Origin of the sequence: Facklamia sp. P12937, from assembly GCF_050409505.1 — a bacterium.
GTDB lineage: Bacteria > Bacillota > Bacilli > Lactobacillales > Aerococcaceae > Facklamia.
In genome coordinates this window covers 57,672-161,217 of the sequence record NZ_JBNUPI010000001.1, presented here as the reverse complement: position 1 = coordinate 161,217, position 103,546 = coordinate 57,672, and the positions used below count along the sequence as shown (strand labels likewise).

General features: G+C 35.2%; 110 protein-coding genes and 4 pseudogenes (1 of these 114 running past the window's edge). 80 read left to right on the top strand and 34 right to left on the bottom strand.

Features of this window, described 5'->3' with window-relative positions; translation table 11 throughout:
• Positions 1 to 145 precede the first annotated feature (145 nt).
• The 3 genes from ACQV2R_RS00835 (at position 146) to ACQV2R_RS00825 (ending at position 3,174) form a co-directional block, all read left to right on the top strand.
• Positions 146 to 442 (top strand): DUF6110 family protein, encoded by a 297-nt coding sequence (locus tag ACQV2R_RS00835; RefSeq protein ID WP_428874047.1) that lies wholly within the window; start codon positions 146 to 148, stop codon positions 440 to 442.
• Entirely contained in the window at positions 432 to 2,495 is a 2,064-nt protein-coding gene (locus ACQV2R_RS00830; RefSeq protein WP_428891681.1) for a heavy metal translocating P-type ATPase, read from the top strand. The genes ACQV2R_RS00835 and ACQV2R_RS00830 overlap by 11 nt, the downstream gene beginning before the upstream one ends.
• Before the next feature lie 133 nt (positions 2,496 to 2,628).
• Positions 2,629 to 3,174: a GNAT family N-acetyltransferase gene (locus tag ACQV2R_RS00825; RefSeq protein WP_428874936.1), complete on the top strand. Its 546-nt coding sequence runs from the start codon at positions 2,629 to 2,631 to the stop codon at positions 3,172 to 3,174.
• 69 nt (positions 3,175 to 3,243) lie between these two features.
• Here the strand turns inward: ACQV2R_RS00825 and rbsB are convergent, their stop codons facing one another.
• From rbsB to ACQV2R_RS00795, 6 genes are read right to left on the bottom strand one after another with little or no spacing between them, the layout of a single operon-like run.
• Positions 3,244 to 4,170 carry a ribose ABC transporter substrate-binding protein RbsB gene (gene rbsB, locus ACQV2R_RS00820; RefSeq protein ID WP_428874935.1) on the bottom strand — a complete coding sequence of 309 codons (927 nt, stop codon included), beginning with the start codon at positions 4,168 to 4,170 and terminating at the stop codon, positions 3,244 to 3,246.
• Positions 4,171 to 4,191: 21 nt separating this feature from the next.
• Positions 4,192 to 5,145, bottom strand: a complete 954-nt coding sequence (locus tag ACQV2R_RS00815) for an ABC transporter permease (protein ID WP_428874051.1) — start codon at positions 5,143 to 5,145, stop codon at positions 4,192 to 4,194.
• Positions 5,145 to 6,626: a sugar ABC transporter ATP-binding protein gene (locus ACQV2R_RS00810; RefSeq protein ID WP_428874933.1), complete on the bottom strand. Its 1,482-nt coding sequence runs from the start codon at positions 6,624 to 6,626 to the stop codon at positions 5,145 to 5,147. Before ACQV2R_RS00810 ends, ACQV2R_RS00815 begins: the two co-directional genes overlap by 1 nt.
• An 11-nt stretch (positions 6,627 to 6,637) precedes the next feature.
• Positions 6,638 to 7,036, bottom strand: coding sequence for a D-ribose pyranase (gene rbsD, locus ACQV2R_RS00805; RefSeq protein ID WP_428874053.1), 399 nt, complete (start codon positions 7,034 to 7,036; stop codon positions 6,638 to 6,640).
• Entirely contained in the window at positions 7,011 to 7,919 is a 909-nt protein-coding gene (gene rbsK / locus ACQV2R_RS00800) for a ribokinase (RefSeq protein ID WP_428874932.1), read from the bottom strand. The genes rbsD and rbsK overlap by 26 nt, the downstream gene beginning before the upstream one ends.
• Positions 7,919 to 8,899 (bottom strand): LacI family DNA-binding transcriptional regulator, encoded by a 981-nt coding sequence (locus ACQV2R_RS00795; protein WP_428891680.1) that lies wholly within the window; start codon positions 8,897 to 8,899, stop codon positions 7,919 to 7,921. Before ACQV2R_RS00795 ends, rbsK begins: the two co-directional genes overlap by 1 nt.
• Before the next feature lie 465 nt (positions 8,900 to 9,364).
• On the opposite strand from ACQV2R_RS00795, the gene ACQV2R_RS00790 reads away from it, so the two are divergent.
• From ACQV2R_RS00790 to ACQV2R_RS00765, 6 genes and pseudogenes are all read left to right on the top strand, one after another.
• Positions 9,365 to 9,994 (top strand): TetR/AcrR family transcriptional regulator, encoded by a 630-nt coding sequence (locus ACQV2R_RS00790; protein WP_428874056.1) that lies wholly within the window; start codon positions 9,365 to 9,367, stop codon positions 9,992 to 9,994.
• A complete protein-coding gene (locus ACQV2R_RS00785; protein WP_428881641.1) occupies positions 9,957 to 11,306 on the top strand; it encodes an MATE family efflux transporter in 1,350 nt (449 codons plus the stop codon). Before ACQV2R_RS00790 ends, ACQV2R_RS00785 begins: the two co-directional genes overlap by 38 nt.
• A 481-nt stretch (positions 11,307 to 11,787) precedes the next feature.
• A pseudogene (locus ACQV2R_RS00780) lies at positions 11,788 to 11,970 on the top strand (YdbC family protein).
• A 515-nt stretch (positions 11,971 to 12,485) separates the two neighbouring features.
• Positions 12,486 to 12,629 carry a hypothetical protein gene (locus ACQV2R_RS00775; protein ID WP_428891679.1) on the top strand — a complete coding sequence of 48 codons (144 nt, stop codon included), beginning with the start codon at positions 12,486 to 12,488 and terminating at the stop codon, positions 12,627 to 12,629.
• A gap of 586 nt (positions 12,630 to 13,215) precedes the next feature.
• Entirely contained in the window at positions 13,216 to 13,761 is a 546-nt protein-coding gene (locus ACQV2R_RS00770; protein WP_428874059.1) for a hypothetical protein, read from the top strand.
• A gap of 66 nt (positions 13,762 to 13,827) precedes the next feature.
• Positions 13,828 to 14,607 (top strand): dimethylarginine dimethylaminohydrolase family protein, encoded by a 780-nt coding sequence (locus tag ACQV2R_RS00765; protein WP_428876349.1) that lies wholly within the window; start codon positions 13,828 to 13,830, stop codon positions 14,605 to 14,607.
• Positions 14,608 to 14,694: 87 nt separating this feature from the next.
• Here ACQV2R_RS00765 and ACQV2R_RS00760 read toward each other — a convergent pair whose 3' ends face one another.
• Entirely contained in the window at positions 14,695 to 15,324 is a 630-nt protein-coding gene (locus tag ACQV2R_RS00760; protein WP_428881644.1) for a phosphatase PAP2 family protein, read from the bottom strand.
• Positions 15,325 to 15,480: 156 nt separating this feature from the next.
• Between ACQV2R_RS00760 and ACQV2R_RS00755 the strand changes: the two genes are divergently transcribed.
• The 6 genes from ACQV2R_RS00755 (at position 15,481) to ACQV2R_RS00730 (ending at position 20,505) form a co-directional block, all read left to right on the top strand.
• The gene (locus ACQV2R_RS00755; RefSeq protein ID WP_428874927.1) at positions 15,481 to 17,028 is read left to right on the top strand and encodes a BCCT family transporter; all 1,548 of its coding nucleotides are present in this window, start codon (positions 15,481 to 15,483) and stop codon (positions 17,026 to 17,028) included.
• Positions 17,029 to 17,138: 110 nt separating this feature from the next.
• Positions 17,139 to 17,369 carry a hypothetical protein gene (locus ACQV2R_RS00750; protein WP_428874063.1) on the top strand — a complete coding sequence of 77 codons (231 nt, stop codon included), beginning with the start codon at positions 17,139 to 17,141 and terminating at the stop codon, positions 17,367 to 17,369.
• A 145-nt stretch (positions 17,370 to 17,514) separates the two neighbouring features.
• Positions 17,515 to 18,270: an SDR family NAD(P)-dependent oxidoreductase gene (locus tag ACQV2R_RS00745; RefSeq protein WP_428874064.1), complete on the top strand. Its 756-nt coding sequence runs from the start codon at positions 17,515 to 17,517 to the stop codon at positions 18,268 to 18,270.
• Positions 18,271 to 18,281: 11 nt separating this feature from the next.
• Complete coding sequence (locus ACQV2R_RS00740) at positions 18,282 to 19,019, top strand: SDR family NAD(P)-dependent oxidoreductase (protein WP_428874065.1); 738 nt, start codon at positions 18,282 to 18,284, stop codon at positions 19,017 to 19,019.
• Positions 19,020 to 19,140: 121 nt separating this feature from the next.
• Positions 19,141 to 19,755, top strand: coding sequence for a glutathione S-transferase family protein (locus ACQV2R_RS00735; protein ID WP_428874066.1), 615 nt, complete (start codon positions 19,141 to 19,143; stop codon positions 19,753 to 19,755).
• Between the two features lie 288 nt (positions 19,756 to 20,043).
• Positions 20,044 to 20,505 (top strand): peroxiredoxin family protein, encoded by a 462-nt coding sequence (locus ACQV2R_RS00730; protein ID WP_428874926.1) that lies wholly within the window; start codon positions 20,044 to 20,046, stop codon positions 20,503 to 20,505.
• Between the two features lie 87 nt (positions 20,506 to 20,592).
• On the opposite strand, the gene ACQV2R_RS00725 is transcribed toward ACQV2R_RS00730, so the two are convergent.
• The 4 genes from ACQV2R_RS00725 to ACQV2R_RS00710 form a co-directional block, all read right to left on the bottom strand.
• A complete protein-coding gene (locus ACQV2R_RS00725; protein WP_428874925.1) occupies positions 20,593 to 20,892 on the bottom strand; it encodes an antibiotic biosynthesis monooxygenase family protein in 300 nt (99 codons plus the stop codon).
• A 155-nt stretch (positions 20,893 to 21,047) separates the two neighbouring features.
• On the bottom strand, positions 21,048 to 22,103 hold the full coding sequence (locus ACQV2R_RS00720) for a hypothetical protein (RefSeq protein ID WP_428891678.1): 1,056 nt from the start codon (positions 22,101 to 22,103) through the stop codon (positions 21,048 to 21,050).
• A 20-nt stretch (positions 22,104 to 22,123) separates the two neighbouring features.
• The gene (locus tag ACQV2R_RS00715; RefSeq protein ID WP_428891677.1) at positions 22,124 to 22,828 is read right to left on the bottom strand and encodes a hypothetical protein; all 705 of its coding nucleotides are present in this window, start codon (positions 22,826 to 22,828) and stop codon (positions 22,124 to 22,126) included.
• A gap of 67 nt (positions 22,829 to 22,895) precedes the next feature.
• On the bottom strand, positions 22,896 to 24,758 hold the full coding sequence (locus ACQV2R_RS00710) for an alkaline phosphatase (RefSeq protein WP_428881648.1): 1,863 nt from the start codon (positions 24,756 to 24,758) through the stop codon (positions 22,896 to 22,898).
• A 457-nt stretch (positions 24,759 to 25,215) separates the two neighbouring features.
• Between ACQV2R_RS00710 and ACQV2R_RS00705 the strand changes: the two genes are divergently transcribed.
• The 9 genes from ACQV2R_RS00705 (at position 25,216) to ACQV2R_RS00665 (ending at position 34,123) form a co-directional block, all read left to right on the top strand.
• Positions 25,216 to 25,866, top strand: coding sequence for an alpha/beta hydrolase (locus ACQV2R_RS00705; RefSeq protein WP_428874071.1), 651 nt, complete (start codon positions 25,216 to 25,218; stop codon positions 25,864 to 25,866).
• A 485-nt stretch (positions 25,867 to 26,351) separates the two neighbouring features.
• A complete protein-coding gene (locus ACQV2R_RS00700; RefSeq protein WP_428891676.1) occupies positions 26,352 to 26,630 on the top strand; it encodes a hypothetical protein in 279 nt (92 codons plus the stop codon).
• A gap of 567 nt (positions 26,631 to 27,197) precedes the next feature.
• Entirely contained in the window at positions 27,198 to 28,535 is a 1,338-nt protein-coding gene (locus ACQV2R_RS00695) for an aminopeptidase C (protein ID WP_428876355.1), read from the top strand.
• A 323-nt stretch (positions 28,536 to 28,858) separates the two neighbouring features.
• On the top strand, positions 28,859 to 30,514 hold the full coding sequence (locus ACQV2R_RS00690) for an ABC transporter substrate-binding protein/permease (protein ID WP_428874918.1): 1,656 nt from the start codon (positions 28,859 to 28,861) through the stop codon (positions 30,512 to 30,514).
• On the top strand, positions 30,507 to 31,259 hold the full coding sequence (locus ACQV2R_RS00685; protein WP_428874917.1) for an amino acid ABC transporter ATP-binding protein: 753 nt from the start codon (positions 30,507 to 30,509) through the stop codon (positions 31,257 to 31,259). Before ACQV2R_RS00690 ends, ACQV2R_RS00685 begins: the two co-directional genes overlap by 8 nt.
• 119 nt (positions 31,260 to 31,378) lie before the next feature.
• Positions 31,379 to 32,119, top strand: a complete 741-nt coding sequence (locus ACQV2R_RS00680) for a tRNA threonylcarbamoyladenosine dehydratase (RefSeq protein WP_428872701.1) — start codon at positions 31,379 to 31,381, stop codon at positions 32,117 to 32,119.
• A 27-nt stretch (positions 32,120 to 32,146) separates the two neighbouring features.
• Positions 32,147 to 32,947: a TatD family hydrolase gene (locus tag ACQV2R_RS00675; protein ID WP_428881654.1), complete on the top strand. Its 801-nt coding sequence runs from the start codon at positions 32,147 to 32,149 to the stop codon at positions 32,945 to 32,947.
• 27 nt (positions 32,948 to 32,974) lie between these two features.
• Entirely contained in the window at positions 32,975 to 33,511 is a 537-nt protein-coding gene (locus ACQV2R_RS00670) for a GNAT family N-acetyltransferase (protein ID WP_428891675.1), read from the top strand.
• 168 nt (positions 33,512 to 33,679) lie between these two features.
• On the top strand, positions 33,680 to 34,123 hold the full coding sequence (locus ACQV2R_RS00665; RefSeq protein WP_428875791.1) for a hypothetical protein: 444 nt from the start codon (positions 33,680 to 33,682) through the stop codon (positions 34,121 to 34,123).
• A 61-nt stretch (positions 34,124 to 34,184) separates the two neighbouring features.
• On the opposite strand, the gene ACQV2R_RS00660 is transcribed toward ACQV2R_RS00665, so the two are convergent.
• The 3 genes from ACQV2R_RS00660 to ACQV2R_RS00650 all read right to left on the bottom strand — a co-directional run bounded on the left by ACQV2R_RS00660 (position 34,185) and on the right by ACQV2R_RS00650 (position 36,127).
• Positions 34,185 to 35,261, bottom strand: a complete 1,077-nt coding sequence (locus tag ACQV2R_RS00660; protein ID WP_428891674.1) for a YeiH family protein — start codon at positions 35,259 to 35,261, stop codon at positions 34,185 to 34,187.
• Positions 35,262 to 35,366: 105 nt separating this feature from the next.
• Positions 35,367 to 35,708 (bottom strand): hypothetical protein, encoded by a 342-nt coding sequence (locus ACQV2R_RS00655; protein WP_428891673.1) that lies wholly within the window; start codon positions 35,706 to 35,708, stop codon positions 35,367 to 35,369.
• Positions 35,709 to 35,719: 11 nt separating this feature from the next.
• Positions 35,720 to 36,127, bottom strand: a complete 408-nt coding sequence (locus tag ACQV2R_RS00650; protein WP_428872707.1) for a helix-turn-helix domain-containing protein — start codon at positions 36,125 to 36,127, stop codon at positions 35,720 to 35,722.
• 242 nt (positions 36,128 to 36,369) lie between these two features.
• Between ACQV2R_RS00650 and ACQV2R_RS00645 the strand changes: the two genes are divergently transcribed.
• Together ACQV2R_RS00645 and ACQV2R_RS00640 are read left to right on the top strand one after the other, a co-directional pair.
• Positions 36,370 to 37,263, top strand: coding sequence for a class I SAM-dependent methyltransferase (locus ACQV2R_RS00645; RefSeq protein WP_428891672.1), 894 nt, complete (start codon positions 36,370 to 36,372; stop codon positions 37,261 to 37,263).
• 105 nt (positions 37,264 to 37,368) lie between these two features.
• Positions 37,369 to 38,721: an MATE family efflux transporter gene (locus ACQV2R_RS00640; protein ID WP_428872711.1), complete on the top strand. Its 1,353-nt coding sequence runs from the start codon at positions 37,369 to 37,371 to the stop codon at positions 38,719 to 38,721.
• 26 nt (positions 38,722 to 38,747) lie between these two features.
• On the opposite strand, the gene ACQV2R_RS00635 is transcribed toward ACQV2R_RS00640, so the two are convergent.
• The 4 genes from ACQV2R_RS00635 to ACQV2R_RS00620 are packed head-to-tail and all read right to left on the bottom strand — an operon-like array spanning position 38,748 to position 41,853.
• The gene (locus tag ACQV2R_RS00635; protein ID WP_428872712.1) at positions 38,748 to 39,356 is read right to left on the bottom strand and encodes an alpha/beta hydrolase; all 609 of its coding nucleotides are present in this window, start codon (positions 39,354 to 39,356) and stop codon (positions 38,748 to 38,750) included.
• A gap of 9 nt (positions 39,357 to 39,365) precedes the next feature.
• Positions 39,366 to 39,977, bottom strand: coding sequence for a flavin reductase family protein (locus ACQV2R_RS00630; RefSeq protein WP_428872713.1), 612 nt, complete (start codon positions 39,975 to 39,977; stop codon positions 39,366 to 39,368).
• Between the two features lie 13 nt (positions 39,978 to 39,990).
• Positions 39,991 to 40,890, bottom strand: a complete 900-nt coding sequence (locus ACQV2R_RS00625; protein ID WP_428872714.1) for a VOC family protein — start codon at positions 40,888 to 40,890, stop codon at positions 39,991 to 39,993.
• Positions 40,891 to 40,893: 3 nt separating this feature from the next.
• Complete coding sequence (locus tag ACQV2R_RS00620) at positions 40,894 to 41,853, bottom strand: VOC family protein (protein ID WP_428872715.1); 960 nt, start codon at positions 41,851 to 41,853, stop codon at positions 40,894 to 40,896.
• A 336-nt stretch (positions 41,854 to 42,189) separates the two neighbouring features.
• On the opposite strand from ACQV2R_RS00620, the pseudogene ACQV2R_RS00615 reads away from it, so the two are divergent.
• From ACQV2R_RS00615 to ACQV2R_RS00595, 5 genes and pseudogenes are all read left to right on the top strand, one after another.
• A pseudogene (locus tag ACQV2R_RS00615) lies at positions 42,190 to 42,330 on the top strand (FeoA family protein); the annotation flags it as partial.
• A gap of 28 nt (positions 42,331 to 42,358) precedes the next feature.
• Positions 42,359 to 42,700, top strand: a pseudogene (locus tag ACQV2R_RS00610) (FeoB small GTPase domain-containing protein).
• A 468-nt stretch (positions 42,701 to 43,168) separates the two neighbouring features.
• Positions 43,169 to 44,035, top strand: a complete 867-nt coding sequence (locus ACQV2R_RS00605) for a D-alanyl-D-alanine carboxypeptidase family protein (RefSeq protein WP_428874910.1) — start codon at positions 43,169 to 43,171, stop codon at positions 44,033 to 44,035.
• 95 nt (positions 44,036 to 44,130) lie between these two features.
• Positions 44,131 to 44,277 carry a hypothetical protein gene (locus ACQV2R_RS00600; RefSeq protein WP_428891671.1) on the top strand — a complete coding sequence of 49 codons (147 nt, stop codon included), beginning with the start codon at positions 44,131 to 44,133 and terminating at the stop codon, positions 44,275 to 44,277.
• A gap of 2,153 nt (positions 44,278 to 46,430) precedes the next feature.
• Complete coding sequence (locus ACQV2R_RS00595; RefSeq protein ID WP_428872722.1) at positions 46,431 to 47,369, top strand: linear amide C-N hydrolase; 939 nt, start codon at positions 46,431 to 46,433, stop codon at positions 47,367 to 47,369.
• Positions 47,370 to 47,471: 102 nt separating this feature from the next.
• Here the strand turns inward: ACQV2R_RS00595 and ACQV2R_RS00590 are convergent, their stop codons facing one another.
• Complete coding sequence (locus ACQV2R_RS00590; RefSeq protein ID WP_428885247.1) at positions 47,472 to 48,125, bottom strand: metal-dependent transcriptional regulator; 654 nt, start codon at positions 48,123 to 48,125, stop codon at positions 47,472 to 47,474.
• 229 nt (positions 48,126 to 48,354) lie between these two features.
• Here ACQV2R_RS00590 and ACQV2R_RS00585 point away from each other — a divergent pair, with 229 nt between their 5' ends.
• The 12 genes from ACQV2R_RS00585 (at position 48,355) to ACQV2R_RS00530 (ending at position 56,688) form a co-directional block, all read left to right on the top strand.
• Entirely contained in the window at positions 48,355 to 49,086 is a 732-nt protein-coding gene (locus ACQV2R_RS00585) for a metal ABC transporter ATP-binding protein (RefSeq protein WP_428872724.1), read from the top strand.
• 10 nt (positions 49,087 to 49,096) lie between these two features.
• Entirely contained in the window at positions 49,097 to 49,927 is an 831-nt protein-coding gene (locus tag ACQV2R_RS00580; RefSeq protein WP_428873005.1) for an iron chelate uptake ABC transporter family permease subunit, read from the top strand.
• Positions 49,924 to 50,856: a metal ABC transporter solute-binding protein, Zn/Mn family gene (locus tag ACQV2R_RS00575; protein WP_428874906.1), complete on the top strand. Its 933-nt coding sequence runs from the start codon at positions 49,924 to 49,926 to the stop codon at positions 50,854 to 50,856. Before ACQV2R_RS00580 ends, ACQV2R_RS00575 begins: the two co-directional genes overlap by 4 nt.
• Before the next feature lie 362 nt (positions 50,857 to 51,218).
• On the top strand, positions 51,219 to 51,761 hold the full coding sequence (locus ACQV2R_RS00570; protein WP_428891670.1) for a ribonuclease domain-containing protein: 543 nt from the start codon (positions 51,219 to 51,221) through the stop codon (positions 51,759 to 51,761).
• Positions 51,762 to 51,774: 13 nt separating this feature from the next.
• Positions 51,775 to 52,038, top strand: a complete 264-nt coding sequence (locus tag ACQV2R_RS00565) for a barstar family protein (protein WP_428872727.1) — start codon at positions 51,775 to 51,777, stop codon at positions 52,036 to 52,038.
• Between the two features lie 104 nt (positions 52,039 to 52,142).
• The gene (hemW, locus tag ACQV2R_RS00560) at positions 52,143 to 53,270 is read left to right on the top strand and encodes a radical SAM family heme chaperone HemW (RefSeq protein ID WP_428891669.1); all 1,128 of its coding nucleotides are present in this window, start codon (positions 52,143 to 52,145) and stop codon (positions 53,268 to 53,270) included.
• A gap of 131 nt (positions 53,271 to 53,401) precedes the next feature.
• Positions 53,402 to 53,581, top strand: coding sequence for a hypothetical protein (locus ACQV2R_RS00555; RefSeq protein WP_428872730.1), 180 nt, complete (start codon positions 53,402 to 53,404; stop codon positions 53,579 to 53,581).
• Positions 53,582 to 53,647: 66 nt separating this feature from the next.
• Positions 53,648 to 54,256: a hypothetical protein gene (locus ACQV2R_RS00550; RefSeq protein ID WP_428874904.1), complete on the top strand. Its 609-nt coding sequence runs from the start codon at positions 53,648 to 53,650 to the stop codon at positions 54,254 to 54,256.
• 38 nt (positions 54,257 to 54,294) lie between these two features.
• Positions 54,295 to 54,702, top strand: coding sequence for a GNAT family N-acetyltransferase (locus tag ACQV2R_RS00545; RefSeq protein ID WP_428891668.1), 408 nt, complete (start codon positions 54,295 to 54,297; stop codon positions 54,700 to 54,702).
• A 120-nt stretch (positions 54,703 to 54,822) separates the two neighbouring features.
• On the top strand, positions 54,823 to 55,197 hold the full coding sequence (locus tag ACQV2R_RS00540) for a GntR family transcriptional regulator (protein WP_428891667.1): 375 nt from the start codon (positions 54,823 to 54,825) through the stop codon (positions 55,195 to 55,197).
• Between the two features lie 2 nt (positions 55,198 to 55,199).
• Positions 55,200 to 56,063: an ABC transporter ATP-binding protein gene (locus tag ACQV2R_RS00535; RefSeq protein WP_428891666.1), complete on the top strand. Its 864-nt coding sequence runs from the start codon at positions 55,200 to 55,202 to the stop codon at positions 56,061 to 56,063.
• Position 56,064: 1 nt separating this feature from the next.
• Complete coding sequence (locus ACQV2R_RS00530; RefSeq protein ID WP_428891665.1) at positions 56,065 to 56,688, top strand: ABC-2 transporter permease; 624 nt, start codon at positions 56,065 to 56,067, stop codon at positions 56,686 to 56,688.
• A 54-nt stretch (positions 56,689 to 56,742) separates the two neighbouring features.
• Here the strand turns inward: ACQV2R_RS00530 and ACQV2R_RS00525 are convergent, their stop codons facing one another.
• On the bottom strand, positions 56,743 to 57,150 hold the full coding sequence (locus ACQV2R_RS00525; protein WP_428891664.1) for a helix-turn-helix domain-containing protein: 408 nt from the start codon (positions 57,148 to 57,150) through the stop codon (positions 56,743 to 56,745).
• Between the two features lie 193 nt (positions 57,151 to 57,343).
• On the opposite strand from ACQV2R_RS00525, the gene ACQV2R_RS00520 reads away from it, so the two are divergent.
• Complete coding sequence (locus ACQV2R_RS00520; RefSeq protein ID WP_428891663.1) at positions 57,344 to 57,670, top strand: hypothetical protein; 327 nt, start codon at positions 57,344 to 57,346, stop codon at positions 57,668 to 57,670.
• Positions 57,671 to 57,759: 89 nt separating this feature from the next.
• On the opposite strand, the gene ACQV2R_RS00515 is transcribed toward ACQV2R_RS00520, so the two are convergent.
• Positions 57,760 to 59,067, bottom strand: coding sequence for a ClC family H(+)/Cl(-) exchange transporter (locus tag ACQV2R_RS00515; RefSeq protein WP_428874901.1), 1,308 nt, complete (start codon positions 59,065 to 59,067; stop codon positions 57,760 to 57,762).
• 223 nt (positions 59,068 to 59,290) lie between these two features.
• Between ACQV2R_RS00515 and ACQV2R_RS00510 the strand changes: the two genes are divergently transcribed.
• Complete coding sequence (locus tag ACQV2R_RS00510; protein WP_428872743.1) at positions 59,291 to 60,190, top strand: magnesium transporter CorA family protein; 900 nt, start codon at positions 59,291 to 59,293, stop codon at positions 60,188 to 60,190.
• Positions 60,191 to 60,232: 42 nt separating this feature from the next.
• Here the strand turns inward: ACQV2R_RS00510 and ACQV2R_RS00505 are convergent, their stop codons facing one another.
• Positions 60,233 to 60,715, bottom strand: coding sequence for a hypothetical protein (locus tag ACQV2R_RS00505; protein ID WP_428872744.1), 483 nt, complete (start codon positions 60,713 to 60,715; stop codon positions 60,233 to 60,235).
• Positions 60,716 to 60,807: 92 nt separating this feature from the next.
• On the opposite strand from ACQV2R_RS00505, the gene ACQV2R_RS00500 reads away from it, so the two are divergent.
• From ACQV2R_RS00500 to ACQV2R_RS00470, 7 genes are all read left to right on the top strand, one after another.
• The gene (locus tag ACQV2R_RS00500; RefSeq protein WP_428872745.1) at positions 60,808 to 61,326 is read left to right on the top strand and encodes a GNAT family N-acetyltransferase; all 519 of its coding nucleotides are present in this window, start codon (positions 60,808 to 60,810) and stop codon (positions 61,324 to 61,326) included.
• Between the two features lie 108 nt (positions 61,327 to 61,434).
• Positions 61,435 to 61,932, top strand: coding sequence for a methylated-DNA--[protein]-cysteine S-methyltransferase (locus ACQV2R_RS00495; protein WP_428891662.1), 498 nt, complete (start codon positions 61,435 to 61,437; stop codon positions 61,930 to 61,932).
• A 14-nt stretch (positions 61,933 to 61,946) separates the two neighbouring features.
• Positions 61,947 to 62,651 carry a hydroxyacylglutathione hydrolase gene (gene gloB, locus ACQV2R_RS00490; RefSeq protein WP_428872747.1) on the top strand — a complete coding sequence of 235 codons (705 nt, stop codon included), beginning with the start codon at positions 61,947 to 61,949 and terminating at the stop codon, positions 62,649 to 62,651.
• Between the two features lie 14 nt (positions 62,652 to 62,665).
• Positions 62,666 to 63,367 carry a response regulator transcription factor gene (locus ACQV2R_RS00485; protein ID WP_428872748.1) on the top strand — a complete coding sequence of 234 codons (702 nt, stop codon included), beginning with the start codon at positions 62,666 to 62,668 and terminating at the stop codon, positions 63,365 to 63,367.
• Positions 63,351 to 64,247 (top strand): sensor histidine kinase, encoded by an 897-nt coding sequence (locus ACQV2R_RS00480; protein WP_428872749.1) that lies wholly within the window; start codon positions 63,351 to 63,353, stop codon positions 64,245 to 64,247. The genes ACQV2R_RS00485 and ACQV2R_RS00480 overlap by 17 nt, the downstream gene beginning before the upstream one ends.
• A 105-nt stretch (positions 64,248 to 64,352) precedes the next feature.
• Positions 64,353 to 65,111, top strand: a complete 759-nt coding sequence (locus ACQV2R_RS00475) for an ABC transporter ATP-binding protein (protein WP_428872750.1) — start codon at positions 64,353 to 64,355, stop codon at positions 65,109 to 65,111.
• On the top strand, positions 65,105 to 67,090 hold the full coding sequence (locus tag ACQV2R_RS00470; protein ID WP_428891661.1) for an FtsX-like permease family protein: 1,986 nt from the start codon (positions 65,105 to 65,107) through the stop codon (positions 67,088 to 67,090). The genes ACQV2R_RS00475 and ACQV2R_RS00470 overlap by 7 nt, the downstream gene beginning before the upstream one ends.
• A 52-nt stretch (positions 67,091 to 67,142) precedes the next feature.
• Here ACQV2R_RS00470 and ACQV2R_RS00465 read toward each other — a convergent pair whose 3' ends face one another.
• Complete coding sequence (locus tag ACQV2R_RS00465; RefSeq protein WP_428872752.1) at positions 67,143 to 68,609, bottom strand: NCS2 family permease; 1,467 nt, start codon at positions 68,607 to 68,609, stop codon at positions 67,143 to 67,145.
• Between the two features lie 191 nt (positions 68,610 to 68,800).
• Here ACQV2R_RS00465 and ACQV2R_RS00460 point away from each other — a divergent pair, with 191 nt between their 5' ends.
• The 8 genes from ACQV2R_RS00460 to ACQV2R_RS00425 all read left to right on the top strand — a co-directional run bounded on the left by ACQV2R_RS00460 (position 68,801) and on the right by ACQV2R_RS00425 (position 74,188).
• Positions 68,801 to 69,130, top strand: coding sequence for a hypothetical protein (locus tag ACQV2R_RS00460; protein WP_428872753.1), 330 nt, complete (start codon positions 68,801 to 68,803; stop codon positions 69,128 to 69,130).
• 65 nt (positions 69,131 to 69,195) lie between these two features.
• On the top strand, positions 69,196 to 70,023 hold the full coding sequence (locus tag ACQV2R_RS00455; protein ID WP_428872754.1) for an exodeoxyribonuclease III: 828 nt from the start codon (positions 69,196 to 69,198) through the stop codon (positions 70,021 to 70,023).
• A gap of 21 nt (positions 70,024 to 70,044) precedes the next feature.
• On the top strand, positions 70,045 to 70,776 hold the full coding sequence (locus ACQV2R_RS00450) for a YebC/PmpR family DNA-binding transcriptional regulator (protein WP_428891660.1): 732 nt from the start codon (positions 70,045 to 70,047) through the stop codon (positions 70,774 to 70,776).
• A gap of 106 nt (positions 70,777 to 70,882) precedes the next feature.
• Entirely contained in the window at positions 70,883 to 71,416 is a 534-nt protein-coding gene (locus ACQV2R_RS00445) for a DUF1836 domain-containing protein (protein ID WP_428872756.1), read from the top strand.
• Entirely contained in the window at positions 71,409 to 72,260 is an 852-nt protein-coding gene (locus ACQV2R_RS00440) for a DegV family protein (protein ID WP_428872757.1), read from the top strand. The genes ACQV2R_RS00445 and ACQV2R_RS00440 overlap by 8 nt, the downstream gene beginning before the upstream one ends.
• A 125-nt stretch (positions 72,261 to 72,385) precedes the next feature.
• Positions 72,386 to 73,231, top strand: coding sequence for an NAD(P)H-hydrate dehydratase (locus ACQV2R_RS00435; protein ID WP_428891659.1), 846 nt, complete (start codon positions 72,386 to 72,388; stop codon positions 73,229 to 73,231).
• Positions 73,215 to 73,736 (top strand): hypothetical protein, encoded by a 522-nt coding sequence (locus ACQV2R_RS00430; protein WP_428891658.1) that lies wholly within the window; start codon positions 73,215 to 73,217, stop codon positions 73,734 to 73,736. Before ACQV2R_RS00435 ends, ACQV2R_RS00430 begins: the two co-directional genes overlap by 17 nt.
• Before the next feature lie 35 nt (positions 73,737 to 73,771).
• Positions 73,772 to 74,188: a hypothetical protein gene (locus ACQV2R_RS00425; protein WP_428872761.1), complete on the top strand. Its 417-nt coding sequence runs from the start codon at positions 73,772 to 73,774 to the stop codon at positions 74,186 to 74,188.
• A 48-nt stretch (positions 74,189 to 74,236) separates the two neighbouring features.
• Here the strand turns inward: ACQV2R_RS00425 and sdaAB are convergent, their stop codons facing one another.
• From sdaAB to ACQV2R_RS00400, 5 genes and pseudogenes are all read right to left on the bottom strand, one after another.
• The gene (sdaAB, locus tag ACQV2R_RS00420) at positions 74,237 to 74,926 is read right to left on the bottom strand and encodes an L-serine ammonia-lyase, iron-sulfur-dependent subunit beta (RefSeq protein WP_428874941.1); all 690 of its coding nucleotides are present in this window, start codon (positions 74,924 to 74,926) and stop codon (positions 74,237 to 74,239) included.
• A 57-nt stretch (positions 74,927 to 74,983) separates the two neighbouring features.
• Positions 74,984 to 75,853: pseudogene (sdaAA, locus tag ACQV2R_RS00415) on the bottom strand (L-serine ammonia-lyase, iron-sulfur-dependent, subunit alpha); the annotation flags it as partial.
• A gap of 113 nt (positions 75,854 to 75,966) precedes the next feature.
• On the bottom strand, positions 75,967 to 76,731 hold the full coding sequence (locus ACQV2R_RS00410; RefSeq protein ID WP_428891657.1) for a DUF697 domain-containing protein: 765 nt from the start codon (positions 76,729 to 76,731) through the stop codon (positions 75,967 to 75,969).
• Between the two features lie 275 nt (positions 76,732 to 77,006).
• Positions 77,007 to 77,462, bottom strand: coding sequence for a threonine/serine exporter family protein (locus ACQV2R_RS00405; RefSeq protein ID WP_428872763.1), 456 nt, complete (start codon positions 77,460 to 77,462; stop codon positions 77,007 to 77,009).
• Positions 77,453 to 78,244, bottom strand: a complete 792-nt coding sequence (locus ACQV2R_RS00400) for a threonine/serine ThrE exporter family protein (protein WP_428891656.1) — start codon at positions 78,242 to 78,244, stop codon at positions 77,453 to 77,455. The genes ACQV2R_RS00405 and ACQV2R_RS00400 overlap by 10 nt, the downstream gene beginning before the upstream one ends.
• Positions 78,245 to 78,357: 113 nt before the next feature.
• Between ACQV2R_RS00400 and ACQV2R_RS00395 the strand changes: the two genes are divergently transcribed.
• Both ACQV2R_RS00395 and mutY read left to right on the top strand, forming a co-directional pair.
• Positions 78,358 to 79,308: a RecX family transcriptional regulator gene (locus tag ACQV2R_RS00395; protein ID WP_428874895.1), complete on the top strand. Its 951-nt coding sequence runs from the start codon at positions 78,358 to 78,360 to the stop codon at positions 79,306 to 79,308.
• 4 nt (positions 79,309 to 79,312) lie between these two features.
• On the top strand, positions 79,313 to 80,512 hold the full coding sequence (mutY, locus tag ACQV2R_RS00390; protein WP_428872766.1) for an A/G-specific adenine glycosylase: 1,200 nt from the start codon (positions 79,313 to 79,315) through the stop codon (positions 80,510 to 80,512).
• A gap of 91 nt (positions 80,513 to 80,603) precedes the next feature.
• Here mutY and ACQV2R_RS00385 read toward each other — a convergent pair whose 3' ends face one another.
• Both ACQV2R_RS00385 and ACQV2R_RS00380 read right to left on the bottom strand, forming a co-directional pair.
• The gene (locus tag ACQV2R_RS00385; RefSeq protein ID WP_428872767.1) at positions 80,604 to 81,170 is read right to left on the bottom strand and encodes an NADPH-dependent FMN reductase; all 567 of its coding nucleotides are present in this window, start codon (positions 81,168 to 81,170) and stop codon (positions 80,604 to 80,606) included.
• Positions 81,170 to 82,309, bottom strand: coding sequence for an LLM class flavin-dependent oxidoreductase (locus ACQV2R_RS00380; protein ID WP_428874894.1), 1,140 nt, complete (start codon positions 82,307 to 82,309; stop codon positions 81,170 to 81,172). Before ACQV2R_RS00380 ends, ACQV2R_RS00385 begins: the two co-directional genes overlap by 1 nt.
• 204 nt (positions 82,310 to 82,513) lie before the next feature.
• On the opposite strand from ACQV2R_RS00380, the gene ntdP reads away from it, so the two are divergent.
• The 5 genes from ntdP (at position 82,514) to ACQV2R_RS00355 (ending at position 88,676) form a co-directional block, all read left to right on the top strand.
• Positions 82,514 to 83,059, top strand: coding sequence for a nucleoside tri-diphosphate phosphatase (gene ntdP / locus ACQV2R_RS00375; RefSeq protein WP_428891655.1), 546 nt, complete (start codon positions 82,514 to 82,516; stop codon positions 83,057 to 83,059).
• 108 nt (positions 83,060 to 83,167) lie between these two features.
• Complete coding sequence (pulA, locus tag ACQV2R_RS00370) at positions 83,168 to 85,054, top strand: type I pullulanase (protein ID WP_428872769.1); 1,887 nt, start codon at positions 83,168 to 83,170, stop codon at positions 85,052 to 85,054.
• A gap of 301 nt (positions 85,055 to 85,355) precedes the next feature.
• A complete protein-coding gene (glmS, locus tag ACQV2R_RS00365; protein WP_428874893.1) occupies positions 85,356 to 87,146 on the top strand; it encodes a glutamine--fructose-6-phosphate transaminase (isomerizing) in 1,791 nt (596 codons plus the stop codon).
• Positions 87,147 to 87,278: 132 nt separating this feature from the next.
• A complete protein-coding gene (locus ACQV2R_RS00360; RefSeq protein WP_428872773.1) occupies positions 87,279 to 88,184 on the top strand; it encodes a YitT family protein in 906 nt (301 codons plus the stop codon).
• Between the two features lie 123 nt (positions 88,185 to 88,307).
• The gene (locus ACQV2R_RS00355; protein WP_428874892.1) at positions 88,308 to 88,676 is read left to right on the top strand and encodes a Spx/MgsR family RNA polymerase-binding regulatory protein; all 369 of its coding nucleotides are present in this window, start codon (positions 88,308 to 88,310) and stop codon (positions 88,674 to 88,676) included.
• A 43-nt stretch (positions 88,677 to 88,719) separates the two neighbouring features.
• Here ACQV2R_RS00355 and ACQV2R_RS00350 read toward each other — a convergent pair whose 3' ends face one another.
• The 3 genes from ACQV2R_RS00350 to ACQV2R_RS00340 all read right to left on the bottom strand — a co-directional run bounded on the left by ACQV2R_RS00350 (position 88,720) and on the right by ACQV2R_RS00340 (position 91,591).
• Positions 88,720 to 89,322 (bottom strand): TVP38/TMEM64 family protein, encoded by a 603-nt coding sequence (locus tag ACQV2R_RS00350; protein WP_428874891.1) that lies wholly within the window; start codon positions 89,320 to 89,322, stop codon positions 88,720 to 88,722.
• 89 nt (positions 89,323 to 89,411) lie between these two features.
• The gene (locus ACQV2R_RS00345) at positions 89,412 to 90,338 is read right to left on the bottom strand and encodes a selenium metabolism-associated LysR family transcriptional regulator (RefSeq protein ID WP_428881678.1); all 927 of its coding nucleotides are present in this window, start codon (positions 90,336 to 90,338) and stop codon (positions 89,412 to 89,414) included.
• A 104-nt stretch (positions 90,339 to 90,442) separates the two neighbouring features.
• Complete coding sequence (locus ACQV2R_RS00340) at positions 90,443 to 91,591, bottom strand: aminotransferase class V-fold PLP-dependent enzyme (RefSeq protein ID WP_428875766.1); 1,149 nt, start codon at positions 91,589 to 91,591, stop codon at positions 90,443 to 90,445.
• A gap of 199 nt (positions 91,592 to 91,790) precedes the next feature.
• Here ACQV2R_RS00340 and ACQV2R_RS00335 point away from each other — a divergent pair, with 199 nt between their 5' ends.
• The 5 genes from ACQV2R_RS00335 (at position 91,791) to ACQV2R_RS00315 (ending at position 96,916) form a co-directional block, all read left to right on the top strand.
• Positions 91,791 to 92,870: a sulfurtransferase gene (locus tag ACQV2R_RS00335; RefSeq protein ID WP_428874889.1), complete on the top strand. Its 1,080-nt coding sequence runs from the start codon at positions 91,791 to 91,793 to the stop codon at positions 92,868 to 92,870.
• 74 nt (positions 92,871 to 92,944) lie between these two features.
• Complete coding sequence (locus ACQV2R_RS00330) at positions 92,945 to 94,171, top strand: ABC transporter substrate-binding protein (RefSeq protein ID WP_428874888.1); 1,227 nt, start codon at positions 92,945 to 92,947, stop codon at positions 94,169 to 94,171.
• A 1-nt stretch (position 94,172) separates the two neighbouring features.
• Positions 94,173 to 95,081, top strand: coding sequence for an ABC transporter permease (locus ACQV2R_RS00325; RefSeq protein WP_428874887.1), 909 nt, complete (start codon positions 94,173 to 94,175; stop codon positions 95,079 to 95,081).
• Positions 95,071 to 95,865, top strand: a complete 795-nt coding sequence (locus tag ACQV2R_RS00320) for an ABC transporter permease (RefSeq protein ID WP_428874886.1) — start codon at positions 95,071 to 95,073, stop codon at positions 95,863 to 95,865. The genes ACQV2R_RS00325 and ACQV2R_RS00320 overlap by 11 nt, the downstream gene beginning before the upstream one ends.
• Positions 95,866 to 95,875: 10 nt before the next feature.
• Positions 95,876 to 96,916: an ABC transporter ATP-binding protein gene (locus ACQV2R_RS00315; protein WP_428874885.1), complete on the top strand. Its 1,041-nt coding sequence runs from the start codon at positions 95,876 to 95,878 to the stop codon at positions 96,914 to 96,916.
• Between the two features lie 54 nt (positions 96,917 to 96,970).
• Here the strand turns inward: ACQV2R_RS00315 and ACQV2R_RS00310 are convergent, their stop codons facing one another.
• Positions 96,971 to 97,687, bottom strand: a complete 717-nt coding sequence (locus tag ACQV2R_RS00310; protein WP_428872786.1) for a rhodanese-like domain-containing protein — start codon at positions 97,685 to 97,687, stop codon at positions 96,971 to 96,973.
• Positions 97,688 to 97,855: 168 nt separating this feature from the next.
• Between ACQV2R_RS00310 and ACQV2R_RS00305 the strand changes: the two genes are divergently transcribed.
• From ACQV2R_RS00305 to ACQV2R_RS00270, 8 genes are all read left to right on the top strand, one after another.
• Positions 97,856 to 98,314, top strand: coding sequence for a hypothetical protein (locus ACQV2R_RS00305; RefSeq protein WP_428874884.1), 459 nt, complete (start codon positions 97,856 to 97,858; stop codon positions 98,312 to 98,314).
• The gene (locus ACQV2R_RS00300) at positions 98,314 to 99,831 is read left to right on the top strand and encodes a TIGR04282 family arsenosugar biosynthesis glycosyltransferase (RefSeq protein ID WP_428891654.1); all 1,518 of its coding nucleotides are present in this window, start codon (positions 98,314 to 98,316) and stop codon (positions 99,829 to 99,831) included. The genes ACQV2R_RS00305 and ACQV2R_RS00300 overlap by 1 nt, the downstream gene beginning before the upstream one ends.
• On the top strand, positions 99,828 to 100,508 hold the full coding sequence (locus tag ACQV2R_RS00295; protein ID WP_428872789.1) for a TIGR04283 family arsenosugar biosynthesis glycosyltransferase: 681 nt from the start codon (positions 99,828 to 99,830) through the stop codon (positions 100,506 to 100,508). The genes ACQV2R_RS00300 and ACQV2R_RS00295 overlap by 4 nt, the downstream gene beginning before the upstream one ends.
• A gap of 12 nt (positions 100,509 to 100,520) precedes the next feature.
• The gene (locus ACQV2R_RS00290) at positions 100,521 to 101,243 is read left to right on the top strand and encodes a glycine/sarcosine/betaine reductase selenoprotein B family protein (RefSeq protein ID WP_428872790.1); all 723 of its coding nucleotides are present in this window, start codon (positions 100,521 to 100,523) and stop codon (positions 101,241 to 101,243) included.
• Positions 101,244 to 101,370: 127 nt separating this feature from the next.
• Entirely contained in the window at positions 101,371 to 102,024 is a 654-nt protein-coding gene (locus ACQV2R_RS00285) for a cytochrome c biogenesis CcdA family protein (RefSeq protein WP_428874882.1), read from the top strand.
• Positions 102,025 to 102,034: 10 nt separating this feature from the next.
• A complete protein-coding gene (locus ACQV2R_RS00280; protein WP_428891653.1) occupies positions 102,035 to 102,712 on the top strand; it encodes a TlpA family protein disulfide reductase in 678 nt (225 codons plus the stop codon).
• A 48-nt stretch (positions 102,713 to 102,760) separates the two neighbouring features.
• Positions 102,761 to 103,450, top strand: a complete 690-nt coding sequence (locus ACQV2R_RS00275) for a TVP38/TMEM64 family protein (protein WP_428891652.1) — start codon at positions 102,761 to 102,763, stop codon at positions 103,448 to 103,450.
• On the top strand, positions 103,428 to 103,546 hold the 5' portion of the coding sequence (locus tag ACQV2R_RS00270) for a TVP38/TMEM64 family protein (protein WP_428874880.1). The gene runs 568 nt beyond the window's last position; only the first 119 of its 687 coding nucleotides appear in the window; it begins with the start codon at positions 103,428 to 103,430; its stop codon lies off the right edge, out of view. Before ACQV2R_RS00275 ends, ACQV2R_RS00270 begins: the two co-directional genes overlap by 23 nt.

Here is a 103,546-nt window from a genome sequence, read left to right as displayed (position 1 = left end):
ATAAGCATGCCCATTTAGAAGCACCTTGTGTAACATATGTTTGACAACTCTAGAACAATAAGAATTGAGCCTTGGACCCATTAATTGAAACTTACTTTTATCAGTGCTATAATTATTTAAATATAAATAGAAAGAAGGATTTAAAATGTTAAAGAATTTAAAAAAGGCCACAAAAATCAGCAAATCATCTGGTTTATTCCTCGGAGGAGCTCTATTTGGAACACTAGGGTTAAAAGTTTTAACGAGTAAAAAAGCTAAAGAAACTTATGCTCATGTAATCGCAAAATCTTACCAATTAAAAGATGAGCTTGATGCGAATGTATCAACAATTAAACAACATACTGATGACGTTTTGTCAGATGCTCAAGAAATTTATCTTGCCCAAAAACAGCAAGAGCAAGCCGATAGCATTGAGGATATAGCAGGCGCTAATGAAGTTTAAAATTTGTCATCAAAACAAAAGTCGAGTAAGAGTTAAGTGTTCTTTTTTACTAACGTTATCCGTTAGAGAAATGATTAAGGAGGAGGCTCAACTCCAACCAGCTATTCAAAAAATAGTTTTCTATCATGATGAAAGGACAATGGCTGTCTTTGTTCATAAAGATTACTCGATGGCACACGCCCTCAAATTTTTAAATAGTTTGACTGAAGATCAAATCATTAGATGTTTACAAGAACCCTATCGCAAAGAAAAGACGCCTTATGCGATTGTTTCGAAGGAACTGAGCCTGTTTGTGCTGAGACGTCTATTTCTACCTCAACCTATTCAGTATCTCTATACCCTTTATTTATCCACTAAATATATAGAAAAAGCGCTTCAATCGTTAGTATCGCAGGATATAAATATGGAAGTTTTAGATGGCGCTGCTATTTTAACTGCCATATTGATTGGACAGCCTAAAACAGCTAGTTCCATTATGTTTATCATGGGATTGGGTGATCAATTAAATGACTGGACCAATAAAAAGTCAATTGCAGATTTGGAAAGCAGTATGAAAGATCCTACTAAAACGGTATGGTTGTTAGACAGTCAAGGGAATAAGCTTGAGCGTAATGCTAAAGAAGTTCAGTTGAATGACATTATAATCGTGTCTGAAGGAAAGGAAATTTTATTTGACGGGGTAGTGGATGCTGGCTCAGCCATGGTCAATGAAAGTTCGCTTACCGGAGAATTTTTCCCTATCCTTAAGCAAGAAGAAGATCAAGTCTTTTCAAATACAGTGATCGAATCGGGAGAATTATCTATTCGCGTTACAAATACCACGTTAAATTACCGTATCCACGAATTGATGTCTCTAATGCGTCAATCAGAAAATCAAAAAGGCACTCAACAAACTAAATATATTGCTCTAGCTGACAATCTGGTTAAGTACAATTTTTTAGGTGTCATTCTTACCTATTTATTCACTGGATCTTTGCGAAGAGCCCTATCGTTTCTATTAGTTGATTTCTCTTGTGCTTTGAAGCTTTCGGTTCCTATTTCTTACTTAACGGCAATTAAAGAAGCAGTTGAGAAGGAAATATTAATTAAAAGTATGGATGTCGTGGAAAAGTATAATGACATCGATCTGTTTGTCTTTGATAAAACCGGGACTTTAACTGTATCCGATCCTAAGGTTTATAAAACCGTCTCTTTTGATGATTATGAAACCGAAGATGTTTTACGAATGGGCGCTTGCTTAGAAGAACACATTCATCATCCATTGGCTAAAGCCGTAGTGAACGAAGCCCAAGAAAAAGCTATTGTCCATGATGAAATGCATGGAAAGCTCCATCATATTGCGTCGCGCGGGATCTTATCAACCATTGATGGAAAAGAAGTAGTCATTGGTAGTTATCTTTTAATGACGGATAAAAAAATTGCTATTTCTGAAGAACAAAAAGCCGTTATTAATAACTATGAACAGCAATACAACCTACTCTATCTTGGTTACAACGGAAGATTAATTGGTCTTTTTCTAATTGATACCCCGCTTCGTCCGCAAGCGGCCAAAGTCATTCAATGGTTACAAAGTAAGGGCAAAGAAGTTGCGCTTCTTACTGGTGATACCAAAGAGCGAACTCAAAATCTTATGAATAATATATCCGTTCAATATTTACAAACAGAAGTGTCACCAAATGATAAATATCAGTTCATTGAAGAACAAAAACGTTCAGGTAAAAAAGTCATGATGCTTGGAGATGGGCTCAATGATTCTGCTGCACTATCGCTTGCAGACATAGGGGCAGTTATGAATGATGCTGCTGATATTTGCAAACAAACAAGTGATCTTGTTTTATCAAATAATCAATTAGAAAGTCTAATGGAATTGGCTGAAATTAGCCATTTATTAGATAAAAGAATAAAGAAAAATGTTAAACAAACCATTGCGATTAATAGTGGGCTCATTTTATTAGGTGTTTTTGATTTATTATCACCAAGTTCCCTATCAATCCTACATAATTTGACAACGACTGGCATAATTTTAAGAAGTATGTCAGGTTTTAAAAGATAAAAGGAATAATCCAGTATTCGCTTTCTCTTAAAAAAGCTGGTAGATTTACTTTGCCTTATCCTAGTTAAACCTGAATATCAATTGTAATGCCTGTTTAATATAAAGCAGCCCTGTATTAAAATGGGGGATTTCTATGAAAGTAAGGTATAAAAATTTATGGATACGTGATGCAGAAATAGCAGATGCTGCCAAACTCTGTCAATGGTGGAATGATGGGGAACTAATGAAATATTTGGGTTTTCCCAATGGATTAGGCAAATCAGTCGAAGAAATCGAAGATAAGATTGAAAATTATACCGATGAAAAAGGTCGGCTCCTACTCATTGAGTATCAAGGTCAATTAATTGGTGAAATGTTTTATGATAACTTGGGGAATCAAGTCACAGAAATACATATAAAGATTTGTGAAGCAATTTATCGCAATAAAGGCCTGGGTCGAATTATTCTGAGTTTATTGATTAAAGAATTATTTAATCAAGGCTATCAAAAAATTATTTTAGATGTTAATCTTCAAAATACTAGGGCCCAACATGTATATGAGCTACTAGGGTTTAAAAAGTTGCGGATTAACGATGACTCATGGGTCGACCAACTTGGTTGTAGCCAATCCAGTGTTGACTATGAGTTAGTGGAAAATGATTTTAGGGATTATGCTACAGATACTAATATAAGTGGGTAAAAAATAATGAAGACCTCAGGGCACTAAATAAGTGTCGTGAGGTCTTAAAACTATTAAATGAAAAGTGAATTATTTTTCTTCTAGTGTGTCTTTAATTACTAATTCTAACGGAGAAGCAATGGATTCTTCAACTTTTTCTCCTTTTAAATGATTGATGGCAGCTTCAACCGCTAAATGTCCCATTTCTTTAGGTTGTTGAGCGATCGTTGCAGCCAACTCACCTTCTTTGACCGCTTCCAAGCCATCGTCATTGCCATCAAATCCTATCACGAGAATTTCTTCTTCTAAACCAGCAGCTTTAATAGCTTCAATAGCCCCTAAAGCCATTTCATCATTTTGAGCAAAGACAGCTTGAACATCAGGGTGTGCTTGAAGAAGATTTTCCATAACAGTTAATCCTTCTGAACGGTTAAAGTTAGCAGATTGACTAGCGATAAGCTCTAATTGATCTTTGGCTCCTTCTTCAAAACCTTCCCCTCTTTCGTTTGTTGCAGAAGCGCCTGGAACACCTTCTAATTGAATAACTTTCGCACCTTTTCCAATCTTTTCAATAATGAATTCAGCAGCCATCTTACCGCCATCTAAGTTATTAGAGGCTACTAATGAAACAACTTCACCTTCTGCAGCGTTTCTGTCAATAGTAATAACAGGAATTTTTGCTTCATTAGCATTTTTAATAGCTGGGACTATAGCATCGGAATCAACGGGATTAATGAGTAAAATATCTACTCCTTGAGTGATTAAGTCATCCAGTCCATTAAGCTGTGTTGTTGCATCATCTTGTGCGTCAACAATTTTAACAGTGGCTCCCATTTCTTTTGCAGCCTCTTCAACACCTTCTTGTAAATCGACGAAGAAGGGATTATTGGTAGTGGAAATTGCTAGACCTATTGTATATTCTTCTTCTGCCTTAACCTGTAGGTTAGCAGTTAAACTTGATAGAACAAGTGGTAAAATAGCGAACAAGGCGATAGTAATTTTTTTTATAGATTTCATTTGAATGCTCCTTTTATATAGTTATTTTTCTTTTCGATCTAATAGAACAGCGATTAATATAACGATACCTTGAACAATTTGTTGATAAAAACTAGATACTCCAAGTAAGTTTAAACCATTATTCAACGTACCAATGATTAAAGCGCCGACTAAGGTTCCAATGATGCGGCCATGACCTCCAGCCATACTTGTACCACCAATGACAACAGCAGCGATGGCATCCATTTCATAAGCGACTCCAGCAGTTGGTTGCGCTGAGTTTAATCGTGAAGTTAAGATTAAACCTGCAGTGGCAGCCAAAGCCCCGGAGATAGTGTAGACAATAAGTTTAACTCGATGACTATTAATTCCAGCAATATAAGCCGCTTTTTCATTTCCTCCAACGGAAAAAGTTTTCCGTCCAAATGTTGTGCGATGCAAAAGCATGTAGAGAATGCCAAAAACAACCAACATTAGAAGAACCGGCACTGGAATTTTCCATAAATACCCCCTTCCAATGGATTCAAAAAATTGCCCCCCTTCAAATTTAGTGAGAGGATTTCCTCCCGTTAGTACCAAAGTTAATCCGCGATAGATAGTCATAGTTGAAAGGGTAGCAATAAATGGAACAACCTTCCCCTTAGTTATAATTAATCCATTAATTGCTCCTAAAAGTCCCCCAAGTAAGACCCCAATTAAAACAGCAAGTATAGGGCTCATACCATACATCATTAAGTATGCGACTATCGCGCTTGACAAAGCTAAGACAGAGCCGACCGACAAGTCAATCCCCCCAGTGATAATGACAAAGGTCATACCGAATGCTATAAAGGCATTAATTGAGACTTGTCTAAGCAAATTAAGTAAATTATTTATTTTAATAAAATTTGGATTTAAGAGGGTAACGAGAACAAACAAAACAATTAAGGCCAATACTGGACCTAATCTTCTTAAATCAAATTGCTTTTTCGATGATTTCTTTTCAACTTTATCCATTATTTTCCTCCTGTAGCTAAAGTCATGATGCGTTCTTCCGATAATTCTTCATGGGACAGACAGCCATTCAGTTTTCCTTCATGAATAACAAGTACACGGTCACTGACTCCAATTATTTCAGGTAAATCACTTGATACCATTATGATACCAACACCTCGATCGGTTAATTCACGCATCAACAAGTATATTTCTCGTTTAGCACCGATATCCACTCCACGAGTAGGTTCATCCAAAATTAAAATTTGAGTTCCAGCAGCAATCCATTTGGCTAAGACCACTTTTTGCTGATTCCCACCAGATAGGGAAGTCACTGGTAGATGCATATCCATTGTCTTTATAGCCAAACGTTCGATGAGTAACTGCACAAAATCTTCTTCTTCCTTGGTGTGAATTAAACCGTTTTTAGAAAATTCTTTAAAAGCAGTGATTCCAATATTTTCTTTAATCGAAAAGTCTAAAATAAGGCCTTCCTCTTTACGGTTTTCAGTTAAGTAACCAATTCCTTGTTTAATAGCATGAAGTGGTGAAGAGAGAAGCACAGGCTGATTATTAATTTTAATAGTTCCGCGCTCAATCGGAAGCAAGCCGAAGATAGCCGACATAATTTCTGTACGTCCTGCTCCCATCAGTCCAGACACACCGAGTATTTCCCCTTGTTTCAAAGTGAAAGAGATATCCTCAAATTTTTCACTCACCGTTAGCTTGTTAACTTCTAAAAGTGTACGGCCAACTTCTGAACGTTTACTCGGATAGTAATCCCCAATGTCTCGACCCACCATTGCACGAACAATTTCTTTCTCATCCGTGTTGGTAACATCTTTAGTCATAATCGAAATGCCATCGCGCATGACAGTGATACGGTCGCTTATTTGAAATATTTCCTTCAAGCGGTGCGAGATGTATACAATTGCGACTCCTTGTTGCTTAAGTTTTTGGATTATAGAAAAGAGTGTATCAATTTCATGGTCTGACAAAGCAGCTGTCGGTTCATCCATGATAATAACAGAAGCATCGTTCATCAGTGTTTTGGCAATTTCAATTAGTTGTTGTTGACCGATACTGAGTGTTCCCATCAAGGCATCAAGATCAATCTGAATACCTAATTCTTGCAAAATAGTTTTAGCTTTTAATTTCATGGTAGCTTGGTCACAGAAAAGGCCATATTTGGTAAGCTCTTTCCCCATAAACATGTTTTCTAAGACGGTCATCTTTGGCCAAGTTATCAATTCTTGATGAATAAAGCTAACGCCATTATTTTCAGCATCTTTGGGATTATCAAACAATGATTCTTTTCCATTAATGGTAATCTTTCCTTGGTCAGCTGATAATAGACCGGTTAAAATGTTCATTAAAGTTGATTTTCCAGCTCCATTTTCACCCATTAGTGAATGGACTTCTCCACTTCTTAAGTCGAAGTTTACTCCTCTTAAGACTTGGTTGGCTGCAAACTGTTTATGGATATTAGTCATTTGAATTTCCATAATACTCCCCCCTAGAAAATGACGCCTGATTGCAAAATAATATTTGCATAAGGAGTCGCCTCACCTGTTCTTATGATCGCTTTGCTTTTATGGGTCTGCTTCTTGAATGAGTCATGATCTATAAATTGAATCTCAATAAGTGGATTTACTAATTGCTGGATTTCAGCTAGCAAATTCGGATTATATTGTTTGATTTCTTCGGCGAGAATAATCCGTTCAATTTTCATATCACTCATTACTGTTTTTAAAACACTGATAAAATCAGGCTCACCTAAGCGAATAGCTAAATCAATTTTTTCTACATGCGTTGTGATAGGAAGACCACAATCTGCAATTGTTAGTTGATCAGTATGGCCCATATCGGATAAAACTTTGGAGATATGACTATTTAATATCCCATGTTTTTTCAAAATATACACTCTCCTTCATTTGTTTGATAGTAGGCATTCCTTTTTGAGCCCCTTCTTTTCCGATTGATAGCGCGGCGGCTAAGTTGGCAAAACGAATTGCTTCTTCGAGTTCGAACTGGTTGCCAATAGCAAAGGCGAGCGCACCATTGAATGTATCACCAGCCCCAGTAGTATCTACAATTTGATCAACTTTATAGGAAGGGACTTCAATAAGTTCATGTCCATTATGAAAGACGGCCCCTTGAGCTCCTAAGGTTACAATCATTTTGTTCGGATATTGAGCCAGAACTTCTGCCATTTCTTGATCTGGGAACATTAAGCGAAATTCATGTTCATTAGGTGTGATGTAATCGATAGCTGCCATCAATTGTGGATTAAATGAGCGAGCGGGCGCAGGGTTATATATTATTTGACAAGAGGCATCAGCCATTTGTTGTATAAGGGTTTCAACCGTTTCGATGGGACTTTCATTTTGGATTAGAATTAAATCACAGGTAGTGAGAAATGCTTGCTCTTTTAGAACTTGTTCGCTTGAATAAGCATCATTAGCTCCCGCTACATAAATGATCGTATTTTCGCCTTCAACAACATTAATAATGGCAGAACCTGAAGGAAGCTGCTTCTTTGTTTTAATGTGTGAAACTTCAATCCGATTATTTTGCAAATTGGCTATTAAACTTTCACCGAATCTATCAGCTCCCACTGCTCCTAACATATAAGTTTCTGCACCCAGTCGGCTGGTTGCAACGGCTTGATTAGCTCCTTTGCCACCAAAATAAGTTTCAAAGTATTCCCCAAAAATAGTCTCTCCAGCTTGGGGTCTTCGTTTAGAAGTCACCACAAAATCAGTAGATATACTTCCAATGACTGCAATTTTTACCATTATTTTACCTCCCTTAAAGAATTTCTTTTTAATAATCGCGGTTTGACTTGGATGATTTTAGACATTTCAGGATCTATTTGTTGGTTAATAATGGCTAGTAACAATTCTGTTCCCTGAAAACCTATTTTATAAGCCGGTTGTTCAATGGTAGTTAAACTCGGATGGGCATAGGCTCCAAAGACAATTCCATCATACCCAATGATTTGGACATCTTCTGGGATAATAGAACCTAATTGATTCCAAGCTTGGATAAGGGCTAAAGCATAGATATCATTAGGAGCAATCACCGTATCAATATTGGGATAGTCACGAATAATCTCCTTGGCAACTTGATCTGCAAATTCTGTCTGGAAGGACGGAGTAGAATATATCTGATAGTCGATTTTATATTGATCAAATACAGACTGTATTCCTTGCAAACGCATTTTAGACACTTGAATATCCATTGGACCCGTCATAATCAAAATAGAGCCATGATTAGTTTCAAGAATAGTTTGTCCAATGAGTTCTCCGCCATAAAAATCATCAGAGATTACTGCAAACTGGTCTTGATCATTCATCCGGTCTAATGAGACGGTTGGAACGTCCTCAGGTGTGTCTAGATGAGTCCCATCAATTTTGATTAATCCAGCGACTTTATATTGTTTAAAAAAATTAAGATAGTTCTCACCAATCGTTTCTTGGCCTTCGGTATTGCCTAATAAAAGCATATAGCCGTGTTGCAAGGCACATTGTTCGACTCCCTTGATTAAAGAAGGAAAATAAGGGTTAGTAATATCCGGAACCAATAAACCAAGAATTTTCATCGACTGTTTATTTAAAGATCTAGCAATTTCATTAGGGATATAATCTAATTTTTTAATCGCCGAAAGAATCTTGTGTTTGGATTGTTCGCTCACATAACCACTGTTATTCATCAGGCGCGAAACAGTTGCGACTGAAACGCCTGCTTCATTTGCCACATCACGAATTGTTACCAAAAACTTCACACCTCCACGTGTAACCGTTTACACACATTATTATATTAATTTTTTTTAGTTTGTCAAGAAGAAAGGTTTAATGAGTTTTTGTATTATCTAAAGCCCCTAATTCGCAATTCAATTAGGAGCTTAAAAAAGTGAAACGTCTCAAACTTACTCAAGCGTTATAATCCTACCGATTAAAAACGAAGGAAGCTGTATTTCAACCTATTTTAACAACCCATATTGTTTCAATGAATGAATTAAAGGACGCACTCTAAGGGACACGACTAATAAGTGTCTCAGAAGCCGTTAAAAAATTTAGACGTAAACTATTTAATATTTTCTTACTTCGTTGTATGGAACGAGATTTGCACGGGGGTAAAATTTAGAGCATTCTTTTTTATAAAAACTCTTGACTCTCTAAAGTAAGAATAATAAACTATTATCGACGATACCGTCGGTATATAAAAAAGGGGGGGTTGCATGTGCTCGGCTAGGCGATTAAAGCCAGAAGAAAGAAAAAATGAAATTAAAGAAGCAGCCAGAAAAGTATTTGTTAGTAAAGGGTTCGCTAATACTACGATGGAAGATATTATTAACGAAACGACCATGTCTAAAGGAGGCTTCTATCATTATTATAAAAGCACCATTGATATTCTTCATGACCTAATGGTTGATGGGATACATTATAGAAATGAAGTAATCAAATCCAACTTAAGTGAGTTCAAGCAAGGGTATGAAATAGAGTTTATAGCAAAACAACTTGTCGAAAAAATACTGGATGATAATTTATATATGGAAATTTATGTCCAATTTTTAATTGAAAAAAAGAGAAGCAAAAAGCTCAATAGTATCTTTAACCAGTTAAAAGCACAAAGTAGGGAAGAATTTAGTCAGCTTCAAAGGAATGTTCCAGAATTTTTATTGAATGATGCACTCTATGATTTTGTGACAGATTTTATTAATTCAATGATTTTAGGGGCAGATATTTTAGAAGCTAGAGATAATTTTAAAAAAAATAAAGAAATTATAGAAAAAATGTTTGTAGCACTTTTCAAAGAAGGGAGAAAACAAAATGGAAAAAACAATGAAAGAAAGACTTTTAACGGATAATCTTGTTCGACTTATGTTTCATCAGGCTGTTCCAGCTGTACTCGGTATGCTCGTTATCGGACTGTTTCCTTTGATGGATGGAATTTTTGCTGGAAATATTTTAGGAGAAGCTGCCATGACGGCTTGCTCTGTTTCTGCGCCGATTACTTTTGTAAATAATGGCGTATCGACATTGATTGGAATAGGGAGTGCTTCTATTTTATCAAGAGCCTTAGGAGAAGGTGATCAGGAGAAAATCGATAAGATAATGGGGAACTTAGTTTATTGGGTAATTGTATTATCACTTTTGATTACAGTATTTGGAATCTTTTTATCTCCTTATTTTTTAGATTTATTAGGAGCAAGTGGAGCAATCAAAGAGCTAGGTCTTCGATACGTGAGAATTATTTTCGCAGGGTCATTTTTTATCAATTATGTTCAATCATCTAATATGGTCATGCGAGGCGAAGGCCAAGTAAAAAAGGCTATGCTGATAATGGGGCTAGGAGCGATTCTCAATATAATTCTTGACCCTATTTTCATGATTGCGATGGGAGAATATGGAATAGAAGGAGCAGCCTTAGCTACAATCTTGGCTCAATCCGTTCAAGCAGGGTTTACCTTGTATTATTTCCGTTATAAGAGTGATGTTGTAAAGATAGGAAAAATCAAAAAGGCTAATGAACTTTCTAAAGAAATGGTGGGGGTAGGTATTTCAGCTATGCTCATGCAGATTTTATTTATGGTTCAACAAAGCTTGTTATATCGACAAGCCTTTCAATATGGAAGTGATGAGTGGGCAACACTAATGGCTGCGACCTTGAGGTTTTATGGCTTCTCATTTATTCCACTTTGGGGTATGAGTCAAGCCCTTCAACCTATTATAGGGGCTAATTTTGGAGCGAAGCAGTATGCAAGAGTTAAAGAAACGATGAAGATTTTTATCCTATCAGGTACTATATTATCTTTAGTGTTCTACCTACCGGCACAATTTTTCCCTGCAAGAATATTTGGTTTATTTAATGTGAGCGAAGAAATTATCCAACGTGGAGTGGGGCATTTTAGACTGTTTTTCTCAGTATATATACTTTATGCAGCTATGAATATGGCAATCACATTTTTCCAATCGATTGGCAATGGTAAAAAAGCTGGGATTATTGTTCTGTTAAGACAACTTATTTTATTCGTACCAGCTTTGCTTATCTTACCTGGAATGTTTGGAAGTGGGGCTGTTTGGTGGGCAGAAGCACTAGTTGATTTGATTGTAATTCTTATTGCTTTAGCCATGATGGTCCAAGAAATAAAAGCTTTTAAGCAAACGGAATTGATTTAATTTTTAGTGCCAATTAACCAATGGTGGAGGGAGGAGAAGGCAACCCAATTCTTTAAGAGTTTATCTATATTACAAGAATGGTTACGTCTCTACTAAAAAGCTAAATGTTACTGCTAAAATGGAAATAATCATTAAAAGCCAATCTTTGCATAATTTTTTTGTTATATATGACGGATTATGGCAAGCAGTACTTAGAAAGAAATTTTAGCTCAGGTTTCACTACTCACTATAGATGAATAATTCTTGTGAAAGAAACCCATTTAGAAAGAAATTTAAAAGCAAAAGAATATCCGTAATACGATCAAGCACTTGTCTCTTAGAGATAAGTGCTTTTGATTATAATAGTTTTTAGTCATCGAGGCTTATGGTAAATTAAACTGGAAGGATTAGTGATAATAATGACGGTAATGAAGACTATAAGATGGATAGAAACAGAGGGTGGCTATTCGTTTAAAAATAAGACTACTTTAAAAGGGCAGCTATTACTTACAAAAATATTGAAACCATTGGGAGTCTTTCCGCTAATAAAGGATGGTCTAAAGAATTCAATCTTCTTTCATGGAATAAGTGTCCTGCTAAATAGGGCCTTGGAGATTGTTTACCTGATCATGATAAGATGGGCAAAGGAGTTACTTTAACGGATGAGGAAGTCAAGCAATTATGAGTTATTAAAAACAATGGAATCTTAACCGGTTAAAGGGTAATTTTAATCAGTGAAGGGCACTCTTTTTTAGGCGTAATGTTTAATGGAGCCAACAGTTAGGAGGCTTCGTTTCTAATCCTAATCAATTTACCTTTGAAGGGGAAATTTCAGGACTGAAATTAGCTACTTTTAAATTCTCAATGCCAGCAATAGGTCGTGGTTTGTTCACTAGCTCTCTTTCCCTGACATGAAATAAGTTCTAAGATCTTGAGACGATTAGGATCGGCGATTGCTTTTAGTAATAAACTAAGTTCTTTTCAATTCATTTACATTCTCCTATATAGACGGTTGTCTATCTATGGCTTCGTTTTACTCCTCATAGCTTGTAAGTCAAAAAAATAGAGTTTAAGCAGCAGGAGCGTCTTTTATATCGGTCATTCCGAAGTTAGATTCTCTAAATATTAACTATGAATAGCTAAGACTTTAAAGCGTTTTTTTGATAAAATTAATGAGACAAATCAATTGGAGTGAAAATATTGGAAAAAATGAATCGAGCGATTGCAAAGCTGATTTTATCGTTCAAAGAGCTAAATGGTATCGGCAATAAATCAATACTTAAACGATTAAAAGAAAATACAAACATCTTGCAGGTGGATAGTTTTAAGACACTAACTTTTTAACCAATTAAATATACCGATGCTTAATAAAGCTTTAAATTGAACAAATAAAAATTGGGAGACTATCTATCAAGCATGCGATTAGACACACACCTATTAGCATTTTCGACTATAGTGAACGTTTAGGAGAAGCCTTTCGATTAAAGCAAAGTTTCAGTGGAAATGTAAAATATATCGATAATCATTCTGCCCTTCCTATATTCCGAGAGGAAAGTGTAAGACAGTTCAACTTATTAATGGAAGAGTCTAGAGAAAAAAGTTGAAAGATTATCTATTGAAAGAAAGGAGCATGAAAAGACAAAAGCAGGAGTGGAACAAGCTGATTTATTTGAAGAGATAAGCTATGAATTATAATGCATTGTTAGAAAACCATCACTTTGTTTTTGGAGGAATAGTGTATCCTACTAGAACCAAAGCCTATGCTGGAACTTTTTCATTTTATAGGAGGACAATAGGTTACAAAGTTTTACTAAAAAGCCTAAATAATAGAAAGATTACAAACGGACATTCACTAACCCCACCTATAAACACTAAAAAAAGGGAGTGAATTTCATGAGAATTTAGCAATCTAATTAAGGAGCTGATTTATATGAATGAATTAGAATTAACTTTAAAAACAAATCAATTAGTAGAAATTTATTCTGAATTTAGTAACAAAAATGAAGAATATTTTTCACTTGGATACTTAATTGCAATTGAAGACGACTTCTCAACTCTAATTTCAATTAATGAATATGGAATGATTGAGAGTTTTCAATATAGAAAAAATGCATTTATATCCAATATCGTTTCTTCAACTTGCTATCTTAAAAATTTTAAAAAAATAATTGATTATAATAAATCAATTAATCTTTACGACCCATATTCACTGACCAAAGATTATGAACAACAATTTCAAGGAAAAGACCCAATCAATGAGCCTATCTTAGTGAATAAACAAGTATCTATTATAACTACCGAGAATGATTTTATACTTCAAGGTAGGATTATAGAAAAAACCAAGGAATCATTTGTTCTTTCTTCTTCAACAATCGATGATTTGACTGAAAATCAGTTATACGAAATCAAACATGAAGACATTGTCCTAATTGATTTGTTAAGTATTGATAATAAATTAATTGAACAAATAAAATAAATACAAGTCCTTGAATAAATACAATAGTGCCAACACATCAATAACTAAAAAAACAGGAGGAATTACATGTTAAAATTTTCGCACGCCATCGTTAGAACACCTAGTCAATCAATGTTAGAAGGTATTACGACTGGAATGTTCTCTAAAGAGCAACCAGTTTATGAAGATGCCTTGGTGCAACACGCTAACTATGTCAAAGCATTGGAAGAATTAGGAGTAAAAGTCACTGCTTTAGAGCCTTTAGAAGAATACCCTGATTCTTGTTTTGTTGAAGATCCAGCTGTGGTTATGGCAGAGTTTGCGATTGTGACTAATTCACCCAAAGAATCGCGTAATGGAGAAAAATATGAAATGAAAAAAGTACTTAAGGATTTCTATAAAGAAGATCAAATCTTTTACATTGAGGCACCCGGAACTATGGAGGGTGGAGATGTGATGCTAGTAGATAAGCATTTTTATGTGGGCTTATCCGATCGAACTAATCAAGAAGGGGCTAAACAATTTGACCAAATTGTGCGCCAGTTTGGCTATACTTCTTCAACGGTGTCGGTCACAGAAGGACTGCACTTAAAAGACTTTGTTATTTATTTAGAAAATAACAATATGTTAGTTAGTCCGGTGATGAATAAGGTCGAGGATTTCCAAAAATATAAGCGATATGTGGTTGAAGCGGAAGAACTCTATGCCATCAACAGTCTTTATATCAATGGGACGGTGCTGGTTCCTGAAGGTCACCCTAAAACACAAGCACATATTGAAAGTTTAGGTTATCCTGTAAAAGTAGTAAATACTGATGAATTTAAGAAAATTGACGGTAGCTTAACGTGTTTATCTTTAAGATTTTAAGCTAATTAAAAAAAAAGTCCTGCTCAATGTACCGACCCCCTAAAACCTTGTTCGGGTTTAAGGGTCAGTACAATTGAGCTGGCTTTTTTATTCAATCACATTCTTGTTTAAAATTAATTTTTGAGCTAAGACCACCCAAGCGAAACTAATCATCCAGCCGCCTATAATATCCGAAGGGAAATGTACTCCTAGATAAACGCGGGAATAACCAACTAGAAAAGTATAAATTAAACCTAAAGTTAAAATTTTATAAAAGTGCTTGCTACGCCAACATAAGACCATTATGGCAAAGATAGCGGTAGAACTAATCATAGCATGACCAGATGGGAAAGAATAAAAGTTTTCTTCGATTAAAAGATTGAGCAAATCTGGTCGGTCTCTTTGGAAAATCAACTTTAGAATTGTATTAATAACCAAAGTTCCCGGAATAGCTATCAATAGGAAGTGCATTTTATTAAAGGCTCTTTTTTTAAAAAGCATTAAAAGGATGATGGCGAAAAAAATTAAGACTGGTATGGCACTTGAAGAGTGGGTAATAAAGAGCATGATTTTGTCCATCAAGGGATTTTGAAGGTCGCGTACCCAGCTTTGAATGGGAGTATCGAAAGTTACCAATTCATTTTTTTTAATTTCTAAACCTAAATGGACAAAAAGTGTGGTCAGTATGGTGAAGATAAAATAAGCACTAGTAATTTTACCAATAATTTTTTTGGTCATAAGGGCATCCTTTCTATTGAATACTTATAAATATTAACTATATAAAATCTTGTCAAAAACAACAAGTCTTAAGATGAAAAATGGGTAAATTTTACAAACAAAGTCAATTTTGATAGTATAAAAGCCCTGTTTTAAAATAAATTTAGGAGGAATGATTTGAAAAAGTTAAAAGAAATTTCAGTATATCATGCATCGCTTATAACGTCATTTTTATTAGTTATTTTAGGTATTTTTATTCCTAATGAATTAAGTGTTGGAACACAAATTTTAAAAGATCAGGTGGCAAACAATTTTGGTTGGCTTTATCTTCTACTCATTCCACTAATATTATTAGTTTGTATTTATTTCATACTTAGTCCCTTAGGCCAGATTCGCTTAGGAGAACCCGACTCAAAACCTGAATATTCGACCACTTCTTGGGTAGCTATGATGTTTTCCGCTGGAATGGGAATTGGGCTTGTTTTTTACGGAGCGGCAGAACCTTTGTCACACTTTGCTATTTCGACTCCGATTGCTCCAGCAGGAAGTCAAGAAGCGTTAGCGGATGCCTTTCGCTTTACTTTTTTCCATTGGGGGATACATGGTTGGGCGATCTATGGTGTGGTAGCACTTGCCCTAGCTTACTTTGGTTTTCGTAAGCAAGAAAACTACCTATTATCTCATACTTTAAAACCTTTACTAGGAAATAAAGCAACGGGCTGGATCGGAACAGTAGTGGATACAATAACGATTGTTGCCACTGTTATTGGGGTCGCAACTACTATTGGTTTTGGCGCAGCCCAAATTAATGGTGGGTTAAATTATTTGTTTAATATCTCTATTTCTAATAGTGTCCAAATTATTATTATAATTATCACAACGATCTTATTTATACTTTCTGCTATTTCAGGTTTAGGAAAAGGGGTTAAAATTCTTTCCAATTTAAACCTGCTTTTAGCGGGCTGTCTATTAGCCATTGTCGCTATTGTAGGCCCGACTGTCGGTGTTTTAAACACATTTACAGAATCATTGGGTAATTATTTACAAAATTTTATTGAAATGAGTTTTCGATCAGCCGCTTTTGATAGGGATAAGAGGGAGTGGATTAATACTTGGACTTTGTTTTATTGGGCATGGTGGACTTCATGGTCGCCCTTCGTGGGGATTTTTATAGCCCGTATTTCGCGCGGACGCACCATACGTGAGTTTTTAACGGTGGTACTTCTACTTCCTACGCTATTAAGTTTTATTTGGTTCTCTACTTTTGGAACTTTAGCAGCCAATGTTCAAATGAATATAGCCGACTTAACAGCTTTTGAACCCGAACAGTTGCTATTTGCAACCTTTAACTATTATCCTTTAAGCGGCCTTCTTTCTTTAGTGGCGATTATTCTTGTTGTCTCATTTTTTATTACGTCAGCGGACTCAGCGACTTTTGTTTTGGCCATGTTGTCGGAAGAAGGTAATATCAAGCCTAATAATAGAACTAAGATTACTTGGGGATTTACACTTTCAATTATTGCGGTTGTCTTACTATTGTCTGGCGGTTTACTAGCTATTCAAAATGTCTTAATAATCGTTTCCTTACCCTTTGTTTTCATTCTTATTTTAGTTATTTTATCCCTCATCAAAGAATTGAATCATGAACAAAGAGAAATGGGCTTAACCATTACACCAGACCGATTACCTAATTCAAACGATCCCTTTAAATCTTATGAAGATTAAGTGGGCGACTTATTTAAACTTCCTGTATCAGCAGGAGGTTTTTTTAAGCCGTCTGGTTTGCCACCGAATATGGATAAGAGGATGCTTTTAATAGAGAAGGAGGGGGTTAAATGGAATATAGTCGTGAAGAAAAAGATTTTGTAATTAGTTATTTAAAAGATCCGAATAGCTATCAAGATGCTTTTAAAAAAGAATTGCAAGCTTTTATAGAACTTACAGAGATCGGTGACTTATATATCAACACTTTATTACAGGAAATGCTTCAAGAAGATATGCTTCAACTGAATGACCCGCCCTATACGGAATTTAAATATAAAGGATTAAAATTATTTTTATCCTAACTGTTTAAAATTTTAACAAATGTATTTATAGCAACCCTAAGGACGTTTTTACGAGTCGCTTTATTAGCCAATTTTCTTAAAGTGGCGTATGATTAAAATATGCAGATGTTACAGATTCAAAAATAAATTATAAGGGGGAAATAGAATGGAGCGCTTAAAAGATAAAGTGGCAATAGTAACAGGCGGGGCTGGTGGAATTGGTTCAGCCATTGTCCGCGCCTATGCTAGAGAAGGGGCAAAAGTAGCAATCGTCGATCTTAATCAAGAAAAAGGCGAGGCTTTAAGCCGTTCTCTAAATGAGGAGGGATATAATACCTTCTTTATCAAGACTGATTTGACTAAAAAATCAGCCTTAGAAACGTGCATTCAAGGGGTTGTTGACCGCTATCATCAAATCGATGTGTTGGTCAATAATGCTCATGCTTCAAGGATGAAGAGCTTCTTAGATATTACAGAAGAAGATTTAGCTCTATCAATGGAGTCTGGTTTTTATGCTACCTTTTTCTTGAGCCAACTAGCTATTCCATATCTTAAAAAGACTAAAGGAAATATCATTAATTTTGGTTCAGGAGCAGCCATTAAGGGTGATAACCATCAAGGGGCTTATGTAGCAGCCAAAGAAGCGATTCGTGGGATTTCGCGTGTGATGGCGAATGAGTTTGGTAAAGATGGTATCAATGTGAATGTCATTTCACCTATAGCCTATTCTGAAGGTGTCGATGCTTGGCGTGCTGAAAACCCTGAATATTATGAAAAAGTCGTTCAAGGTATTCCACTCCAAAAATTTGGTGATATTGACAAAGATATCGCACCAGTCGCAGTTTTTCTAGCAAGTGATGAATCACGTTACATCACAGGTCAAACATTTATGGTCGATGGAGGAAGTATTAAATTATATTAGGAGGAAACAAAATGGAAAGATTAGAAGGTAAAGTTTTAATTATTACTGGCGGCGCTCAAGGGATGGGGAAAGTGCATGCAGAGGTCGCTTTAGCTGAAGGAGCTAAGGTTGTCATTACTGATATTAATGAAGAAAAAGGGAATGAAGTTGCTAAAGAACTTGGTCAAAATGTTCTATTTGTTAAACAAGATGTGACCAAGGAAAGTGACTGGAAAAAGGTAATTGATGCGACAATGGATAAATGGGGCAGGATAGACTCGCTCGTTAATAATGCAGGTATCACTTATAATATGAAAATTGAAGATGTTTCATTAGATGATTACATGAAAATTGTGAATATCAACCAAGTTTCCGTCTTTTTAGGTATTAAAGCCGTAACACCTATTATGAAGCAACAAAAGTATGGTTCTATAATTAACATTTCTTCTATGAATGGTTTAGTAGGTGGGGCGATCGGATATACAGACACTAAGTTTGCGGTTAGAGGAATGACGAAATCAGCAGCGAGAGAGTTATCTCCATATAATATAACCGTTAATTCTGTCCATCCTGGTGTAGTACACACACCAATGTTAGAACAACCGGGTGTTAAGGAAGCGGTTGATAAATTTAAAGAAACTATTCCTATGCGCCGAGTGGCTCAGCCTAAAGAAGTTTCTAATTTAGTTGTATTCTTAGCTTCCGATGAAGCAAGATATTCAACTGGATCTGAGTTTGTCATTGATGGAGGAGTTACAGCTGCTGTTTAAAATTAGTTAGTTACTAGCTTACTCTTATTTTAAAAGCATGCTATCGAATTCACTCAATTATTTCCTATGACACTTTTTAATGCTATAATATAATCAATAAAAAAAAGAAAGGTTTGATAAAATGTTGAAATTATACTATGCACCTGGTACTTGTTCCTTGGCTTGCTGGATCGCTTTAGAATGGTCTGGTCTTGAGTATGAAACCATTCGTGTGGATTACAATGATCCTGAGTATCGTAAAATTAATCCTTTAGGAATGGTTCCTGCTCTTGAAATTGGAGCCGATCGTCCGATGACTCAAGCAGGAGCAATTTTACAATACATTGCTAATTCCGTTCCAGAAAAAGATTTAGGACCTAATGAAGGGTTAGAAAATGTTTTTGAGTTTGATGAAACATCTCTATTCCTTTCTGCAGATATTCATCCATCATTCTGGCCGTTCTTTAACCCACAGCGTTATACAACATCTGAAGACATAGATGTAATTGAAATGGCTCGTGCGGCAGCACCTGCTCGTATTGATGCGAACTTCAAACATCTTGATGATATTATTGGTGATTCTAATCACCTCTACCAAAATAAACGTACTGTGCTTGATCCATTAGCATTCATTTTTGCAACTTGGACTAAGAATTTAGAAAAAACGTATAAAGACTATCCAAACGTTAAGCGTATGGTAGAACATCTTAAGGAAGATCCAGCTGTTCAAAAAGTTCTTACTGAAGCTAATGAGTAGGTCAAAAGTGTTGATATAAATTAAAAATAAGAGACATGAAATTAAATTCATGTCTCTTATTTTTAAACAAAAACATTATAACAATAAGCTTTGTAAATATTTAAAATGACTAAGCAATGAGTGGTAAGTTGTATGTATCAACTATTTAAAGTGTTTTATTAAAGTGGATATAAAAAGTTAATCCTTTAAGATTAATCATTAAACCACTTTATTGATTTAATAAAGCTGAAAGATAGTGATTTTTAAATAGTATATTGTTTAATCAGTGAAAGGAAAGAGATGAATTTTATGGCAAGTATTGAAGTCAATAAAAAGGCACCAGACTTTGAATTAGAAGATTTCGAAGGAAAGACAGTTAAGCTTTCAGCTTTCAGAGGAAGTAAAAATGTAATGCTTGTATTAAACAGAGGCTTTATATGACCTTTCTGCCGCAAGCACATGATGCAGTTGCATAAAGATTATAATCAGTTTGAAAAAAGAGACACCGCTATTGTCGTCATTGGTCCTGAAAACGATAAAAAATTCGCAGACTACTGGCATGAAAATGACTTAGAATTTTATGGTCTACCTGATCCAAACCATTCGGTATTAAAATTGTATGGTCAAGAAGTAAATCTTTTTAAGATGGGACGGATGCCAGCTCAAATGTTGGTAGATAAAAAGGGTGAGTTGAGATATATTCACTACGGTCATTCCATGAAAGATATCCCTGAAAATAGTGAGATGTTAGATTTGATAGATAGTTTATAATCAATTAACTAAATAAAGAGCAAACAGCACACATGCTGCTTGCTCTTTTGTTTCCTAATCCTATCGAATTATTTAAGATAACTTGGATTATTTTTTAGGCATTTTTTCGTCCTTTAGAATTTCTAATTTATGTGACTCCATCGATTCAATTTCACTGTCATCTGGATCGTCTAATTTTTTTCGATCTTCTGAATTTTCCCAATTTTTCCAATCTTCTTGTGATTTCCATGAGCCTAAAACCACAATTAAATCCTCTTCAATGCCTCTACTGATTGATAAATTAATGAAACCTGGTTGATCATTTATGATTTCACGATTCGATAATTTATTGATGATGCTTTCTGTTTTGCCTACTTTAGGTTTTATATGTTGCATAACTAAAAACATTCATACCATCTCCTTTATTTAAACATTAGCAAAGATGGTATTTATCTTCAATCGATTTGCTCAATCTAACAAGGGATTATTTGTAGTTGTTGATTATTTAATAGGGTTTGGCTGGATGGAAAATTTTAGAATTTAATTTTCGGTGACTTCAACTATTAATTCGTTTGCCATTCATTCGCAGAATAGCATCTATTATTATTTTCAATTTCATTTGCAACAAATAATTTGTGTCCATCATAAAAATATAAGATTTGGTCATTAATGAGCAAAGCAAATGTATGGGCAATTTCAGAATCTTTATTGACTTGACTAGGATCGATCAGTTCAAATTTAGTATCGGCAGGAAAACTGGCGTTGGTCTTCAAATGCATTGCTTGAATGACTTGAACAAAGTCATTACTATTTTTAAATTGAAGCTTAAAATCATTATAATCATCAAGATAGTGATCAAAAGCTTTTTGAAGAATTTCATATGTTTTCTTTTCAACTAGGAAAGCATCTTCATTTTTAAAACTTGTAGCTTTTAATGCGATTCTATTTTCTTGTTCATCATCTAGACCAATCAAATGGTTTACATCGATCACAATTTCATCATTTACTATATAAAGACCAAGGTCTTGATAAACCCTAGCATTTTGATAATTTTCTCGCAGATCATATGCCATTGATTGATAAGGATATAAGCTTTCGGGTTTGCCTTGATTATTTAATAGTACTACCGGTGACACCGTTTTACGAATTAAGCCTGAGCCTAAGCCACCTTCAAACTCTTTGAGACCTCCTGTCAAGATAACGAGGTCTTGATATGGAGCGGGTATAGATTCAATTGTTTCATTCTCATCTACGTAGAAACGTATACTTTCTCCTTTTTCTCGTTGTGTAAAATAGTAGGCCATATTAAATAAGCCACTTTCTTCGATTGAGACAATGATATCTAAGTTAAGATTCAATTTAGGAACTGTTGCTTGTGCTTGATATATACCAACGTACTTTTCAATTTTTTCTGGTGCTTCATATAGACTATCGTCAGGATTAAGAATTTTATCAGGGATAAAATTAGCCTTAATGTGATGTCCTTGGTGATGACCGTCTACTTTCATATGGTTTGTTTCTTTAACATCAGCTTCTGCTTGTGCGAAAGTGGCGTGTGGAAAAAGTAGATTAAGGGTTAAGGCAGTTAAAATTAATAAAGTAATAAATATTCTTTTCATTAGTTCACACCTTTCAGCAATTAGTTGGGTTTAATTCCGTCAATGTATTCATAAGTATTTCCATGATTATCTATTAATTGTCCAGACTGTTGCACAAAAGAAAAAATTTCTTCACCGAATAATTGGACGGTCCAATGATCGTTATTTACAGTGATAGTTGGGCAGGAAATAGTGAAATAATTATAATCATTTTTTTGTGTATATGAAATGTCAGGAATCGTTTGATTAATCAAGTCTAAGATATTTCTTTGTGTCATTTCAGGTGTTATCTGATCTACAATGGCTAGATAAACTTCTTTTAAGTTAATTGGAAGATTATTTTCTTTCTTATATCTCTCTTGAACAGATATAGAATAATTCTTAAGGTCTGGATAAGGGTAAGCATTAAATTCGAATAACCATTCTATAAATTCTTGATCAATGGTGTCATCGTGATGGTCTTTGTTTGATTTAATATCTTTTTCCACATCTTGCTGTTCATTATCATAGTTATCTTCATGGCCGTGTCCATAAACAGGGTGAGCATACCTTGATTCATTTTTAATATAGATGATTAATTGGTTTTCTTGAAAAAGCAATCCTTCAATACTACTTGCTTCAGGGGCTAGATAGTATCCGCTGAAAGGTAATTCTTTCATGCTTGAGCTTTCAGCTTTAACAAGAGAACAAGGTGAGAGTAGGGAAATAAACAAAAGGAAACTTGCTAAAATAGATTTAAGTTGCATAAGATTCTCCTTAAAGAATAAAAGCACAGCCTTATCTTAGCTGTGCTTTTTGTGACTAATGTATTAATTATTCAGCAGAGCTTTCAATTACTTCTTCAGGTTCTTCTTCAGAGTTACTGCTTTCTTCAGCCGATGAATCTTCAGAACTTTCCTCACTTGTTTCAGAATCTGAACTTTCTTCAACACTTTCTTCAGAAACTTCTTCTACTTCAACTGTTTCTTCAGAAGCTTCTTCTTTATCGTTTTCCTCAATAGATCCAGAAAACTTCTTTGTTACTTCTAAAGGAGCCATTTTAGTATCGCCACCTTCATATAATCCCATGGCTGCTAAAATCTTATAGGCAATATCTGTATTTTCAAAATTACCTTCAAACATTGCAGCGCCAGCACCGATTGCAAAAACTGGAACTTTCTCAGGTGAGTGGTCAACAGTTGTGAATGCTAAACCAGCTTTACGTGCTAATAGACGTGTAGCAGCGATTGATAATGGTTCATATGCATGGTAGCCTTTGATAATATCTGCTTGACCCAGATTACGTTCTTCATATGGTTTCATTGTTTGTTCGAAAGCATAACGTAATTCTGCCAATTCATAAGGTGTTACTAACATTAAGTCTTTGGCTTCTTCTTCACCTTCTTCAGCCGCTTTCTCGACTTCGCCAGCAGTCTTCACAACTTCTTCTGCTTCCAGGTCAAAGATAAATCCGAAGTTTTCTTCTAGTAATGGAACAGCATCTTCAAAAGTCATTTCTGGATTTTCTTCTTTGGCCTTAGCAAAGATTACATCAAATTGTTCTTGAGAAACTTTTTGATTGTCTAGTAAATGGAAGTAAGAGTTATAACCTGTTTCCGAGTTTCCGATGGTGAAACCGCCGGTAGGATGATCAGCAGTTACAACGATTAAAGTTTCTTCAGGATGTTCATAGTAGAAATCAATTGCTTCTTGGATAGAGTCTTGAAAGTCAATCACTTCTTTAATAGTTGTTGCGGCATCATTAGCGTGCTCTGCCCAGTCAATCTTACCAGATTCTGTCATCATGAAGAAACCTTCTTCGTTAGCGCTTAGGACTTCAATTCCTTTAGCGACCATATCTGCTAATGTAGGTTCACCTTCTTGTCGATCAATCGCATATTTCATAGAAGAACCATCTGATTCAGAAAGAACAGATGCAGGTGCATAAACTTTCTCAGTGTCAGCAGTAATAGTATCGAATTCTTCTTGAGTATCTGCTACCATATATCCTTTTTCTTCTAATACCTCGTATAAGTCTTTTTGATCATCTTCAGCACCTGTTCGCTTACCAAGAGAACCCCCTGCAAAATATTCAAAGTTTGAAGCAGCCATTTGTTCACCAATTTCGTAATAATTTCTACGGTGTTCAACGTTTGAATAGAAGGCAGCAGGAGTCGCATGATTTAAAGTTACTGTCGATAGGATACCAACGGCTTTTCCCTGAGCTTGAGCTTTTTCAGCAATTGATTCTGTTTGTTCGGTATAGCCAGGTGTTAGACCAATGACGTTTGAATCAATCTTTACGCCATTTCCAAATGCGGTAGCAGTACCAGCAGAGTCCGGAACATAATGGTCAGCATCGGTTGGGTTTTGCAGACCAACAACAGGAAATTTAGCAAAATTTAACGGTTGAGCGACTGCTTGACCGTTACCTTCGTCACCATTATCTGGACCTAAGTAATATTCAGCCGCAGAAACAGGGATATTTCCCATGCCATCTCCGATAAATAAGAAGACATATTTTGCTCGGTTTTTAGAAATAAGAGATAAATCTTCAGTTAACGCACGGCCTTCTTCCAAGGTTGCTACTGGAAGTTCCGACCATTGACCTTCTTCTTGTTTAGCAGAAGTCATTGTAGGGGCACATACTGACATTAATACAGAAGCACATAATGATAGAATTACTGTTTTTTTCATTGGCTCAATCCTTCTTTATAATTTATTGATGATTTATTCATCTAGATATAAGTTAGCAGAGCATTGTAAATTTTTAGTAAATTCTAAGTAAAAGTAAGGTAAATTTTCAACAATTTATTAAGAAATGACTCCAAATTGTACAAAAGAGAATAAGATTGTTGCGACAAGAGTACAAAGATGAATAACTGGTATATCAATAGGCTACTAGACCAACATAAATGATAATAGCTACGGTATAAACAAGCTAAACACAGCAACTATTACTATGTTAAAATGTAATTATTATTATTTGTTTATAAGTTGAGTTAAAGTCCCCATAAATTTATGATTTTTATCCATTGAGCAAGTTTGTGGAACATTCAAAACACTTTGAAAGTTGTCTTAGTATCGCTGTATAATTAATTTATGTATTTAACCACTTTAACAATCTGTTTTTGATAAGATTAAGGAGAGCAATATGTTAGAAGAATGTATCTATTTTATTAATGGTTTTGGTGGCATGAAGGAAGAGAGTGAAATTTTTTTGAAATTATTGTCTAAAAAAGGCTTAGGAGTAAATTATCTCTATTTACCCGGACATGAAGAGGCCTTTAATGACAATGTAGTAGCTAAAGAAGAACTGATTAACTTTTATAAGGATACTATCGGGGAGAAACCATCTGTTATAATAGGGCATTCTATCGGGGGTGAAATAGCTGCTTTTCTAGCTGCACATTTAAGTAATATTACTAAAGTCATTTTACTTGATGGAGGGATTATCTCAAGTGAAGATTTTGGAGTATCACTGGAAGATGAACTGATCAATGCAAAACAGATCCTATCTAGCGGTAATTATAAATATATGAACGAGGAGAGCGCTTTGAATCTTTTGAGTCTTAATCATTCGATTCAGTTATCGATTACTAGTAAAGCATATAAAACACCTACATTGCTTCTGATTAGTGATCTTCAAGAGGTTTTACCGACCAAGCTAAAAAGATCTAAAAATTTAAATGATAATATAAGCATGAAAATTATCGAAAACGCGAGTCATGCTATCTATCAAGACCAACCTGAAAAAATAGCTGAAGAAATTGCTAGTTGGCTGAATATGACTAATTGTAAATAGCTTAAATTATCCTGGTCTTTGTTTGGCAATGATCCGATCTATAGGATATGCTGACATAGGTAATAAGAGGAGACTTGGTATGGAAATCATTAATGCGACTGCTGAAGTTGATCCATTATTTGTAAATGGGCAGTTTCAAATCAGTTTATGAAAGAATATATGGATAGATGGTTAGCCAACTATCAGGATTTACTGTCTGATGACGCCAAAAGAGTGTTTGTTGGTGGGAAGTTTAGCTTTTAAACAATTATTTCCCCATTAAAAAAAGGACTTTTTCAGAAAGCAAAAAGCGGTTCAAAGTAGTAGACTCATTTAGGCAAGTAACTGGGGGGTTAAATAAAAAAGTTATTCAAGCATTTGGCAAAGAGCTAGATTTTACAATTATGCTTTATTTAGGTTTATGTAATGGGGCAGGTTGGGTGGTAGAACTGGACAGAAGAACTTATATTCTAGTGGGAATTGAAAAAATGATCGAATGAGATTGGATGAGTAAAGACCGTATGTATGGACTTATTTTTCAAGAATTAGGGCATGTCTATCATCAACAATATGGTAATTTTGACCAATTTGAGCAAGGTGAAAACTATTTTTTATGGTTACTCTTTACCGAAGGAATTGCAATGTATTTTGAGCAAGTCTTAGCAGGAAATTTGAATTATTTTCATCAAAAGACTAATGGATGGTTAGAATGGTGCAATCTTCACTTAACGACTATCAATAAAGATTTTGATAATGATATCAGCAAAATGACCACTGAGAATTAAATTTTCTTTGGTGATAGGGTAAGATGTCAAGTAATACCCGATTGTGGATATCCAGGAGCACTTTTTGTACAATATATCTGATCTAAGGTTCATTTTAATCAAGTGGGGGGTTTTTGGCTGGATTTTTTAAATTGTAGCTATATTCGATGACTGATCATAAAGTATGTTGTGACTTAGCAAGGTATAGACTGAAGGGTATTTTAGGTTAACCTAAAAATTTATTGCAAGTACTCTAATTTTGTTATAAAATATTATTAGGGAATGGCTGTAGCTTTATATAATTAATTAAGTTTAATGGTGACATTGAGTTTTTATATAGTAAGTTTAGAAGTCTAGTTAATCGCTAATTCTATATAAATTCTTAAGGGATTTAAGCTTTGAAGGCCAGTCCTATATCTTATTAATTAGTTAAAATGATTAGTTATTAAAGGAAGTGGTGTGAATAGTAGTGATTATTTTTTAAGCTATTCTTTAGAAAAATATTTAAAGACTAGCCAGAATAAATGAAGAAGTTCTCTATTATTAGAATGGACTCTAAAAAATCTTATTTAAAGAAAGGAAATGACTATGACAATCAATCAAGAATTAATACAATCATTCAAAACAAAATATCAAGCAGAAACGATCAATCATGCAGTAGAAAATGCGGTAGCTAAAGTTGGGTTCAATCAAGCTTCATTTAATAATGAGGCCGTGAGAGACCATACCTTCGTTTTCTCCGATGAAACAAAAAGAGGTAAGATTACCGATCAGAAGAAAAGCGGTCGTTGCTGGATGTTTGCTGCCTTAAACGGTGCGCGTGTAAATACAATGGAAGAGTTAAATTTAGAAACTTTTGAATTTTCGCAAAATTATACCCTCTTCTGGGATAAGTTAGAAAAATCAAACTTCTTCTTGGATTCTATCATTGAAACGGTAGAGGAACCTTTAAATTCACGTGTGGTACAACATTTATTGCAAGCGCCGGTCGAAGATGGTGGACAATGGGATATGTTCACAGCCTTACTACAAAAGTATGGTTCAGTTCCTAAATCGGTAATGCCAGAAACTTACCATTCTTCTAATACTTATGAAATGGTAGCAATCATTACTAAACGTTTAAGAGCCTTTGCTAAAGAATTAAGAACGGCTTATCAAAATAAGGCTTCAAAAGAAGATTTGAAAGCAATGAAAGAAGATATGCTGTATGTTATATATAACATCTTAGTTAAAGCCTTGGGACAGGTTCCAGAGAAGTTCTCTTACAGTTACCGCGACAAGGATGGAAAATATCACCGTATTGAAGACATCACACCACAAGATTTCTTTAATAAGTATGTGGGTTGGGATTTAGAAGGTAAAGTCAGTGTAATCAACGCACCGACTGAAGATAAGCCTTTCGGACGGGCGTTCACTGTTAAATATTTAGCCTCTGTAGCCGAAGGCCACCCGATTACTTATATTAATGCACCAATTGAAGTGCTTAAAGAAGCTGCAATTGCTTCAATCAAAGATGGCAAGCCAGTTTGGTTTGGTTGTGATGTTGGTAAGATGAGTGATCGTGAATTGGGTATTATGGATAAAGACTTATACGAATATGAGGCTATCTTAGCTGAAGCGCCTCAATTAAATAAGGCTGAGCGCTTAGATTATGGGGAGAGTTTATTAACTCACGCCATGCTTTTAGTAGGTGTGGACCTAGATGCTGATGGTAAACCAGTCAATTGGAAGGTTGAGAACAGTTGGGGTGAAAAATCTGGCGATAAAGGTATCTTCTCAATGAGTGATCAATGGTTTGACGAGTATAACTATCAAGTGACTGTTGATAAGAAATACCTTGATCAAAAATGGCTAGATGCTCTTAATCAACCAGTCATTGAATTAGAACCATGGGATCCAATGGGATCTTTAGCTGATTGGAACTAAGATGATCCAGTTTAAAATAACCCCTAAATTTAATAATTAAATATAAACAAATAACTCCTTAGATCATGAAGACAGTATAATTTGCAGAGAGCATTATACATGTGTAATTATGAATCAAAGGAGTTTTTTGATCTGTTTTTTTAGAAAAAATAGAAATACTATTACAAAAAATATTAACATTTCGATCTGTCTTATTAAGAAGCTTTAATAATAGTCTATACATTCAACATTTTTAAATAATAGTCTATACATTCAAAACTTGACCAAATTTACTATAAAAGGTATATTTATTTTTTATAGTAAAAATTACGAGGAGGATCAGAATGGAACAGAATCAAGGACTGTTTAAAAAGCTCAGTGTCTTAATCTTAATGTTTATATTGCTTTTGCCTGTTAAAATGATTGTAGGTGCTGAAGACAAGAAGTTATCAACTATTAATAGTGAACAGATCCAAGAAGGACTTGAAGATCCTGGTGTTTTAAAAGTAGGAATGGAAGCTAATTATTCACCTTTTAACTGGTCGCAACCTTCTCTAGTAAATGGAGCGCTCCCTATTTCTAACTCTAAAGGAGAGTTTGGCAATGGCTATGATGTCCATATCGCACAAGAGTTAGCGCAACAGTTAGGTTTGGAATTAGAAATTGTAAAATTAGAGTGGGATGGTTTACCTCCAGCTTTAAATTCTGGTAAGGTAGATGCTATCATTGCTGGCATGTCGGTCACACCAGAGCGTAAGAAGGAAATTGACTTTTCTGATAATTATTATGAAAGTCAGATGGTCCTGGTAGTTCGCAAAGATTCTGATTTTGTCGATGCTCAATCCATCGAAGATTTTTCAAATGCTAAAGTAACCGCTCAGCTAAATACCTTCCATTATGGCTTAATCGATCAAATACCTAATGTCCAGAAAGGGACAGCTTTGGATTCTTTTCCAACCATGATTTCTTCCGTCCTATCAGGTAAAATTGATGCTTATTTATCGGAAGAACCAGGAGCCATGGCTGCTGTAGCTGCTAACACCGACTTAACTTATGTAAAATTTACTAAAGAGAATGGCTTTGATCTGAGTCAGGTAGATACAGGAATCGCGATTGGTTTACGTAAAGGAAGTCCTTTGGTGGAACCAATTAATCAAGCTTTAAGTCAGATTGATGAAGAGGAACGGATAGCATTGATGAAAGAAATGGTAGAACTCAATCAAGGTCAAGAAAACCTTAGCTTTTGGCAAGATGTTCAGGCTTTGTGGGCTAGTTACGGTAATCAATTTATTCGTGGTGCCTTGAACACTCTATTCATTGCGCTGTTTGCAACCATTGTGGGGTCCGTGATTGGACTCTTGATTGCAGTGATCCGTTCAATGAAGGACTTGTTCCAAAAAGGTCGCCCTTCTTATTATTTGTTTAAAGTAGTTGATTTTCTTTTAGTTACCTACATCGAAATTTTTAGAGGAACACCGATGATGGTTCAAGCCATGTTAATTTTTTATGGTCTAAAACTATTCTTTGATATTGATCTTTCTTCAATGACAGCAGCTTTATTTATTGTTTCAATTAATACAGGTGCCTATCTATCTGAAGTCATGCGTGGAGGTATTCAAGGGGTGGATAAGGGACAATATGAAGGGGCAAAAGCAATTGGTATGACCCACGGTCAAACCATGCGACATGTGGTATTACCGCAAGCTGTCTTATCGATTCTACCAACTTTAGGAAATGAGTTTGTGATTAATATCAAAGATACTTCCGTTTTAAATGTTATAGCAGTGACAGAATTGTTCTTTGTTTCCAAGTCTGTCGCAGGATCGACCTATCAGACTTTCCAGACCTTCTTGATTACCTCAGTGATTTATTTTGTTTTAACGTTTACGACCACTCGTATTTTAAATTTAATTGAGAGAAAGGTGTCAGGTTCTCATTCTTATACAGTTGTTCAGTCTTCATCCACAGAAGCGGTCAAGGGGGTGAAAACACATGACTAATGAAAATAAAATCTTAGAGATTGCTCACTTATCTAAAAAATTTGGGGACAACTTAGTCTTAAAAGACATTGATTTTAGCGTGAAACAAGGAGAGGTCATCTCTATTATTGGCTCTTCAGGTTCAGGAAAATCAACCCTTCTGAGATGTCTCAATCTTCTAGAGCAACCGAGCGGAGGGGATATTCTTTATAAAGGCAAGTCAGTGATGACCAATCATTACCCTTTGAATCACTATCGAGCAGAAGTGGGAATGGTTTTCCAACAGTTTAACCTTTTTAATAATATGAATGTTTTGAAAAATTGTGCCATTGGACAAGTTAAAATCTTGGGACGGACAAAAGAAGAAGCAGAGCAAATTGCTATGGCCAACTTGACTAAGGTGGGCATGGCTCCTTATGTCAATGCGCGTCCTAAACAATTGTCAGGTGGACAACAGCAAAGAGTTGCTATTGCTCGGGCTTTATCAATGGATCCAGAATTATTACTGTTTGATGAGCCGACTTCAGCGCTTGACCCAGAAATGGTAGGAGAGGTATTAGATACCATGACCCAATTAGCAAGAGAGGGTCTGACAATGATAGTAGTGACTCATGAAATGGCTTTTGCCCGTGATGTTTCTAGTCGGGTTGTTTTTATGGACAAAGGTGTAATTGTGGAAGATGGCTTAGCCCAGCAAGTGATTAATGAGCCTCAGCATGAGCGAACTAAATTGTTCCTAAGTCGTTTTCATAAAGAGCAAATGTAAAAATTAATAGACCTAAAAGAGGTGATCTTTATGACCACCTCTTTTAATAAGATCTAATTAGAGCGATGGTGTTATAATAAAAAAGCAGCTAATAAACTTAAAAGATTAAGGATGATGTTATGGAAGCAAAAATACCAACAAGACTCTCAAGGGTGAGCCTGCTCTTAAAAGAAGAGGGCCTAAGTCGGTTAGCTCAATCAAGAGTGGTAGTATTGGGGCTAGGCGGAGTAGGTTCTGCTTGTGCTGAGGCGTTAGCTCGAGGAGGAGTAGGCTATTTAACGATAATTGATGGAGATATTATTGAAGAAAGCAATATTAATCGTCAAGCTTTAGCCTTTTCATCAACCGTGGGTAAGGTTAAAGCAGATGTTATGAAAGCGATGATCGCTGAAATCAATCCGGACTGCCAAGTGGATGCCCGTCAAATATTTCTAACCAAAGAAAATATTGAGGAAATTTTAACTGATCTAGTAGGAGTGGATTATATAATTGATTGTATTGATACTATCTCTCAAAAATTAGAAATTGCAGCCTTTTGTCAAAAAGAAAAATTGCCCTTAATTTCATCTATGGGGGCAGCGAATAAATTAGATCCGACTTACTTAAACTTTAGTAAAATAGAAAAGACCTCTTATTGTCCCCTTTCAAAGATTATACGTCTAGAGTGCCGTAGAAGAGGCATTAAAAATTTAGAGGTTCTTTATTCTAATGAACAACCCTTCAAAGTTGAAAATCCTACTGGCAATACAAAATCACAAACCTTAGGTTCGATGAGCTATATGCCACCAATTATGGGAATGATGCTAGCAGGAAAAGTGATCCGACGTTTGGCAGGGAAGGAAGAATATAAAGTTTGGTAAATCGAAGTAAGAAGGAGAGGAGAGACTATGAATTTATTAGATAGTCACTATCACTTTGATTTTATAAAAGATCAACAGGCTCGTCAGTTATTTTTAGAAACAATTGCTAAAGAAAAGCTTAAAATTGTGGCTCAAACTGTCACACCCTCAGGTTTTATTGAGTTAAAGGATAGCCTCAAAAAAATGGATTGTGATCAAAAGTTTCTGCCTTATTTATCTTTAGGTTTTCATCCTTGGTGGATTAAGTCTAAGGAACAAGCGAATAAGGAGTTAGCTATCTTTCAAGGAGAATTAGACCAATCTCTTTTAATAGGAGAAGTCGGTTTAGATTTTTCGACCAATGGATTGGAAAAAGCGGATGAGGACTTACAGATTTATGTTTTCTCAAACATTCTATCACTATTAGCTGAGCGTTTAAATAATCATTATGTATTATCAATCCACGCAGTACAATCAGCTTCAAAAGTATTGGACTTAATAGAAAGTCATTCTGCTAAGAATATTACGGCAATTTTACACCGCTTTAATGGAACCAGTGATCAATTAACCAGACATCGAGATCAAGGAGGTTATCTATCTGTTCATCCGACGATGTTAAATACAAAAAAAGGACGCGCCTATGTTCAACAAATAGCTGGAGATCACATTTTACTTGAGAGTGATTGGCCAACGGAGGATAAGATTATTTGTGATAGAAAAGAAGTTCAGCATATGGCTAAATCTTTAAAAGAACTTCTTAGGCAAACCGTCATAGATTTATCAGCCATCCGACAAGAAGAGATGGGACCAGTTATCGCTAGGACGCAAGCCAAAATTTATAAAGTATAAAATCACTCTGAAAGGGATAAGCCTAATATGAATATCGAACTTGTTAAGTTAGAGAAAAAACATCAGCTACTATTAATTGAGATGATCGAAGAATGGAAAGAAGATATAGAAAAAAATCAAACAGATGGTTCGCCATCGGCCATCTTTCGTCATGATCCACATGATTTTGGAGGATATATTAAGAGTATAGAAGATAAAGAAGCTGTACACTCAGACCGTGTACCGGATTCGACCTTTTTTTGTCTCGACCGCAATCGGAATGTTTTGGTAGGGGCAGTGAATATTCGCCATTATTTAAATGATGATCTTTTACTAAAGGGTGGACATATAGGAGACGGTATTCGACCGAGTGAGCGACGCAAAGGTTATGCCACAGCAATGATAGGATTAGCACTAAAAGAGTGTAAACGAATCGGTATAAAAAGGGTTTTAATGATTTGTAATAAAGAAAATATTGGGTCCGCGAAATCCATTCAAAAAAATGGTGGCGTTTTAGAAAATGAAGTAGTTTATCCTGATGGCACTGTCGATCAAAGGTATTGGATAGAGCTAAGGGATGAATAATGAAGTATTATCTTTTCAAAAATTGTTCTATTTTTTGAGCATACTTAACTAGAAAATGATGTGTTAAAGACAAAGTATGTGGTGAGTCGTTAAAAACAACTTGCAAAGGGCTTAAGGTATTTGTTAGAGTAAAAAAGTTAAAAACACAATTAGAAAGGTGACATTATTTTGCATTCGATAAACTTTGAAACATTTAAACGCTTTGCTTTTCCCGTTCATCTTGGAATTATCATGCCCTTAATTATGACTGCCATGCAGGGGCAAGTCGTATTCCCTGAAATGTTAGTTAAACTATCTGTTCTTTTACCCGTTTCAGTAATTCTTGGGGCTTATCTTCTTGATATACCAAAAATGTCTGAGCAATTCAATGAATTACTAGGTATCCAGCATCCAGAATGGTTAAAATTCGTAGTGGGACAATTCCCACCCGCCTTGATCTTTTCTTTTGTCATGGGCTTTCTTGGAGTATGGATGGAAGCGGGCATAAACGGCCAAGCTTTTTTGGGTGTTTTAAAGGGGCTTCCCTTAACAGTTTTTATCTCTATGATTATTCAAATGCTCGTGAGCCTATTGATTGATAAGGGCTATCAAAAATGGTTCTTTTCAAATTAAGCAGTTAATTAAATAGAAAAGAACGGTTAACTAGATAATTCTACTAGTTAACCGTTTTTGATTAAGGAAGATTACTATAAAAAGTAGCGGTTAGAGCTTGAACGGTTAGTGAAACGAGACTGATAGCTATCCAACAAGAGAGGCCAAGTAAAATGGGTTTTTTTCCTTCTCTAATTAGTTCACTTAATTGAGAGTTTAACCCGATAGCCGCCATAGCCATACTGATAAAAAATTTAGCGAGAGTTTTTATCAGGGGAATAAACTTTTCGACGTAACTATAGGTAAATGCATTTGTTGGAAGAAGGTCCACTATGGAAGTGACTAAGGCAGCTAAAATAAAATAGAGAATAAATGTAGGAAGTAAGTGAAAAATAGTGGCTTTTGCGTGTTCATTTTCCTTACGAGCTTGCATCAAAGATAGACCTATCGTAATGGGAATAATGGCTAGTGTTCGTGTTAATTTGACCGTTACTGCAGCAGATAGGATGCCTTCCACTTGATAGAAGCTTTCTGCTGTCGCTGCTGCGGCAGTCACTGAAGAAGTGTCATTAACTGCAGAACCTGCGAAGATAGCAAAACCTTCTGTTCCTAATCCTAAGTTATAACCTAAAGTAGGGAAAATCAAAGCAGCCAGTACATTAAAAATAAAAATAATTGAAATAGCCTGAGCAACTTGCTTATCATCTGCTTCAATAACTGGAGCAGTGGCTGCAATTGCAGAACCTCCACAAATAGCTGATCCGACCCCAATTAAAGTCGCTAATTTCGTTTCCATCTTAAATTGCTTATGAAAGAACCAAGCAACCAGTAGCGCAATCGAGATAGTAGCAACTATTACAGGTAAGCTTTTGCTACCAACTTTAATAATCATTGAGAGGTTCAAGGAGAAACCTAATAAAACAACTGCCCATTGTAGGATGTTTTTCGCTGAAAAGCGAATACCGAGATGAAAAATGGCATGATTAGCTAATTGGGGCTGAATGAGACTGATGATCATGCCTATTAAGATAGCAAAGACGGGTGCTCCAATAATCGCCAGTGAAAAGTTTCCAATCGATACACTAGCTAAAAGGCTAGCAAAAATAGCAATCAAGAAACATAAAAGAAGTCCTGGAAGTTTATTTTTTACTGAGTTCATGTAAAGAGATCTCCTTTAATTTTATATCACATCTATCCTACCAAACTTTATTAATTAATAAAATAACAAAAACCCTACTTTTTCTAATAAAGATAGGCGAACTAGTTAGGCATAGAAATAAACAATGCAGATAAGTAGGATAATCGTCCCACAAAGGTGGCAAATAAGAGATATACTAGTTTCTCTTTTATATTGCTTCATTAAGAGTTGATCATAGGAAGTGAGTTTATCTTTAGGAAATTTCCTTCTGCCGATAAGATAGAGTAAGATATTTGAAGAGTTGTTTCCAGCGATATTAAAAATACCCCAAAATTTGGGATGTTTTAACCCTCGCGCCTTAGCATCAATAATAGTCATTTTATAGATGAAGTAAGCTAATAAGCTGCCAGAAGCTAGCGCAATGGTAGCGACAATTACAATTATAAATATTTTGATAGTTTCATTCATTTTTACGCCTCCTATATTCTTTGAATGATTTCATGAATAATGATTCCTGCCGTTATGGCCATTATAATAAAAATAGCAAGTAGCCATTCGACATGGTTAGGCATCAGGTGATGGAGTATGAATAGTGCTAAGATGATAGTTAAACTAATTAAAATAATCTTAAATAAATGTTTGTTACTACGAACTACATTTGAACTTTCTTGATAATGATTAATCAATTTTTCGTCTCCTTTCATCAATTGATCCAGACTGATTTGATAAAGATTGCTAAGGTCTATGACACTCCGAATATCAGGGTAATTTTTCTCGTTTTCCCAATTTGAAACGGATTGACGAGTAACCCCAATTTTTTCTGCAACTTCTTCTTGAGTTAAATTTGCATGCAAGCGTGCTGTTTTGAGTTGTTGGCCAAGACTCATAATGTCGCCTCCTTCTGTTTTAAATTTAGCATTTTCACTTGATATGTCTAGCGAAAGTCTTTTACATTCGTAAAATAATAGTGGAAAAGATGTTTTACATGACCCTATCATCCATTTTAAGACCTTGATGGGCAAATTTAATCAAAAATTACTAATAAATGATATAATAGGCTCTGTTAAAAAATCTGAAAACACAAAATATCATGTTTGAAGTTAGGTTGGAACGAAAAGAGGGGGATACAATGAACAGGTTAAATTTTTGGTCTAACCAAGTACAGGGAATTCAAACGCTCTATTCTAGTCGTAAACTACGTTTTAGTAAGGAAAATGCCAATGCTTATCAAACCATTTTTAATATCGATCAAAAACTTCCTCTTAGAATTTTAGAAATAGGTTGTGGGCCGGGTGCTTTATGTCAGGTATTAAAAGATTGGTACCCGAATGCCAATGTAATTGGATTAGACCGCGATCACAACTTCATAGAATTTGCTAAAGAAAATATTCCTGAAGTTGAATTTTTAGAGGGTGATATTTATAAGCTTCCTTTTGAGGAAAATAGTTTTGATGTTATTCTTTCGAATACAGTGGTTGAGCACATTGAAACAAACACTTTCTTTAAAACACAGTATCATTTATTAAAATCCGGAGGAGTCTGTCTTTGTCTCAGTCAAGCTCAAGGGGTCATTCACCAAGCACCGGCTTTGCTTTCTTTTAATGAAGATGAAAATACCTTTTGGCAGCAGATTGAAGTCTTAACAAACGGCCAAGATGATAGTATCCAAATTTTTCAACTAGGTAAGTATAAATTAAACGAGCAAGAATTGCCTCAAACAATGGAAAAGTTTGGTTTCCAAGACGTCTCAATGTCCTATGTTACGACTCATTTGACCCCGGATAATCCACAAGTAAGTGATCGCTTGGCTCATGCGATGATTGAGAGCGACCGTCTCGGTGATCTTGAAATATTGAACAGATTATTCAAGAATCCCCTTTTAAAAGAATTACAAAAAGACATTGAACAAATGATTGCAAAGACCAATCAAAAGTATGATAAAAGATGGGTGCTTTATCAAAAGGGCCAAAAACAGTGGGATACGAAGATTTCTACTACCAACGTCCTTAGAGGAATAAAATGAAGCCATTAAAACTTATTGAAAGATCTTTTTTCTTTCACTAAGTTTTTGGTGATTGTAATTAGTGCTTCAACTTGTTACTATTTATTGAGATATGGAGGAGTAGCAATGAGAAATTTAGATTTATTAAACGGTAAGATATTTAAAACAATGTTGAAATTATCGACGCCTTTAATGTTAACTGCTTTTATTCAAATGACTTACACTTTAACCGATATTGCCTGGATTGGAAGACTCTCTACTGAGGCTGTAGCTGCAGCAGGACAAGTTGGCTTTGCTTTGTGGATTGCTTCGAGTTTGATGTTGATCCCTCGAATTGGAATGAGTGTCCTGACGGCACAAGCCTATGGGGCACGAGATGAAAAGACAGCACGCTCTTATATTAACAATGGATTTTGGTTAGCCCTTATAATGGGCCTTGCTTTTGGAGGCCTCTTAATTTTATTTAAAGATCCCTTTATTAATTTCTTCCAATTAGAAGATGACGTCAATCAACTGACTGAAGAATATTTGATTGTGATTGCTTCGGGTGTTTTTTTATTTTTTATTAACCCTGTTATATCTGGGGCCTATAATAGTTTAGGTAATAGTAAAACACCTTTTGCCGTCAATACTCTCGGACTGGTTATTAATATTATCTTAGATCCCATCTTAATTTTTGGCTTAGGGCCTCTTCCAGCCCTAGGGATTAAAGGGGCTGCTATGGCAACTATTTTTGCTCAGTTTATGGTATTTATTTTGTATCTTTATGCTATTTATCGCCAAGGAGATTTACTTTACCGCAGTCGCATCCACTTGTGGTCATTTAACAGTAAGAATCTAGGGCAAATCATTAAAGTAGGACTACCACCTTCTATTCAGTCGAATGCACACGCTTTAGTCAGTGTGTTACTAAATCGTTATGTTGCTTCCTATGGCGCTATGCCTTTAGCTGTTACCAGTGTGGGGTCAAACATTGAATCCATTTCATGGATGACCACTGAAGGTTTTGCAGTAGCGATTACGGCTATGGTAGGGCAGAATTATGGAGCTAAACTTTATGAACGAGTAGAAGGGATTTATCAAACGACCATTCGCTCCTTATTAGCCATTGGTTCATTTGCGACCTTAGTTCTTATCGTATTTAGAATGCAGTTCTTCAAGCTATTTATACCAGATGACCAGCAAGCTATCGCTTTAGGAGCTGTTTATTTACTTGTCTTTGGTTTAAGCCAATTATTTATGAGTTTTGAAATTGGTGGAAGTGGCTTCCTTAACGGTTTAGGAAATACTCAAGCCCCTGCAACTGTGAATACTGTTTGTAATTTGTTGAGAATCCCATTTGCTTGGCTGTTTATGCCTAATTATGGTGTGGTTGGAGTTTGGATTGCTATGTCTCTTTCCACTGCTTTAAAAGGAATAATTATTTACTTATTAGCCCGTAAGAATTGGAAAAAGCTCTACCTGTCTCATGCTAATTAGACATAAGAAAGTAGAGCTTAAATTAATTAATTATTCTCTTTTAAATTTGACACCCAATCTTTAGCATCTTGCACAATTTGAGGCGTAATTTGATGGGTATGTACCCATTCAATGGATAGGTCTGCTTGAACATTTGTTAATTTTTTAATTAAGTCATTGTTTGCTTGCATACTACAGATTGGATCTGCCTCACCCATGGATAAGAAGAGTTGATGATTTGATAAATCTTTCTGCTGATCAATGGCCATAGGGTAGAGTGGGGCAAATAAAATTCCTTTATTAAAGCTTTCTGGATAGTGAATTAAGATATTTAAAGCAATATTAGATCCGTTTGAGAAGCCAATGAATATTACTTTACTTAAATCAAATCCTTTTTCACTACTCATCTTTTTGATGAATTCAACAAGCTCATCACTTCTTTCCGCTAGATCTTCTAAATCATAGAGACCTTCGGCCTTCCGTTTAAAATAACGGAGGGCTCCATTTTCGTTAACAGTTCCTCTTATAGAGAGAATATTAGCTGAAGATGAGATTTCTTTGGCTAAAGGAATAAGGTTAGTTTCGTCTCCTCCTGTACCGTGTAACAGGACAAAAGTGTATTCAGCATTATCAGCTGCGTGATAGATATATTCCATAATTACCTCCTACTTTGGTCTTTCAAGTTGAATGGTCTGTCCTAAAGTTGCATAATCATTACCCGCTAAACGACTGATCGGTTTTAACTGATCAGCAAGCACATAAGAATTCTGGTAAACTTCCTCAGAAAGATGGAAATGTACTACTCGCATCAAGAATAAGTCAGCTGAAACTTCTTTACCATTTGATGATGGGATCTCGATGTGTTGGTGTAATACTGTTTCATACCTTACTTTCATCTCAGCTATACCAGGCGTTTGAATTGTTTGACTGCTAGCAAGAGTGAATTGGGTTAAATCCAATTCACTCTTATTTTTTGGCAAATTGCTAGCTGTCAAATTGACTTCTTGTAAATTTTCTTGGTCTACGATGTGGAAAACGGCTTCTTTATTAGCTAGGATGTTTCGAGCGGTATCCTTCATCTTACCTTTTCTTTGAATGGACACCATGAGGATGGGTGGATTGTAAGCTACCATATTAAAGTAGGAAAAGGGTGCTAAATTTAAGCTTTGATCGTCATTTTGTGTGGCTATCATTGTAACAGGTCTAGGGATGACTGAACCAATTAAAACCTTATACTGATCTTTAGGTGATAAGTCTGTAACTTTATAAGATAACATATTATCTACTCGCCTAATCCACTATAAATTTAGGCAAAGATGACTCGATTTCTGAACGCTTAGACTCAAACTGTTCAGGTAGTTTTAATTGACTACCTAAATGATCGAAATCTTCATCTACTTGGAAGCCAGGTTCTTTAGTAGCAAATTCGAAAATGATGCCACCTTTTTCTCTTAAATAAATCGATTTAAAGTATTTACGATCTTTGACAGGAGTCAGATGATAATTCGCTTCTTTTAAATGGTCATGCCAAGCTTGAAGGTCAGTCAATCGATCAACTGACCAGGCTACATGATGAACAGTGCTTATGCCAAAACGTCCTAGTGGTTGTGCCTTTTTTAAAAGTAACACACGGTGTTTTTCAGGTCCACTTAATTCGATGTGTAGGTATTCGTCAGCTTCTTCAACCAATTTGGCCCCCATTTCACGTGTTAACAAGTCAAGAGTCCCTTGAGGGTTGGTAGATAGGAGTACCAAGCCATAGAAACCGATAATTTCATTATTGTCTGAGCTTGTCTCTGCTTCGACTAAAGCAATATCTAGATCATGAGGATCTGAAAATTCTAAAGTGGCTGCAGAGAACATATTACTCTTATGATAAGTAATCTCATGTTTTTCTAATTGATTTTGCCAAGCTGTGAGGCTGCCCTTAGGAATAGAAAAAGCAATTCTTCCGACTTGCCCCCCGCCTTTTGTCCCTTTATGGTCATTATCCCATGGGAAGAAGGTCATAATTGTTCCATTATCAACCTTCGAATTCGCAAAATAGGTATGATAAACAGAAGGGTCATCAAAATTGACAGTTTGCTTAACAAGTTTTAAACCGAGGACTTTTGTATAAAAATCGTAGTTTTCTTGCACATTACCCACTATGGCACTAATATGATGAATACTTTGAATTTTATCAACCATGATTTATTCCCCTTTCCAAACAGTATCAAATGGGCGAACTTGACTTTCGATTGATTCTCTTTGACCTTCTAAGAATGGTGGTAAAGATAAGATTTCACCCAGATTCTCATAAGATTCGTCTCCCATAAAGCCAGGTCCATCAGTAGAGATTTCAATTAAAATGTGACCGATGCGAGCGTATAAAGCCTTAAAGTAATAGCGATCAACCAAACCAGAATTTCCAATTTCTAATTTTTGGTAACGATCTGCCCAAGCTTGAATCGCTTCGTCATCGGCTACTCGGAAGGATACGTGGTGAACAAGTCCATAACCTTGCTGCACTTGTGGAGTTTCAACGTCTTTGCGTAGAATAACTTGACCACCGTGTCCGCCTTCACCAACTTCTAAGAGTGCAACATCGTCATGTTCTTCGACAATACGCATTTCATAGATAGTTGTTAAGGCAGCTTTGAATTCTTCAAAGTAACCGACAGTAATTTCAATAGGCCCAAGGCCGTAAATAGCAAATTCTTCAGGAATAGGACCGTTTTTCCAAGGAATTCCTCCAGGGATACCCTCATTATTTTCATCTGAGAAGATTTGATAGGCTTGGCCATCTTCTTCTTCAAAAGCTAATACTTTGCTACCGAATAATTCTTTAATACCTTCATGTTTAACATTTTTTTCTTCAAAACGTTTTAAGTAATATTCTAAAGCCTCATCAGATTTTACACGCAAACCAATACGGGAAATTGAGTTTGTTCCTTTAACGCCTTCTGGTAAGTTAGGAAAATCAAAGAAAGTTACATCCGTACCAGCATTTCCACGGTCATCAGCAAAAAAAGTGTGATAAGTATGGATATCATCTTGGTTAACTGTTTTCTTAACCAAACGTAAGCCTAAAGTTTTTGTCATAAAGTCATAGTTTCTTTCTGCGCTATTTGTCATAGCTGTCACGTGGTGGATTCCTAATAAGTTGTTCATAAAATTTCCTCCTTTAAATTTAGAGAGTCAAAGCATTTAATAAGATTCGATTTTGTTATCTCGAATTCGAATTAAATTTAACATGAATGAACAGAAAATGCAAGCATTTTGTCTCGAATTTTACATTTCGCATTGTTTTATTATTTATTGAATGGTTTTTAGTATAAATTAAGAGTGTGAAGTTGATAAGGAATGTGTCTTGCAGTCAGTCTGTAATTTGCTAAAAGTGTGACGATCGAAATGTTATCTTATGATAATGAAGATTTTGTAGCTTTTAGTCAGCTGAAAGTCAAATTGAGAGCGAAGCTTATAAAAGTAGAAAGTGAAACTTAATTTAGAAAGTGCATTAGGGATATGGGAATTGCAAAAAATGCAATCATTGAGCTTGTTAAATTGGCACCTTTAGGAGATCCACTCGAAATTCGAGTGAGAGGTTATCAACTTTCGATTCGTAAGAGTGAAGCTGAATTAATTTAAACAACTCTTTTATCGGGAGGAGCGAAGCATGCGTAAAATTACCTTATTAGCTAATCTTAATTGTGGGAAGACCACACTTTTTAATCTGCTCACCGGATCTAATCAAAAGGTCGGAAATTGGCCGGGCGTGACGATTGATAAAAAGAGGGCTAATTTTAAACGAATCCTACCACGGTCATTGTTGATTTACCAGGCATTTTTTACCTTCCTATATAAAAGAAACTTTGTCACACGACTATCTATTAGATGAGCAGGCTGATATGATTTAAATGTAGTAGATGGGAATAGATTTGAAAGAAGTTTTTATTTAACTATCCAATTATTAGAGTTAGGAATCCCACTGGCTATTGTAGTGAATAGGGCAGCATAAGTTAAAAAAAGCATTGAATTAGATTCAATAGTTTTATCAGAATTCTTTCATTGAGTTGTTCTTTTCATTTCTGTTAATGAATTTTAAAACCCTTATGATTCTTTTCATAATTGTAGGAGGTTTAATTTATCTCCTAAAAAAGAATGGTAATCTTTTAAAGCCGGAAAGAACAAGTGGACATCTTGTACTGTAACGGATTGTCCTTTGGCCGGATTGAATGTTAAAACACCCACCAATATAGTAGGATGTTCCTGTGATAAAGTATCTGATGAAGAGCGACTAGTTATTCAAAGAGAAATTGCTCAGGCCAAAGTTAAATTTCAAAAAAATTAATAACTAACAGCTCTACTCTTTATATTGGTTTAGGCTGTTTTTGAATTAAAATAGAAATTTCCGTTCTTGACTTGACCGACTTTGAAAAGTATGAGACTCTAAAAAAGAAATAATAAAATAGAGAGGGCGTTTTGGATGCGAGATTTATCTTTTTTTAAAAAATCGATAATAATACTTACACTGATCAGTCTTGTAAATCTTTTGTATCCATATCAAGTCCTGGCTTTGGAGGCTTACTATTCTAAAAGTATTTATGTTTATAATTTAACAGAAGACAAAACCGAGCTGTCTTTAAAAGCCAACGTCTCTCGTAAACCTGCTTCCTTAGTAAAAATTATGACAACACTTGTTGCACTAGAACATATCGATAATCTATCAGCCTATGCTCCAGTGGATGAAGCCAGTTACTATCAGGCCATAGAAGAAGGCGCAGCTATGGCGGGTTATTATCCTTATGAGTCAACCACTTTTCGTGATTTGCTCTATGGCACCATGCTTCCTTCAGGAGCTGAAAGTGCAAATTCATTAGCACTTAATGTAGCCGGATCCAAAAAGACTTTTATTAAGTGGATGAATGAAAAAGCTGAAGAATTAAAATTAAAAAAAACTAAGTTTAAAAGCGTGGATGGCATGGATCAAGCAGGTCAAGTAACTACTGCTAAGGAAATCGCTATGTTATTGAAAGAAGCTTTAAAAAATGGTCATTTTGAAGCAATCTTTAAACGTAAAGACTATTTATCGACGGCAACTAATGCCCATCCCTCAGGTGTTTATATGGAAAGTACTGTTTTCAAAAAATTGCGGGAATTTTATCAAGACGGTTTTGAGATTACTGGTGGCAAATCTGGTACTACCTATGGAGCCGGCTTATGCTGGGCCACTTTAGCTGAAAAAGATGGTAAAGAATATATAGTGGTTGTCATGGGTTCAGAATTAAATGATCTTAATAACCGAGTAGAAGGACAAGTGCTGGATACACTTAAAATTCTTTCAGAACTATAGTAAAAAACGGAAGAAAACTTATAAATAATATTAAAAAGGACTCTCAAAATGTACTGACCTCCTAAATCCGAACACGGAATTAGGAGGTCATATGTATGTTTAAAGATAATTTTGACTGGCGACTAAAGGTAGTAATAGAAAAGGAAAAGGGTGACGAGCGATGGAAGAAAAGAGCCATCGCGAAGATATGGATTGAGTTTTGCAAGCTTCAGGAATTAATTGTTTATCAGAAACTGCTTTAGAATCTTTTCTAAAGTGTGGGATAGCTTCAATGTTAATGAGGGTAAAATGTTCAAACTTATAACGCTATTCCATCGTTTTCAAGAGGTGAATTTATAGTAGATAATCCCGAAGACATAAAGAAAGTTCATGAGCTAGACTTAGAAACGGGGCAAAGGCTGTTCCCTGGTCGACAAGTTTGAGTAGTTACACAAGCAGACAACGAAAATGCATTCCTATATAATCACATTGTTATAAACAACCCGAATCCAATTGGTGTATCAAACTATCAAGATCTAATAATCGTTGGGTAAATATACAGCCTAAGCACGACGAAATACTAGGAGAATTTGGTGCGAATGTAATTACTTATCAAAAGATAAAGCGATTAATTGTAGAACGATTAGCGAAATTAAAACTGCTGACAAGGGTAAATGTGTTTGGAAAGACGATTTAAGAGAGAATCCTAGAATCCCTAGCCAATTCTGAAGTTGTGACCATGAAGAAGTTTAAAGAGGATATATTATTAAATTATAAAGTAGATGCGAGGGAACGAAAGCATGGTAATTTATCCTATTAATTTATAGACGAAGATTTTATAGAGCAAAAAATAAGAGCTGATAAATTGGGAACTCTTTATGCTAAAGAAAAACTTCACTTAGCTATTGAATGAAATACGCAAGGTCAACCAAAGCCCGCAGGAAAGAAAACTGCACAAAAGAAATCGTCAGCAATAAAACGCTCACCAATCACACAAACGTCTCTAATAAACGTACAAGTGGTAGAAAACGACGGAAACAAAGATTATAGCGATCTGTTCAAAGAAGAACCTACACAAACAACAAAAAAGTTAAGAAGAAGGTTAAACCTAAAAAAGAAGATACACCAGCTTTTAAACCAGCAAATAATGAAGATTTTTACGATGTAAAGAGAAAGTCTGCTAAATCGATAGAAGACGTACAAAAAATAGTAAAAGAAAGATACGGGGAAGCTTTGATAGATAGCAAGTACAAAGAAACACTAGAATATAAGATAACTAAAGCCAAGGAGGAAGAAGCAAAAAAACAAGAACTACGTGATAGATAATTATTTACTTAATATCAAAAAATAAAAGTAGCTCTCAAAAGCTGAAAACTACTTTAAACAAATATTAACTTTACAACTTAAGACAGCTAACTAGCTTGAATACTCTGAGGACAGCCACCAAATAAAGGTAAATAAGTGAGTAAACTTATAACAGCCGTAAGAATACCAGCTATTTTATAAAACTTCTTTTTTCATTCATCACTTTCCTTATACCAAAGAAAGACAAAAATACCTAATAATATAGAAGATAACACTAAAATATTTTAAAAATAGAAAAAAAGAATTCATTAAAAGTTAGTTTATAACTCTAACTTTTTGGAATCACCTTATAGCCACTTTGATGTGGCTGTTTTTATCTAGTTTAAAGCTTTTTATAGATTGCTCTGGATACTTTCAACGTATGATTTTTGTGTTCACCAATTTTAGTAAATTTATTGGCCTCAAGTTAATTGACTAGATAGTTGATATATTATGCTTTAAGATCAATTTCTGTAAGCTAGCAGGCAATCCAATTGGCTGGAAGAAATTGCGTGTGGTTTCAATAGCTGTTTTTTCTTATCGTCTGATCTTTTTTAACCGTTAAAACTTTACTAATGATGATTGAGAAGGTATCGATAGGATTACCATTAAAAGCAGCAGTCATAAATTACTCCCACCAATGACTGCCCCCCTCCTGTGGTTAAAATAAAGTTCAAGCTTTCAGATTTTATTTTATCTACTGTTTTCAGAAGTTTTTCATAATATGAGATTGCACACAATCTCATAGACTTCACTCCAGTGACTTTGCCTCAGAATGATTACTATTTTATCGAAGCTAGCAACTTTTAGACAGTTTCTCAGCCAAAAATGATTAATACTCTGCTATTATTGGGAATTGACTGGACAATAATGTGTCCTAATTAAATGAGAAATGTGATGGATTATAAAATATGAAGTTTCTAATCGTCATAGCTAAGCCTTCTGTTATTTAATTTTTAAAGTAACAATCTTTTAAAAGCACTTTTAACGCTTATCGGATCTAATAATGCTATACTGAGAATTCGAGCTGATCATTTAGTCGGTTGATACTAAAGATAGAAAGGAAATATCTATGTGTACAGGAATTAAAATTAATTACCCCGGCGGACATGTTGCAGGACGAACAATGGATCTGGAAGCACCCGTTGACTACAATATACTTTACTTGCCTAAGGGGTATCCGGTAGCTGAAAATTTGCTAGGCGGCTTTCACCATTCTCAATATAAGATGCTTGGAGTTGGTTTTCGAAATATGGACCCTTTAAAGGATGGGGTCAATGAGCATGGTCTGATTGGAATCACCAATGATTTTGGAGGATTTGGCTTATATGATAATCAAGTAGATAAAAAGAAGAACAATGTTTCTGCTTTTTATTTTATGAATTATATCTTAGGTAATTGTCGCAATGTTGATGAAGTCTTAGCGATTTTACCGACCGTTCACATCTCAAGTCATGATATGAATGGAAATAAAGTCATCACACCAATTTTCCACTTTATGTTTTCAGACAGTCAGCAAAACTGCATTGTGGTTGAGCCTGAAAAGAAAAAACTAAAAGTCTACCAAAATCCTTATGGTGTCATGACCAATGCACCAAAATTTCCTTCTCATCAAAAACTCTTGCAAACTACTTTTAATCAAGAAAATTTGAACCAATTTAATGCTGCTAAAGACCTACCTGGTGGATATGATCCAAAATCACGTTTTTTAAAAGCTTATTATCTAGCACAACAAACACTTGATAATCATGACAGTCAGTCTGCCTTTGGCAATCTTTACCGCGTCTTATCTTCTGTTGCTTTACCTAAAGGCTTTATCCCTAACAAAAAATATCATTCTTACACACATACTGTTTATTTATCTGCTTATGATAGTCCATCAAGAAGGTTGACCATTCAATCCGCTCAAAATCAAATGGTTTATTCAATAGTTTTTGATGACATCGAAGATTTAAATCGAAGACAGGCTATATTCTTGCCGGCTGGATTTACTTATCAAACACTTAAATAAATTAAAAACGCTGGAAGTTATCCAGCGTTTTTTTATGGTGATAGGATGCGAAAGTGGGTATATTTTATTTGCCAATAGACTCATCTTTAATAGTCTTAGAAATTAAATTTTTTCGCAGAAAATCAATTCTGCCATATCGAAACTAAAATAGGCTGTTTGATCATCGTTATATGAAAAAATAAAAATACGATTTGTGTCATCAATCTTATCTAGGTGAATTCTTTGATTTAATTCAAGATTAATTTGTTGTAAGTATTCTAGTAGTTCATGTTTATCGATACAGCGACGAAACACTAGGTGGTCACCTTCACTAAATGATGATAGAGGTGTCCGATAAACTTCTTGATAATTATCAATTGTGGGAATAATACTTCCATGAGGACAAAATTTTGGATAATCTAGCAGTTTTTCTAATTTATCAAAAAAATAGTCACTTTCTAAATGTTCAATGGTTTCAGCATCGTTGTGAACTTGCGTGATGTCATATTTTAAGATTTTCATTAAAAAAAGTTCGGCAATGCGATGTTTACGCACAACCTTAATCGCACTTTCTAATCCTTGTCTGGTTAAACGCACTCCTTTATAGGCGATGGATTCAACAAGATTGTCTTCAACTAATCGGCTAATCATATCGGTTACAGACGGAGCTGAAATATTTAAGCTGTCCGCAATTAATTTATTTGAAACATATTCTTCACTACCGTTCAAACTGAAAATCGCTTTAAGATAGTTTTCTTTGACATTGGATCGTTTCATTATCTCTCCCTCTTTCATAAGCTTTTAATACCTTAGTCTTTCTTAGTGAATTTTCTTAGTAAATTTAGTATAACACAACTACAATTAACTAGACTAAAATAGTTTTTCACCAAACAAAATTATGATATAGCAATCACAAAACAAAAATATTAGACCCTCCTAAATAATTTATTGCTTAAAGGTAAAAAATAGTGTACACTCTTACTAGTGAAGAAAGGAGTATATATATATGATTCAAATTAAACATTTGAATGTTGATTATTTTGGGCACAAAGCACTAGTCGATGTGAACCTTGATATCCCATTTGGATACAGTGAGGGTATTATAGGGCCGAATGGCGCTGGAAAATCAACCTTAATGAAAGCAATGTTAGGAATTATTCCTAGCAGTGGAAAAGTGACTTATAATGGCGAGGACATTAAAAATAAATTAAGAAAAATTGCCTATGTTCCTCAAAAAAGTGACTTAGACTTAACTTTTCCCATTACAGTTGAAGATACTGTTTTAACAGGAACTTACCCTAATTTACCATTATTTAAAAGACCAGGTAAGAAGGAAAGAGAAATTGTGGATTACTGTTTGGAGCAAGTAGTGATTGAGGATATTCGAAAAAAACAAATTAGTAATCTATCTGGTGGTCAGCTACAAAGGGTGTTTATTGCTCGAGCACTGGCTCAACAAGCAGAAGTTTTCTTTTTAGATGAGCCTTTTGTTGGGATTGATCTCAAAAGTGAGAATATTATTGTGGACATTTTGAGGCAATTGCGCAGTGAAGGGAAATCGGTATTAGTGGTCCATCACGATCTTCATGAGGTGCAGTCATACTTTGATCGACTTTTAATTTTAAATAAATCAGTCATCGCTGAGGGAGCAGTTAAAGAAGTGTTTACTAATGCGAATATTCAAGCAGCCTACGGAGGCTCATTAGGAAATGTTCAAATAAAAGGGTTAGGTGATTAAATTGACAGAAGTGTTTTCTCAACTCTTTGACCTACCTTCCTATGTTATTAATGCAGGTTTATCCGCAATTTTTTTAGGGGTAGTGTCTGGAATTATAGGTAGCTTTATTGTTTTAAGAAAGATGGCCTTGATGGGAGACGCATTATCGCATGCGGTATTACCTGGGGTAGCTCTTTCCTATATGTTTGGTATTAATATGTTGTTTGGAGCATCGCTTTTTGGGATTTTTGCTGCTGTTCTAATTCAATATATTTCAAAAAAATCTAACATTAAAAGTGATACTGCGATTGGCATCATTTTAAGTTCATTTTTTGCTTTAGGAATTATCTTAATTAGTCAAGCACGAAGTGGAATCGATTTAAATCACGTCTTGTTCGGTAATATTTTAGCGGTTCCGAATTCTGAGTTAGAACAATCTTTTTGGGTACTCGTTGCTGTGATTATTATTGTAAGTCTCTTTTATAAAGAGTTATTAATTTCATCCTTCGATCCTGTTGTTTCGAAAGCATATGGACTCAATACGGATTTCTATCATTATTTATTAATGCTTATGTTGTCCGTTGTAACTGTCTCCTCACTCTCCCAAGTAGGAATTGTGTTGGTTATTGCTATGTTAGTTATACCAGCTGCGACTTCCTATTTATGGACAAATAAACTAATCCATATGATTCTATTAGCCTCAATAATTGGAGCTTCAATGGGACTAATCGGAACATATATAAGTTTCCAAAATAATCTGCCTACGAGTTCAGCAATTGTCTTGTTGGGTTCACTAGTTTTCTTAATTTCATTTTTTGCTTCACCAAAAAACAATTTTTTTAGAAAGGAAAAAGTATCATGAAAATATTTAAAAAATTTATTGCATTGACTCTATTATTATCTACTATCTTATCAGGAATTGGAGGGGGGGTAAAAGCCCAAGCCGCTGAAGATAAAAGCCTAAAAATCGTAGCAAGTTATTCAATCATCGCTGATATGGTTAAGAATATCGTTGGAGAACATGGAGAAGTCTATAGTTTAGTGCCAATTGGAACAGACCCTCATAGCTATGAGCCGTTACCAGGAGATGCTCAAGAAGTATCTGAAGCTGATCTCGTTTTTTATAACGGATTTAACCTCGAAACAGGAAAAGGTTGGTTTGATGATTTACTTGATGTAACTGATAAAAAAGATGTAGCTTTTGCGGTGACTGAAGAAGTAGAACCTATGCATTTAACAGCTGAAGGTAAAGAAAATGAGCAAGATCCTCATGCTTGGCTAGACGTACAAAATGGCATTAAATATGTTGATCTTATTGCTGAAAAAATAATTGAAGCTGATCCAGAGCATAAAGAAGAGTATCTAAAAAATAAAGAAGCTTATACCAAAGAATTAGAAGATCTAGACCAATATGCAAAAGATGAAATTGCTAAAATTCCAGAAGATCAACGAATCTTAGTTACTTCAGAAGGAGCTTTTAAATACTTTTCTAAGGCCTATGGCTTTGAAGCAGCTTATATTTGGGAAATCAATACAGATAATCAAGGAACACCTGACCAAATGAAGCGAATCTTAGATATTATTAATGAGCGTGATGTGAAAGCCTTATTTGTTGAAACATCAATCAATCCTAAAACAATGGAGACAGTTTCTCAAGAAACAGGAATTCCTGTTAAATCGAAAATCTTTACAGATTCATTAGCAAATGAAGGCGAAGAAGGAGATACATACATCACAATGATCAAATGGAATGTTGACCATATTGTGAGTGGTATTCTTGAAACGGAATAATTATAAGATTTGCTAAAAGAACTAACTACATTTATCTTAGGGAGAGCTTAGGATATATTAGAAATTAAGAAACATTCTACTTATACACGTTCATCGGATGCATGAGGTGTTCGGTAGATTATATTATAGGGAGAATAAAATGCGGTTGAGTATTTATACTCGACCGTTTTTTATATGGTAATTGGATATGAGTAGCAAATATATCCTGTCTTGCAAAAATCAAGATCTATGTGGTGGTGTTTGCTGAAAGTAATCCAGAATCTACCGATAATTAAAAAACTTTAACTCTTAAATAAAAAGAATAAATATGCGAAAAGTATGCTAGTATCTATATGTTGCTGAAATATTTTTTGGAGGAATGCATGAAAACGAAATGTAACTATTTATTAAGCTTATTAATACTTTTTCTAGCCATCTCTTTAAGTGGCTGCTTACAAGTTGAAGAGTTTTTGCAAGAATTCACTGAAGAACCAGTCAGTGAACAGTTAGCAAGTGATTCCAGTAAAACAAGCCGAGAGGGTTTTACAGAATTAAAAATTGAAACAGATCCATGGCTTAACCAAGAAAATACGAGCGAGGTCGTTCAAGAAGAAGCGTTTTATTATAATCTAGAACAAGTCGCTGCCTATATTCATCAATATAATCGATTGCCAGCTAATTATATAACTAAGGAAGAGGCAACTAAGCAAAACTGGTCAACTGCTGATCCGATTTATGTGATTGGTGGCAATCGATTTGGCAATCGAGAGGGCAAATTACCTAAGAAAAAAGGAAGGCAATACTATGAAGCTGATATTCAAGCAGGGTACAGTCACCATCGTGGATCTGAACGAATCGTGTATTCTAATGATGGGCTGATTTATTACACTGACGATCATTATGATAGTTTTAAGCAGCTTTATTGAAAGGATGAAGAGTATGAAAATTATATTAGATGGCCAAGCCTTTACAGACAAGGAGACGACTTATTGCTATTTGATTGATCGATTAAATTTGCCCCACTACACGGGTCATAATTTAGATGCTTTATGGGATGTCCTAGGAGATAGCCGTCCTTTAGAGATTGAAATATACCGTGCGCGTTTAATTTTGGACCAACTCAATGATTATGGCCGTTGGTTGCTCGATTTGTTTGGGGATGCTTCAATTGAAATGGAACATCAAGTGACTCTTCATTGGTAGAGTATTTGGGAAGGCAATCGTCTTCTCTTTTTTAAGAATAAGTACTATTAAATTTAAATCAAACTCGTTATAGTAGAATGAGAGAATTAAAGGTGGGAGAAGCTATGCAAGAAACAATTGGACTCTATATACATATCCCTTTCTGTCAAAAGAAATGCCATTATTGCGACTTTTTAACCTTTGTGGATATGGAAGAGAGAATGGATGAATACGTTACCTACTTAATTAAAGAAATGGCTCTTTATAGTGGAAACTATCAATTAGACACAATTTATTTTGGTGGCGGAACACCTTCTTATTTAGAAGCTGAACAGATGGTTAAGATTATGGAAGGGATCCAGAGTCATTTTGTGATTCTTTCAGATTGTGAGATTTCGATTGAAATGAATCCCGAATCTGTCACGGAAGAAAAAGTAAAAACCTATTTAAAATATGGGTTTAATCGCTTTTCTATGGGAGTCCAGTCCTTTGATGATGCAACCTTAAGAATGATGGGGCGTTTACATGATCGTGAAACAGTCTATCAAAAGATTGCTTTATTAAAAGACTTAGGTGTTAAGAAATTGGGAATTGATTTGATGTTTGCTAACCCTAAACAGGACATGGATGTTTTAAAAAGGGACATAGAATTAGCTATGCAATTACCGATTAATCATATTTCTTATTACTCCCTAATGATTAAAGAGAACACACCTTTTCAGCGTTGGGTGTTAACTGGACAGATGCGCGTTTTAGACGATGAAATTGAAAGAGAAATGTACCATTATATCCAATCAGAACTGACAAAACATGGTTTCCACCAATATGAAATTTCCAACTTTGCCAAAGGTGATGTTGAAAGTCGCCATAATAAAAAATACTGGCAGTTGAAGAATTATTTAGGAATTGGTTTAGGAGCTTCTTCTAATATTGATTTCGTGCGTTTTGTTAATCATCGACGTTTTGATGATTACTACGGCATGATTGATCAAGGCGAATATCCTATTCAGATCAGTGAAAAGCTTTCTTTGGAAGATCGCGAAAAGGAATATATTATGTTGAACCTACGTTTATTAAAAGGGTTTGAATTTAGTGAAATTAATCAGCACTTTGGTATTGATTTTTTAACCAAGTACCAAGCAGTCCTGTCTAAACATAAAAAGTTAGGCTTGATAGATTACGATAACCAGGGTATCTGGTTTACTGAGAAAGGCTTGGATGTAGGCAATCAGTTTTATTTGGATATTTTATAAAAATGAATTGTTAAGCTTTAAAACATAATTTTTTGTTTTTGAAGTATCAGTCTTAAGTATGATAAAAAAAAGATGTCGTTTGATTAAAATGTAGAAAAATACAATTATAAATTATTTATATGGAGGTTAAAATGACTTTAAAACAAAAAGCGAACACCCTTTCACTAATAGCTATTTTTCTATGTATACTCTCTATCTTAAAGATGATGGGTATTGAAAATATCGTTGCCGAAGAATACTTTTTATTATCAGCAGGATGCTTTCTAGCTTATATAGGAATCAAATTAGATCAAGATCGTAAAATAAAATGAGTTGATTTAAAATCTAACGGTTAAGTTGTGCAATCAATTTTTTGGATATTTTATAGGAGGGGTATATTGGAAGTTAAACGGGTCAATCATTATCTAGATGACCGCTTTAATGAGGAAGTCTTAAGTCAGCACGGAGCCTTTTTGATTGATAACCAGCCCTATAGTGTCCATATTATCAATGGACATACGGCCCGAGTGCTAGGAAAAGAGGCCAATCATTTTCCAGCTTTAATTGAAGCTTTTCGCTTTTATGCTGAACATATAGATACTTTTCTCGATAAAAACAATCAAATAATTAAACAATTTCAACCGGTTAAACTTTTTTATTTGGAACTGGATCATATTCAGCCTTCGCAGTTCTATGTAGATAAGGACAAATTGCAGGCTATTTCATCTTTTATCAGAAAACAGACAGATATCATCATACCAGTTACAAAAATGAACAAGAGATGGGTCTCTTTAGACGGGCATAGCCGTTTGGCTTATGCTGTAGAAAATGGCTTTAAAACGATTCAAGTTTATGAAACAGCTGCTGATGAGGGTTTGGAATATTTTGTCAAAGAGGCAATAGCTCGTGACATATTATCACCTTATGACTTAAAAGTTTTGACACATGATGAATATCAAGTCCAATGGAATCAGTTTTGTGATGATTATTTTTCGTCGTTAAACTAAGCCGATTTTTTAAGTTTATAAAGTAAGGAAGGATTTTAATGAACGATATTGAAATTAGAGAAGATGGACTGCTTCCATTTGAGCAAATTTTAGCTCTTTATGAAAATGTTCGTTGGACAGCCTATACTAAAGAACCAGAGCTTTTAGAAAAAGCTATCCAAAACAGCTTAAAAGTTTGGACAACTTGGGAGGGTGATCAACTAATTGGCCTAGCACGTGTAGTAGGGGATGGGCTAACCATTATCTATATTCAAGATATTTTAGTACTTGAAGATTATCAAGGACAAGGTATTGGTAGTCAGTTATTGCAGAAGATATTAAAAGAATACCAAGCGGTGCGGCAAATTATATTGATGACTGACGATACTGATAAAACACAAAGTTTTTATAAGAAAAATGGTTTATTTAGAACAGACGAGTATCAGTTAGTAACCTATATGAAATAAAAGTCTAAGTCTCCAATTCTTTATTATAAGAATGGAGGCTTTTTTATGGAAAAAACTTGTCAAAAACAACCGTTGTGTATATACTGTATATATACACAACAGCTAAGGTGAGGTGAATCAATGAACATTTTAATATCCAAGTTAAATCCCAAGCCTATTTATGAACAGATAAAAGAACAGATTATCCAAGCCATTTTAAATGGGGATGTGGAAGAAGGAGACTTACTTCCTTCGGTAAGGGGCTTAGCAAAAGACTTAAAAGTCAGTGTAATAACGACCAAAAGAGCTTATGAAGACCTTGAAAGAGAAGGTTATGTTACTTCAGTCGTCGGTAAAGGAACTTATATTGCTCAACAAGACCACGACTTTATTCGTAGGAAATACTTAAAACGAATGGAAGAATTAACTAGAAAGTTATTAGAAGAAAGTGAAATGATCGGACTGAGTTTAGAAGAGATAAAGGAAATGGTCGAAAGGATTTTTAAGGAGGTTTAATAATGGAAGAGTTCGTGATAGAAATGGATCAAGTTTCAAAAACATATACTGATTTCTCAATTAACAACTTGGATTTAAGAATACGTAAGGGGTACGTCACGGGTTTTGTTGGACCCAATGGTTCCGGAAAAACAACCATTATCAAGATGATTATGGGGCTTATTAAACCAGAATCCGGTTCGATTAGAATTTTCGGTAAGGATCTAAAAAAAGATTCGGTAACGATAAAAGAACAGATAGGCTTTGTTTATGCGGAAAATTATTTCTATGATCACTTAACAGTCGAAGAAACGGGAAAAATGATCGCCCCTTTTTATAAAAAATGGGATTGGGAAACCTACTGGTCTTACACCCAATCATTTGGATTATCAAAAGCTAAAAAAATAGAAGAACTCTCAACGGGTATGAAAGTAGCGCTTTCTTTAGCCATTGCCTTATCACATGATCCTATGTTGATTATTCTTGATGAGCCAACTTCTGGGCTGGATCCTATCGTAAGAAATAGAGTTTTAGATATTTTGTTTGACTATATCCAAGACTCTGAAAAGTCTGTTTTTTTCTCAAGTCATATTATGACAGATATAGAAAAAATAGCTGATCATATTTCAATGATTCATTATGGAGAACTGATTATTAATAAAGAAAAAGATTATCTCCTCAACCAATACAGGTTAGTGAAGGGACCTAAAGAAATTTTAGACGACGAGCTCAGGAGCCAATTAATTAATTGCCGAGAAACATCAGTCGGATTTGAGGGCCTTTCGTCAAACTATGAGCTATTTAAAGAATTATTTGGAGAACAAGTGATTATCGATCCGGCTAATCTTGAAGAGATAATGGTTAATTTATTTGATGAAAGGAGATAGTATGAAGGCTTTAATCCATAAAGAATTTATTTTAAATTCTAAAAAAAATTTACTGATTTTTATGGCTATATTTTTTGTGGGATGTGTTCTATCCGATTCATTTCAAATTCCAATCATTTGTCCCGTTGTTTTGACAGTTTGGTACCCACTAATTATGAATGAAAAGGAAAATTTTAAGAAATCGGGAATGCTTTTAAATAGTTTACCTATTGAGGCTGAAAAAATCGTCTTAGCTAAATATGTTTACACTATTTTGATGGGGACGCTATTTTTTATTAGTTTTATTTTACCAAATTATCTTTTACCCGAATTCAAGGCCTACTCTCCTAATGAAGTTTTAATTGCCTTTACTTATTCAATAGGTTCGATCTCATTTTCATACTTTGCATATTATGTTATTGGTAAATTTTTTTACCAAATATGTAGTTTAATGTCTTTCTATTTTTTCTTTTTTTTAGCTAAAAGTGAAGGAACTCTAAATGAACCATTATTTGCTCCATTTACCAATTTTTCCAATCAATTTTCTTTTCAAGAACTACTCATGCCATTGTCTGTTTATATCATTCTATCACTCAGTCTTTCTTACATATTAGCTGCTCGATCTTATAGCAAAAAAGATTTTTAAAGCGAGTTTCATTAAGAAAGATAACATTAAAGATTTTTCTTAAATGTTGTCTTTCTATTGATTTTTACGATTTTTGTGTAAAATGACTTGTACAATATACCCTAAACTTCCCCCAGCTATAGCAGACAAGAAAGCCATCCAAAAGATCTCATCCTCACGAAAACGGTTCGCTGAATAAGCCCAAACGCCAACTAAAATGAAAAAAGTTAAGGCAAAGGCTAGAATAAAGAGTGGATTGTTACTTTGAAAAGCTTGAAAATCGCCTAGACTATCTTTTAGGATGGAGTCTGTTGAAGTTTTAAAAACTTCACTCAAAGCTACAATGTTTTTGAGATCTGGATTACTTTGATTACTTTCCCATTTAGAAACAGCTTGTCGCGAGACATCAATTTTATTTGCCAGTTCTTCTTGAGACAAGCCTTGCTTCTTCCTTAAAGTTTGAATACGCTCACCAATAGTCATAATAAATTCCTCCTATTTAAACTTTCCTTAATTTTATCAAAAGACTTAGCTGCTTATCTAGCAACTATAGTTGGCAAAGTCGCAAGGAGTGGTTGAATTAAAAAAATAATGGCTTCTTTTTCTTTTAGGTCCTAAGTCTGATTAGCTTGAAAACTTAAAATAGTATAATTAAACCATAGAAAGGAAGATGAATATGATCCCACTAAATATATATGTGCAAAGTGTTGAAAAGAATTTTTGGATTTATAATTTTGTTGCTTCTTTTATTTATTTTGCTATTAATGGCTTTAATGCTTTAAGTAATTTCATTCTATTTCCACTAGCTATTATGTTAATTATTTATATTTTAAAAGAACGTTTGAGGTCAACCGCAGATACCCAATTTTTAGGATTTTACCCTCTAGGTAAAGATTTTGGTAAATTAGTTATTGCTTCAATTATGAACTATGTTATATGGCAGGTATCAGGCTTACTCTTCTTTGTTGCCTTAGTTTATTTATTGTGGAAAGAGTATCACTAATCCATTAAAACGAATGGTTCGTTTAAACTGAGCAAACATAGTGGGGTCCCCTTAAATGTACCATGTAATATAAAAAGTCTGTTTTCTCTTTATTGAGGAACAGACTTTTTTGTATGATTGAAGTGAGTTTGATTAAGTAATATCAGATCAAGTAGGCTTTCACAAATGGGAGGACTTGCTAGTAACTCAGCGACTAAGTAGCTAAGATAAGTAACCAAGGTGATAGGAAATAACCATGGGAGAGAAACACCTGTCATTTCAAGAATTAAAAAAATACCAGAAAGGGGTGCTCTGACAATTGCAGCAAAATGTCCACTCATCGCAAATAAAGAAAGATAGATGATAAGGTCAGAGGGAATCAATCCTAAATTGTACAATAAACTGCCATAGAGATTACCTAATATAGCTCCAATAGATAATAATGGAAAAAAGATACCACCGGGCATGCCTGAACAAAAAGCGAATGCTAATAATAATATCTTCATTGAATATAAATAAGATAGGTAGTTAGGATTAGGGTTCGCGCCGATTGGGAAACTTATTAAATTAGCTCCAGAACCAAATAAATTACGGTCAAAATAGAGTATAATAGCGGTTAATATAAAAGGTAGGATTGATTTTAGCCATTGAGGAATTGCTAAAACCTGTGAAAGACCTTTTCCCTGGATTATTATCCAATTAAACAATACACCAGAAAGACCCGTAATAAGCCCTAAACCAAGACAAGTTATCAATAAATTATCTGGAAGTTCTGCTTGTCTAAGCAGAATAATAGAAGGTTGATTTCCTAAAATGCTATTAGCTGTTTGATTAGCAAGCAGCACGATTATACCGGCATAAATAAATAATTGCCTACTTGTTTTATAGAATAAACCTTCTAAGATAAAAGATAGCCCTGATAAAGGTGCATTGAAAGTAGCCGCCATTCCTCCTCCTGCTGCACCAGCTATTAGGTAACGACTGATAGAAGAATCGCTATGAAAAAACTTACTCACAACTTGCCCGATAGTAGAGCCGATTTGAATAGATGGGCCTCCTCTTCCTAGAGTTAAGCCGGAGCCAATAGCAGCAATTCCACCAAAAAATTTGTAAATTAAAACGGTGAGCCCATTTTGATTTAAATGCTTGTGAAGAAGGCCATTTATTCGTGGGACACCTGACCCTCCGATAGCTGGTTCCATTTTTAAGCTAAAGGCGGTAAAAAATCCCAGACCTAGCATAAACAAAGCATAAATAATAAGATTTGTTATATTTTGATGCGAGAGTGATAATAAGGAGTATGAAAAATTTGCAAGATGATTGATAAGAAGATTAAAAGCTGCTATTACACAGCCAGTTATTAATCCGGTAAGGGCGCAGAGCAAGAGCGTTTTGATTGAAGTATAAGTGTTTTTCATAAAAAACCTCCTTTTTTATTCTAGGGCATCTTATTTTTTTTGACAAGTGCTTGTTAATTGAAGGTTATACATTTAGCGAGTGATATAATAGTATTTGAAGTGAAAATTCACTTATAATAAAGTGGGGTCAACGATTAAATAGTTTGAATATAAAAAAGAGCATTCTTGAGCAATTTAAACCAAGTAAATGAAATTTCTAAACAATTTAAAGGAGACTGAATAGATGGTGAAAGATGTTCATTGGCAATTATTTCAAGGGTTAGCCGAGCAAGAGTTGGAGAATATCTGTGGAAAGTTAAACATTCCTAACGACTACCTTACAAGCGTCAACGATCCTTTTGAAATAGCGCGTATAGAAGATGGGGTTAATATCAAAGGGCATTCGACTTACCTAGTCGTTTTACAGTACCTACTACCACAATCTAATAATTTGGAAGAATGCGAATACAAGACACGAGCTATTTCGCTAGTAAAAGTGGAAGACCAGCTGTTTGTGAGTCTCAATGAAGATCCTCAGTATTTTTCAGATCTTTTTAAACAATTTGATCGAAATATTCAATTAAGCTATGAAGAGATGATAATGAAAGTTTTTTGGAAAATTCAAAACGAAACCATTAAAGTTTTAGCTTGGGTGCATGAAGAAATTGAAGACATGCAAAAAGATATTGAGTATTCTTCTCAAAATAAAGAACTTTACCGTCTTATGAGACTTGATAAAAGCTTGGCATATATAAAAACAGCCGTGCATAATAATCGAATAATTCTGGAAAAAATTAGTCAGGATGAAAGATTTCAGTCTGTGCCTGCTTTGAAGTCTTTAATGCATGATGTCTTGATTGAGTCGTATCAGGCCGAATCAATGGTTAATGAAGGGATGCGAATCACCGGTCAATTAAGTGATCTATTCTCGAATGTAATTTCCAATAATTTGAATAATGTAATGAAAGTTTTAACCTCGATTACGATTATTCTTACGATTCCGACAATTATTGGAGGACTGTGGGGAATGAATGTACCACTTCCGTTTGCAAATAGCGAAGCGGGATTTTTTATGACAATTCTATTAAGCTTAATAATCAGTATCGTTGTTGTGTTTTGGTTAAAATCTAAAGATTATTTATAATTAAGCTTCCAAAAAGCCAGACAATGATTGTCTGACTTTACTTTAAGGACGTGTAACATCTTGAACATCTACTTCAATATTTGCTTCTTTTAAATGGGCGATTAGTTTGCCTTCATCATTTAAAGGAAAAGATTGGGCAAAATACTGCTTATTGGCTTTTCCTAATAGATTGATACGGTTTTTTTTAAGATCTCTAGTTAAAACAACACGATCGACCTTTGCAAAAGAAATTGGAATCATTACGGATAAAGTTCCTCTGAAAATAGAAAAATCATTTTTTGAGATACCTCTAGCTAATGGGCCCGAGATAAAATAAAGAATGGCTGAAGCAATCAATAAATAATGCCACCTACTAGTTGCAAATTGAAAACCAATCCAAACTAACAAACCGATGGTTATTAATTGAGTCCAAATCCAGTAGCTTTGAGTTACTTCTACAAAAAGATTGCGACTTCTTTTATAAAAATGATAACTACTACCAGCGATTAAAGCGATAGTCAAGAGTATGGATACAATGTCTTTCAAAAGATCACTCCTTAAATTTTGCCTTAAAATAACTATACCATTCTTGAAAGCAATAAGCTATTAACATTTATAAGAAAAGGAACGATAATCAAATGTTTTTAAAACAACCTGATTTAAAAGATATAGATAGAATTGAAGCATTTTTAGACAGTTATCCTGAATCTGATCAATGGATTGCTGGGACTTCTAGTCTTCACCGATATCATGGAAAATTAGACCAGTGGATTAATTTAATGAAGAATTGGTCTCAAGGGAAGGAACTACCTGTCGGTAGAGTACCCGTGATTCAATGGCTATGTCTTGATGAAAAAGGAACAATGATCGGTGCCATTAATTTACGTCCTCATCTGAATGACTATTTACTTCATTCTGGGGGTCAGATTGGTTATGTGGTTCATCCAGACTATCGGTTTAAAGGTGTAGCAAGTTGGATGCTAGGTGAGGCCTTGAAGAAAGCCCATGAACTAGGAAATGAACGCATTCTAATTACTTGTAGAGCCAGTAATAAAGCCTCTCAAGCGACCATTAAAAAGTGGAAGGGTGTATTGGAAGACCAAAGAATAGAAAAGGGTGTAAGGGTAAATCGTTATTGGATTGACTTACCGAGTTAACTTAGAAGGTTTAAAGGATGTCAGTATCTTCAATTAAGATTCGGTTTTTATTCATTTGTAGATGTTAATTTGTTAGGATAAATTGAATGAAAGATCAGGGGAGTTTTGTTGATCTCTACGATTTATGATAGTCCGATTGGACGATTACAACTTTTAGTAGACCAAGAAGCGCTCATTGGCCGATGGTTCAAGAACAAAGGAAGGGTGGAAGAAAATTTACCGGACAATGTGCACTTTATTTCCTGGTCGAGACCTGAATTTAAACCCTATATCAATTGGTTAGAAAGCTATTTCCGCGGACAAACTAACTCTGCCATTATTTTTTCCTCTCAATCCAATGAACCAGACTGTTTTTGGCAAAACGTTTGGCGAATATTAAAGAAAATTCCTTACGGAAAGACAATGACTTATAAAGAGATAGCGAAAACTATTGAAGCCGAAACTAAGCAAAAGGTATCTGCTCAAGCAGTAGGAGGGGAAGTGGGAGCCAATCCTATTTTGTTGCTCATTTTTTGTCATCGAGTGATCTCAGCAACAAATGCTTTGACTGCTTATAGTGCAGGGACTGATAGGAAGATTTGGTTATTAAATCACGAAAAAGTTTAGAAAGGATGAGACTGATGCAAATAAAAGCAATTCCTGCTTTAGAAGATAATTATATTTGGGTAATTGAAAAAGAAGATGAAGTTATTGTCGTGGACCCAGGAGAAAGTGAACCTTTAATAAATTACTTAAAAACATTAGGCTTAAAAGTCAAAGCGATTCTCTTAACGCATTTTCATGAGGACCACGTCGGTGGATTGAGCGAATTGTTAGCCAGTCAAAAGCATGCGGTGACCGTTTACGGACCGATTGAAGTTGAAGAAAGAGTTAATCAAGTGGTCAAAGGGAGTGACCGGTTGGAGATAAGTGGTTTAGAGTTTGAGGTGCTTAAAACACCAGGGCACAGTGCTGAGCATGTGTCATATTTACTGGGGAAGCATCTTTTCTGTGGTGATGTTTTATTCTCAGCGGGTTGTGGGCGTGTATTTACTAATGATTATCAAGCGCAATATGACAGTCTTCAAAAAATAAAAGACTTGCCTGATGAAACGCAACTTTATGCTGGACACGAATACACTTTAACCAACTTGGCCTTTGCTTTAACCATCGAACCTGACAACCAAAACTTAATGAACCAGCAACAAGCTGTCAAAGTTTTAAGGTCCAAAGGCTTACCGAGCCTCCCGACTAGTTTAGCTGTTGAAAAGGAAATTAATCTGTTCCTACAAGCTGAAAGCTTGAAAGATTTCATCCAATTAAGAAAAGCGCGTGATCAATTTTAGAAAGGAAGAAGGGTATGCGAGTATTTATCGTTGAAGATGACCCGATTATTGCTGAGGGTTTAGCGAATACACTAATTAAGCATCGGTTTGAAGTTAGAAAGTGTCTAGACTTTGAAAATGTTGTCGAAGAATGCCTCTCTTGGCAAGCCCATCTGGTCCTCTTAGATATTAATTTACCTTATCAAAATGGCTATTATTGGTGTAGTCAGTTGCGGGCTCAATCACAAATTCCAATTATTTTTATTTCTTCTTTATCTGAAAGTATGGACCAGCTAGTAGCCTTACAGATGGGGGGAGATGATTATCTAGTCAAGCCAATTGATCGTCAGCTGACTGTTGCAAAAATCCAGGCTCTTTTAAGAAGAAGTTATAACTATCAACCAGATAACAGTCTTAATCTTAGTTTTGATGGGATGACTTTAAATACACAAGCTTTAAGCCTTGGATACCAAGAAGAAATTATTGACTTAACCGCCACTGAATACCAAATATTAGCAGTCTTATTTAAGAAAAAGGGGAATTATGCAAGAAGGGATGAAATACTTGATGCCTGCTGGCAAGAAAACCAATTTATTGATGATAATACATTAGCGGTCAATATTTCACGCTTAAGAAAAAAATTGATAGCATTTAATCGTGGGCCGGTAATTGGTACTAAAAAAGGAGTCGGTTATTGTCTTTTAAAGAAAGAGGCAAAAAATGAAAGCTTTCATTAATGAATATCGCGGTCTGATATTATTTGTTCTCTTTATCTTAGCTCTTTTTGCTCTTGTTTTTTACTTATTTCATCTAAACTGGATGCATTACCTCATCCCTTCTTTACTGATTGTGCTTATTTTAGTCTTATATTTAGGGAGGCAATGGTTTTATTTTCAAATGGAAGTAAGTTACCAAGTAAAATTTCAAACTTTATTGGAGAGTTCACTTGTTGAGAAGAATATTCAATTAAATAGGGAGAAAGATTTGGAAGACTATTTCTTATTATGGGTCCATCAAATTAAAACACCGATTGCGGCAAGTAAAATGCTCTTAGAAGAAAGCGATGATCCGTCGAAAGGGCTACTTAATCAAGAGTTAGTCAAAATTGAATCTTATTCTAATTTAGCTTTAAATTATCTTAAAGTAACTAACCCTAAAAGAGACATGGTCTTTAGCCGGGTTCAATTGAATGAGATTATCCAACCGCTCTTAAAACGTTACCGCCATCAGTTCATCAATCAGGAGATTACTTTACACTATCAACCGATCGATCAAGCAATTTTAACGGAGGCTAATCTGTGTCAGATTATGATCGAACAAATCTTATCCAATGCTTTAAAATACAGCCCCAAAGGGAATATATGGATTAAATGGAGACAAGCTAGTTATGACTTGGTCATTGAAGATGATGGAAGAGGTATTCATTCTCAAGACTTACCTAAGATTTTTGATAAGGGTTATTCGGGCCATAATGGTTTACTGAACGAGCAATCTTCTGGTATTGGTTTATACATGGTGCAGTTAATTAGTAAGCGTCTCAACCAAGCCGTAAGTGTTCAGTCAAAAAAGGGTGAAGGAAGCCGTTTTATCATACAATTTAATCAAGAGATGAGTTAACCTTACAAAAATGTAAGGTTCTTTTACAATTTGTAAGTTTTGATAAAGGCTGATAATTAAATATTCCTATAGACTTGATTTAAGAAATAGAGGGGGGACTAGTTTATGTTATTAAGTGTAGAACATGTTGAAAAAATATACAGTGGGAGAGGCAATAAGACTATCGCCTTAAGAGATGTTAATTTTGCTATTAATGAAGGAGAATATGTAGCTATTATGGGAGAGTCAGGGTCGGGGAAATCAACTTTACTGAATATTTTAGCGACTTTTGATCAACCGACTGCCGGTCGTGTCTTGATAAATGATTTTGATTTGTCGGGGCTTAAAGAAGAGCAAATTGCCAGTTTTCGCCGTGAGAAGCTAGGGTTTGTTTTTCAAGATTTTAATTTATTAGATGGATTTACCAACCGGGACAATATCCTCTTACCAATGGTTTTATCACAGAAATCAGTGGTTGAAATGGAAGAACAACTTAAAAGGGTAGCTAGTTTGGTGGGGGTAGAGGCACTATTAGATAAATATCCCTATGAAATATCAGGAGGCCAAGCGCAACGGATTGCAATTTCTCGTGCTCTAATCAATCAACCGGATATTATTCTAGCTGATGAACCCACTGGGGCCTTAGATTCAAAGACTTCTGAACAGATTATGCAAATTTTTGTAAAATTAAATCAAGCAAGTAATACGATTTTGATGGTCACTCACTCGATAAAGGCAGCGTCTTCTGCTAACCGAGTTTTGTTTATCAAAGATGGCGTCATTTATCATGAAATATATCGAGGCCAACAATCATCACTTGATTTTCAAGATGCGATTGCTGACGCCTTAGCGATGTTGAATGGACGGAGGGAAGCAAAATGCTAAGTATGTCGACTGTTATCCGTAAGTCAGCTATAAAATCAATGAAGTCGAACAAAGAACTTTTTTTACCTTTCAGTCTTGCTTCCATTATTCTGTTTGCTTTAGAATATATTATTTTATCGCTCACTGGCAATCAATATATTATCGAACGGTCAGCCAGTTTAAATTCTATATTGATGATTGGTGTTTTCTTTGCGACTCTTTTGAATATTATTATTGTTTTGTACGCTTCTAGCTTTATACGAAAAAAGTTAACGCAAGAATTTGGTCTCTATTCCATTCTAGGATTAGCCAAAAAGCATGTAGGTCGTATTTCGTTCATTCAATTTACGATTGTCCTCTTAGTTAATGCTTTATTTAGTGTTTTAATAGGTTATTTAAGTGGTAATTTTTTGTTTGTCCTATTTAATCGTTTAATGAAGGATACCGGAGCCGGATTTATGGATTATCCTTTTGATCCTAAAGCGGCCCTAGAAACCTTAGTATTGATGGTGGGAACTTACGCTATTATCTATCTCTTATCCATCTTAAAAATTCATCGTTTACAGTCGCTGGATTTGATGAAGGATAGCCGTAAGGGACAAGGGCGAGTTAAGAACCGCTGGATTATTTTGGCGATATGTTTAATCACCTTAGCGGCTGGCTATTATATTGCTCTTACTACTCAAGGTGTTTTAGATTCACTGTCTATGATTTTTATCGCTATTTTCTTAGTGATGATCGGAACATATTCTTTTTTCATGGCTTTTATGGTGTTTGTGTTGAAATTGATGCAAAAAAATAAGCGCTATTATTATCAACCCACTCATTTCTTAAGTACTTCAGGCATGTTGCAGAGAATAAGTAAAAATGCCACATCATTAGCCTCGATAACCATTTTAGCCACTGGTATTATGATGGTCTTGGCAATGACCTTAACCACCTATCGCAATATGGAAGCAGCTGCTGAAGGTTCCATGCCAAGAGAGTATGAAATAACTTTTGCTCCTTCTCAAGCTTATGAAAAAACAACAGAGGAACAATTAGAATTGTTACGAAATTTTCAAGCAGAACTTCAATCAACTGATTTGATTTCGAACAATTTAATTGAGACAAATGCGATGGAGGCTATCTTGATTAAAGAAGATCATATTTATCCTTTGTTAGAGCCTGGTCAAAAGCAAAAAGTGGAAGAAGGAGAGCATAGCTTTGTTATTCTCGGGTTAAAGGCAGATTATCTAGCTAGATATCCCGATGAATCTGTTCCAGAAGATCAGTGGGTTCTTGCTTCTAATTTAAAGGATGTATCACATTGGGAAAAAATTTATTGGAAAGATGGATTAGAACGCGCGGTCTATATTGGTAAAGGTGAAATTATTCCTTATACCATTGGTGTTGATGCACTGTATTTTGGTGTCAATTCTTTAGCAGAGTTACAAGCGATGCAAAGGTATTTATTAGATAAGTCCGATATAGAATTATCCACTGTAAGCTCTTTATATTTTGATTTGAAAGAGCCTCAGTTTGAAAAAACAGTTCAAAAATTGGTTGATGAGCAAGGCTTTTTCATGGAGAGTAAGGCCTATAAAAAGGAGTTGCTCTATCAGCTTAATGGTGGCTTATTATTTATCGGTCTTATCGTTTCAAGTGTACTGATAATAGGAATGATCTTGATGCTTTACTTCAAGCAAATATCAGAAGGTTATGCAGATAAAAAGAATTATCAAATTATGAAACAAGTGGGCTTACCTTTACAATTAATTAAGAAAACCATCCGCTCTCAAGTACTTTGGTTTTTCTTCTTACCTTTAATCATTGCAGTTGTTCATAATCTGTTTGCGAGTCAAATTATATTCAAACTGTTAGGTTTATTAGGTGTTAATAATTTTAATGATTATTTGTTTAGCTTCAGTATGGTCCTATCGGGATTTATTCTATTCTATCTGATTTTCTACCATCTAACTTCTCGGTCATACTACCGCATTATCAATCAAGAAGATTAAATAAAAACACCTGCTTTTTTTAAAAAGAAAGCAGGTGTTTTAAGTATTATTCTTAAATAATAGCTAGCACGATGAAGTTGATGATAAAGAGAACAATCGATACCCAAATAATTGGATGAACTTCTTTAGTTTGTCCTTTAGCTGTTTTAATGATTCCATAGAGAATGAATCCTGCTGCAATTCCGTTGGAAATGGAGTAGGTTAAACCCATAAAAACAGATGCGAAGAATGCCGGCACAGCATCTTCAAAATTCGACCAGTCAATATCGGATAGAGAGCTAACCATCAAAATCCCGACAATAATCAAGGCTGGTGCTGTTGCTTGTGCAGGAATTAAAGAGATGATTGGCGATAAGAAAGCAGAAAGAACAAAGCAAAGCGCTGTTACCACTGAAGTAAAGCCTGTACGACCTCCAGCTCCAATCCCAGCAGATGACTCGACAAAGGTTGTAGTATTGGAAGTACCTAGAATTGCTCCAAAAATTGTCCCTACTGAGTCGCCGAACAAGGCTTTATCCATCTTAGAAGTGAATCCTGAACCGGATTCTAAAGCTAATTGATCGGCTTTTGAAAAGATACCTGAGCGTAAACCAGTACCAATAAAGGTACCAATTGTATCAAAAACATCAGAAAGTGAAAAAGCAAAGATTGTCATTAAAACAATTGGTAAGCGAGTAAGATCGCCAAATAGAGAAGGGATTCCTGCACTGGTGAAAATTACGCCAAAAATTTGCCCAAGGTCAGCAAAAGCAGAAGAGAGAGAATTATCGGCGAATGAAACTTGTCCTAAGTCAACCACATTGGTTAGGAAAGCTAATACAGTTGTAACAGCGATACCAATTAAAATGGCTCCTTTAGACTTTCTCATCATTAGGATAATGGTGACAATTATACCAACAACTGCAATTAAGGCACCTGGTTGGGTGAAATTAACCAATTCTGGGACAATACCACCATCAGTTACAACGCTGAATACTCCACCAGAGATTGTTTCCGCCATAGGATCTCCATTATTGACAGAGATAATATTCCCGGCACCTGAGGTGAATTGTAAAAGACCAGCATTTTTTAAACCGATATAGCCGATGAAAATACCGATACCAGCAGAAATAGCATGTTGTAAAAATGCAGGAATTGAAACGATTAATAATTTACGAATTTTAGTGATAGTGATTAAAACGTTCAAGATTCCACAAATGAATACCATGGATAGTGCCTCTTGCCAAGTGAATCCTAAGGCAAAAACAACCGTATAGGTAAAGAATGCATTTAATCCCATCCCGGGAGCTAAGGCGTAAGGAACATTAGCAAATATTCCAATGAATAAAGTTGAAATAGCAGCAGCAAAAATAGTAGCTAGAAATACTCCTTGTGCCGGCATACCTGCTTGTGACAAAATGGCTGGATTGACGAACATGATATAAGACATAGCAAGAAAGGTAGTGATTCCTGCTTGTATCTCTGTTCCTAGGTCCGTATTGTTCTCAGAAAACTTAAAATAATTGCGAATGGCTTCCATTGAATTCCTCCTCAAATTGATGAAATGATTGTAACAAAGATAGTTGTCTTTCGGAAGAGCATAAAAATATATAATCTTTTGTTAAATTTAAATGTTCGGCTTTTTTTACTAAAGAATGTGTTTTCATTTCATTGAAGCAATCTTTAGTTTTTCCTATACTGAGTAGGTATTTAAACTTAGGAGGTAGGCCATTGAATGATATGACAACCGGATCCTCCATTAAAAAGATTATTCGTTTTTCGATTCCTTTAATAATGGGGAATTTATTCCAATTATTTTACAATATGGTAGACACTTTTATAGTGGGGCGAAGTATTGGTTTAAATGCTTTAGCAGGAGTTGGATTAGCTGGTATTGCGGAATTAGTCATGAGGGTTATTGCCGCTTTTGTATTAACTCCTATGATTGGATTTTCTGGAACGGTCTTATCTAATCCGATGGCTTGGTTAGGTTCATTAATTATTTTAATACTAGCATTCTATCGTAAACACTATGAGTTGAAACAGTTGAGAGATTTATAGACCATTCGAGAAGCAAGGCTAAATATGATAAAATAAAGAGGCTAATATTTAAAAAGGAGAATGAAATGAAAATTATATCTTGGAATATTGATTCACTAAACGCTGCATTGACCAGTGATTCTAATCGAGCCATCCTGTCTCGAGAAGTTTTGATTAAACTCAACGCTTTGCAAGCAGATGTAATAGCTATTCAAGAGACTAAGTTATCTGCTAAGGGACCAACCAAAAAACATAAAAAGGTTATAGAGGAACTATTCCCTAATTATCAAATAGCTTGGCGTTCTTCTCAAGAACCAGCTCGTAAGGGATATGCTGGAACGATGTTTATGTATAAGAAAGACTTGAAAGCTGAAGTTTCTTATCCAGAAATTTCTTGTCCTCATCCAATGGATTATGAAGGTAGAATAATGACATTGGAATTTGCTGATTTTTACCTTACTAATGTATATACTCCAAATGCTGGAAGCGAGTTAAAGAGACTAGAGGATCGTCAGATTTGGGATGAAAAGTATGCTGATTATTTAGTATGTTTAGACCAAGTAAAGCCTGTGATTGCGACAGGTGATTTTAATGTAGCTCATAAAGAAATTGACTTGGCTCATCCAGACAGAAATCACTTTTCTGCAGGCTTTACAGATGAAGAGCGTCAAGGATTTACTAATCTTTTAAACAAAGGTTTCACGGATACTTTTCGTCATTTACATGGTCCAGTAGAAGGCGTTTATACTTGGTGGGCCCAAAGGGTTCGAACAAGTAAACAGAATAATTCAGGCTGGAGAATTGATTATTTCTTAGTGAGTGATCGAATCGCTGATAAAGTTCAAAGATCTGAAATGATCGATTCAGGCGAGCGTCAAGATCATACCCCCATCTTATTAGAAATAGATTTATAAAAGTGAAAGGAGTCGATAACATTGGCAGGACATTCTAAGTGGAATAATATAAAAAATCGTAAGGGTGCCCAGGATGCTAAAAGAGGGAAACTCTTCCAAAAATTATCACGGGAAATTTATATGGCAGCTAAACAGAGCGGAGGGGATCCGGACACTAATCCCGCTTTGCGTTTAGCTATGGACAAGGCTAAAGCCAATAATATGCCAAATGATAATGTCGATCGAGCCATTAAAAAGGCGACGACCTCCTCTGAAGGAGAGAATTATGATGAAGTGATATATGAGGGCTTTGGCCCTCAAGGGGTAGCTATTTTGACCGAAGCATTGACTGATAATCGTAACCGAACTATGACCAATGTCAGGATTGCTTATAATAAAAATGGTGGTAATATTGGAGAATCCGGAACGGTTAATTACCTGTTTGATCGCAAAGGCTATATTGTTTTAGAAAGAGAAAAGAACAATCTAGATGAAGATGAAATGTTGATGCTTGTTCTAGAAGTGGGCGGCGAAGACTTAGAAAGTTCTGAAGAAGTTTTTGAGATTTATACGGATCCCAGTGAATTAGCCAAGGTAAGAGATAAATTGTTGCAAGAAGGGCTAGTGATTTATACAGCTGAATTAACCTTAATACCCAAAACTTTTGTCAATCTATCAAAAAAAGATTATGAGGTACTGACAACCATTGTTGATGCTCTAGAAGATGATGAAGATGTGTCTGAAGTGTTTCATAATGGTCAACTTGATGAATAAAAAACTCGAGATATTTTCTCGAGTTTTTTTAATGTGTTTTTTTGCTTGACAGAATGTATTTAGATGGTAACATATAGTGGTGATAACTAGATAAAAGGGGTGCTAAGTGACGATAAAAATTGAGAAGATATTAGCTTTCCATTGTCCTTCATGGGATGAATTACCTAAACAGTCCATGTTCAACCAAGAAGTGGTTGAATATATTCAAGATTGTTTGGGCCCAATCATGAATGACGAAGTAGCAATGACTTCCACGATGATTCAAAATTATTCTAAATGGGGTGTCATCCCTAAAATCAAGGGTAGGAAGTATGGACGTCAACAGATAGCCTTTCTTTTAATTATTGCTATCTATAAACGTATTTTGCCTATTGAAACCGTTCGAAGGGGCATTGAACTCCAAACGAAGAGGGTAACGATCGAAGAAGGGTTTGATTTGTTTTCAGAGTCAATTAACAATGCTGTTCAACGTGTTTTTAAAACGGTAGGTCAAAATCGTCCCTTTGTTGTTGAAGGAATTGAAATAAGTAAAAAAACCGAAGGTATTAATGCAGTATCACATGCATTTGCTACTAAATTACTAGCCGAATTGATTATTGAATCAGGTGGTTATGACCAGATAGGAGATTATAATGAATAAATTAGCTATTATTGCAGATACTTCACAAGACTTAAAGGCAGATCTTGCTGAACATTACGGTATTGAAATCATTCACTATATGTTGCAAATGGGAGATAAACACTATCGTGACTTGATTGATATTGATTCTAGGGAATTCTACGAACAGATGCAACATCATGACGTCTTATCGACTGGTATTCCGCCTATCCAAGAAATTATAGATCTTTTGGATCGTTTAGTAGAGAAGGGTTATACTCAAGCAGTAGTAATTACAGCATCTTTAAAATTAACCGGTATGCGTCAATTATATGAAGTAGTTAAAGAACAGTATAAAAACTTAGAAATCTTCATTTATGAATCCAATTATATTGCTTCAATCACTGGTTTACTTTCAATCTATGCTGCTGAACTCAGAGAAGATGGTAAGTCAGCTGAGGAAATTTTAGCTGAATTAGAAAGAGTGGAAAATAAAGCTGGTATTTACGCTCTGTTTAGAACGTTGAAATATGTTATTAAGGGTGGGAGGTTTAATAAGTATGCTGGTATGATTGGTACTTTCTTTAATATTAATCCATTATTAACTATTCATAACGGTGAAATTGAAATCATTAATAAGGCAAGAGGGAAGAAAAGATCTTATGCAACCCTTTTAGCAGCAGCTAAAGAAAAATTGCAAGGAGCTAAACGCTACAAAATCGCTCTTTTTGCCGGCAATAATAACGAAGAAATCTCTCAATTACAAAAAGATTTGGCTGAAGAAATTGCTAATGCTGAAACATCCATTGTGACTGAATTAACTCCCGTTTTAGGAGTACATGCCGGACCTCAGTCAGTAGGTATTTCAATTCTTGTTATTGATTAAAAAAATAAAAAATGATGAGAAATTCCTAGCCTCATCGTTTTTACTTTGTAAGCGTATTATTTTGACTTGCTTGTTATTAGATTTCAGCTTAATATAATACTATATTCAAGGAAATGAGGAAAACGATGATTGAATTAAGCTTGACTAAAATAAGATCACTTATAGATCCTCGTCCATCTGATAGTTACAAAGGGAACTACGGACATAGTTTGATTATAGCAGGTAATGAACAGATGGCGGGGGCTGCAATATTAGCTGCTAGCGCCTGTGTTCATGTTGGTTCGGGCTTAACGAGTTTGCTAACTGCAAAGACTAATATAAATGTTTGTCATTTGCATACTCCAGAGATGATGGTTGGGAATTGGGCAGATCAAAATTTGAGGAAACAGTGGATTTCTAAAGCAAATCACGTGTTAATTGGCCCGGGCCTTGGTAGGAGTCAAGAAAGTATTGAGATATTAAGTGAAACGCTATCAAGTATCCAACCTAATCAAGTGTTAATTCTTGATGGAGATGCCATTAGCCTGTGGGCGAAAGAAGGTCCATTTTCTTGTAAAGGCCAATTAATCTTTACCCCTCACTTGGGTGAATGGCTAAAAATGCAAGAAGCGAACAATATCAATGATCCTCAGGAATTTTCAGATTCATATCAAGCTATCCTCGTATTAAAATCGCATCAAACTGAGATTTATCAGCCTTCCGGCTTATCTTATAGCAATATCCCGGGCAATGCAGGCATGGCAATAGGGGGAATGGGCGATACCTTAGCTGGTATGATATCTGGATTGATGGGACAGTCTTCATCCCCTTTGGGTGCTGTATTGATAGCTGCTTATATGCACACAGCGATTGCTAATCAAATTAATCAAAAAGAATTTATTGTGTTACCATCCAGATTAATAAAGCAAATTCCTGAATTTATGAAAGATTTATTTGAATTGAAAGGTAATCGATTTGAACGAAGAATTTAAAGCCCAAAAACTAACTTTAAGCCCAAATAGTGATGAAAAAATGTGGATAGCTGAGATTGTGGGAGAAGATCCAGTCTATCGACTGAAAAGAGTATTTCTTCCTGAGTTTGAAAAGGGAACGTATCATTTATACGATGGTATTTATCAAATTCATGGAATCTATCCTGGAATCAGTCCTTTTAGTAAAGAATATTGTATCGTCAAGCACGGACATATGCAAAGAAAAATTCCACTCGAGACAATTTATCAACTCCTACCTCAAATAGAATCACAAGAGAGTAGACGGAAAAAACGGCTCAAGCATCAAATTATTGAGAAGTTAAACGTAATAGGGAAAAAGTTGGAACATGAATTAGTCTGGCGAGACATTGATTATCAGAAGGATCAATTAGATAGTTTAGAGAACTCTCAACAATTAACTTTAACTTTAGGACAGTTAATTAAACAAGAAGAGAAGATTGTCGATTCATATAAAAAAGCAATTGAACGTGGTATTGATGGCTAAGCGTTCAGATTAAAGATTATATAGGGAGCGAAAAAATGAAATTTAATATTGATAGATTAAAACAGACTCTCGAAGAATATTCTCGTTTACTTGAAATGGTAATAGTTATAGCTATTACTTTAAGTGTCGCTGTAGGAATGATTGACTTATTTAAATACGGTTATTTAGTTTTACAAGCAGATGTTATAGAAACCTATTCTGTTTTTCAAAATTTTTTAGGTTATGCTTTGTTGCTTTTAGTGGGAATTGAGTTAATTTTTATGTTGCTTTTTCACTCTCCTAAAGCAGTTTTAGAACTGATCTTATTTGTAATTGCTAGAAAAATGCTGATTTATGCGCAAACAATGGAAGATTTGGTATTAGGATCCATAGCTATCTTTATTGTCTTTGCTACTGTTCACTTTTTGGTCAAGAACGAAGATGGCCATTTATTACGAAATGACGAGGAGTAAAAATACTATGAGAAAAGCCTATCCCCATGACTGGGAATAGGTTTTAATTTATTTTACATAGATAGCCTTTAAATCATCAATAAAGCTAAAGCGAAGAAGAAGCTCATCTGTATCTTCTTGGTTAAGCTCTTGGTCCATTTCAAAGATAGTAATAGCGGGGCCATTAATTTTAGCTCTTTGGTGTGTCATGTATGAGATGTTTATATCATGATCTTGTAGGAAGGTTGAAAGGCGACCGATTGTTCCAATTTTATCTTTATGACGGATAATTAAAGTAGGGCGTTCGCCAGAAAAGCGAACATCATATTCATCATATTTGTTGATTTCGATTTTTCCACCACCTACTGATGAGCCAATGATGGTGACGTGGTTATTTGGACCGAAGATATGAATACGAGCAGTATTAGGGTGATAGTTTCCTAGATTACGCTCGAGGAAATTAATCTTTAATCCACGTTCTTCAGCAATATCACGTATATCAGCTATTTCTGAATCACGAGTCGTATAGCCTAAAACGCCGGCTATTAATGCTAGGTCAGTGCCATGACCTTGATAAGTTTTAGCAAAAGAATCCATTAGGGTGAATACGACTTCCTCAGGTTCTTCTCCTAGAAGTTGACGAGCAACATTACCGAGGCGAACGGCACCGGCAGTATGAGAAGATGAAGGACCGACCATTACTGGACCAATAATTTCGAAACCAGATTGGTAAGACGCGCTAACTCCATCCTCTAAAATCTTTTCACCTGTTCCAGATAACTCAACCTCAACATCAGCTACTAATTCATCTGAATTACCAAAGACCTGTTCTTTGATACGACGGGCAGTAGGAGTGCCCGCTACACCACCAATGCCTGTTTCTCTTAATGATTCAGGGAGTTCATTACCAATAGCATCCATAGCGTCAATAACTTCATCCGAAGGAATAATGGATACCACATCAGCTAATGCCATATCAGCAGCAGCCATTGCAGTCAGTGCATGAAGTCCATTCCGAATGATACAAGGGATTTCTACTAAACCTGCAACAGGATCGCAAACAAGTCCGAGTGAGTTTTTAAGTGCTAATCCCACTGCATTACCAACTTGCTCAGGTGTTCCACCTTTCAATTCAACTAGGGCCCCAGCTGCCATAGAAGTGGCAGAACCCACTTCGGCTTGGCAACCTCCTTGGGCGCCGGAAATAGAAGCACGGTTAGCAATAACTAAGCCTAAAGCAGAAGCGGTAAACATCGCACGGACTAATTGTTCCTTTTCAAAATTTCCAGTATCAAGCATATGAACTAAACAAGCAGGTAAAATACCGGCAGAACCTGCCGTAGGGGTCGCAACAATTCTTCCCATTGAAGCATTCACTTCATTGACTGCCATCGCATTTGCGACAACTCTTAATGTGAAGGAATCGATTAAAGAGTCATCCTTTTGGGTATATTCAAAGACACGATGACCATCTCCACCAGTCACACCTGTATGACTCATAACAGACTCCAAAGTACCTTTTCTTACTGAATTGACCATGACATCAAACTGTTCTTCCATAGCAACTAACATTTCTTCCTCAGTAATTCCTCGTAATTCCATTTCATTTTGAATCATTACTTGAGAAATGGTTAGTTTTCTTTCATTAGCTTCATCAATTAAACCTTTTAAACTTGTAAATGACATAAAATCAACCCCAATCCAGATACTTATTTTTACTTAGTGCATTATAGCACAGCCTTACTTGTAATTTAACCTTTTTCAGAAAAATATGCTAGCGTAAATCGCTAGCATTGTTATTATATCTTTGTAAACGGATTCCATTTCTTACTATTTTCGATACCTGTTTTTTTAACAGATTTAACGATGGTTTGGATAACTTTTAAACTGCCATCTTTAATAATTTGACCGAGCAATTTAGTGCTTTCAATGGTTGCAGACCGTTTGATAACTTGATTATCAGCATCTTTCAAGCTGCCCAAATAATCCATAGTAACAATTCCCACTCTTAAGGTTAGTAGGGCATTAATGGATCCTTCTAAAATAGAGTTGGCTATTAAATTAGTAATCGAAACAGAGCCTGGAATCATGGATAATAGACTGCCTCCAAGGATGGAAGAGATGAAAGGTTCCATTTGAGCTTCAATAAGATCTAAGTCTTCAATCCCTCTAGCCATTAAAATTGTGGTTGCAACATTAGTGTATATGGAAAGAACTTTTCCGAAACTCGGACGCGTATCATACACTTTGATCAAATGCCAAACCATTTTCATTAAAACAACTAGAACTGTAAGGGCATCTAAGGAACCATTTTGTGAGATAGCAGTTGTTAAGAAAACCATTTGAGCTTGTTTTTTGATTTCAATTAAGCCATGTTCTCTTAAAGAATGATGGGCCAAGTGAATTTGTTCTTCTGCGGATAAGTTTTCGTGAGCAAGCCAATCGTAATTCAGCTCTTTTAAAGTAGGGTTCTTAATTAGTTTGACTAAACTATCTTTTACATACTGATCGTATTCTTCTGGACCTGCTCCATCTGCTAAATCTATTTCTTTAGGCAACTTCATTAGTTCTCTCACAGTTAGGAATGTAAAATAAATTAACATAACAGCTAGAATAAAAATGACTGTGAGTGCTAAGAGAGGATGGATATAAGCTAAATTACGGTATAATTGCATAAATTGATTGAAAATAAAAATAATGGTTATAATTAAAAAAGTTGAGGCTACTACTTTCAGCCATTGGCGCTAATTATTCAAAAAATCACCCCTCGATTTTATAAGTTTAACATTTTAAATAGAAAGATTACTCCGACCATAGACTGACCGATTGAGCATAAAATTTAATCGGCTTGTGACCTTTTATTAAGGTGATATTTATAAGTATCCATAGCTGAATCCACGACAAAGACCGCTAAACCAATGGCAAGAGCAGTCACCAAGGCTTGATAAAAGGACTGACTAGCTGCAATCAAATTGTTTTGCATAAAGTATTCTGCAGTCTCGTAAATGGCAATTCCCGGTACATAAAGAAAGAAAGCAGGAATGTAAAAAACATTAACGACGGTTTTAAACTTACGTGACATCCACTGGCCCATAATACTTACAATAAGACTACCAATAAAAGTAGCGATAAAGGTATTGGTGTGACTTAGAACAAATAAATAAACAGCATATGAAATGATTCCCGGTATACCTGACCAATAAATGAATTTACGTGGAGCATTGACATTGATAGCTGCTGCTACAGTTGCTAGATAACTAGCAACGAGTCTTAATATTAAATGATTTAATTCCATAAGTTAATCACTCCATATGAGATAGCTAAGCCAATTCCGACACCCAAAGCAAGGCTCAATCCTTCCTTAAAAGCATCTATTAAACGAGTTATACCAGTAGAGTAATCCCCGTGAAGCAAATCACGGATTCCATTGGTAAAAGCCGTTCCGGGATAAAGTGGCATTAAAGTGGCACCAATAACAATATTTAGGTTAAAGCGGGTGGTTACATACCAATGGATAATGGGTAAAACAAAGGCTAGTGAACTTGTCATTAAGACATTGACAGCAAAACGGTTGAGACCAAAGTTATCTTCTGATAGTTTAAAAAATAGAATCATGATGGTTGGAATTAGAGCAATCACCAAATCGCCTAAACCACCTTCTAATAAGATAACATAGGACATGATCAAAAGAATTGTCCAAACAAATTGGTTATGGGTGGTATATTCCTGGTATTGAATGCTGTTTAGTTTCAAATAGGCTTCTTGTGGACTAATACTTTTGTCTAATAATTGACCAATGATTTCATTGACTTGATGGATGATGCGCATGTGATTTTTGCGGTTTTTCACCCTTACAATAATTGTGCTTCCCACCGGGCTTTCTTCTTTAAACTGACTATTTTGTAAAGCTAAAAATAGGCCAGAAGCAGATGAAAAGACAGCGGGTTGGTCAAAGTTACTTAATGAGAGAATTTGGTTAACTGTTCGCTCAACTCGATAACCTTCAGCTTCTGATTGAATCAAGAGGGTCCCAGCAAGAGTGGCTAGTTGAAGAATTGACTGTTCTCTTTTATCCATGAGCAAGCCCCTTTAGTTTTTTGTCTATTATAGCATATTCTCGATAACAGAATAGAAGTCTGAATCAGAGAAGTTGGATAAATCGTGTTACAATAATAAATAGAGGTGATGATTTGAAAATATCAAAAATTCAGGTTCAAAAAAAGAATAAGCAACGCTATTCTATTTTTATAGATAATCAGTTTGCTTTTGGAATCGATGAGGCAATTTTAATTAAGTTTGCTATCAGAAAAGGTTTAGCAGTCGATCAAGAGTTAATTAGAAAAATTTTAGAAGCTGAATTTCATTATCGTTTTTATCAAAAAACGCTAAACTATCTGTCTTATGGTTTGAAATCTGAACAAGAAGTACGTGATTATCTTGATAAAATGATAAAAGAGTCACAAAGTGAGAAGATGGAAGAAAGGCAGGATTTTTCTAAGGAAATGGAATCTAGTAACTGCAAAACGCCACTAGCTAATCCCAGTAAACAACAAAGGAATGTTGACTATGCATCTTTTGACATTTCAGAAAGTTTGATTGATCAAATTATTGACAAACTAAAAGAACAAAACTTAATTAATGATCTTATTTATGGCCAAGCCTATGTACGCACTCAAGCCAATATCAACCGTAAAGGGCCAAGAAACATTTCTTATGAGCTGAAAATGAAAGGTTTAAATGATCTATTAATTGAAGAAGCTTTAATGGAGTATCCAGAAAATTTGCAACGAGAAAACTTAAAAATGTTAGCGGATAAGTTTATTAAAAGTAAAAAACGATTGTCTTTAGCCATGCAAAAAACAAAGTTATACCAACACCTTAACCAAAAGGGCTATGATCGAACAATCATTCAAACCTTTCTAGATAATTATAAAATGGAAGTCGATCCTGAACTTCAGGAGGATCTGCTGGATAAAGAGGGGCAAAAAATTTTTCGCAAAAGATCCAAAAAACATGAAGGCTACGAACTTAAGCAGCGTCTAATTGTCGACTTGCGCCAAAAGGGATTTGAATATCAAGACATTCAAAATTGGCTAGAGGATAATGAAAGTGTGATGAATATGAAAGGGGAGAATGAGTAGTTAAATGAGTAAATTTATAAGTAGTTATCTTGATTGGTCTCCTCAAAAAATTCAGAAGTTTCGCAAAACAGTATTAACTTGGTACGATGAAGAAGGGCGAGACTTACCATGGCGCCACAGCAAAGATCCCTATCAAATTTGGGTCAGTGAGATTATGCTGCAACAAACGCAAGTGAATACGGTTATCCCTTACTATGAGCGTTTTATAGACGAGTTACCAACTATTCAAGCTTTAGCTCAAAGTTCTGAAGAACAACTGCATCAGCTATGGCAAGGCTTAGGCTATTATTCAAGGGTAAGAAATATGCAATTTGCTGCTAAACAAATTATGAATGATTATGATGGCATCATGCCAAAAACCATGAAGGAGCTATTAAGTTTAAAAGGTATTGGACCTTATACAGCAGCAGCTATCGGCTCGATTGCCTTTGGTTTAGTTGAGCCTGCCATTGATGGCAATTTAATGCGTATTATCGCTCGCTTATTTGAAGTAGAGGAAGATATTGGTCAAGCAAAAAACCGTAAAGTTTTTAAAGCCATATTAGACCCTCTGATTGACCCCAAACGACCGGGTGACTTTAATCAAGCTTTGATGGATATTGGAGCTACCGTTATGACACCAAGCAATTACCGGCCTGAAAACCATATCTTAGAAGAATTTGATCAATCTTATCAAAATGGAACGAGTCATCTTTATCCAGTTAAACATAAGAAGACTAAGCAGATAAGACAAGAATGGCTTGCTTATAAAATTATAAATAAAGAAGGGAAAGTTTTAATGCGTCAGCATCAAACCGGAGAATTATTGTTCGGCTTATGGCACTATCCTTTAGTAGAAGTCGATTTGCTAGCTTTAAAAGATGCAAATGAAGTTAAAGAGGCATTCTTTTATACTTATCTCAAGCCAGATGAAATGGTAATGGAATCTGTTGTAGAAGAAATTCAGCAATACTTTAAAGTCAAGATAGAAAAGCTTACTCCAGCAATAAAACATGTTTTTAGCCATCGAATTTGGCAAGTTGGCATTTTAGCGGTCAATTTTGAAAGTAGTGGACAGCAATTACTTGATCAGCTTCATCTAAATGATAGTAGCTTTCGGTGGGTAGCAGAGAGTGATATAAGTCAATTGGCCTTGTCCTCACTGCAGATAAAATTATTAGATAGTAATAAAGCATCTTCTAATGATGACTTACGACTTTTTTAAATGATGCATCAAACAAATAAGTTTTAAAAAATTTAGACCCCTAGCAAAAAGAGCTAGAGGTCTTTTGATTACAAACGATATATTTTAATTATTAAAAGTCATAGGCTTCTTCTTCTTTTTGGCGTTTTAATTCCATAGCTTGGCTAAATAATAAAGTATCTTTAATTAAACCATCTAAACGGTAATGGATGTTTTGATTAATTATTTCACCTTGATGATAGTCAGCTTCTTCAATAAAGACATAAGAAGGAATAACCATAGCTTTCATATATGAAAGTATAGGCTTCAATTGATATTCGGCAATTAAGTAGTGTTTAGGACTACCTGCTGTAATCACCATTCCAACTGTCTTGTCTCTTAAAGCATTTTGTGGTAAAAGATCGAAAATATTTTTAAGTGTGGCTGGGATGGAGGCTTGGAAGATTGGACTACCAATTATGATAGCATCAGCTTCCATGATTGCTTTTGTAACATAAGCACTATCGCCAGTAAGTTCAACATAGTGATGACCATCCGCGAATTCAATATCTTTTTCAGCTAGATCAATCAACTCCACATCAAAGTCTGAATAGTTTGTTTGAATAATCTCTTTAGTGAGGTTCATAGCAATGCGAGTTTTACTACCCATCTTCGAACCAGAAAGTAAAATTAATCTCATTATTCCACTTCCTTTTCCTTGGTCAATTCTTGGACCGTCTCTCTAAATTTAGCGTGATCGGTTGGCTCAGCTTGATCGGCAGCTTTTTGACCAGTATAGCGGCGAACAGCGGGTAAAACTTTAGCCTCTAAAAGTTCTAAGTTCTTCATTAGATGTTCGAAAGGAATTCCACCAAAATCAATTTGAGCCACATAACGGCTGATACCGAAAGTTTCATATTGATAGAGAATTTTCTCAACGATTTCTTGCGGACTTCCAACGTTAAGAATATCATTAAGGTTTTCTGATTGGGCAAAAGCTCGCTTAGGAAATTCTTGACCATTTGAGAAGGTAAAGCCTTTAGAAATGAAAGTATAGGCTTCTTGTCTGGCTTTTTGTGAAGTTTCAGCTACGTATAGCATTCCAGCAGTTGCCACAGGGAAATCTTGGCTTTGATAGCCACTTTCTTCTAAGGCTTCCCGATAAGACTGAATATTAGCTAAATGAATATCGACTGGTCCAGTTAAATGTGCTAAGAAGATAGGGGCTCCTTGACGTCCGGCTTGAATAGCAGATGTGCGATGGCCACCAACTGCGCGCCAAATTGTCAGTTTACGATTTTGATAAGGTCGAGGTAGAATGGAAGCATTCTTCAAAGGTGCTCTAAATTCTCCCTCCCAATTTATAATTAAATCTTCATTAATCTGACGTAAAAGTTCAAATTTTTCTTCGAATAAGGCTTCATAATCGCGCATATTATAGCCTAATAAATCAAAAAGACCTACACGTGAAGCGCGTCCTGCAATGATCTCCATTCTTCCTTTTGAAATAAGATCCAGGGTAGCAAAATCTTCAAAGATGCGAACGGGATCTGAAGTTGAAACGATGGTTGCAGCAGAAGAAAGTTTAATTTTAGAAGTTGCTTGAGCAATAGCTGCTAAGATAACTGTATGCGCTTGGCTAGTAAAATAAGGTTGGTGACTTTCACCGACACTAAAAAGATCTAAGCCAGCCGCTTCTGCTTCAATACCATAACGAATAATTTCATTGACTCTTTGTTCTTGTGAAATACGGTCGCCAGTAATTGGATGAGGTACATGATCACCTAAAGTATATATACCAATTTCTAGTGGTTTTTTGGGGGAAGTGCTTGAATTCATAATAAGCTTCCTTTCTTTTTTTTATTGAACAAATTATAGCATAAATCTCGAATTTTAGGAAATAATTTATTTTAAGGAGAGAATAAGCTTTCTCTTATAAAATGAAATTTGCTCCCATAAAGACAAGCGAGTATGATATAATATTCAAGGAAAAGTTGATAGCCGAATGGCTAATTATTTACACAATAGAAAGTAGGTTCAGTGATGAAGCAGCCCAGAGAAGGTGAATTCATTACTGTTAAAAGTTATAAACACGATGGTTCTTTGCATCGAACATGGCGCGATACGATGGTTTTAAAGACCAGTGAGCAGTCTATTATTGGGTGCAATGATCATACTTTAGTGATCGAATCAGATGGTCGTCGATGGGTGACACGAGAAGCTGCAATTGTATATTACCATCAACATTTTTGGTTTAATATTGTAGCGATGATTCGTAAAAGAGGTGTCACTTATTATTGTAATCTTGCCTCTCCATATGTTATGGACAAGGAAGCGTTAAAATATATTGATTATGATCTTGATATAAAAGTGTTTCCAGATGGTGAGAAGCGATTGTTGGATTTAGATGAGTATGAAGTACATAGTCGACGTTATAATTATCCAGTCGAAATTGATCGCATTTTGAAATATAACATTCAAGAGCTGGTCCGTTGGATTGAGGAAAAAAAAGGTCCTTTTAATCCGGCCTTTATCGATATTTGGTATGAACGTTATTGTCAATTGTCACATCGCAAACGTTATAAATAGTTAATAGTAGAATTCACTGAGAGAGATTTTGTGTAAAACGCAATAGAAGCGATAGTAAATCGTTATTCTATTGCTTTTTTTTAAAATAAAGGATGAGAGAGTGAAGGTATGTATACAAAAGAGAGGATTAAAGAATTAGATCAAATGGCATATTTAGGTGCATTAGGAGCTATCTATTCACCTGATAAAACAGTATTTAAAGTATGGGCACCAACTGCTCGCTCCATCCAATTAATTGTTTTTGAAGGTTATTATGGTCAAGTTAAAGATGAACACCTCATGGTTAAGCAAGGCCCTGTATTCCAAATAGAATTAGCAGGGGACCATCATCAAACAACCTACCGCTTTCGTATTGATTTCAAAGACGGGAGCCAAAAGGAAACAATCGATCCATACGCTCGAGCATGTACAGTTAATGGTAGGAGATCAGTCGTAGTTGATTTGAAAAAAACCAATCCAGCAGGCTGGTCGAAAAGGATGCCGTCTTTTCCTCGAGACGAAGCTATGGTTATTTATGAAGTGAATGTACGCGACTTAACGATTCAAGGCGAATCTGGCATTACTGATAGAGGAAAGTATCTAGGATTGACTCAAACCGACACACGAAATCCTGAAGGGGATTCCACAGGGTTAGACTATCTAAGTGAGTTGGGAGTGACCCATTTAGAATTTTTACCTCTTTTCGATTTTGACTCTATCGATGAAACCTTTGAGCAACCAAATGAATATAATTGGGGTTACGATCCTTATAACTACAATATTCCAGAAGGCTCTTATGCAACAGATCCTTATGATCCTATTGTTAGAATTAAAGAATTAAAACAAATGATTCATGCTATTCATCAAAAAGGGATGCGTGTCATTATGGATGTTGTTTATAATCATGTCTACCAAGTTGAAAACCATCCTCTCCACTTAACAGTCCCGCACTATTATTTTCGCTATGACCAATCTGGACAGTTAACTAATGGCAGTGGCGTGGGAAATGATACAGCATCTGAACGTGTGATGATGCAAAAGTTCATCGTAGACTCTGTTCAATACTGGGCAAGTGAATTTCATATCGATGGATTTCGCTTTGATTTAATGGGTTTGCATGATATTGAGAGTTTAAAAGCTGTTCGAGAAGCTCTTGATGCAATTGACCCTAGTATAATTATTTTAGGTGAGGGTTGGGATATGGCTAGTCCCATTCCACCAGATCAAAAAGCTAATTTAAATAATGCTTATAAAATGCCTAGAATAGCTCAATTTAATGATGGGATCCGAGAGGCTATAAAAGGGAATGATTTTAATCCTGAGGCAAGGGGGTTTATTAATGGTGCTTGGTACATGGAAGAACCACTAGTTAATAATTTTCTAGCTCGCTATGATTCTGAAAAATTTAATAATCCCATGCAAGTGATTCAATATTGTGAAGCACACGATAATTATACACTCTATGATCGGTTAATGATGGCTGACCCTTATCATCTACCGGAAATTATTATAAAAAAACAGCAATTAGGATTGGCTTTAGTCTTGCTAGCCCAAGGGATTCCCTTTATTCATGCTGGTCAAGAATTTTTAAGAAGCAAGCAAGGAGTCAGAGATTCTTATAACCGACCAGATGCTATTAATCAAATCGATTGGTCTCTAATGACTCAACATTGTAAAACGGTGGAATTCGTAAAGGGTTTAATTCAATTAAGAAAAGAAGAGCCTCTTCTACGCCAAACTAGCTATGAGAGCTTACGTTGTTCGACAGAAGTAATTCAAGCTTCAGACCAAATCATGGCGGTTCGTTATGCCGGTAAAAGCTATGATCTCTTGTTAATGTTTAATGGTGGTGAAGAATATGCGCACTTTAATGTTCCTTTAGGCAATTATACGATGTTAGTTTACGATGATGTTGTTGATCTTGAAGAAAATGAATATCTTAATCAAATTAAATCGATTAATTTGCTTCCATATTCAACGACGGTTATTAAACGTTTAAAAAAGAGAACAAAATAAATATAATTCAAAAGAGCGTGAAGATTCCTTTTAATCCTTACGCTTTTTTGTGTGAAGTTTTTGACATTTAGTCGTGCTTAGTGTAAGTTTAATAGGCTTTCAGAAAATATAAAAGGAGACTAAAATTGGATAGCGCCAGACCTATTGAAATAGGTGACGAGGATGAGTTTATCGAATTTTCGGCGGATGACTCAAGGCTGTGCAGTCTTTAAGAATAGTTAAAACAAGATCGCGAGAACTTGGACAGAGTCTATTCTATGCACCGAAAGCATAAAATATTGAAAGAAATGAGGCGTATTTTATGTGCGGAATTGTTGGATTTATTGGTGAAGGAAATGTACAAAGAATTATACTTGATGGATTGGCAAAATTAGAATACCGTGGTTATGATTCGGCCGGACTTTATCTTTTAGATCAAGAAGGTAGGGGTCATCTTTTTAAAGAGAAAGGTAGAATTGCCGACCTTGAAAGGGCAGTAAATCAAGAATTTAACTCTAGTATTGGTATTGGTCACACACGGTGGGCAACCCACGGTCCTGCTAATAGAGAAAATGCTCACCCCCATCAATCTAATTCTGATCGCTTTACTTTAGTCCATAATGGTGTGATTGAAAACTATTTAGACTTAAAGAAAACTTACTTAAGTGAAGTATCATTAAAGTCACAAACAGACACAGAAGTAATTGTTGCTTTAATTGCTTACTTCTCACAAGAAGGAATATCTACCAAAGAAGCATTAAAAAAGGTGCTTCAATTGATAGAAGGCTCTTATGCTATTGGATTAATTGATAAAGAAGACCCCACAACTCTTTATGCTGCTAAGAAAAAATCACCATTATTAGTGGGCATGGGAAACGATTTCAATGTAATTGCATCGGATGCAATGGCAACGATTGATTTGACCAGTGAATATATTGAAATTCACGACGGTGAATTATTGATGATTCAATCGGATGGCATTTTAATTGAGGACTTATCGGGTCAAGTCATTGACCGTTCTTCTTATATTGCAGACTTAGATGCTAGTGATCTTGATAAAGGAACTTATCCGCACTATATGCTTAAAGAAATGGATGAGCAAGCTGCTGTAGTTCGTAAAAATATTCTTTATTATCAGAATCAAGATAGTGAATTTACTATTGAAGCTGACCTTTTATCTGAAATTAAGCAAGCGGATCGTCTTTATATTTTAGCTTGTGGGACTTCTTATCATGCAGGTTTAGTAGGTAAAGTGATGATTGAAGACTTGGCGAAAACACCAGTGGAAGTTCATCTTTCATCAGAGTTTTCTTATCACTTGCCGCTATTAAGTCAAAGACCTTTCTTTATATTTATTTCTCAATCAGGCGAAACAGCTGATAGTCGACAAGCTTTAGTGAAAGTCAATGAATTAAACTATCCATCTTTAACTATAACTAATGTCAAGGGATCTACTCTCTCGAGAGAATCGGATTATACACTTTTATTGAATGCAGGACCGGAAATTGCTGTGGCTTCTACAAAGGCTTATACAGCTCAATTAACAGTCTTAGCGATTTTAGCAGATGTTCTTGCAAGCCAAAAGGATTTCTCAATGAAACATGAGTTATCATTAGTTTCTCAAGCCATTGAAAGGGTCCTTACTCAAAAAGATGCTTTAAATTCTTGGGTAAAAAATGGACTTGCAGATAAAGTGCATGCTTTCTATTTAGGGCGTCATATGGATTATTTAGTAGCCATGGAAGCAGCTCTTAAACTAAAAGAAATCTCATACATTCACACCGAAGCTTTTGCTTCAGGAGAATTAAAACATGGAACAATTGCTTTAATAGAAGAGGGAACGCCTGTTACTGCATTAATAACTGACCCAGTAACAGCTTCCATTACGCGGTCTAGTTTAGAAGAAGTGAAAGCGCGCGGAGCCAAAACGTTTGTAATAGCAAGTGAACCATACGCAAGTGAAGGAGACTTTGTTCTTCCATCTGTGCATCCGCTCTTAACTCCAATTGTGAGTGTGGTTGCTTGCCAAATGATTGCCTATTTAGCAACAGTTGAACGGGGGCTTGATGTAGATAAACCACGTAATTTAGCTAAATCGGTAACGGTGGAGTAATTTATAAAAAAGATGAGAAATGACTGAGGTTTTATCCACAGAAATTTAATTAAAAAGTCATCTGAAGGTTCTGTTTTTTAAATCGAATAAACGCTATAATAGATAATGAAATATAAAATTAGGAGCGAATAAATGAAACCGTCAATTTCAAAACTTCAGCTACAGGTGAAACCATGGGCACTTGCCTATTCCATCTTTATGGTTACTTTAGGCTGTCTCGTCTATGCTGCTGGGGTAAACAGTTTTGTAATCCCCAATCATTTTGGTAATGGTGGAGTGGCAGGTATCGCGATTATCTTAAAATATATCAAGGATATTCCTACTGGGACCACAAACCTCATTATAAATTCTTTTATTCTATTGATTGGTTATCGATTTCTTGAAAAACGTACGTTAATTTTTACAATTTATGCCATGATTGTAACCTCCTGGGCTTTAAACACTGTCTTTCCACCTGTTTTTATTTCAGAAAACCGGCTAATTTCGGCAATGGCAGGCGGAGTTGTAATGGGTATTGGTTTAGGATTAATTCTTAAAGGACATGGTTCTTCGGCCGGAACAGATATTATCGCCATGATTTTAAAGAAATACCTTGGGATTAATTTTGCCACAGCTACCTTTTTATTAAACATGTCAATTGTCTTAGCTTCTGGGTTTGTTATAGGTGCTGAAAACACTATTGTTACTATCTTTATGAAATTTTTAACCTCAGCTGCCTTAGAATTTGTTACGGATGGCTTTAGTCGTCGGAAGGCAATGTTAATTATTACTAAAGAACCAGAACAAGTTTGTCAGATGATTACCGAAGAAATTGCAAGAGGGATCACTGTTTTCAGAGCTTATGGTTATTACACCCATAAGGAAAAAGAAGTGTTATATATTGTTGTATCTAAACAGCAAGTGGTGAAAATAGAGCGACATATTGCTTCAATTGATCCAAATGCTTTTGTTACAGTTAGTGATGTTCAAGAAGTTATTGGACAAGGATTTACCTTTTATAATCCTAATAATAAAAATCGCCGTTTTTACGATGAATAATAAAAGAACTCGTCTTCAAAATTGAAAGGCGATTTTTTGGACGAGATAAAAATTAGAGTCAATTTTATAATACTGTGAGCTAATTATGCTATGTATTCTTTAATGAATGACGGAGGGAAAATGATGATTAAAGTATATGGTTTAAAGCAATGTTCAACTTGTCGCAAGATTATGAAGTATTTGCAGGAAAATGGTTTGGAATTGACTGAGATAGAAGATATTCGCGACAATCCCCCCTCTCTTTCGGAATTAAAAGTGGCTTATCAATCGACAGATGGCAATATTCGCAAAATGCTAAATACTTCTGGACAGGTCTACCGAGATATGAAATTAAAAGACCGTTTAGATAGTATGTCTTCTGAAGAAGTTTTAAAGCTAATGAGTAAAAACGGTATGCTAATTAAAAGACCATTTTTAATTGAAAAAGAAAAGGCAAGTAGTGGTTCTAATTTAAAAATAATTAACCGAGTGTGGGAAATTAACAAAGCTTAAAACATAAAAAGAGGTTATCAACTATATAGTGATAGCCTCTTTTTTAAAAGAATGATGTTAACCAATGTAAAATATAAGTTGTTCCAAAACCATAACAAGCTAAGGAAACAGGTTTGCCAAATAGCAAGGATAAAATGAAGTACTTGCGAGTCATAGTAGTGATTCCAGCTCCATAACAGAGAATATCAGCTGGCGAGAAGGGAAAAAACATTAAAAAAGTAAAAAGCCAATTTCCCATGTTTTTTCTTTCGTAAAGTCTGATCATTTTACCATAAGACTTATCACCGAGTATGGCTCGGACAGTAGGTTTTCCATATCTTCTACCAATCCAAAAGTTGACCCAAGATCCGAGATAGATGGGTAACAAATTGAGGACGAAACCCCAAAAGGGACCAAAGGCTAAGATTCCAATGGGAATAGTAATCGCTCCCGGCATAACTGGAATAATGGTTTGAGCTATCTGAATGATAATAAAAATCAAGGGCGCCCAAAAGCCAAAACCTTTAATCATTACTAGCATTTTTCTCTCGTCGGTAAAAACACCTGCTTGAATTCCCCACATAACTAATATGAAAGTAATTATGAGTCCCAAAATATTGAGGAAATGCATCCATTTTCGGGTTAAAATTTGTCTTTTTTCATCCATCGGGTCACACTCCTCAAAAACATTTTAACATATGTTGATGATATGACAATCATAGATGAAAATTAACCAAAATCAGACAGACTTAAGTCTTAATTAATTGATTGATCGGACTGAAAAGGTTCAACCGATAATTGATAGTTACGAATATAATTGATAAAGTTTTTAACGGATTCAGGAAGGTGTGTATTTTTACGATAAACCAAGTAAAAGTTTCGTATAGAATTCACTCCTTCAATATCGAAGGTTAAAACTTCTTTATGTTTCACATCAGGCTGAACAGCTAGCTCTGATAGAATGGAAATCCCAACCCCCAACTTAATAAATTGTTTTATCGTTTCATTATTATTTACTTCAAAAACTTTATTCAGTTTGAGTGGATCGATATCCAACTCTCTCAGTATCAATGCTGATTCTTTAAGTGTTCCTGAACCTTCCTCGCGAGTAATGAAAGGTTTTTCTAAGATCTTCTTAATTGGATAAGCTGTTTCTTTATATTGTATGAATTCTTGGTTATAAGGGGTAACAATGACTAATTTATCCGAAAAGAGCTTCTCAAAAGTCAAGTTACTATTCATCGATTGAGAGCCAACAATACCAATATTTAAAGACCCTAGGGCAATATCATTAATAATATCAATGGTATCACTTTGGTGAAGGGAGACCCGCATCTCTTTATTATTTTTGGCAAATTCCGAAAGAGCTAACGGAAGAAGATAAGAAGCAGCAATGGATGAGGCACCGATTGTGATTTCATGGTTGTTTCTTTGAGAAAAGGTGGTTTCAATGTTACGTGACATTTTTAATAAGGATTGTGCGTACTTATAAAATTCCTGTCCTTGGGTAGTTAATTCATGGCTTTTAGTTGTGCGTGAAATTAATTCGATGCCTAATTCATTTTCCAATTGTTTAATGTGCAAAGAGACAGTTGGTTGAGAGAGGTAGAGTTGGTTAGCAGCTTCTGAAAAACTACCCCATTCTACTATTGTTATAAAGGTTTGGATTTGTTTTAATTCCACAAAAGTCACTACTTTCTGATATCGATTTAATATTTATTTTTGATTTTAAGGTGAGAGAGGTATTTATTAGAAAAAATAATAAATAATTGTCGAATCGTTTAAAATTACTCAGATAGATCTTTTTGAATGTCTTTAAGACATTCAACGGCGACCATGAGGTCTTCTTTTTTCGTATAATGCGATAGTGAGAATCGCACAACTCCTTGTTCCTTGGTTCCTAATGCTTCATGCATTAAAGGAGCACAGTGACCACCACCTCGTGTTATAATTTCAGCTCGGTCAATCAGTTCTTCAACTACGATGGCCGAGTCAAAATCGCCTAGATTAATTGAAAGAATTCCACAGCGGTCTACAGTAGGATTAAAATGACCGTAAAATTTTATTTGGGGAATGGATTGAAGTTCCTTATAAAAGATGTTTAAGAGATTCCTTTCATAATCTCTTACTTTATTCACTCCATAATCAATTAAATAATTTACACCTGCTGCAAGACCAGCAATTCCATGACTATTTAAAGTTCCGGCTTCTAAGCGTGAGGGGTAATCAAGAGGTTGATGATGACTAAAGGTATCAATGCCTGTTCCACCTGATTTTAGTGGATGAATCTCTACATCTGGGTGAACATATATACCACCAGTTCCTTGCGGACCTAAAAGACTTTTATGTCCTGTAAAACAAAGAACATCTATGTCCAAAGCTTCTACGTCGATAGGTATACAGCCAATTGTCTGTGAGGCATCTACAATACCTAAAAGATTGTGTTGGTGTAGAATTTGAGTGATTTCCTTGATCGGATTAATGTCACCAGTAACATTGGAAGCATGAGTGATGACCATTCCTTTAGTGTTGCTTTGAATGGTATTATTTACTGTTGCCGGATCAATAATTCCTTTCGAATTGATGCCTAAAATAGTCAGTTCAAGACCATTTTCTTCTAGTTCATAGAGAGGTCTTAGAACGGAATTATGTTCCATGACAGTCGTAATAACATGGTCACCTTTCTTAAATAATCCTTTAATAACTGTATTTAAACTATCTGTAGCGTTATGAGTGAAAATTATTTGCCGAGGGTCTTTGCCGTTAATCAATTGATTCAAAGATTGACGGGCTTGAAAAATGCTTCGAGAAGCTTGCATGGCTGAATCCGAAGAACCTCTGCCAGCATTGCCAGAATGCTGAATGGCGTCAATGACCGCGTCAATGACTACTTGAGGTTTATTTAGGGAAGTGGCTGCATTATCTAAATAAATCATAAGATCTTCTCCTCTTTAAAATTTATATTATCATTCCCATTATATCTTAATAGATAAGGGCCTTCATGGTTAATTTGAATTGATATCGCTTTCATCAGTTATTCTGATAAATGCTCAAGGCTGTTCTAACAAAGCTTGTCGGTGCATATTTGAAGTGATATGATTAGCCAGTAAAAAAATATATATAAGGAGGTGTCTTATGAAAAAAATGTTTTCATGGTTGATGTTGACTGTATTATTTGTTGGGCTTATGCAACCATTTGCTAGAATTAATGCTGAAGATGAAGTTGAAGAAAACACTACCGAAGCTTCAAGTGAGGAGCAATACCCTGTCGATCCGGCCAAACAAGTTTATGTTGATGCAGAATGGATTAAAAATGTCTTAGATGGTAATTCAGACATTGAAAAATATGTATTGGCGGAAGTCACTTGGGGCGAAGCCGATGCAAGTCCAGATTATTTGAGAAAACACTTGCCTGGAGCGATTCATATTAATACGGATTCGGTTGAAGAGGGTCCTGTATGGAATTTGCGATCTGCCGAAGAAATTGAAGAATCTTTATTAAAATATGGGATTGATAAAGATACGACGTTGATTTTATATGGACCTGATACAGGTGTAGACCGTGTAGCTTATGCTGCATTGTACACAGGAGTTGAATCCGTTAAAATTCTAGATGGCGGCTTAGCTATTTGGGAAGCAGCAGGTTACGAAATAGAAGAAGGTGAAGTGGTCCCTGCAGCTGTTAAAGAATTTGGAGTCGAAGTGCCTGCTCATTCTGAATATCTTATATCTTTAGATGATACTGTGGATGCTTTAGCTAATAATGACAACTTTCGCTTAGTCTCTCTACGTTCTGAAAATGAATGGTTAGGTATAGAATCAGGATACTCTTATATTCCTAAAGCGGGAGAACCTAAAGGAGCAGTTTGGGGACGTCCATTATTGAGGGGCTCTGGAGAAGCTAATAGTTCAGGAATGGAAGATTTTAAAAATGAAGACGGTACAAATAAAAGCTTCGATGAGATTTTGGCTTTTTGGCAAGAAGAAGGTTTTGATGTTGAAAATGATTTAACCTTTTATTGTGGAACTGGTTGGAGATCTAGCCTTCCATTCTTGTTGATGTATGAGCGGGGTTTAGATGTTACCATGTTTGATGGTGGATGGAATGAATGGCAAATGAATGATGATTTGGAAGTTCAAATTGGTGATCCTCAATCAGATTCGGTAAAATATAAAACAGTTGGAGATTTAGAAGAAGGAAAAGAAACCAATTAGAAAGCATCTTCAAAAATACAAGGAAGCGTGCTCGCCATTGACGACGAGCATGCTTTTTATTAAGGAGAATATTAATGAAAAAAATTCTAAAATTATTAAGTTTAGCTGTTATAACCAGTTTAATAGTCAATACTACATATGTTTTTGCCAATGAGGGAGGCCCATTAAACAACTTATCTTTTGAAGAAATAGTAGAGCAAGCAAAAGGAAGTGAAGTTAATTTTTATGGATGGGGCGGCGATGAAAAGCTTAACCAGTGGTTAGATGAAGTATATGGACCAAGACTTAAAGAAAAATATGATATTACGTTAAACCGTATTCCGATGGATATCGATCAAATTTTGAGTCAATTAGTGAGTGAGAAGCAAGCTCAAACTAGCGAAAGTGAAATGGATATGATTTGGATCAATGGCGAGAATTTTAAATCTGCTCGAGAAAATGAACTCTTATATGGTCCATTCACAGAAATTTTACCAAATTATCAAGAATTTCTAGATATAGAAGATATAGAAAACAATCAGGATTTTGGCTATCCAATTGAAGGTTTTGAAGCTCCTTACTCAAAATCTCAGCTTGTTTTAATTAAAGATTCAGAAGTAACTAAAGAAACTCCTACAGATGCTGAATCCTTGTTAGCATACGTAAAAGAAAATCCTGGAAGCTTTACTTATCCGGCATTGCCAGATTTTACCGGTTCCGCTTTTGTTCGGAATATTATCTATGAATTTGTTGATTATCAAGAATTTCAAAAGATGGAAACAGATAAAGAAGAGCTGAAAGTTCTCATTCAACCGGCTTTGGATTACTTAAATGAATTGGCTCCTTATTTATGGAGTGAGGGGAAAACTTATCCAAGCGATGGTCCTGCCTTAAACAATTTATTTATGGATGGAGAAGTTGCTTTTCATATCAACTATAACGCTTATGAAATTGCTCGATCAATTGAACAGGGAATGTATCCATCGACTGCCCAATCATTTGTTTTTGAAAAGGGCACAATAGGTAATACTAACTTTATAGCAATTGGTAAAAATGCATCACACAAAGCAGCCGCTATGGTAGCAATAAATGAAATGCTATCGCCAGAAATGCAATTATCAAAATACGAACACCTCGGTCTAATTCCGGTAATCGATAATGATAAATTAAATGATCAATTAAAAGCAGACTTTGAGGAAGTAGAAATTGGCGAGGGGATAATACCACAAGAACAACTTTTATCTAAGCGACTGCCAGAAATGCCCGCACAATTAGTGCCTTTGATCGAAGAAATTTGGCTAGATGAAGTGGCAGGAAAATAAAATGGAGCTTACGAAGAAGAAGCGTTTTTATGCAGTTCTCTTATTTATGCCTCAGTTCATTTTAAGTTTGTTTTTACTGTTAGGTGTAATGATTGGAATAGTGCAGTCTTTTGGATACATTCCTTCTTTAAATTTAAATGAGTTCAGTCTGACTTACTATCAAGATTTATTAAATGATAAACAATTTAAGCAATCAGTGTTTTTTTCATTGAAAATTGCTTTTTATTCAGCTTTTCTTTCAACGATTATGGGTCTAGCTTGGGCTTACTTTTGGCTTGTTCAAGAAAAATTAAGTAGATGGCAACAGACGCTAGTAAAAATTCCTATAATTGTTCCTCATTTAGTGGTCGCACTGTTTACTTTACAACTGTTTGGACGAACCGGAATATTTGCACGAATTTTATTTGCAATGGGAATTTCAAATGCCCAAGCTTGGTTTGATGCATTAATGTTTCAACCAAATGGTTGGGGCATTATTTTTTCTTTTATGTGGAAAGAAATTCCTTTTGTTTTATTTTATTGTTATCCTATAATAAGTTCAATCAATAATAAACTTGGCGAAGCTGCACAGACGCTTGGAGCCAGTCGCTTACAAAGTTTTATTAAGATTGTGCTACCCTTATCAAAAAACACAATCTTAGCTGCCTTTTTCATTATATTTATGTACGCTTTTGGTTCCTACGAGCTAGCAGCTTTATTAGGACCAACTTTACCTAAGGCATTACCAATTGCAGCTTATCAAGCATATATGCATCCTGATTTAAGCCAACGTCCTTTGGCAATGGCATATAATGGAATTTTAATACTCATTAGTTTGATGGCCGTTGTAGTAATTTATCTGATAGCATTTTATCCACAACTAAAGAAACAACTATTCAGTGAAGAAAAGGTGGGTCGAGATGTATCGTAAGACTATTCATTTCTTAATATTTATAGTTATTTTTTTGCCAATTAGTATTTTATTAATCTGGGCATTTACTGCTCGCTGGCCATGGCCTCATTTGATCCCGCACAATTTGTCCCTAAGAGGGTTTGAAAATCTGGTACGGCAACCTAATCAATTACTAACACTTATACTATCTTCAGTATTTATTTCGTCATGTGTAGCCATGCTGTCATCTTTGATTGCCTTAATGACTGCTAGAGCGACGGTAATGGCTAAAGGCTTCTTTAAGAATTTTATTCAGTTGACTATCGCCCTACCTTTTCTAATTCCTGTGATTGTTTTTGCTACAGGTATTCATCAAAAAATGTTTGAATGGGGCTGGGCTAATAAGCTTTGGGGCGTGATATTAGCCCATTTGATTTATTCCTTACCCTATGCTTCATACTTAGTGATTGATGCCTACCATGCGGTTGGCCTTCATTTAGAAGAGCAAGCATGGGTATTAGGAGCAAATAAGTTGAAAGCATTCTGGAAAATAACTTTTCCACTGCTGCTCCCTGTTCTTGCGACCAGTTTGGCTACGTCATTCATTGTTTCTTTTAGTCAGTATTTCCTGACTTTAATGATAGGTGGGGGGAAGATTCAAACCCTATCAGTAATTATTTTTCCTTATTTACAAAGAAACGATCGTACAATTGCTAGCATATACGCTTTGTTCTTTTTAATTATTAGCTTTTTAGTTATGGGACTACTCTCTTGGCTTTCCAATTTATATCAAAGTAAATATGAAAAATTCGACTATTATTAGGAGGTGAACCGTGTCTTTAATCATTAGAAATATATCAGTGAGTTTGGGTCATAACAAAGTCTTAAAAGATCTTAATCTTGAAGTTAAAAAAGGAGAGTATTTAGCTTTACTTGGGCCTTCTGGATCTGGAAAAACTACTTTTTTGAAAACACTAGCTGGACTAATTGAAAATGCTGAGGGAGATATTTTACTTAATCAAACTTCTATTATGAAAGAACCAAGTCATTCCCGTCCAGTTTCGGTGGTTTTTCAAGATTTAAGACTTTTTCCGCATTATAACGTTAAAGAAAATATTGCTTTTCCTATGAGGTTAAAGAAAATGAAAGCTAAAGAGATCGATGAGCGGGTAGCATCTTTATTGAATGATGTGCATTTACCTGGTTTACAAGCTTCTTCCATCCATAAACTATCAGGTGGTCAACAACAAAGGGTAGCACTCGCAAGAGCCTTAGCCAATGAACCTCAGGTTCTTTTGTTGGATGAGCCTTTTTCCGGACTCGATGAGCCTCTTAGAAGGGAGATGGGCCAGTTAGTACATAACTTACATGTTAAAAAAGGGCTGGTAACCATCTTAGTGACACATGATAAGCGAGAAGCGGTACAATTTGCTGATCGTATCGCTTTTCTGCATGAGGGTAATTTAGTGCAAGTGGATTATCCTAAAAATGTCTTTGATCATCCTAAAAATGAATATGTGGGTAGTTTCTTTGGAGTGTTGAACCGTTTAAAAGTTATTGAAGAAAGTAGAAAAGACTGGTTAGAGATGGATTTTAATGTTAAATTAAAAGACTATATTGGCAAAGAAATTTTTGTCAGACCAATTCGTGTGGAAGTTAAGACAGAACGTTTATTTTCCTCTTCCAGTCTCATTTTCCCTGCTAAACTAACCCATTTTTTTGAATACCCAGAGTATGTAGATTTAAAATTTCAATTAATCAATTCAAGTGAACAATGGAGTGTCAATGTCTTGCACCAGTCATTAAAAGATTATAAAGTAGGCGAAAAATATTGGCTTTATGTTAATCATGCAGATATTATTAGTTTTGAATGATAGATTTAAATAGAAAAAGCCCAATTATAAGTTGGGCTTTTTGCTTACAATCGTTTATGAAGCTTTTTCAATAATTGGAATTTTTTTATTTTCTTTTGTACCATCTAGAGAATTCTTGACATTAGTATAGCCCTTTTCGGTTAAGAAGTTAGCTATTTGAGCGGATTTATTACCAGAATAACAGAAAGTAATAATTTCAACTTCTTTGTCTTCAGGTAATTGTTCTAAAACAGTTTCTGGCTTATCAACTGAAGCATGAATGGCTCCTTCTACACTTGCTTTTTCAAAGTCTTTAAGATCACGTGCATCAATGAAAATGGTTTTGCCTGCTTCGGCTGCTTCAATGAAGGTATCTGGCAAGATAGATTCATAAGTTACTAAAGTATATTCAAAGTCTTTAACCCCTACAGCATCTTTAACATCTTCAAAGCCATTATCGATTAAAAGATTAGCAGCTTCTGCAGACTTATTACCTGTGTTGCAATAAACAATAATTGGCATCTTTTGGTAGTCTTCTAATCGTTCTAATTGTTCTTCTAATTGATCTAAAGGGATATTAATGGCATGTGAAAGATGTCCTTCTGCATAGTCTTCTTCAGGTCGGACATCAATTACCAAATATTTTTCCTTTTTCTTTTTATCTAGTTGGATTTTTTCAAGTTCTTCGCCTGTCATTATCTCAGCTTGGGCGTAAACGTTCGAAAGACCCAAAGCAAAAACTGCTACAAAAGTGACAATAAGTTTTAAAGATTTTAAAAGTGTTTTTTGCATTATACCCACTCCTTTATTTTGATGTCTTTATTTTATTAAAATGGTCATCTAATCACAAATAGACTTATTAAATAAATACGGGCTATTTATTAGTAATATCAATAAAACATTCATTCAAAAAAAGTAGCTGTATGCTATAATGAGCAAGGTTATAAGAGGAGGTCCAAAATGTTAAGTAAAATATATTGGGCGATTGAAATATTAATAGTCACAGGTGGTTTTTTTGTGAATGAATATGCTAGTAAGCGGATAGGACTCTATCGCCATGTGTATTATCGAGAATTTCAATTTAATCAGTTTTGGTTTGCTGAAAACTATCATTGGATTTGGTATGTTGTAGCTATTTTCATTATTTTAATTGCTATTATTGCTCTATTTAAAACTAAAAGCTGGATTCAATTTTGTTATCAATTTTCTTGGAAAACACATTGGGCGATACTGTTGATCGTTTCTCTGTCTGAACTAATTATTATGAGCTTTTTTACAGATAAAAGTCTTTTAATTATGTATCCGTATTTCCTAGTAGGATTACCACTTTTAGGAGTTGGAAATTTGATAGGTTGTTTATTAATTTTTTTATTCCATCCTCAGACTAAAGAATGCGAAATTAAGATAGGAGCCATATAATGTCGACTGGAATTATTTATTTTGTCAAATTACCTTTAATTGGATATAACAAAACTAGATTACAAGGGTTTTTACCTAAGGAAGATATTCACCATCTATCGATTCACCTTTTACAACAAACTTACAAAGAAATTTGTAAGGTGGATGCAGACATCTTTCTTTTTGTAGCACCTGCTGATCAAAAATTAGCCATTCAAAAATACTTAGCTATTGATAGTGATAAGATATTCGGTCAGCTTGAAACAGCTCATTTAGGAGAACGAATGTCGCGAGCCATGCAGCAAATTTTTAACCGTGGCTATGATAAAGTTCTTTTATTAGGCTGTGATCTAGTTGACATCAAGCAATCTTTGGTTGAGCAAATGATTGACATGCTAGACACTGAAGATGTTGTTTTAGCTCCTACCTTAGATGGAGGTTATGGCATTATAGCCAGCCGTTTGTTCTCTAAGTCTCTTTTTGATTTAGAGAATTATTCACACGATGAAGTATGCCAAAGGACGATCAATAAAGTTTCTGCAGCAAAACTTTCCTATGCGTTGACAGAAACCATTCGTGACCTAGACACGCGGGAAGATGTGGTGCGTTATCTATCAGGAGATCCAGATGCAGTTTATTTTAATCAGGGGGAATATAATGCCAACTTTCTAATTGATAAGGGCAGAAAGATTTTTAGGATTGCTTTAGGTTCGCAAATGAATTTAGACAATCAAATTGAATATGAATACTTAGCACTGAAGGGTTTGGCTTCTTCAGGGGTTGTGCCGAAGGTATATCAATGCCAGCCTCATACTAAGTTGTTAGGTAAGGGTTATTTAATTGAAGAATACCTCCCCGGTCATCCCTTAGACTATCAAAAGGACTTATCCAAAGCTGCTAATATTTTGGCTAGAATCCATAGTGTATATAGCCAGACCATTCCTCATCTTATTAAGGCTAATAATCCCTTCCAACTGATGTATCAGGAATTTGTTGACATGTATAGTCATTATCAAAAATGGAAGGGCAGAGATCTTGAGGTTATTGATCTAATCGATGCATTGATGGTAGGTCTGAAAAAATATTCGTTCAATAATAAATTAAGCAATCCTTGCGTTATTAATACAGAACTTAATTCACACAATTTTTTGATTAATTCTAAAGGTGATTCCTATTTAATTGACTGGGAGAAGCCTTTGGTTGGTGAGAGGGAACAAGATATCGCTCATTTTATAGCTCCCACAACCACATTATGGAAAACAGACCACTTACTTTCATATGAGCAAATCTCCGCTTTCATTAAAGAGTATGATAAGTCCTCCCAGGTGAAAATTAATAAAGATAAGCTTAAACAATATCTTCATTTTACTTGTTTAAGAGGAGTCACTTGGTGTTCGATGGCTTATGTTCAATATTTAGAAGCACAAAAAGTTAAGTCAAATGACCACTCTTTTGAAACCATCTCCCGCTTTATTAGCCCTGTTTTCTTACAAGAAATTAAAGCTTATATTGAAAAGTTGGAGGATATTACCTTATGAATTATTTGATCAGTGTGATTATTCCAGTTTATAACGAAAGAAAAATATTACCTCAAACTTTAAAGCATCTACAGCATTTAAAGGACGAAGAAATTGAAATTCTGTTTGTAGATGGTGGTAGTGAAGATGGAACTCAAGAATTTATTAGCGAAAATCAATATAAAGTCCTGAATGGTCCAAAGGGTCGTGGTAGTCAATTAGCTGTAGGGGCTAAAAAGGCCAAAGGAGACTATCTTTTATTCTTACATGCAGATAGCTACTTTAAACGTTCTCCTAAAAAGGTCATCCTGAGTAGTCTGCTGAAAGGAAAGATTGGAGCTTTTCCATTAGACTTTCAAACAGATAATTTATGGCTAAGAGCGATTGCTTATGGATCAAATTGGCGACTTAAACATCGACAGATAGCTTTCGGTGATCAAGGGATTTTTATGACAAAAGATTACTATTGGGAACTAGGAGGTTTTCATGCTTTATCTTTAATGGAAGACTATGATTTATTTTTACGAAACAAGGCTAAGGGTGAAGAATTAGTTGTAGCAGATCAGTTCATTTATACCTCGGACCGTCGTTTTAAAGAAAAAGGTGTCTTTAGAACACTTCTTAAGATGCAATATTGCCAGTATCTATTTCGTAAGGGTTACTCAATGAAAGCAATCACTCAAGTCTATTATTCATAGAAGGGGATTCGAATGAAAAAGAGAAGTATTAAAGAAAATATCATTGCAGCCATAGCCAAAAGAATGGTGGTTACCATCGATGAAGCCCCCTCTAATGTTGAATTAACTAAGCCTCTTTCAGAGTGTAGGGTAGCATTTATCACAACAGCAGGAACCCATTTGAAAAGCGATGCCCCTTTTAATATTAAGGGAGATCATACTTTCCGAATGATTCCTGGGGATAGTCGGGTGGAAAATATTATGATTACTCATGATCATTATGATCATGGACCGGCAGATGAAGATTTAAACTGTGTCTTTCCCATACAGATGCTTCAAGAGATGGCAACAAAGGGCAAAATCGGCTCTGTTGCACCGCGCCATTATGGCCTAATGGGTTATATACCAAAAGTAAATTTACTAATTGATGAAACAGCACCTGCGATTGCCCGTCAGTTAGTTGAAGATCAAGTAGATTTGGTACTCCTTTCTCCTGGCTGATATATTTGCCATCAGTCCGTTGGGCTAATCCAAAGAGAAGTAGAAAAGCAAGGGATCCGTACCGCTTCAATTATGCACTTACCTAAAGTGGCAGCCAAATCGAGACCACCTAGAATGTTTACCATTGATTTTCCTTTAGGTTTAACTTTTGGAGAGGCGAATGATTCTATTAAGCATTGGCAAGTTATGGATCAATTCTTAGATTTTGCTGTATCAGGTGGGGCAGAGGAGATAAGACCTTTTAAAAAAGCTTAATTATTCAATCACATAATGCGAATAGCGGCTTACTTTCAAATAATTAATTTATTTATACTAGCGTGATTACTTTTAGTTGAATGACTCCAATGGCATGATAATCTTTGTGAGAAAGGAGCTTAAAAATATGGACTATCTATTATTATTTATCGAGGGATTAATGACTTTTGTCTCTCCTTGCTTACTGCCAATGCTTCCACTTTATATTGCATTCTTTGCAGGCAGTGAAGGGGAGAGCTCTACTAAACAAACCCTCATTAAAGCAATTTTATTTATGTTAGGATTTTCTACGATATTTATCTTATTAAGTCTTTTTGTGTCCACTGTAGGATCCTTTTTTATGATGCACCGACAAGTCGTTAACTTTATCGCAGGAAGCATTATGATTATTATGGGTGTCGATTATCTTAATGGTCAAAAGCTAATGACTAAGTTAAGGCCTCATTCGCGAGGTTCCTATGTGGCCAATCCTTATTTATTTGGTCTAGTCTTTGCCATTTCTTGGTCGCCATGTGTTGGAACATTTTTGGCTTCTGCATTAACTTATATAGCCAGTGTCGCTACTAGCTGGACTTCATTTTTGCTTATAATTAGCTATTGTTTAGGTTTAGGTATTCCTTTCATTCTGTCTGCATTATTGGTAGATGAAAGTAAAAAAGTCCTTACATTTATCAAGGAACATTATCACTTAGTCAATCTATCTTCAGGCTGGTTTTTAATCCTTTTCGGTTTATTAACAATATCAGGCATCTTAGAAACGCTTTTACTACAACTAGTCTAGGAGGAATACAATGAAAAAGTTATTAACGTATGGTTTGCTTTTAATCGCTATTATAGGTCTGGGGGGCTTTATTTATAACAAAGTTCAAGATCAAAGTTTATCTATCGATAAAAAAGAAACAATTCAGGAAACTGTCAATGAGATCGATTTAACATTTAACAAAACAAGCGAAGGGGCTATTGAAGGAAAAGAAGTATCTCTTCAAACTTCAAGGGAAGAAAGTAGTCAGCTTAATAGCACAAATGAAGAAAAACAAGATCGATATGGTCATCTTAATGTAGATAGTGTAAGGATTAAAGATCAAGTAGATAAATCAATGACTTTATCTGAAAATTTTGGTCGACCTATGGTTGTTAATGTTTGGGCAACTTGGTGTCCACCATGCAAAAAAGAAATGCCTTATTTTCAAACGGCTTGGGAAGATTACCAAGAGGATATTGATTTTTATATGATCAATGCCACTAATTCGCAACCTGGCGAAACTAAAGAAGCAGTGATTGAATATTTAGAAGACCTTAATTTGACTCTTCCTGTATTCTATGATGTTAACTTTTCAACCATGATGTCCCTACAAGCTACCTTTTTGCCCGCTACTATTTTTATAAATGAAGAAGGAGAGGTAGTATACCATCATATTGGCCTAATCAATGAAAAGCAATTACTAGAGCAAATCGAGGAATTGTTATAAAAATGTAAAATTTTGATGGTGGTGGAGTTTAATATTTAGGAGGTTCTTATGAAAAAAAATAAATTGGCAGTGATTGTTGTACTTGTATTATCACTTTTATCTTATCTCTTTATTCCCTCGGTGCAGTCATTTATTAACGAGTCTATTTCAGCCATGAAAGCAGTTAATTTAGAAGAGACAATTGCTTATATTCGTTCTTACGGAAATGTTGCTGCTGGTGTTTCCTTTTTCTTGATGATTTTGCAATCGATTCTTTCACCCATTCCTGCTTTCTTAATCACTCTATCTAATGCTGCCATTTTTGGATGGTTTTGGGGAGCGGTATTGTCTTGGACATCTTCAATGGCTGGAGCGACCTTATGCTTTTACATTGCTAAAATTTTGGGACGCGACGCAGTTGCCAAGATTACCAGTAAAACAGCCTTAAAATCTTTAGATATGTTTTTTGAAAAATATGGAAAGTACACCATTGTAGTTTGCCGTTTATTACCATTTGTTAGTTTTGACCTAGTCTCTTATGCAGCTGGTTTAACTTCTATGAAATTCTGGCCATTCTTTTTAGCAACCGGAATCGGTCAATTACCGGCTACTCTTGTTTATTCTTATATTGGACAAAACTTCGGTGGTGGCGGTAAACAATTATTTATTGGATTAATGTCACTATTTGCTGTAACAATTGTCATTTATATTGTTAAATCGATTTATAATGAACGCCATGCAAAAAAAGCAGCTAAGTAAATGGTTTAAGGTTTGCTTAGTGATTGCTTTAGTAGCTTTAACTATCTGGCTGACCTTAAATTTTTCAACCGAGCGTGTACGAGAAATAATCTTACA

Bases quoted from the DNA above. Each gene is read 5' to 3' on its own strand.
- ntdP (WP_428891655.1), top strand. From the start codon at position 82,514: ATGAAGCAGCCCAGAGAAGGTGAATTCATTACTGTTAAAAGTTATAAA.
- ACQV2R_RS00745 (WP_428874064.1), top strand. From the start codon at position 17,515: ATGGAGCGCTTAAAAGATAAAGTGGCAATAGTAACAGGCGGGGCTGGT.
- rbsK (WP_428874932.1), bottom strand. From the start codon at position 7,919: ATGGTAAAAATTGCAGTCATTGGAAGTATATCTACTGATTTTGTGGTG.
- ACQV2R_RS00515 (WP_428874901.1), bottom strand. From the start codon at position 59,067: ATGAAAAACACTTATACTTCAATCAAAACGCTCTTGCTCTGCGCCCTT.
- ACQV2R_RS00540 (WP_428891667.1), top strand. From the start codon at position 54,823: ATGAACATTTTAATATCCAAGTTAAATCCCAAGCCTATTTATGAACAG.
- ACQV2R_RS00715 (WP_428891677.1), bottom strand. From the start codon at position 22,828: ATGCAACTTAAATCTATTTTAGCAAGTTTCCTTTTGTTTATTTCCCTA.
- ACQV2R_RS00660 (WP_428891674.1), bottom strand. From the start codon at position 35,261: ATGAACTCAGTAAAAAATAAACTTCCAGGACTTCTTTTATGTTTCTTG.
- ACQV2R_RS00670 (WP_428891675.1), top strand. From the start codon at position 32,975: ATGAATATCGAACTTGTTAAGTTAGAGAAAAAACATCAGCTACTATTA.
- ACQV2R_RS00555 (WP_428872730.1), top strand. From the start codon at position 53,402: ATGACTTTAAAACAAAAAGCGAACACCCTTTCACTAATAGCTATTTTT.
- ACQV2R_RS00625 (WP_428872714.1), bottom strand. From the start codon at position 40,890: ATGGTTGATAAAATTCAAAGTATTCATCATATTAGTGCCATAGTGGGT.
- mutY (WP_428872766.1), top strand. From the start codon at position 79,313: ATGAGTAAATTTATAAGTAGTTATCTTGATTGGTCTCCTCAAAAAATT.
- ACQV2R_RS00740 (WP_428874065.1), top strand. From the start codon at position 18,282: ATGGAAAGATTAGAAGGTAAAGTTTTAATTATTACTGGCGGCGCTCAA.
- ACQV2R_RS00275 (WP_428891652.1), top strand. From the start codon at position 102,761: ATGAAAAAAAATAAATTGGCAGTGATTGTTGTACTTGTATTATCACTT.
- ACQV2R_RS00620 (WP_428872715.1), bottom strand. From the start codon at position 41,853: ATGAACAACTTATTAGGAATCCACCACGTGACAGCTATGACAAATAGC.
- pulA (WP_428872769.1), top strand. From the start codon at position 83,168: ATGTATACAAAAGAGAGGATTAAAGAATTAGATCAAATGGCATATTTA.
- ACQV2R_RS00685 (WP_428874917.1), top strand. From the start codon at position 30,507: ATGACTAATGAAAATAAAATCTTAGAGATTGCTCACTTATCTAAAAAA.
- ACQV2R_RS00720 (WP_428891678.1), bottom strand. From the start codon at position 22,103: ATGAAAAGAATATTTATTACTTTATTAATTTTAACTGCCTTAACCCTT.
- ACQV2R_RS00810 (WP_428874933.1), bottom strand. From the start codon at position 6,626: ATGGAAATTCAAATGACTAATATCCATAAACAGTTTGCAGCCAACCAA.
- glmS (WP_428874893.1), top strand. From the start codon at position 85,356: ATGTGCGGAATTGTTGGATTTATTGGTGAAGGAAATGTACAAAGAATT.
- ACQV2R_RS00695 (WP_428876355.1), top strand. From the start codon at position 27,198: ATGACAATCAATCAAGAATTAATACAATCATTCAAAACAAAATATCAA.
- ACQV2R_RS00330 (WP_428874888.1), top strand. From the start codon at position 92,945: ATGAAAAAAATTCTAAAATTATTAAGTTTAGCTGTTATAACCAGTTTA.
- ACQV2R_RS00480 (WP_428872749.1), top strand. From the start codon at position 63,351: ATGAAAGCTTTCATTAATGAATATCGCGGTCTGATATTATTTGTTCTC.
- ACQV2R_RS00340 (WP_428875766.1), bottom strand. From the start codon at position 91,591: ATGATTTATTTAGATAATGCAGCCACTTCCCTAAATAAACCTCAAGTA.
- ACQV2R_RS00305 (WP_428874884.1), top strand. From the start codon at position 97,856: ATGTTAAGTAAAATATATTGGGCGATTGAAATATTAATAGTCACAGGT.
- ACQV2R_RS00470 (WP_428891661.1), top strand. From the start codon at position 65,105: ATGCTAAGTATGTCGACTGTTATCCGTAAGTCAGCTATAAAATCAATG.
- ACQV2R_RS00700 (WP_428891676.1), top strand. From the start codon at position 26,352: ATGAGTAAAGACCGTATGTATGGACTTATTTTTCAAGAATTAGGGCAT.
- ACQV2R_RS00675 (WP_428881654.1), top strand. From the start codon at position 32,147: ATGAATTTATTAGATAGTCACTATCACTTTGATTTTATAAAAGATCAA.
- ACQV2R_RS00530 (WP_428891665.1), top strand. From the start codon at position 56,065: ATGAAGGCTTTAATCCATAAAGAATTTATTTTAAATTCTAAAAAAAAT.
- ACQV2R_RS00320 (WP_428874886.1), top strand. From the start codon at position 95,071: ATGTATCGTAAGACTATTCATTTCTTAATATTTATAGTTATTTTTTTG.
- ACQV2R_RS00600 (WP_428891671.1), top strand. From the start codon at position 44,131: ATGTTTAAAGATAATTTTGACTGGCGACTAAAGGTAGTAATAGAAAAG.
- ACQV2R_RS00725 (WP_428874925.1), bottom strand. From the start codon at position 20,892: ATGTTTTTAGTTATGCAACATATAAAACCTAAAGTAGGCAAAACAGAA.
- gloB (WP_428872747.1), top strand. From the start codon at position 61,947: ATGCAAATAAAAGCAATTCCTGCTTTAGAAGATAATTATATTTGGGTA.
- ACQV2R_RS00790 (WP_428874056.1), top strand. From the start codon at position 9,365: ATGTGCTCGGCTAGGCGATTAAAGCCAGAAGAAAGAAAAAATGAAATT.
- ACQV2R_RS00705 (WP_428874071.1), top strand. From the start codon at position 25,216: ATGTTAGAAGAATGTATCTATTTTATTAATGGTTTTGGTGGCATGAAG.
- rbsB (WP_428874935.1), bottom strand. From the start codon at position 4,170: ATGAAATCTATAAAAAAAATTACTATCGCCTTGTTCGCTATTTTACCA.
- ACQV2R_RS00585 (WP_428872724.1), top strand. From the start codon at position 48,355: ATGATTCAAATTAAACATTTGAATGTTGATTATTTTGGGCACAAAGCA.
- ACQV2R_RS00405 (WP_428872763.1), bottom strand. From the start codon at position 77,462: ATGGAATTAAATCATTTAATATTAAGACTCGTTGCTAGTTATCTAGCA.
- ACQV2R_RS00835 (WP_428874047.1), top strand. From the start codon at position 146: ATGTTAAAGAATTTAAAAAAGGCCACAAAAATCAGCAAATCATCTGGT.
- ACQV2R_RS00595 (WP_428872722.1), top strand. From the start codon at position 46,431: ATGTGTACAGGAATTAAAATTAATTACCCCGGCGGACATGTTGCAGGA.
- ACQV2R_RS00815 (WP_428874051.1), bottom strand. From the start codon at position 5,145: ATGGATAAAGTTGAAAAGAAATCATCGAAAAAGCAATTTGATTTAAGA.
- ACQV2R_RS00310 (WP_428872786.1), bottom strand. From the start codon at position 97,687: ATGCAAAAAACACTTTTAAAATCTTTAAAACTTATTGTCACTTTTGTA.
- ACQV2R_RS00605 (WP_428874910.1), top strand. From the start codon at position 43,169: ATGCGAGATTTATCTTTTTTTAAAAAATCGATAATAATACTTACACTG.
- ACQV2R_RS00630 (WP_428872713.1), bottom strand. From the start codon at position 39,977: ATGTTATCTTATAAAGTTACAGACTTATCACCTAAAGATCAGTATAAG.
- ACQV2R_RS00500 (WP_428872745.1), top strand. From the start codon at position 60,808: ATGTTTTTAAAACAACCTGATTTAAAAGATATAGATAGAATTGAAGCA.
- ACQV2R_RS00535 (WP_428891666.1), top strand. From the start codon at position 55,200: ATGGAAGAGTTCGTGATAGAAATGGATCAAGTTTCAAAAACATATACT.
- ACQV2R_RS00465 (WP_428872752.1), bottom strand. From the start codon at position 68,609: ATGGAAGCCATTCGCAATTATTTTAAGTTTTCTGAGAACAATACGGAC.
- ACQV2R_RS00455 (WP_428872754.1), top strand. From the start codon at position 69,196: ATGAAAATTATATCTTGGAATATTGATTCACTAAACGCTGCATTGACC.
- ACQV2R_RS00400 (WP_428891656.1), bottom strand. From the start codon at position 78,244: ATGGATAAAAGAGAACAGTCAATTCTTCAACTAGCCACTCTTGCTGGG.
- ACQV2R_RS00440 (WP_428872757.1), top strand. From the start codon at position 71,409: ATGAATAAATTAGCTATTATTGCAGATACTTCACAAGACTTAAAGGCA.
- ACQV2R_RS00360 (WP_428872773.1), top strand. From the start codon at position 87,279: ATGAAACCGTCAATTTCAAAACTTCAGCTACAGGTGAAACCATGGGCA.
- ACQV2R_RS00380 (WP_428874894.1), bottom strand. From the start codon at position 82,309: ATGAATTCAAGCACTTCCCCCAAAAAACCACTAGAAATTGGTATATAT.
- ACQV2R_RS00640 (WP_428872711.1), top strand. From the start codon at position 37,369: ATGAGAAATTTAGATTTATTAAACGGTAAGATATTTAAAACAATGTTG.
- ACQV2R_RS00735 (WP_428874066.1), top strand. From the start codon at position 19,141: ATGTTGAAATTATACTATGCACCTGGTACTTGTTCCTTGGCTTGCTGG.
- ACQV2R_RS00525 (WP_428891664.1), bottom strand. From the start codon at position 57,150: ATGACTATTGGTGAGCGTATTCAAACTTTAAGGAAGAAGCAAGGCTTG.
- ACQV2R_RS00655 (WP_428891673.1), bottom strand. From the start codon at position 35,708: ATGAATGAAACTATCAAAATATTTATAATTGTAATTGTCGCTACCATT.
- ACQV2R_RS00300 (WP_428891654.1), top strand. From the start codon at position 98,314: ATGTCGACTGGAATTATTTATTTTGTCAAATTACCTTTAATTGGATAT.
- ACQV2R_RS00350 (WP_428874891.1), bottom strand. From the start codon at position 89,322: ATGGATGAAAAAAGACAAATTTTAACCCGAAAATGGATGCATTTCCTC.
- ACQV2R_RS00570 (WP_428891670.1), top strand. From the start codon at position 51,219: ATGAAAACGAAATGTAACTATTTATTAAGCTTATTAATACTTTTTCTA.
- ACQV2R_RS00510 (WP_428872743.1), top strand. From the start codon at position 59,291: ATGGTGAAAGATGTTCATTGGCAATTATTTCAAGGGTTAGCCGAGCAA.
- ACQV2R_RS00645 (WP_428891672.1), top strand. From the start codon at position 36,370: ATGAACAGGTTAAATTTTTGGTCTAACCAAGTACAGGGAATTCAAACG.
- ACQV2R_RS00710 (WP_428881648.1), bottom strand. From the start codon at position 24,758: ATGAAAAAAACAGTAATTCTATCATTATGTGCTTCTGTATTAATGTCA.
- ACQV2R_RS00575 (WP_428874906.1), top strand. From the start codon at position 49,924: ATGAAAATATTTAAAAAATTTATTGCATTGACTCTATTATTATCTACT.
- ACQV2R_RS00785 (WP_428881641.1), top strand. From the start codon at position 9,957: ATGGAAAAAACAATGAAAGAAAGACTTTTAACGGATAATCTTGTTCGA.
- ACQV2R_RS00635 (WP_428872712.1), bottom strand. From the start codon at position 39,356: ATGGAATATATCTATCACGCAGCTGATAATGCTGAATACACTTTTGTC.
- ACQV2R_RS00520 (WP_428891663.1), top strand. From the start codon at position 57,344: ATGATCCCACTAAATATATATGTGCAAAGTGTTGAAAAGAATTTTTGG.
- ACQV2R_RS00355 (WP_428874892.1), top strand. From the start codon at position 88,308: ATGATTAAAGTATATGGTTTAAAGCAATGTTCAACTTGTCGCAAGATT.
- ACQV2R_RS00770 (WP_428874059.1), top strand. From the start codon at position 13,216: ATGAATGAATTAGAATTAACTTTAAAAACAAATCAATTAGTAGAAATT.
- ACQV2R_RS00475 (WP_428872750.1), top strand. From the start codon at position 64,353: ATGTTATTAAGTGTAGAACATGTTGAAAAAATATACAGTGGGAGAGGC.
- ACQV2R_RS00385 (WP_428872767.1), bottom strand. From the start codon at position 81,170: ATGAGATTAATTTTACTTTCTGGTTCGAAGATGGGTAGTAAAACTCGC.
- ACQV2R_RS00760 (WP_428881644.1), bottom strand. From the start codon at position 15,324: ATGACCAAAAAAATTATTGGTAAAATTACTAGTGCTTATTTTATCTTC.
- ACQV2R_RS00590 (WP_428885247.1), bottom strand. From the start codon at position 48,125: ATGAAACGATCCAATGTCAAAGAAAACTATCTTAAAGCGATTTTCAGT.
- ACQV2R_RS00750 (WP_428874063.1), top strand. From the start codon at position 17,139: ATGGAATATAGTCGTGAAGAAAAAGATTTTGTAATTAGTTATTTAAAA.
- ACQV2R_RS00485 (WP_428872748.1), top strand. From the start codon at position 62,666: ATGCGAGTATTTATCGTTGAAGATGACCCGATTATTGCTGAGGGTTTA.
- ACQV2R_RS00325 (WP_428874887.1), top strand. From the start codon at position 94,173: ATGGAGCTTACGAAGAAGAAGCGTTTTTATGCAGTTCTCTTATTTATG.
- ACQV2R_RS00295 (WP_428872789.1), top strand. From the start codon at position 99,828: ATGAATTATTTGATCAGTGTGATTATTCCAGTTTATAACGAAAGAAAA.
- ACQV2R_RS00565 (WP_428872727.1), top strand. From the start codon at position 51,775: ATGAAAATTATATTAGATGGCCAAGCCTTTACAGACAAGGAGACGACT.
- ACQV2R_RS00280 (WP_428891653.1), top strand. From the start codon at position 102,035: ATGAAAAAGTTATTAACGTATGGTTTGCTTTTAATCGCTATTATAGGT.
- ACQV2R_RS00545 (WP_428891668.1), top strand. From the start codon at position 54,295: ATGAACGATATTGAAATTAGAGAAGATGGACTGCTTCCATTTGAGCAA.
- ACQV2R_RS00285 (WP_428874882.1), top strand. From the start codon at position 101,371: ATGGACTATCTATTATTATTTATCGAGGGATTAATGACTTTTGTCTCT.
- ACQV2R_RS00335 (WP_428874889.1), top strand. From the start codon at position 91,791: ATGAAAAAAATGTTTTCATGGTTGATGTTGACTGTATTATTTGTTGGG.
- ACQV2R_RS00690 (WP_428874918.1), top strand. From the start codon at position 28,859: ATGGAACAGAATCAAGGACTGTTTAAAAAGCTCAGTGTCTTAATCTTA.
- ACQV2R_RS00435 (WP_428891659.1), top strand. From the start codon at position 72,386: ATGATTGAATTAAGCTTGACTAAAATAAGATCACTTATAGATCCTCGT.
- ACQV2R_RS00825 (WP_428874936.1), top strand. From the start codon at position 2,629: ATGAAAGTAAGGTATAAAAATTTATGGATACGTGATGCAGAAATAGCA.
- ACQV2R_RS00410 (WP_428891657.1), bottom strand. From the start codon at position 76,731: ATGAAGTTGCCTAAAGAAATAGATTTAGCAGATGGAGCAGGTCCAGAA.
- ACQV2R_RS00650 (WP_428872707.1), bottom strand. From the start codon at position 36,127: ATGAGTCTTGGCCAACAACTCAAAACAGCACGCTTGCATGCAAATTTA.
- ACQV2R_RS00765 (WP_428876349.1), top strand. From the start codon at position 13,828: ATGTTAAAATTTTCGCACGCCATCGTTAGAACACCTAGTCAATCAATG.
- ACQV2R_RS00425 (WP_428872761.1), top strand. From the start codon at position 73,772: ATGAAATTTAATATTGATAGATTAAAACAGACTCTCGAAGAATATTCT.
- ACQV2R_RS00830 (WP_428891681.1), top strand. From the start codon at position 432: ATGAAGTTTAAAATTTGTCATCAAAACAAAAGTCGAGTAAGAGTTAAG.
- hemW (WP_428891669.1), top strand. From the start codon at position 52,143: ATGCAAGAAACAATTGGACTCTATATACATATCCCTTTCTGTCAAAAG.
- ACQV2R_RS00680 (WP_428872701.1), top strand. From the start codon at position 31,379: ATGGAAGCAAAAATACCAACAAGACTCTCAAGGGTGAGCCTGCTCTTA.